Origin of the sequence: Streptomyces sp. NPDC057280, assembly GCF_042668605.1 — a bacterium.
Lineage (GTDB): Bacteria > Actinomycetota > Actinomycetes > Streptomycetales > Streptomycetaceae > Streptomyces.
Window position 1 is genome coordinate 137,485 of sequence record NZ_JBHUYR010000004.1, and the last position, 111,195, is coordinate 248,679.

General features: G+C 72.1%; 110 protein-coding genes, 1 pseudogene and 1 riboswitch (1 of these 112 only partly in view). Of the genes and pseudogenes, 42 read left to right on the plus strand and 69 right to left on the minus strand.

Annotation, left to right across the window (positions count from 1 at the left end; genetic code table 11):
• Positions 1–131: 131 nt before the first annotated feature.
• Positions 132–1,295 (plus strand): exonuclease SbcCD subunit D, encoded by a 1,164-nt coding sequence (locus ACFUO4_RS24475; protein WP_383488236.1) that lies wholly within the window; start codon positions 132–134, stop codon positions 1,293–1,295.
• A gap of 34 nt (positions 1,296–1,329) precedes the next feature.
• Positions 1,330–4,344 carry an AAA family ATPase gene (locus ACFUO4_RS24480; protein WP_383488239.1) on the plus strand — a complete coding sequence of 1,005 codons (3,015 nt, stop codon included), beginning with the start codon at positions 1,330–1,332 and terminating at the stop codon, positions 4,342–4,344.
• Here the strand turns inward: ACFUO4_RS24480 and ACFUO4_RS24485 are convergent.
• Positions 4,312–4,758, minus strand: coding sequence for an Lrp/AsnC family transcriptional regulator (locus tag ACFUO4_RS24485; protein WP_383488242.1), 447 nt, complete (start codon positions 4,756–4,758; stop codon positions 4,312–4,314). The two genes, ACFUO4_RS24480 and ACFUO4_RS24485, sit on opposite strands and share 33 nt — an antisense overlap.
• A 156-nt stretch (positions 4,759–4,914) precedes the next feature.
• Between ACFUO4_RS24485 and ACFUO4_RS24490 the strand changes: the two genes are divergently transcribed.
• The 3 genes from ACFUO4_RS24490 to ACFUO4_RS24500 all read left to right on the plus strand — a co-directional run bounded on the left by ACFUO4_RS24490 (position 4,915) and on the right by ACFUO4_RS24500 (position 6,924).
• The gene (locus ACFUO4_RS24490; protein ID WP_383488245.1) at positions 4,915–5,400 is read left to right on the plus strand and encodes a rhodanese-like domain-containing protein; all 486 of its coding nucleotides are present in this window, start codon (positions 4,915–4,917) and stop codon (positions 5,398–5,400) included.
• Between the two features lie 101 nt (positions 5,401–5,501).
• Positions 5,502–6,020, plus strand: coding sequence for an immunity 21 family protein (locus ACFUO4_RS24495; RefSeq protein ID WP_383488248.1), 519 nt, complete (start codon positions 5,502–5,504; stop codon positions 6,018–6,020).
• 70 nt (positions 6,021–6,090) lie between these two features.
• Positions 6,091–6,924: an SDR family oxidoreductase gene (locus ACFUO4_RS24500; protein WP_383488251.1), complete on the plus strand. Its 834-nt coding sequence runs from the start codon at positions 6,091–6,093 to the stop codon at positions 6,922–6,924.
• 31 nt (positions 6,925–6,955) lie between these two features.
• Here ACFUO4_RS24500 and ACFUO4_RS24505 read toward each other — a convergent pair whose 3' ends face one another.
• Complete coding sequence (locus ACFUO4_RS24505) at positions 6,956–8,641, minus strand: DUF885 domain-containing protein (RefSeq protein ID WP_383488254.1); 1,686 nt, start codon at positions 8,639–8,641, stop codon at positions 6,956–6,958.
• Between the two features lie 33 nt (positions 8,642–8,674).
• Positions 8,675–9,166, minus strand: a complete 492-nt coding sequence (locus ACFUO4_RS24510) for an Lrp/AsnC family transcriptional regulator (protein ID WP_059198292.1) — start codon at positions 9,164–9,166, stop codon at positions 8,675–8,677.
• A gap of 42 nt (positions 9,167–9,208) precedes the next feature.
• Between ACFUO4_RS24510 and ACFUO4_RS24515 the strand changes: the two genes are divergently transcribed.
• On the plus strand, positions 9,209–10,429 hold the full coding sequence (locus ACFUO4_RS24515; RefSeq protein WP_383488258.1) for a trans-sulfuration enzyme family protein: 1,221 nt from the start codon (positions 9,209–9,211) through the stop codon (positions 10,427–10,429).
• Here ACFUO4_RS24515 and ACFUO4_RS24520 read toward each other — a convergent pair.
• The 3 genes from ACFUO4_RS24520 to ACFUO4_RS24530 all read right to left on the minus strand — a co-directional run bounded on the left by ACFUO4_RS24520 (position 10,426) and on the right by ACFUO4_RS24530 (position 15,411).
• Positions 10,426–11,832 carry a GNAT family N-acetyltransferase gene (locus ACFUO4_RS24520; RefSeq protein WP_383488261.1) on the minus strand — a complete coding sequence of 469 codons (1,407 nt, stop codon included), beginning with the start codon at positions 11,830–11,832 and terminating at the stop codon, positions 10,426–10,428. The genes ACFUO4_RS24515 and ACFUO4_RS24520 overlap by 4 nt on opposite strands.
• 372 nt (positions 11,833–12,204) lie before the next feature.
• The gene (locus ACFUO4_RS24525) at positions 12,205–13,791 is read right to left on the minus strand and encodes an alkaline phosphatase D family protein (protein ID WP_383488264.1); all 1,587 of its coding nucleotides are present in this window, start codon (positions 13,789–13,791) and stop codon (positions 12,205–12,207) included.
• A 174-nt stretch (positions 13,792–13,965) separates the two neighbouring features.
• Positions 13,966–15,411 carry a PLP-dependent aminotransferase family protein gene (locus tag ACFUO4_RS24530; protein ID WP_383488267.1) on the minus strand — a complete coding sequence of 482 codons (1,446 nt, stop codon included), beginning with the start codon at positions 15,409–15,411 and terminating at the stop codon, positions 13,966–13,968.
• A 92-nt stretch (positions 15,412–15,503) separates the two neighbouring features.
• Between ACFUO4_RS24530 and ACFUO4_RS24535 the strand changes: the two are divergent.
• A pseudogene (locus tag ACFUO4_RS24535) lies at positions 15,504–16,340 on the plus strand (DMT family transporter); the annotation flags it as partial.
• A gap of 45 nt (positions 16,341–16,385) precedes the next feature.
• Here the strand turns inward: ACFUO4_RS24535 and ACFUO4_RS24540 are convergent.
• Positions 16,386–17,216, minus strand: coding sequence for an alpha/beta fold hydrolase (locus ACFUO4_RS24540; protein ID WP_383488270.1), 831 nt, complete (start codon positions 17,214–17,216; stop codon positions 16,386–16,388).
• A 141-nt stretch (positions 17,217–17,357) separates the two neighbouring features.
• On the opposite strand from ACFUO4_RS24540, the gene ACFUO4_RS24545 reads away from it, so the two are divergent.
• Both ACFUO4_RS24545 and ACFUO4_RS24550 read left to right on the plus strand, forming a co-directional pair.
• Complete coding sequence (locus ACFUO4_RS24545; RefSeq protein WP_383488273.1) at positions 17,358–18,239, plus strand: RNA polymerase sigma-70 factor; 882 nt, start codon at positions 17,358–17,360, stop codon at positions 18,237–18,239.
• Between the two features lie 242 nt (positions 18,240–18,481).
• Positions 18,482–19,243, plus strand: a complete 762-nt coding sequence (locus tag ACFUO4_RS24550; RefSeq protein ID WP_383488276.1) for a GntR family transcriptional regulator — start codon at positions 18,482–18,484, stop codon at positions 19,241–19,243.
• Positions 19,244–19,533: 290 nt separating this feature from the next.
• On the opposite strand, the gene ACFUO4_RS24555 is transcribed toward ACFUO4_RS24550, so the two are convergent.
• The 3 genes from ACFUO4_RS24555 to ACFUO4_RS24565 form a co-directional block, all read right to left on the minus strand.
• Entirely contained in the window at positions 19,534–20,691 is a 1,158-nt protein-coding gene (locus tag ACFUO4_RS24555) for an ROK family protein (protein ID WP_383488279.1), read from the minus strand.
• 120 nt (positions 20,692–20,811) lie between these two features.
• Positions 20,812–21,474 (minus strand): response regulator, encoded by a 663-nt coding sequence (locus ACFUO4_RS24560; protein WP_383488282.1) that lies wholly within the window; start codon positions 21,472–21,474, stop codon positions 20,812–20,814.
• A gap of 14 nt (positions 21,475–21,488) precedes the next feature.
• Entirely contained in the window at positions 21,489–22,658 is a 1,170-nt protein-coding gene (locus ACFUO4_RS24565) for a sensor histidine kinase (RefSeq protein WP_383488285.1), read from the minus strand.
• Between the two features lie 108 nt (positions 22,659–22,766).
• Between ACFUO4_RS24565 and ACFUO4_RS24570 the strand changes: the two genes are divergently transcribed.
• The 3 genes from ACFUO4_RS24570 to ACFUO4_RS24580 are packed head-to-tail and all read left to right on the plus strand — an operon-like array spanning position 22,767 to position 24,842.
• Positions 22,767–23,687, plus strand: a complete 921-nt coding sequence (locus tag ACFUO4_RS24570; RefSeq protein WP_383488288.1) for an ATP-binding cassette domain-containing protein — start codon at positions 22,767–22,769, stop codon at positions 23,685–23,687.
• A 1-nt stretch (position 23,688) separates the two neighbouring features.
• Positions 23,689–24,414, plus strand: a complete 726-nt coding sequence (locus tag ACFUO4_RS24575) for an ABC transporter permease (protein WP_383488292.1) — start codon at positions 23,689–23,691, stop codon at positions 24,412–24,414.
• Between the two features lie 41 nt (positions 24,415–24,455).
• Positions 24,456–24,842 (plus strand): hypothetical protein, encoded by a 387-nt coding sequence (locus ACFUO4_RS24580; RefSeq protein ID WP_383488295.1) that lies wholly within the window; start codon positions 24,456–24,458, stop codon positions 24,840–24,842.
• Positions 24,843–24,846: 4 nt separating this feature from the next.
• On the opposite strand, the gene mug is transcribed toward ACFUO4_RS24580, so the two are convergent.
• The 9 genes from mug to ACFUO4_RS24625 form a co-directional block, all read right to left on the minus strand.
• Positions 24,847–25,392 carry a G/U mismatch-specific DNA glycosylase gene (mug, locus tag ACFUO4_RS24585; protein WP_383489749.1) on the minus strand — a complete coding sequence of 182 codons (546 nt, stop codon included), beginning with the start codon at positions 25,390–25,392 and terminating at the stop codon, positions 24,847–24,849.
• Positions 25,389–26,831 carry an adenylosuccinate lyase gene (gene purB / locus ACFUO4_RS24590; protein ID WP_383488298.1) on the minus strand — a complete coding sequence of 481 codons (1,443 nt, stop codon included), beginning with the start codon at positions 26,829–26,831 and terminating at the stop codon, positions 25,389–25,391. Before purB ends, mug begins: the two co-directional genes overlap by 4 nt.
• 83 nt (positions 26,832–26,914) lie before the next feature.
• Positions 26,915–27,697, minus strand: a complete 783-nt coding sequence (locus ACFUO4_RS24595) for an SGNH/GDSL hydrolase family protein (protein ID WP_383488300.1) — start codon at positions 27,695–27,697, stop codon at positions 26,915–26,917.
• Between the two features lie 136 nt (positions 27,698–27,833).
• Entirely contained in the window at positions 27,834–28,847 is a 1,014-nt protein-coding gene (locus tag ACFUO4_RS24600; RefSeq protein ID WP_383488303.1) for a hemolysin family protein, read from the minus strand.
• Positions 28,844–30,178, minus strand: a complete 1,335-nt coding sequence (locus ACFUO4_RS24605; protein WP_383488306.1) for a hemolysin family protein — start codon at positions 30,176–30,178, stop codon at positions 28,844–28,846. The genes ACFUO4_RS24600 and ACFUO4_RS24605 overlap by 4 nt, the downstream gene beginning before the upstream one ends.
• Before the next feature lie 109 nt (positions 30,179–30,287).
• A complete protein-coding gene (locus ACFUO4_RS24610) occupies positions 30,288–30,713 on the minus strand; it encodes a GNAT family N-acetyltransferase (RefSeq protein WP_383488309.1) in 426 nt (141 codons plus the stop codon).
• Between the two features lie 65 nt (positions 30,714–30,778).
• Positions 30,779–31,636 (minus strand): TIGR03621 family F420-dependent LLM class oxidoreductase, encoded by an 858-nt coding sequence (locus tag ACFUO4_RS24615; protein WP_383488312.1) that lies wholly within the window; start codon positions 31,634–31,636, stop codon positions 30,779–30,781.
• 44 nt (positions 31,637–31,680) lie between these two features.
• Positions 31,681–34,248, minus strand: a complete 2,568-nt coding sequence (locus tag ACFUO4_RS24620; RefSeq protein ID WP_383488315.1) for an ABC transporter permease — start codon at positions 34,246–34,248, stop codon at positions 31,681–31,683.
• A 4-nt stretch (positions 34,249–34,252) separates the two neighbouring features.
• Positions 34,253–35,095, minus strand: a complete 843-nt coding sequence (locus ACFUO4_RS24625; RefSeq protein ID WP_383488318.1) for an ABC transporter ATP-binding protein — start codon at positions 35,093–35,095, stop codon at positions 34,253–34,255.
• Positions 35,096–35,293: 198 nt separating this feature from the next.
• Here ACFUO4_RS24625 and ACFUO4_RS24630 point away from each other — a divergent pair, with 198 nt between their 5' ends.
• Together ACFUO4_RS24630 and ACFUO4_RS24635 are read left to right on the plus strand one after the other, a co-directional pair.
• Positions 35,294–35,521 carry an antitoxin gene (locus ACFUO4_RS24630; RefSeq protein WP_383488321.1) on the plus strand — a complete coding sequence of 76 codons (228 nt, stop codon included), beginning with the start codon at positions 35,294–35,296 and terminating at the stop codon, positions 35,519–35,521.
• Between the two features lie 43 nt (positions 35,522–35,564).
• A complete protein-coding gene (locus tag ACFUO4_RS24635) occupies positions 35,565–35,903 on the plus strand; it encodes a fic family toxin-antitoxin system, toxin component (RefSeq protein WP_383489752.1) in 339 nt (112 codons plus the stop codon).
• Positions 35,904–35,915: 12 nt separating this feature from the next.
• On the opposite strand, the gene ACFUO4_RS24640 is transcribed toward ACFUO4_RS24635, so the two are convergent.
• Both ACFUO4_RS24640 and ACFUO4_RS24645 read right to left on the minus strand, forming a co-directional pair.
• Positions 35,916–36,596 carry a class I SAM-dependent methyltransferase gene (locus ACFUO4_RS24640; RefSeq protein WP_383488324.1) on the minus strand — a complete coding sequence of 227 codons (681 nt, stop codon included), beginning with the start codon at positions 36,594–36,596 and terminating at the stop codon, positions 35,916–35,918.
• Between the two features lie 74 nt (positions 36,597–36,670).
• Positions 36,671–37,357: an esterase/lipase family protein gene (locus ACFUO4_RS24645; RefSeq protein WP_383488327.1), complete on the minus strand. Its 687-nt coding sequence runs from the start codon at positions 37,355–37,357 to the stop codon at positions 36,671–36,673.
• Between the two features lie 115 nt (positions 37,358–37,472).
• Here ACFUO4_RS24645 and ACFUO4_RS24650 point away from each other — a divergent pair, with 115 nt between their 5' ends.
• Positions 37,473–39,746: a LuxR C-terminal-related transcriptional regulator gene (locus ACFUO4_RS24650; RefSeq protein WP_383488330.1), complete on the plus strand. Its 2,274-nt coding sequence runs from the start codon at positions 37,473–37,475 to the stop codon at positions 39,744–39,746.
• Between the two features lie 24 nt (positions 39,747–39,770).
• Here the strand turns inward: ACFUO4_RS24650 and bioD are convergent, their stop codons facing one another.
• From bioD to bioB, 3 genes are read right to left on the minus strand one after another with little or no spacing between them, the layout of a single operon-like run.
• Positions 39,771–40,487 carry a dethiobiotin synthase gene (gene bioD / locus ACFUO4_RS24655; protein ID WP_383488333.1) on the minus strand — a complete coding sequence of 239 codons (717 nt, stop codon included), beginning with the start codon at positions 40,485–40,487 and terminating at the stop codon, positions 39,771–39,773.
• A 1-nt stretch (position 40,488) separates the two neighbouring features.
• The gene (locus tag ACFUO4_RS24660; protein ID WP_383488335.1) at positions 40,489–41,763 is read right to left on the minus strand and encodes an adenosylmethionine--8-amino-7-oxononanoate transaminase; all 1,275 of its coding nucleotides are present in this window, start codon (positions 41,761–41,763) and stop codon (positions 40,489–40,491) included.
• Positions 41,756–42,967 carry a biotin synthase BioB gene (gene bioB, locus ACFUO4_RS24665; RefSeq protein ID WP_383488338.1) on the minus strand — a complete coding sequence of 404 codons (1,212 nt, stop codon included), beginning with the start codon at positions 42,965–42,967 and terminating at the stop codon, positions 41,756–41,758. Before bioB ends, ACFUO4_RS24660 begins: the two co-directional genes overlap by 8 nt.
• A gap of 147 nt (positions 42,968–43,114) precedes the next feature.
• Between bioB and ACFUO4_RS24670 the strand changes: the two genes are divergently transcribed.
• Entirely contained in the window at positions 43,115–44,248 is a 1,134-nt protein-coding gene (locus ACFUO4_RS24670) for an 8-amino-7-oxononanoate synthase (RefSeq protein ID WP_383488341.1), read from the plus strand.
• A 41-nt stretch (positions 44,249–44,289) separates the two neighbouring features.
• On the opposite strand, the gene ACFUO4_RS24675 is transcribed toward ACFUO4_RS24670, so the two are convergent.
• Positions 44,290–44,511, minus strand: a complete 222-nt coding sequence (locus ACFUO4_RS24675; protein WP_079309483.1) for a DUF397 domain-containing protein — start codon at positions 44,509–44,511, stop codon at positions 44,290–44,292.
• Positions 44,512–44,520: 9 nt separating this feature from the next.
• Complete coding sequence (locus ACFUO4_RS24680) at positions 44,521–45,390, minus strand: helix-turn-helix transcriptional regulator (protein WP_079309484.1); 870 nt, start codon at positions 45,388–45,390, stop codon at positions 44,521–44,523.
• A gap of 212 nt (positions 45,391–45,602) precedes the next feature.
• On the opposite strand from ACFUO4_RS24680, the gene ACFUO4_RS24685 reads away from it, so the two are divergent.
• Positions 45,603–46,061 (plus strand): ATP-binding protein, encoded by a 459-nt coding sequence (locus ACFUO4_RS24685; RefSeq protein WP_059198325.1) that lies wholly within the window; start codon positions 45,603–45,605, stop codon positions 46,059–46,061.
• On the opposite strand, the gene ACFUO4_RS24690 is transcribed toward ACFUO4_RS24685, so the two are convergent.
• Positions 46,058–46,969 (minus strand): LysR family transcriptional regulator, encoded by a 912-nt coding sequence (locus tag ACFUO4_RS24690; RefSeq protein WP_383488346.1) that lies wholly within the window; start codon positions 46,967–46,969, stop codon positions 46,058–46,060. The genes ACFUO4_RS24685 and ACFUO4_RS24690 overlap by 4 nt on opposite strands.
• Before the next feature lie 89 nt (positions 46,970–47,058).
• Between ACFUO4_RS24690 and ACFUO4_RS24695 the strand changes: the two genes are divergently transcribed.
• Positions 47,059–47,694: a LysE family translocator gene (locus ACFUO4_RS24695; protein ID WP_383488349.1), complete on the plus strand. Its 636-nt coding sequence runs from the start codon at positions 47,059–47,061 to the stop codon at positions 47,692–47,694.
• Positions 47,695–47,745: 51 nt separating this feature from the next.
• On the opposite strand, the gene ACFUO4_RS24700 is transcribed toward ACFUO4_RS24695, so the two are convergent.
• The 3 genes from ACFUO4_RS24700 to ACFUO4_RS24710 form a co-directional block, all read right to left on the minus strand.
• Positions 47,746–48,219 carry a C40 family peptidase gene (locus ACFUO4_RS24700; protein ID WP_059198326.1) on the minus strand — a complete coding sequence of 158 codons (474 nt, stop codon included), beginning with the start codon at positions 48,217–48,219 and terminating at the stop codon, positions 47,746–47,748.
• A gap of 3 nt (positions 48,220–48,222) precedes the next feature.
• A riboswitch (cyclic di-AMP (ydaO/yuaA leader) is annotated at positions 48,223–48,434 on the minus strand.
• A gap of 338 nt (positions 48,435–48,772) precedes the next feature.
• Positions 48,773–49,081, minus strand: coding sequence for a hypothetical protein (locus tag ACFUO4_RS24705; protein ID WP_079309486.1), 309 nt, complete (start codon positions 49,079–49,081; stop codon positions 48,773–48,775).
• Between the two features lie 7 nt (positions 49,082–49,088).
• Positions 49,089–49,724, minus strand: a complete 636-nt coding sequence (locus tag ACFUO4_RS24710) for an ATP-dependent Clp protease proteolytic subunit (RefSeq protein ID WP_383488354.1) — start codon at positions 49,722–49,724, stop codon at positions 49,089–49,091.
• A gap of 63 nt (positions 49,725–49,787) precedes the next feature.
• On the opposite strand from ACFUO4_RS24710, the gene ACFUO4_RS24715 reads away from it, so the two are divergent.
• Positions 49,788–50,075 (plus strand): type II toxin-antitoxin system Phd/YefM family antitoxin, encoded by a 288-nt coding sequence (locus ACFUO4_RS24715; protein ID WP_383488357.1) that lies wholly within the window; start codon positions 49,788–49,790, stop codon positions 50,073–50,075.
• Positions 50,076–50,152: 77 nt separating this feature from the next.
• Here the strand turns inward: ACFUO4_RS24715 and ACFUO4_RS24720 are convergent, their stop codons facing one another.
• Positions 50,153–51,166, minus strand: coding sequence for an ABC transporter permease (locus ACFUO4_RS24720; protein ID WP_383488360.1), 1,014 nt, complete (start codon positions 51,164–51,166; stop codon positions 50,153–50,155).
• A gap of 128 nt (positions 51,167–51,294) precedes the next feature.
• Here ACFUO4_RS24720 and ACFUO4_RS24725 point away from each other — a divergent pair, with 128 nt between their 5' ends.
• From ACFUO4_RS24725 to ACFUO4_RS24760, 8 genes are all read left to right on the plus strand, one after another.
• Positions 51,295–51,942, plus strand: coding sequence for a TetR/AcrR family transcriptional regulator (locus ACFUO4_RS24725; protein WP_079309489.1), 648 nt, complete (start codon positions 51,295–51,297; stop codon positions 51,940–51,942).
• Positions 51,943–52,053: 111 nt separating this feature from the next.
• The gene (locus ACFUO4_RS24730) at positions 52,054–52,356 is read left to right on the plus strand and encodes an urease subunit gamma (protein ID WP_037782101.1); all 303 of its coding nucleotides are present in this window, start codon (positions 52,054–52,056) and stop codon (positions 52,354–52,356) included.
• 11 nt (positions 52,357–52,367) lie between these two features.
• Positions 52,368–52,679, plus strand: a complete 312-nt coding sequence (locus ACFUO4_RS24735) for an urease subunit beta (protein ID WP_059198332.1) — start codon at positions 52,368–52,370, stop codon at positions 52,677–52,679.
• Entirely contained in the window at positions 52,672–54,393 is a 1,722-nt protein-coding gene (locus ACFUO4_RS24740; protein WP_079309491.1) for an urease subunit alpha, read from the plus strand. The genes ACFUO4_RS24735 and ACFUO4_RS24740 overlap by 8 nt, the downstream gene beginning before the upstream one ends.
• A gap of 15 nt (positions 54,394–54,408) precedes the next feature.
• Entirely contained in the window at positions 54,409–55,083 is a 675-nt protein-coding gene (locus ACFUO4_RS24745) for an urease accessory protein UreF (protein ID WP_383488365.1), read from the plus strand.
• Positions 55,084–55,140: 57 nt separating this feature from the next.
• The gene (gene ureG, locus ACFUO4_RS24750) at positions 55,141–55,818 is read left to right on the plus strand and encodes an urease accessory protein UreG (protein ID WP_383488368.1); all 678 of its coding nucleotides are present in this window, start codon (positions 55,141–55,143) and stop codon (positions 55,816–55,818) included.
• The gene (locus ACFUO4_RS24755) at positions 55,815–56,570 is read left to right on the plus strand and encodes an urease accessory protein UreD (protein WP_079309528.1); all 756 of its coding nucleotides are present in this window, start codon (positions 55,815–55,817) and stop codon (positions 56,568–56,570) included. The genes ureG and ACFUO4_RS24755 overlap by 4 nt, the downstream gene beginning before the upstream one ends.
• Before the next feature lie 130 nt (positions 56,571–56,700).
• On the plus strand, positions 56,701–58,302 hold the full coding sequence (locus ACFUO4_RS24760) for an alpha/beta hydrolase (protein ID WP_383488372.1): 1,602 nt from the start codon (positions 56,701–56,703) through the stop codon (positions 58,300–58,302).
• A gap of 44 nt (positions 58,303–58,346) precedes the next feature.
• Here the strand turns inward: ACFUO4_RS24760 and ACFUO4_RS24765 are convergent, their stop codons facing one another.
• From ACFUO4_RS24765 to ACFUO4_RS24785, 5 genes are all read right to left on the minus strand, one after another.
• Entirely contained in the window at positions 58,347–59,360 is a 1,014-nt protein-coding gene (locus tag ACFUO4_RS24765; protein ID WP_383489755.1) for an NAD-dependent epimerase/dehydratase family protein, read from the minus strand.
• A gap of 88 nt (positions 59,361–59,448) precedes the next feature.
• Positions 59,449–60,174 (minus strand): lysophospholipid acyltransferase family protein, encoded by a 726-nt coding sequence (locus tag ACFUO4_RS24770; protein WP_383488375.1) that lies wholly within the window; start codon positions 60,172–60,174, stop codon positions 59,449–59,451.
• Positions 60,175–60,449: 275 nt separating this feature from the next.
• On the minus strand, positions 60,450–61,673 hold the full coding sequence (rocD, locus tag ACFUO4_RS24775) for an ornithine--oxo-acid transaminase (RefSeq protein WP_383488378.1): 1,224 nt from the start codon (positions 61,671–61,673) through the stop codon (positions 60,450–60,452).
• Positions 61,670–62,494, minus strand: a complete 825-nt coding sequence (gene ddaH / locus ACFUO4_RS24780; RefSeq protein ID WP_079309496.1) for a dimethylargininase — start codon at positions 62,492–62,494, stop codon at positions 61,670–61,672. Before ddaH ends, rocD begins: the two co-directional genes overlap by 4 nt.
• Positions 62,495–62,648: 154 nt before the next feature.
• Positions 62,649–63,146, minus strand: a complete 498-nt coding sequence (locus tag ACFUO4_RS24785) for an Lrp/AsnC family transcriptional regulator (protein ID WP_383488382.1) — start codon at positions 63,144–63,146, stop codon at positions 62,649–62,651.
• A 78-nt stretch (positions 63,147–63,224) separates the two neighbouring features.
• Between ACFUO4_RS24785 and ACFUO4_RS24790 the strand changes: the two genes are divergently transcribed.
• The 4 genes from ACFUO4_RS24790 to ACFUO4_RS24805 are packed head-to-tail and all read left to right on the plus strand — an operon-like array spanning position 63,225 to position 67,284.
• A complete protein-coding gene (locus ACFUO4_RS24790) occupies positions 63,225–63,995 on the plus strand; it encodes a LytR/AlgR family response regulator transcription factor (RefSeq protein ID WP_383488385.1) in 771 nt (256 codons plus the stop codon).
• Position 63,996: 1 nt separating this feature from the next.
• Positions 63,997–64,359 (plus strand): hypothetical protein, encoded by a 363-nt coding sequence (locus ACFUO4_RS24795; RefSeq protein ID WP_079309498.1) that lies wholly within the window; start codon positions 63,997–63,999, stop codon positions 64,357–64,359.
• Positions 64,356–66,068 carry a cation acetate symporter gene (locus ACFUO4_RS24800; RefSeq protein WP_079309499.1) on the plus strand — a complete coding sequence of 571 codons (1,713 nt, stop codon included), beginning with the start codon at positions 64,356–64,358 and terminating at the stop codon, positions 66,066–66,068. The genes ACFUO4_RS24795 and ACFUO4_RS24800 overlap by 4 nt, the downstream gene beginning before the upstream one ends.
• A 34-nt stretch (positions 66,069–66,102) precedes the next feature.
• The gene (locus ACFUO4_RS24805) at positions 66,103–67,284 is read left to right on the plus strand and encodes a sensor histidine kinase (protein ID WP_383488389.1); all 1,182 of its coding nucleotides are present in this window, start codon (positions 66,103–66,105) and stop codon (positions 67,282–67,284) included.
• A gap of 12 nt (positions 67,285–67,296) precedes the next feature.
• On the opposite strand, the gene ACFUO4_RS24810 is transcribed toward ACFUO4_RS24805, so the two are convergent.
• From ACFUO4_RS24810 to ACFUO4_RS24840, 7 genes are all read right to left on the minus strand, one after another.
• The gene (locus tag ACFUO4_RS24810) at positions 67,297–67,467 is read right to left on the minus strand and encodes a hypothetical protein (protein WP_015662072.1); all 171 of its coding nucleotides are present in this window, start codon (positions 67,465–67,467) and stop codon (positions 67,297–67,299) included.
• 23 nt (positions 67,468–67,490) lie between these two features.
• Entirely contained in the window at positions 67,491–69,338 is a 1,848-nt protein-coding gene (locus ACFUO4_RS24815; protein ID WP_383488393.1) for a protein kinase, read from the minus strand.
• Between the two features lie 28 nt (positions 69,339–69,366).
• Positions 69,367–70,635, minus strand: a complete 1,269-nt coding sequence (locus ACFUO4_RS24820; protein WP_383488396.1) for a DUF6777 domain-containing protein — start codon at positions 70,633–70,635, stop codon at positions 69,367–69,369.
• 170 nt (positions 70,636–70,805) lie between these two features.
• Positions 70,806–71,756: a cytochrome c oxidase assembly protein gene (locus ACFUO4_RS24825; protein ID WP_383488399.1), complete on the minus strand. Its 951-nt coding sequence runs from the start codon at positions 71,754–71,756 to the stop codon at positions 70,806–70,808.
• Positions 71,757–71,912: 156 nt separating this feature from the next.
• The gene (locus ACFUO4_RS24830; RefSeq protein ID WP_079309500.1) at positions 71,913–72,938 is read right to left on the minus strand and encodes a 6-phosphofructokinase; all 1,026 of its coding nucleotides are present in this window, start codon (positions 72,936–72,938) and stop codon (positions 71,913–71,915) included.
• A gap of 216 nt (positions 72,939–73,154) precedes the next feature.
• Positions 73,155–73,883: a type 1 glutamine amidotransferase gene (locus ACFUO4_RS24835; RefSeq protein ID WP_079309501.1), complete on the minus strand. Its 729-nt coding sequence runs from the start codon at positions 73,881–73,883 to the stop codon at positions 73,155–73,157.
• A 16-nt stretch (positions 73,884–73,899) separates the two neighbouring features.
• Positions 73,900–75,138: a MurT ligase domain-containing protein gene (locus ACFUO4_RS24840; protein ID WP_079309502.1), complete on the minus strand. Its 1,239-nt coding sequence runs from the start codon at positions 75,136–75,138 to the stop codon at positions 73,900–73,902.
• A gap of 105 nt (positions 75,139–75,243) precedes the next feature.
• Between ACFUO4_RS24840 and def the strand changes: the two genes are divergently transcribed.
• On the plus strand, positions 75,244–75,789 hold the full coding sequence (gene def / locus ACFUO4_RS24845) for a peptide deformylase (protein ID WP_079309503.1): 546 nt from the start codon (positions 75,244–75,246) through the stop codon (positions 75,787–75,789).
• 64 nt (positions 75,790–75,853) lie between these two features.
• Here def and ACFUO4_RS24850 read toward each other — a convergent pair whose 3' ends face one another.
• Positions 75,854–76,498 (minus strand): TetR family transcriptional regulator, encoded by a 645-nt coding sequence (locus ACFUO4_RS24850; RefSeq protein ID WP_383488404.1) that lies wholly within the window; start codon positions 76,496–76,498, stop codon positions 75,854–75,856.
• Positions 76,499–76,670: 172 nt separating this feature from the next.
• Here ACFUO4_RS24850 and ACFUO4_RS24855 point away from each other — a divergent pair, with 172 nt between their 5' ends.
• On the plus strand, positions 76,671–77,897 hold the full coding sequence (locus tag ACFUO4_RS24855; RefSeq protein ID WP_079309504.1) for an acyl-CoA dehydrogenase family protein: 1,227 nt from the start codon (positions 76,671–76,673) through the stop codon (positions 77,895–77,897).
• A gap of 208 nt (positions 77,898–78,105) precedes the next feature.
• Here ACFUO4_RS24855 and ACFUO4_RS24860 read toward each other — a convergent pair whose 3' ends face one another.
• The 8 genes from ACFUO4_RS24860 to ACFUO4_RS24895 all read right to left on the minus strand — a co-directional run bounded on the left by ACFUO4_RS24860 (position 78,106) and on the right by ACFUO4_RS24895 (position 85,748).
• On the minus strand, positions 78,106–78,627 hold the full coding sequence (locus ACFUO4_RS24860) for a cupin domain-containing protein (protein WP_079309529.1): 522 nt from the start codon (positions 78,625–78,627) through the stop codon (positions 78,106–78,108).
• Complete coding sequence (locus ACFUO4_RS24865) at positions 78,624–79,838, minus strand: cytochrome P450 (protein ID WP_383488409.1); 1,215 nt, start codon at positions 79,836–79,838, stop codon at positions 78,624–78,626. Before ACFUO4_RS24865 ends, ACFUO4_RS24860 begins: the two co-directional genes overlap by 4 nt.
• A gap of 1 nt (position 79,839) precedes the next feature.
• Positions 79,840–80,925 carry a type III polyketide synthase gene (locus ACFUO4_RS24870; protein ID WP_383489758.1) on the minus strand — a complete coding sequence of 362 codons (1,086 nt, stop codon included), beginning with the start codon at positions 80,923–80,925 and terminating at the stop codon, positions 79,840–79,842.
• Between the two features lie 104 nt (positions 80,926–81,029).
• Positions 81,030–81,266: a DUF6213 family protein gene (locus tag ACFUO4_RS24875; RefSeq protein WP_079309507.1), complete on the minus strand. Its 237-nt coding sequence runs from the start codon at positions 81,264–81,266 to the stop codon at positions 81,030–81,032.
• 26 nt (positions 81,267–81,292) lie between these two features.
• Positions 81,293–82,678: an NADP-dependent succinic semialdehyde dehydrogenase gene (locus tag ACFUO4_RS24880; RefSeq protein WP_079309508.1), complete on the minus strand. Its 1,386-nt coding sequence runs from the start codon at positions 82,676–82,678 to the stop codon at positions 81,293–81,295.
• A gap of 67 nt (positions 82,679–82,745) precedes the next feature.
• A complete protein-coding gene (locus ACFUO4_RS24885) occupies positions 82,746–83,207 on the minus strand; it encodes an NUDIX domain-containing protein (RefSeq protein ID WP_079309509.1) in 462 nt (153 codons plus the stop codon).
• Positions 83,204–84,742, minus strand: coding sequence for an ATP-dependent DNA ligase (locus ACFUO4_RS24890; protein ID WP_383488414.1), 1,539 nt, complete (start codon positions 84,740–84,742; stop codon positions 83,204–83,206). Before ACFUO4_RS24890 ends, ACFUO4_RS24885 begins: the two co-directional genes overlap by 4 nt.
• Positions 84,743–84,824: 82 nt before the next feature.
• Entirely contained in the window at positions 84,825–85,748 is a 924-nt protein-coding gene (locus ACFUO4_RS24895) for an NAD(P)/FAD-dependent oxidoreductase (RefSeq protein WP_383488417.1), read from the minus strand.
• A gap of 64 nt (positions 85,749–85,812) precedes the next feature.
• On the opposite strand from ACFUO4_RS24895, the gene ACFUO4_RS24900 reads away from it, so the two are divergent.
• The 6 genes from ACFUO4_RS24900 (at position 85,813) to ACFUO4_RS24925 (ending at position 91,063) form a co-directional block, all read left to right on the plus strand.
• On the plus strand, positions 85,813–86,394 hold the full coding sequence (locus tag ACFUO4_RS24900; RefSeq protein WP_079309512.1) for a helix-turn-helix domain-containing protein: 582 nt from the start codon (positions 85,813–85,815) through the stop codon (positions 86,392–86,394).
• Between the two features lie 86 nt (positions 86,395–86,480).
• On the plus strand, positions 86,481–87,470 hold the full coding sequence (locus ACFUO4_RS24905; RefSeq protein WP_383488420.1) for an NADPH:quinone oxidoreductase family protein: 990 nt from the start codon (positions 86,481–86,483) through the stop codon (positions 87,468–87,470).
• On the plus strand, positions 87,467–88,651 hold the full coding sequence (locus ACFUO4_RS24910; protein ID WP_383488423.1) for an acyl-CoA dehydrogenase family protein: 1,185 nt from the start codon (positions 87,467–87,469) through the stop codon (positions 88,649–88,651). Before ACFUO4_RS24905 ends, ACFUO4_RS24910 begins: the two co-directional genes overlap by 4 nt.
• Positions 88,648–89,721: an acyl-CoA dehydrogenase family protein gene (locus ACFUO4_RS24915; RefSeq protein ID WP_383488426.1), complete on the plus strand. Its 1,074-nt coding sequence runs from the start codon at positions 88,648–88,650 to the stop codon at positions 89,719–89,721. Before ACFUO4_RS24910 ends, ACFUO4_RS24915 begins: the two co-directional genes overlap by 4 nt.
• A gap of 172 nt (positions 89,722–89,893) precedes the next feature.
• Complete coding sequence (locus ACFUO4_RS24920; RefSeq protein ID WP_383488429.1) at positions 89,894–90,751, plus strand: phosphatidylinositol-specific phospholipase C/glycerophosphodiester phosphodiesterase family protein; 858 nt, start codon at positions 89,894–89,896, stop codon at positions 90,749–90,751.
• A gap of 117 nt (positions 90,752–90,868) precedes the next feature.
• Complete coding sequence (locus ACFUO4_RS24925; protein WP_097260946.1) at positions 90,869–91,063, plus strand: hypothetical protein; 195 nt, start codon at positions 90,869–90,871, stop codon at positions 91,061–91,063.
• Between the two features lie 25 nt (positions 91,064–91,088).
• Here ACFUO4_RS24925 and ACFUO4_RS24930 read toward each other — a convergent pair whose 3' ends face one another.
• The 4 genes from ACFUO4_RS24930 to ACFUO4_RS24945 all read right to left on the minus strand — a co-directional run bounded on the left by ACFUO4_RS24930 (position 91,089) and on the right by ACFUO4_RS24945 (position 94,893).
• Complete coding sequence (locus ACFUO4_RS24930) at positions 91,089–92,276, minus strand: phosphodiester glycosidase family protein (RefSeq protein ID WP_383488433.1); 1,188 nt, start codon at positions 92,274–92,276, stop codon at positions 91,089–91,091.
• A 132-nt stretch (positions 92,277–92,408) separates the two neighbouring features.
• Positions 92,409–92,768: a DUF779 domain-containing protein gene (locus ACFUO4_RS24935; protein WP_079309518.1), complete on the minus strand. Its 360-nt coding sequence runs from the start codon at positions 92,766–92,768 to the stop codon at positions 92,409–92,411.
• Between the two features lie 78 nt (positions 92,769–92,846).
• Positions 92,847–94,163 carry a YhgE/Pip domain-containing protein gene (locus ACFUO4_RS24940; protein ID WP_383488437.1) on the minus strand — a complete coding sequence of 439 codons (1,317 nt, stop codon included), beginning with the start codon at positions 94,161–94,163 and terminating at the stop codon, positions 92,847–92,849.
• A 151-nt stretch (positions 94,164–94,314) separates the two neighbouring features.
• On the minus strand, positions 94,315–94,893 hold the full coding sequence (locus ACFUO4_RS24945; protein WP_383488439.1) for a rhodanese-like domain-containing protein: 579 nt from the start codon (positions 94,891–94,893) through the stop codon (positions 94,315–94,317).
• 85 nt (positions 94,894–94,978) lie between these two features.
• Between ACFUO4_RS24945 and ACFUO4_RS24950 the strand changes: the two genes are divergently transcribed.
• Positions 94,979–95,245, plus strand: coding sequence for a metal-sensitive transcriptional regulator (locus tag ACFUO4_RS24950; protein ID WP_383489761.1), 267 nt, complete (start codon positions 94,979–94,981; stop codon positions 95,243–95,245).
• Positions 95,246–95,269: 24 nt separating this feature from the next.
• On the opposite strand, the gene ACFUO4_RS24955 is transcribed toward ACFUO4_RS24950, so the two are convergent.
• Together ACFUO4_RS24955 and ACFUO4_RS24960 are read right to left on the minus strand one after the other, a co-directional pair.
• Complete coding sequence (locus ACFUO4_RS24955; protein ID WP_383488442.1) at positions 95,270–96,013, minus strand: TSUP family transporter; 744 nt, start codon at positions 96,011–96,013, stop codon at positions 95,270–95,272.
• 87 nt (positions 96,014–96,100) lie between these two features.
• The gene (locus ACFUO4_RS24960) at positions 96,101–97,468 is read right to left on the minus strand and encodes a rhodanese-like domain-containing protein (protein WP_383488445.1); all 1,368 of its coding nucleotides are present in this window, start codon (positions 97,466–97,468) and stop codon (positions 96,101–96,103) included.
• A 189-nt stretch (positions 97,469–97,657) separates the two neighbouring features.
• Here ACFUO4_RS24960 and ACFUO4_RS24965 point away from each other — a divergent pair, with 189 nt between their 5' ends.
• Positions 97,658–98,446, plus strand: coding sequence for an SAM-dependent methyltransferase (locus tag ACFUO4_RS24965; RefSeq protein ID WP_079309530.1), 789 nt, complete (start codon positions 97,658–97,660; stop codon positions 98,444–98,446).
• 43 nt (positions 98,447–98,489) lie between these two features.
• On the opposite strand, the gene ACFUO4_RS24970 is transcribed toward ACFUO4_RS24965, so the two are convergent.
• The 9 genes from ACFUO4_RS24970 to ACFUO4_RS25010 all read right to left on the minus strand — a co-directional run bounded on the left by ACFUO4_RS24970 (position 98,490) and on the right by ACFUO4_RS25010 (position 107,021).
• Positions 98,490–99,119 (minus strand): CoA transferase subunit B, encoded by a 630-nt coding sequence (locus ACFUO4_RS24970; protein ID WP_079309522.1) that lies wholly within the window; start codon positions 99,117–99,119, stop codon positions 98,490–98,492.
• Entirely contained in the window at positions 99,116–99,871 is a 756-nt protein-coding gene (locus ACFUO4_RS24975; RefSeq protein WP_079309523.1) for a CoA transferase subunit A, read from the minus strand. Before ACFUO4_RS24975 ends, ACFUO4_RS24970 begins: the two co-directional genes overlap by 4 nt.
• A gap of 62 nt (positions 99,872–99,933) precedes the next feature.
• Positions 99,934–100,665, minus strand: a complete 732-nt coding sequence (locus ACFUO4_RS24980; protein ID WP_079309524.1) for an SDR family NAD(P)-dependent oxidoreductase — start codon at positions 100,663–100,665, stop codon at positions 99,934–99,936.
• The gene (locus ACFUO4_RS24985; RefSeq protein ID WP_079309525.1) at positions 100,662–101,633 is read right to left on the minus strand and encodes a fumarylacetoacetate hydrolase family protein; all 972 of its coding nucleotides are present in this window, start codon (positions 101,631–101,633) and stop codon (positions 100,662–100,664) included. The genes ACFUO4_RS24980 and ACFUO4_RS24985 overlap by 4 nt, the downstream gene beginning before the upstream one ends.
• Before the next feature lie 101 nt (positions 101,634–101,734).
• Complete coding sequence (locus tag ACFUO4_RS24990; RefSeq protein ID WP_383488450.1) at positions 101,735–102,667, minus strand: VOC family protein; 933 nt, start codon at positions 102,665–102,667, stop codon at positions 101,735–101,737.
• A 4-nt stretch (positions 102,668–102,671) separates the two neighbouring features.
• On the minus strand, positions 102,672–103,682 hold the full coding sequence (locus tag ACFUO4_RS24995; RefSeq protein ID WP_383488453.1) for an amidohydrolase family protein: 1,011 nt from the start codon (positions 103,680–103,682) through the stop codon (positions 102,672–102,674).
• Positions 103,683–103,801: 119 nt separating this feature from the next.
• The gene (locus tag ACFUO4_RS25000) at positions 103,802–104,950 is read right to left on the minus strand and encodes an FAD-dependent oxidoreductase (protein WP_383488456.1); all 1,149 of its coding nucleotides are present in this window, start codon (positions 104,948–104,950) and stop codon (positions 103,802–103,804) included.
• Positions 104,951–105,087: 137 nt separating this feature from the next.
• Positions 105,088–106,044, minus strand: a complete 957-nt coding sequence (locus ACFUO4_RS25005; protein WP_383488459.1) for a cyclase family protein — start codon at positions 106,042–106,044, stop codon at positions 105,088–105,090.
• Positions 106,041–107,021, minus strand: a complete 981-nt coding sequence (locus tag ACFUO4_RS25010; RefSeq protein WP_383488462.1) for a fumarylacetoacetate hydrolase family protein — start codon at positions 107,019–107,021, stop codon at positions 106,041–106,043. The genes ACFUO4_RS25005 and ACFUO4_RS25010 overlap by 4 nt, the downstream gene beginning before the upstream one ends.
• 136 nt (positions 107,022–107,157) lie before the next feature.
• On the opposite strand from ACFUO4_RS25010, the gene ACFUO4_RS25015 reads away from it, so the two are divergent.
• Positions 107,158–108,069, plus strand: coding sequence for a LysR family transcriptional regulator (locus ACFUO4_RS25015; protein WP_383488465.1), 912 nt, complete (start codon positions 107,158–107,160; stop codon positions 108,067–108,069).
• Positions 108,070–108,271: 202 nt separating this feature from the next.
• On the opposite strand, the gene ACFUO4_RS25020 is transcribed toward ACFUO4_RS25015, so the two are convergent.
• Positions 108,272–109,534 (minus strand): MFS transporter, encoded by a 1,263-nt coding sequence (locus ACFUO4_RS25020; RefSeq protein ID WP_383488468.1) that lies wholly within the window; start codon positions 109,532–109,534, stop codon positions 108,272–108,274.
• A gap of 251 nt (positions 109,535–109,785) precedes the next feature.
• Positions 109,786–111,195: the 3' portion of a nitrate- and nitrite sensing domain-containing protein gene (locus tag ACFUO4_RS25025; protein WP_383488471.1), read on the minus strand. It continues 570 nt past the right edge of the window; the window shows 1,410 of its 1,980 coding nt (coding positions 571–1,980); the start codon falls outside the window, past its right edge; it ends in the stop codon at positions 109,786–109,788.

The window sequence follows — 111,195 nt, forward strand, 5'->3', positions numbered from 1 at the left end:
CAGACTGAGGTCCGTGAGGGATCAGGTACTGACAGGCGTTAGCGTGATGGGTGCCTACAGCGACGGCCGTGCCGGTTCGGTGCTGACTCCAGGGGCGAAGTAGGGAGAAACATGCAGGTCGGAGCGGCATCTTGAGAATTCTGCACACTTCCGACTGGCATCTCGGCCGGGCGTTCCACCGGGTCAACATGCTCGGGGCGCAGGCCGAGTTCATCGGCCGGCTCGTCGCGACCGTGCGCGAGCGCGGCGTGGACGCCGTGGTCGTGTCGGGAGACGTGTACGACCGCGCGGTGCCGCCGCTGGCCGCGGTCGAGCTGTTCGACGACGCCCTGCACCGGCTCGCCGACCTCGGGGTGCCGACGGTGATGATCTCCGGTAACCACGACTCGGCGCGTCGGCTCGGGGTGGGCGCGGGCCTCATCGACCGCGCGGGCATCCATCTGCGGACCGAACCGGCGGCGTGCGGGACGCCGGTCGTCCTTCAGGACGCCTTCGGTGACGTGGCCTTCTACGGTCTGCCGTATCTCGAACCCGCCCTGGTGAAGGACGATTTCGGGGTGGAGAAGCCCGGCCACGAGGCCGTGCTCGCCGCCGCCATGGACCGCGTCCGCGCCGACCTCGCCACCCGCGCGCGCGGCACCCGCTCAGTCGTCCTCGCGCACGCCTTCGTGACGGGCGGCGAGGCCAGCGACAGCGAACGGGACATCACGGTCGGCGGGGTCGCCGCCGTACCGTCCGGCGTCTTCGACGGCGTCGACTACGCGGCGCTGGGACATCTGCACGGCTGCCAGACCATCACCGACCGCGTCCGCTACTCCGGCTCCCCGCTGCCGTACTCCTTCTCCGAGGCCGACCACCGCAAGACCATGTGGCTCGTCGACCTCGACGCCGAGGGCGCGGTGACCGCCGAGCGCGTCGACTGCCCGGTGCCGCGCGCGCTGGCCCGGCTGCGGGGGACGCTGGAGGAGCTGCTCGCCGATCCCGGCCTCGCCCGGCACGAGGGGGCGTGGGTCGAGGCGACCCTCACCGACACCGTCCGCCCCGCCGACCCCATGGCCCGCCTCACCGAGCGCTTCCCGCACACCCTCAGCCTCGTCTTCGACCCCGAACGCGCCCCGGACGACCCCGAGGTGTCCTACGCCAAGCGGCTCGCTGGGCGCAGCGACCAGGAGATCGCGGAGGACTTCGTGACCCATGTGCGGGGCGCGGGACCCGACCCGGACGAACAGGGCGTGCTGCGGGACGCGTTCGACGCGGTGCGGGCGGACGAGGCGGTCAAGGAGGTCGCGCGGTGAGCCTGCGTCAACCGATGACAGGGGAGGGCGCTCGATGAGGCTGCACCGGCTGGACATCACCGCGTTCGGCCCCTTCGGCGGAGCCCAGTCCGTCGACTTCGACGAGCTGTCCGTCGCCGGCCTCTTCCTGCTCCACGGACCGACCGGCGCCGGCAAGACCTCCGTCCTCGACGCCGTCTGCTACGCGCTGTACGGCTCCGTCCCCGGAGCCCGCCAGTCCGGCCAGGGCCTCACCCTGCGCAGCGACCACGCCGCTTCCGGCACGCGCACGGAGGTGCGGCTCGAACTGACCGTCGCCGGACGCCGGTTGGAGATCACCCGCCAGCCGCCCTGGGAACGTCCCAAGAAGCGCGGCTCGGGAAGCACCCTGGACAAGGCCCAGAGCTGGCTGCGCGAGTACGACGCCCGCACCGGTGCCTGGAAGGACCTCAGCCGCTCCCACCAGGAGATCGGCGAGGAGATCACCCAGCTGCTCGGCATGAGTCGCGAGCAGTTCTGCCAGGTCGTGCTGCTGCCCCAGGGCGACTTCGCCCGCTTCCTGCGCGCGGACGCCGAGGCGCGCGGCCGGCTGCTGGGCCGCCTCTTCGACACCCACCGCTTCGCCGAGGTCGAGAAGCGGCTCGCCGAGCGCCGCCGCGCCACCGAGGCACAGGTCCGCGACGGCGACACCGAGCTGCTCGCCGACGCCCACCGCATGCAGCAGGCGGCGGGCGACGCGATGGTCCTGCCGGACGCCGCCCCCGGGGAGCCCGGTCTCGCCGACGCCGTCATGAGCGCCGCCGCCGTCGCCCGCAGCACCGCCCGCGAACAGCTCACCATCGCCCACAGCCGGCTCACGGCCGCCGAGTCCGTGCAGGCCGCCGCCGAGCGCACCCTGGCCGACGTCCGCGAACTCGCGCGGCTCCAGCAGCGGTTCGCCGAGGCGCGGCAGCGGGCCGCGCTGATGGAGGAGCGCTCCGACGGCTACCGGCAGGCGCTCGCGCGCATGGAACGCGCCCGCAAGGCCGAGGCCGTGGCACCGGCGCTGGAGCTCAGGGAGGCCGCCGACGCCGAGCACCGCCGGGCGGACGCGGCACAGGCACGCACGCGTGCCCTGCTGCCGGACACCTTCGCCGACGCCGGCGCGGCCGGGCTCGCGTCCGCCGCCCGCCGGGCCGCCGAGGAGCTGGGCGGCCTGGAGTCGGCGCGCCGTGCCGAGCAGCGGCTGGCCGACCTGGTCGCGGAGCGGGACGGCCTGGACCGGCAGGAGCGTGCCGACGACGACGTGCTGCGCGACGCGGACGACTGGCTCGCCGGCTGGGAGGCGACCCGCGCCGCGCTCCAGGCCCGCGTCGACGCCGCCCAGGAGGCGGCGACCCGGGCCGAGCAGCTCGGGGTACAGCGCGAGCCTGCGCAGAAGCGGCTGGGCGCGGCGCGGATGCGGGACCAGCTGGCCGGCGACACCGACACGGCCGCCGAACAGGTCCGCCTCGCCCAGGCGGACGCGCTGGAGCTCAAGGCCCGCTGGCTCGACGTCAAGGAGCAGCGGCTGACCGGCATCGCCGCCGAACTCGCCGCCCAGCTGGCGGACGGGGAGCCCTGCGCGGTCTGCGGGGCGACCGAACACCCGGCCCCGGCCCGCAAGGACGCCGGTCATGTCGACCGGGAGGCGGAGGAACAGGCGCTGGCCGCCTACCAGCAGGCGGAGGAGCGGCACAGCGAGCGGGAACGGCGCCTGGGCGTCGTACGCGAGGCACTCGCCGCCGCCACCGCGGAGGCCGGTGACGCCTCCACCGAGCAACTCTCCGAAGCCGCCGATGAGTTGGAGCGGCTCTACGCGCAGGCCCGGCAGGCGGCGTCGGCGCTGCACCCCGCGCACGAGGAGCTGCGCCGCGCCGAGCAGGAGCACGAGCGGCGTACCGCCGTCCGCCAGGAGGCCGCGGTGCGAGCCGCCTCCCGCGTCGGCCACCGGGACCGGCTCGACCGTGAACGGGCCGCGCTGGAGGAGGAGTTGGCCCAGGCCCGCGGCGCCCTCGACAGCGTCGCCGCGCGAGCCGGCCAGCTGGAGCGGCAGGTCGGACTGCTCACCGACGCCGCCGACGCGGCCCGTGTCGCCGAGGACACCGCGCAGCGGCTCAAGGACGCCGACGCCCGGCTGGCCGACGCCGCGTTCCGGGCCGGCTTCGACACCCCGCAGGCCGCGGCGGAGGCGCTCCTGGACGACGCGGCCCACCGCGACCTCCAACGGCGGCTCGACGACTGGCAGGCGCAGGAGGCCGCGGTACGGGCCGTCCTCGCCGAGCCCGACACCGCGGCCGCCGCCCAGCAGCCGCCCGCCGACCTCGCCGCCGCCGAGCGGGCCGCCGCCCTCGCCGCCCAGCGGGTCCGCGACGCGGCCTCCGCGCGCGACGCCGCCGCCCGGCGCTGCGCCGACCTCGACCGGCTCTCCGCGCGCGCGGAGATCTCCGTGCGCCGCCTCGCGCCGCTGCGTGAGGAGTACGACCGGGTCGCCCGTCTGGCCTCGCTCACCGCGGGCACCTCGGCGGACAACGAACGCAAGATGCGCCTGGAGTCGTACGTGCTGGCCGCGCGCCTGGAACAGGTGGCCGCCGCCGCGACCGTCAGGCTGCTGCGGATGTCCTCGGGCCGCTACACCCTCGTGCACTCCGACGACCGCGCCGGACGCGGCCGCAGTGGGCTCGGGCTGCATGTCGTCGACGCCTGGACCGGACGGGAACGGGACACGGCCACGCTGTCGGGCGGCGAGACGTTCTTCGCCTCGCTCGCCCTCGCCCTCGGCCTCGCGGACGTCGTCACCGACGAGGCGGGCGGCGTCCGGCTCGACACGCTCTTCATCGACGAGGGCTTCGGCAGCCTCGACGACCAGACCCTCGACGAGGTCCTCGACGTGCTCGACTCACTGCGCGAACGGGACCGCAGCGTCGGCATCGTGAGCCATGTCGCCGACCTGCGGCGGCGTATCCACGCCCAGTTGGAGGTCGTGAAGGGCAGAGCGGGCTCCACCCTGAAGGTGCGCTCAGCGGCCCAGCGGGCGGCGCGGCAGGGGTGAGGAGTAGACGACGCTCGTCGTCACCGCGCCGAGCGAGCCGATCTTGCCGGACACCTCCTCCAGGTGCCGGATCGACCGCGCGGCGACCTTGATGACGAAGCAGTCGTCGCCCGTGACGTGGTGCGCCTCCAGGATCTCCGGCGTCACCTCGACCAGGTCGTGGAACGGCTTGTAGTTGCCGTTCGGATAGCGCAGCCGCACGAACGCCAGGATCGGCAGCCCCAGCCGGTCCGGGTCGACGACCGCCGCGTACCCCTGGATCACACCCGCCTCCTCCAGCCGGCGCACCCGTTCCGTGACCGCGCTCGAGGACATGGAGACGGCACGCGCGAGCTCGGCGAAACTGGCCCTGCCCTCCCGCTGGAGGACATCGAGGATGCGCCAGTCGGTGGCGTCCGGGGAAAACTCGGTCATCCCGGAGAGATACCAGGGCAATCACCGGCGGATCAAGCCGAACGCCGGGGATCGTCACTTCAGGGAAGCGATCGGCCGACGTAGATTTCTGGGTGCGGGGAGGGCGACGAGGCCCGAGGAGAAGCCCCGCACGTCCGGTCAGGGAAAGGCCCGAGCATGAGCAGCGTCAGCACGAACAACGTCAACCCCGTCCTGCGGGTCGCCCCCGCGGCCCCGGCCGAGGCTGCCGCCTACTTCCGTGCGAGCCTCGTCTTCCACGCCGACGTCTCCGATGTCGCCGCCGCCCTCTCGGCCGGCGGCGACCCCGGCTTCGTCGTCCTGGACTCCCGCTCCACGGAGGCCTGGGACCAGGGCCACATCCCCGGCGCGGTCCACCTGCCGACCGCCCTCATCCCCGAGCAGGCCGAACAGCTCCTCGACAAGTCCGTGCCGGTCGTGACGTACTGCTGGGGCCCCGGCTGCAACGGCGCCACCCGCTCCGCGCTCGCTCTCGCCGAACTCGGCTACCAGGTCAAGGAGATGCTCGGCGGCTTCGAGTACTGGGCACGCGAGGGCTTCGAGTACGAGACGTGGGAGGGCAAGCAGACCCGTGACCCCGACCCGCTGACGGCGCCGGTGGACGCGGAGAACTGCGGCTGCTGAGCCGGGCCGCGGCATGGCATCGGCCGTTGCTGAATGACGGATTCCGGATCTTCCGGTGAACCGGCGACGCGTACTGTCATGTACCAGGTAGATTCCGCGCCATGGTGCGATACGCGGAGCCGGGCGCGGCGGAGTGGGTGGAGTCGGGCGGCGGGCCGCTCATAGCGGTCCCGGAGACCGTGCTGCCGTTCTGGGCCGGCGCCGACGGGGACGAGACGGCCTCGGACTACGACCGGGCCTGCGAGGTCGACGGCCATGTCGGCCTGCTGCCCGTCGGCGACAGCGCGGCCCTGGTCTTCGGTGACGAGCCCGCCTCCACCACGTATCTCCCGGACCGCGGCGTCTTCGTACGGTGGTCGGCCGCGGAGTCGGAGGAACAGCTGCTCGCCGAGGTGCCGGCGGCGATCGACGCGGCGGTGTGGGGGCCGGAGGTCGCCTGGAACGTGCCCGGCCCGGTGCTGCTGTTCGACGCCGCCTGGCCGGGGACCGATTCCCTGCGCACCGACCACGTCTGGATCGCCCTGGACCCCGGCCGCTACGCGGTGCGCGCGGCGCATGTGCGGCCCGGACCGGAGACATGGCTGGGGCTCGTACAGCTGAGACCGCTGGCCCACGGATAGCGACTCCGGCGGCTCGGCGGGTGGGAAATTCCCGTGCGCCGCACGAGACGCTTCCCCATCATGGTCGTCCATGCCCCGACTTCCCCACCCCACCCCCGAAGAGCTCCGCTGCGATCCCCTGCCCCTGCGGGGCCGCACCGCCCTCGTCACCGGCGCCAGCAGACGCGGCGGCATCGGGCACGCCGTGGCCCGGCGGCTGGCCGCCTACGGGGCGAGCGTCTATCTGCACCACCATGTGCCGCACGACGCTGCCCAGCCCTGGGGAGCGGACCGTCCCGAGGACGTGCTCGCCTCCGTGCGCGGTGCGCTCGGCGACCCCGAGGCGCGGGTCGTGTCGGGACCCGGAGACCTCACGGACCCCGACGCCCCGGCCCAGCTGATCACCACCGCCGCCGACGCGCTCGGCGGCCGGCTCGACATTTTGGTCGCCAACCACGCCCTGAGCGGCAGCGACGGCACCCTCGACGAGATCGACGCGGCCATGCTGGACGCGCACTGGGCGGTCGACACCCGTTCGGTGCTGCTGCTGGTGCAGGCTTTCGCGCGGCACAGAGCGGGCCTCTCGGGAGGCCGGATCATGATGATGACCTCCGGTCAGGACAGCGCCGCAGGCATGCCGGGCGAGATCGCCTACGCACTCCAGAAGGGCGCCCTCGCCTCCATCACCCGCTCCCTGTCGACGACGCTCGCCGAGCACGGCATCACCGTGAACACCGTCAACCCGGGCCCGGTCGACACCGATTACCTGACCGGCGAGGCGTACGAGGCCGTCGCCGCCCGCTTCCCCGCCGGACGCTGGGGGATGCCCGACGATCCGGCCCGCCTCATCGCATGGCTCGCGACGGACGAGGCGGGCTGGATCACGGGGCAGGTGATCGACTCGGAGGGCGGCTTCCGGCACTGACCCGGCCCTCACAGCCGGGTCGGCTCGGCCTTTACAGCTGCGCGAGCTCGTCGACCAGGTCGTCCAGGCCCAGCGAGCCCTGCGACAGCGCCGCCATGTGCCAGGCCTTGAGGTCGAACGCGTCGCCGTGCCGCTGCCGGGCCTTCTCACGGCCCAGCAGCCAGGCACGCTCGCCCAGCTTGTAGCCGATGGCCTGGCCGGGAATCGTCAGATAGCGGGTCAGCTCGCTCTCCACGAAGTCCGCCGGCCGGCTGCTGTGCGCGCCGAAGAACTCCTGGGCCAGCTCCGGCGTCCAGCGCTCGCCCGGGTGGAACGGCGAATCGGCCGGGATCTCCAGCTCCAGGTGCATACCGATGTCGACGATCACCCGCGCCGCCCGCATCATCTGCGCGTCGAGGTAGCCGAGCCGCTGCTCCGCGTCCGTGAGGAACCCGAGCTCGTCCATCAGCCGCTCCGCGTACAGCGCCCAGCCCTCGGCGTTGGCGCTGACGATGCCGACCGTGGCCTGGTACCGGGAGAGGCTGTCGGCGATGTGCACCCACTGCGCCAGCTGCAGGTGATGGCCGGGGACACCCTCGTGGTACCAGGTGGAGACCAGGTCGTAGGCGGGGAAGCTGGTCTGGCCCATCGTCGGCAGCCAGGTACGGCCCGGGCGGGAGAAGTCCTCCGACGGGGGCGTGTAGTACGGTGCCGCCGCGCCGCCGGGCGGGGCGATGTGCGCCTCCACCCGCCGTACCCGCTCGGCCAGTTCGAAGTGCGTGCCGTCCAGCGACTCGATCGCCTGGTCCATCAGACCCTGCAGCCACTCACGGACCTCGTCGACGCCGTCGATGCGGGTGCCGTGCTCGTCGAGGTGCTTGAGCGCCACCCACGGCGTCTCGGCCCCCGGCAGGATCTTCTCCGCCTCCCGCTTCATCTCGCCGAGCAGCCGGTGGAACTCGGACCAGCCGTACGCGTACGCCTCGTCCAGATCCAGGTCCGTGCCGTTGAAGTAGCGGGCCCAACGGGCGTAGCGCTCCCGGCCGACGGTGTTCGAGGCGCCCTCGATCGTCGGCGCGTACACGTCCCGCATCCAGTCCCGCAGCTCCACGACCGCCGCGGTCGCGGCGCGCGCGGCCTCGTCCAGCTCGGCACGCAGCGCCTCGGGACCGTCCGCCGCGAAGTCCTCGAACCAGCCGCGCCCCTCCCCGGTGTCCGCCCACTCCGTGAGCTGCTCGACGAAGGTGGCCGTCGGGCGGGGAGAGGCGTACAGCTTGCGTTCCAGTCCGAGCGCGAGGGACTCGCGGTAACCGGCGAACGCGGCCGGCACGGCCCGCAGCCGCTCGGCGATCGCCGCCCAGTCCTCGTCGGTCTGGCTCGGCGTCACGGTGAACACCTCGCGCACCGAGTGCGCGGCCGTCGCCATGTTGCCGACCGAGCGCAGGCCTTCGTCCGCCTCGTGCACGGCGAGTTCCGCGGTGAGCCGCTCGCGCAGCAACCGGGCGCAGCGCCGCTCGATGTCACTGTCCGCGCCGGGCTGCCGCTCGGCCTCGTCGAGGCGGGCGAGCGTGGCCCGTTGGAGCTCGGCGAGCTTCTCCTGGCCCGCGGGCGAGGTGTCGGGAAGACGGTTCGAACTTTCCTTGACGCCGAGGTAGGTGCCGGTGACCGGGTCGAGGGCGATGAGGGCGTCGACGTAGGAGTCGGCCACCTCACGAGGCAGGCTGTTGGTCTGTGACATGCGGTCCATCCTCGTACGAGGAGACGCCGCACGTCACCCGGATTGAGCCGAGGGCGTAGGCGGGAGCAGCGGCCCGCAGTCCCACTGCTGGAAGATCAACCGGGTCTCGACCCGGGCCACTTCGCGATGGGCCGTGAACTCGTCGAGGACGAGCCGCTGCAGGTCCGTCATGTCCGCGACGGCGACATGGACGAGGTAGTCGTCGGGCCCGGTCAGGTGGAAGACGGTCCGCGACTCGGGCAGCGCCCTGATCCGCTCGACGAACGGCCCCACCAACTCCCGTCGATGCGGCCTGACCTGCACCGACAGCAGTGCCTCAAGGCCGCGCCCGAGCTTCGCCGGGTCCAGCCGCAACTGGTGGCCGAGGATCACGCCGGCCCGGCGCAGCCGGGTCACCCGGTCCAGACAGGTCGACGCCGCGACCCCGACCTGGGCGGCGAGGTCGCGGTAGGTGGTCCGGGCGTCGTTCTGCAACAGCCGCAGAAGATGAAGGTCCACCGGATCCAGTACGACAGATTCGGCCATGGCCCGAACGTAACACGGTGTTCGCCCCGGGCGGCCCGGCCGATGTTCACCCTGTCCCGCATGGAGACGACGCCTGTGCCCACCAGAGCCCTGGCCACCGAGGCCGTCCACGCCGGCCGCGACGACCTCGCCCGGCAGGGACTGCACGCCCCGCCCATCGACCTGTCGACCACCTACCCCTCGTACGACAGCCGCGCCGAGGCCGCCCGCATCGACGCCTTCGCCGCCACCGGCGCCGACCCGGACGGCCCGCCCGTCTACGGCCGCCTCGGCAACCCGACCGTCGCCCGCTTCGAGACCGCGCTGGCCCGTCTGGAAGGCACCGAGTCCGCGGTCGCCTTCGCCAGCGGCATGGCCGCGCTGAGCGCGGTCCTTCTGGTACGGGGCTCGATGGGCCTGCGCCATGTGGTCGCCGTCCGCCCCCTGTACGGGTGCAGCGACCACCTTCTCACCGCCGGCCTGCTCGGCTCCGAGGTGACCTGGACGGACCCGGCCGGCATCGCCGACGCCCTGCGCCCCGACACGGGCCTGGTCATGGTCGAGTCCCCGGCCAACCCGACGCTCGCCGAGGTGGACCTGCGCGCGGTCGCCCACGCCTGCGGCACGGTCCCGCTCCTCGCCGACAACACCTTCGCCACGCCCGTGCTCCAGCGCCCGGCGGAACAGGGCGCCCGGCTGGTGCTGCACAGCGCCACCAAATACCTGGGCGGCCACGGTGACGTCATGGCCGGCGTCGTGGCCTGCGACGAGGAGTTCGCGGGCCGCCTCCGCCAGGTCCGCTTCGCCACCGGCGGCGTGCTGCACCCGCTGGCCGGCTATCTCCTCCTGCGCGGCCTGTCGACGCTCCCGGTTCGCGTCCATGCGGCCTCCGCGACCGCCGCGGAACTGGCCCGCCGTCTCGCCGCCGACCCGCGCGTCGCCCGCGTCCACTATCCGCGCATCGGCGGCGCGATGATCGCTTTCGAGGTCCACGGCGACCCGCACGAGGTGATCGCGAACGTCCGCCTGATCACCCCGGCGGTGAGCCTGGGCAGCGTGGACACCCTGATCCAGCACCCGGCGTCCATCAGCCACCGCATCGTGGCAGAGGGCGACCGACGGAACGCCGGGGTGAGCGAGGGATTGCTGCGGATGTCGGTCGGGCTGGAGGACGTAGAAGATCTATGGACGGATCTGAACAACGCCTTGGGCATGATGCCGCTCAGGGGCGCGGGGAACTGCGCGCCCAGCCACAACGAGCCCGCAGCCGCCGTACATCACTAGCCCCTACGACGCTCAGGCGTCCCTGACCCCACCTGTTCCACAGCCCCCTGCACATCCAGCCGCGCAGTGATCACCAGGGTCCCCTCCTCGATCTGATAATCGAGGGGGAGTCCCAGATCCCGCATCGCCGCGACCATCCCGGTGTTGGACGACTGGGTCACCGCGTACACACTCTCGCACCCGGCCTCACCGGCCATCCCCACCAGCCTGCGCAGCAGCTCGCCCCCGATCCCGCGCCGCTGCCACTCGTCCTCGACGAGCAGCGCCACCTCGGTCTCGTCCCCGTCCCACAGCAGATGGCCGAGCCCGACCAGCCGCCCCGACGTGGTCTGAACGGCCAGCGTCCGCCCGAACCGCGGACTGAGCAGGTGGTTCAGATACCGGTCCGCGTCGCCGACCGGTCCGTGATACCGCAGCGACAACGTCCGCGGGCTGCACCGCTCGTGCATCGCCTTCGCGGCTTCCAGATCCCCGATGTCCGCCCGGCGCACCGTGATGTCGTTGCCCTCGGGCAGCGTCAGCACGTCCTGGCTGTGCGGGACGCGCGGTCCGAGGACCGTGTCCAGTTCCACCAGCGCCCGCGCCCGGGCGAACTCGGTCGGGGTGAACGGCAGATACGGCCGCTCCACGGTGATCACTCCGCCTTCCGGTGCCCGCAGCTTCATCACGGTGTCCTCGAGCACCCCTTCCACGGGCACCCCCTCCGGACCCCGGCCCCCTCCGGCCGGTGTGCCGGGCAGCGACCTGATGGTGCACCGGCCCAGCAACTGCCGCAGCGCCAGGGGAAGTTCCGCCGCGTCCAGCGCGGTACGGGTGGCCAGTCCGAGCACCCGTGTCGGCGCGTCGACCAGGTCGTGTGCGTCAGCGCGCTCGATCCACGTACCGGCACCGCCGGCCAGCGCGATCGCCCGGGTGATCTCCGTCGCCGACAGCTCCCCGGGCGCCCGCAGCAGGAACTCGTCCACCGTGCCCTCGGCCAGCGGGTGGGTCTGGAGGCTGAGGATGTCGACCCGGTGGCCGGCGAGGGCCGTGCACAGCGCGGCCAGCGACCCCGGCTCGTCGCGGACCGTCGTCCGCATCCGCCACAGCACGCTCTCCCCGGTGTCGGCGGACGGCCCGGCCTGCGCCTCCATGGAGGGCGGCCGGGCACCGGTATCACTCCCCGGCGGCGCATGACCGTGGCGGCGTGCCCACCATGTGTGGAACCCCGCCGTGGCGACCAGCACGACCGCCGAGGCCAGCAGCAGCTCGGGACCGTCGGGACCGTGCCCGATCAGGTTGGCGACGGCGTCCGCCACCGCGACCGCCGTGAACAGCGCGGCCAGCTCGATGACGTCCCGGCGCCAGTGGTGGACCGGACGTCCGTGCTTCGCACGCGTCACATCAGACATTTCTCGACTCATGCAGCCACTGTGAAGGAAGGGTGTTGCGTGATCACGAACGGTTTGTGACCGGGCGGTAAAGACTGGATCTGGGCTTTATGTCTGATTCCTTACTGTTCCATCACGCCACCGCCGCACCGGCGAGATACGGCAGCTCACCCCGTGCCCCGGAGCGCCGCCCGCGAGGCCGCCGAGCACCAGCGGCAGGGCGCGGCGCGGCATCCCCCAGAGGCGACCCCTGACAATCGGCCCTGACCTGCGAAAGCGCCCTGCGGGAGCGGGAGTTCGGTCGGACGGCCGCGTACCGGGGGATGACGCCAGTACGCGGCCCGCCGTCGAGGGTACGGGAGCCGGCGAGGGGTTATTGACCCGTGCGGCCCGATCCTGCGTCGGTCACTGACCCACGCGGCCCGGCTGGAGCGTCTGTGTGAACAGCACCGTGCCGTCCTGCTCGCGCAGCCGGACCGTCAGCTCGCCGCTGTCGCCGTCGATGTCGACCTCGCCGAAGAACTGGTAGCCGCCCGCGGGGGAGACGTTCGACGCGGTCGGCGCCTTCACGAACACCCGCTCCGGGCCGAAGGTGTTGTCGAGGGCGTTCGCCGGGAAGGCGCCCGCGTTCAGGGGACCCGAGACGAACTCCCAGAACGGCTCGAAGTCCGTGAACGCGGCCCGCGACGGCTGGTAGTGCTGCGCCGAGGTGTGGTGCACGTCGGCCGTCAGCCACACCGTGCCGGTGATCCGCCGGTGCTTGATGTGCCGCAGCAGCTCGGCGATCTGCAGCTCACGCCCGAGCGGCGCGCCCGGGTCACCCTGCGCCACCGCCTCGATGTTGGCCTTGCCCTCGGTGGTGTCCGGCACGACCAGCCCGAGCGGCATGTCGGAGGCGATCACCTTCCACACCGCACGCGACCGCGACAGCTCCCGCTTGAGCCACTCCAGCTGCTCGCGCCCGAGGATGCCCTGCGGGTCCACGGTCTGGTCGTCGGCCGAGTTGGCGTTGCGGTAGGTCCGCATGTCCAGCACGAACACGTCCAGCAACGGCCCCTGCCGCAGCACCCGGTGGACCCGGCCCTCGCGTTTGCCCGTCGGCAGCGTGGAGATCGGGAAGTACTCGCTGAACGCCCGCCGGGCCCGCGCCGCGAGCACATCGACGCTCTTCTCGGTGTAGCGGGTGTCGGTGCTCGCGATGACCTCACCCGGGTACCAGTTGTTGCGCACCTCGTGGTCGTCCCACTGGATGATCGACGGCACCTGGGCGTTGAACCGCCGCAGGTTCTCGTCGAGCAGGTTGTAGCGGAAGTTGCCGCGGAACTCGGCGAGCGTCTCGGCGACCTTGGACTTCTCCTCGGTGGTGATGTTCCGCCACAGGCTCCCGTCGGGCAGCGTGGCGGTCGCCGAGATGGGGCCGTCGGCGTAGATGTTGTCGCCGCTGCACAGGAAGAAGTCCGGGTCGAGGGCGGCCATCGCCTTGTAGATGGTGTAGCCGCCGAAGTCCGGGTTGATGCCCCAGCCCTGGCCCGCCAGATCGCCCGACCACAGGAAGCGCACGCCGTCGCGGCGCCCCGCCGACGCGGTGCGGAAGGTGCCGGAGACCGGCTCGCCGGAACGGCGCGGGTCCTCCGGGTCGGCGAGCAGTACCCGGTAGTGGATCTGCTCACCGGCGGGGAGGCCGTGCAGGCGGGTGGTACCGGTGAAGTCCGTACCGGCGCCGAGCAGGGGGCCGTGCCAGCGGTGGGCGTTGCGGAACGACTCGGTCGCGGACGTCTCGACGATCATCCGCGCGGGACGGTCGGATCTCACCCACACCAGCCCGGAGTGCGCGGTCACGTCTCCGGTCTGCACGCCCCACCCCGCCGCGGGACGCCCCGACAGCGCGAACGCCGGTGCCGCGCCGGCCGCGGCGGGCAGGGTCAGGGCCGCCGACGCGACCAGGGAGCCGCGCAGCACGCTGCGGCGGCCGGGGAACGGACGTTGGGACATGGATGCGCCTCCAGGGACGGGATCCGGCCAGTGTGCGATGCCATGACTACTGGTGCGGCGCAGCGCACACGGAAACCACAAGTGAACAACTGACCGCATGCGCAAAGGAACGGGCGTTTCGAGACCCTCCGCGCAGACGGAGCCCGCGCGTGTACGGCTCTCAGCTCCGGGCCGTCACCCGGACCCCGCCTCGGCCATCAGCCGTACGCCCTCACGGATGCGCGCGGGCGACAGGTGCGCGTAGCCGACCACGAGCCGCACCTCCGCCGAGTCACCGGTACGCGCGTGGGCGCACGCCGACAGCGGGCGTACGGCCACCCCGGCCGCGGCCACCCGGGTGAGGAAGCGTTCCTCGGGCCCGTACCGCCGCGGCAGTGTGGCGATGACGTGCAGCCCGGCGGCGATCCCGGAGACGTGTGAGCCGGGGAAGTGCTCCTCCAGCGCGGCCACGAACGCGTCGCGTCGCTCGCGGTAGGCGTGCTGGCAGCGGCGCAGCTGACGGTCGTAGTCGCCGCGCTCCACGAACCGGGTGAAGGCCGCCTGGTCGAGGGTGGGATGACCGAGGTCCATGGTCCGCTTGCGCTCGATCACCTCGTCGGCGAGCCCCTCCGGTACCAGCAGCCAGCCGAGCCGCAGCCCCGGGGCGAGGGACTTGCTGACCGAGCCCGCGTACGCCACCCGCTCCGGGTCGAGGCCCTGGAGCGCGCCGACGGGGGCGCGGTCGTAGCGGAAGTCGCCGTCGTAGTCGTCCTCCAGGAGGTACCCGTCCACGGAGCGCGCCCAGTCGAGGAGTTCGGCCCGGCGCCGCGCGGAACAGGCGATGCCGGTCGGGTACTGGTGGGCGGGCGTCGTCACGACCGCCCGTACGCCGGACGCCCGCAGCGCCTCCGTGGCGATGCCCTCGCCGTCCAGCGGGACGGGCACCGGGGCGACGCCCGCCGCCGCGTAGAGGGCGTCGTGCTGCGGGCTGCCGGGATCCTCGACGCCCACCGTGCGCAGCCCGCGCGCGTGGAGCGCGAAGCCGAGCAGGGTCGTCGCCTGGGCCACCCCGGAGACCACCACGATCCGCTCCGGATCGGCGACCACGCCCCGGCGGCGCGCGAGGAGTTCGGCCAGCGCGGTGCGCAGCCTGGGCAACCCGCGCGGGTCGGGATAGCCGAGCTCGTGGTGCGGCAGCTCCGCCAGCACCGCGCGCTGGGCCGCGGCCCAGGCGGTCCGGGGGAACAACGACAGATCCGGGGTTCCGGGCACGAAGTCGGCCCGGGCGCCCGCCGGCCGGGGCGCGAGGTCACGCGCGCGGGGCGGTGCGGCCCGTACGGCACCTCCCACCCAGGTCCCCGCGCCCCGGCCGCTGCGCAGATACCCCTCCGCCGTCAACTGCTCGTACGCCTCGGTGATCAGCCCCCGCGACACCCCGAGGTCCGCCGCCAGATCGCGGCTCGACGGCAGCCGGGTCCCCGGCGCCAGCCGCCCCGACCGCACCGCCTCCCGCAACGCGGCCTGCAACGACCGGCCACGCGCGCGTGCGGGTGCGGAAGCCGCCGGGAGCAGCACCTCCCAGGCGACCGAGCCCTCCCGTCCGCCCGAGGCCGGCCCCGGCCCCGCCTGCTCTACGTCCACGCCCCGCTCCCCGCACCCGTTCCGATTGGTCCCCGATCGCGTCCCACAAATGGACCTTAAACCGGACCGCCCCGCTGCCTAGCGTCGCTCCCATGAACGCCACCACCACGCGCGGAGCGCTGCTCGCCGCGTTCGCCTGCGTCCTCGTCGGCGCGTCCTTCACGGCCAACAGCAAGCTCGGCGACTACCCCTACGCGGGCGGCCAGTTCCTCCGCTACGGGCTGGCCTGTCTGCTGCTCCTGCCCCTCGCCGGGCGGGACGCCCCCGCCCGGCTGCGGGCGCTCGGGCCGCGCTCATGGGGCCGTCTCGCGCTGCTCTCGGCCGTCGGCATGGTCGCGTTCAACATGGCCGTCATCGCCGCCGAACGGACCGCGGAACCCGCCGTCCCGGGCGTCTTCGTCGGCTGCGCGCCCGTCGTGGTCGCCGTCGTCGTCCCGGCGCTCGACGGCCGCAGACCACAACGCCCGGTCCTGCGCGGGGCGTTGCTCGTGGCCCTCGGCGCCTTCACGGTCCAGGGCTGGGGGCGCACGGACGCGACCGGGATCGCCTACTCCGTGTGCGCACTGGCCGGTGAGGTCGGCTTCGCGGTCCTCGCCGTGCCCGTCCTGCGTCGCCTGGGGCCGCGGCTGCTGTCCGCCACGGTGTGCGGTGTCGCCGCGGCCGAGTGCCTGGCGGCCGGGCTCGTCCTGGACGGCACGGCATGGCTGCGCCGGCCCACCGGTACCGAGGCCGCCGCCCTGCTGTGGCAGGCGGCGGTCGTCACGGTCGTCGGCTTCGTGTGCTGGTACATGGGCATGCAGCGGATCGGCGCGGAGCGCGCCACGCTGTTCTCCGGCCTCATCCCGGTCGCCGCGGCCTGCACCGCCCCGCTCGTCGGCACGGGCGCCTACGGGGCCGCCCAGGCCGTCGGCAGCGGCCTCGTGGGCGCCGGAGTCGCCCTGGGGTCAGGGGCGTTCACCAGAACCAGGAAGACGTCAGCGGCTGCCGTCCAGGATCACGCGGGCGACGAGCGCCGGGTCGTCGCTCATCGGGCAGTGACCGCAGCCGGGCAGCCGCACGAGGCGGGCCTTGGGGATGATCTGCTTGGCACGGACTCCCTGGCGGCGCAGCAGGAGCCGGTCCTTGCTGCCCCAGGCCACGGTGACCGGGACACCGGGGATGTCGTCCGTGAACCGGACGGAGCCGCCCGCCCGCAGGGTGTCGGCGAAGCCCGTCGCGTTCACCAGCGCGAGCGTCTCGGCGACGACGGCCTCGGGTGAACGGCGGCCCGGACGGGCGTAGATGGTGCTCGTCAGCGCGGTCCGGCCGGCCGCCGACCGCGACAGCCGCTCGACCAGGGGGAGCGGCATCCGCTGGGCGATGCCCCGCATCGCGAGCAGCACGGAGAAGGCGTAGCGCCGCTCGGCCTCCGACCAGAAGCCCGCGGGAGACAGCGCGGTGACGGACCGTACGAGCTTCTCCCGGCCGAGTTCCAGGGCGAGCAGACCGCCGAGCGAGTTGCCCGCCACGTGCGGCCGGTCCAGTTCCAGTTCGTCGCAGAGCGCGCCGAACACGGCGGTCGTGGTGGCCAGGTCGTAGGAGAGCCCGTCGGGCAGGCCCGGAGAGGCGCCGAAGCCGGGCAGGTCCACGGCGATCACGTCGCGTTCGGTGGCCAGGATGTCCACGACCGGGTCCCAGGCCTGCCGGTGGTGGCCGATGCCGTGCAGCAGGAGCAGCGGCTCGCCGCTGCCCACGCGCGCGTAGTCGACGGTCACGGACCGCGGGCCGTGCGGGGAAGGGACCTTGAACGAGACGGTTGCGGCCATGTGGGTGTGCTCCTCGTCTGGGGCTCGCTGACGGACGCTGATGGACAGCTTGTCAGCAATTACTACCGACGGGTAGCCCGTTTGGGTCGGTCCCCCTGGTTCCGCCTGGACAGCGCGGGGTGCGTCGGATGGGATGGAACGGTGAGTACCGACACCGTGACCGATGTGTTCGAAGAACACCGCCCCGTCCTGCTGGGAGTGGCCTACCGCATGCTGGGGCGGGTCGCCGACGCCGAAGACGTCGTCCAGGAAGCCTGGTTGCGCTGGGCCGGAGCCGACCGGGACGACGTGCGCGAGCCACGCGGCTACCTCGTGCGGATCACGACCCGCCTCGCCATCGACCGGCTCCGCCAGATCAAGGCACGCCAAGAGGCCTACGTCGGTCCGTGGCTGCCGGAGCCGTACGCCACCGACTTCGGGGACGTCGTCCCGGACACCGCGGAGCGGGCCGTGCTCGCCGACTCCGTCTCCCTCGCCGTCCTCGTCGTCATGGAGTCCCTCTCCCCCCTGGAACGCGCGGTGTTCGTGCTCCGGGAGGCCTTCGGATACCCGTACGCGGACATCGCCGCCATGCTGGAGCGCGAGGAGCCCGCGGTGCGCCAGCTCGCCGGACGGGCCCGCAAACACGTCGAGGAACGCCGGCCCCGCTACGAGGTCGACCCCGTCCAGCGCCGGGACCTCACCGCACGCTTCCTCGCCGCCGCCGCGGAGGGCGACCTGGAGGGACTCATGTCGATGCTGGCCCCGGACGTCCGCCTCGTCGGCGACAGCGGCGGCAAGTCCAGGGCCCCGCTGCGGGTCCTGGAGACGGCGGACCACGTCGGCCGGTTCGTCGTCGGTGCCGCCCGCAAGGGCGTCACGGACCTGACCTGGCACTTCGTGGAGGTCAACGGCGGCCCCGCGGTGCTGATGCTGTCCGGCGGCAAGCCCGACTCGGTCTTCCAGGTGGACATCGCCGACGGCCGCATCCAGTCCGTCTACATCGTGCGCAACCCCGACAAGCTGCAATCGCTTTCCGCCTAGCGACGCCGACACCCGAAGCCCCCGTCCCGTGCGACGGGGGCTTTGCCGCGCTGTCACGAACACCGCCCGGTGCGAACGCTTCATGAACGCTCCGCGGCGGCTTCCCTGTGAGCGCCGGGAGGGATCGAGGATTGGTCTTGACCAAGGGTGGGGGCCGCCCTATGGTCGCAGAGAAGTGCAACAACCTTTAATAAACAAGGGCGCTAAAACGCCGCCGGACCACGGCGATTGCGGAGGACAGGGTGGGGACCACGCAACTGGAATCGGTGCCGGAACCGAAGTACTGGCATCTCAAGACCGTGCTCAGTGAGGCCTTGGACTCCGAGTTCTCCGTGGGCGAGATCCTGCCCAACGAGCGAGACCTCGCCGCCCGCTTCGGCGTCGCCCGTGCCACGCTCCGCCAGGCCCTCGAACAGCTCGAACTGGAAGGCCGCCTCCAGCGCCGCCGCGGGGTCGGTACGACGGTCGCGCCGCCGCGCGTGGGGGTCGCCGTCGGCACCGAGCAGCACGCCTGGCCGGGCACCGCCACCGACGCCTGGCAGCTCGCCGACAGCGCGCTGGAGGCCCCGCCGGCCGCCGTCGCCGCCGCGCTGGAGACCGGCCCCGAGGACGTCGTGCACGTCGTGCGCCGCTCCCGGATGACCCACGGCCAGCCGGTCGCCGCGGAACTGCTCTACGTCCCGCAGTCGTCGGTGCCCGAGCTGTCGGGCATCGACACCCCCTCCGGGACGGCACGCGCGCGTGCGGTGCTGCGGGAGCTGCAGCGCCTGGAGCTGGAGGGGCAGGACAGCGCGGTCGAACTCGGCTCGGCCCGCGCGGACGACGCCAAGCAGCTGGACCGCCTGCCGGGCGCCCCCGTTCTCGTCGTCACCACGCGCTTCTTCGCCGGGGGCCGCACCGCCGCGCTCTCCGTCGCCACGTACCGCGCGGACACCTGCCGGCTGACCTTCGGCGACTCCGGCGGCGTGGAGATCCACCAGCACCCGGAACGCCAGGCGTCCTGACCGCCGCCACGGCCGGCGCACCACCTGCCTCGCGCCCCGGAGCAGCTCCGGGGCGCGAGGTGTGTCGGCGGCGGGACACCGGATCGCTCATCCGCGCTCCACCAAATCGGCCATCCGCGCTCCACCGAATCGGCCATCCGCGCTTCACCGAATCGGTCAGCGGCGCTTCACCGAATCGGTCAGCGGCGCTTCACCGAATCGGTCAGCGGCGATACGCGCTCGCTCAATGGCTCCACGCCGCCTCGGTCATGGGCGATACGCGCTCGCTCAATTGCTCCACGCCGCCTCGGTCAGCGCCGCGCGGTCACCGTGCCCTCCACGGCGAACAGCTGCTCCTCCACGTGGTCCAGGGCCAGTCGCAGCGCGCCCGTCGCCACCGCCGCCTCGCCCAGGAGCGACAGGGTGACCTTCGGCGGCCGCAGACAGTAGCGCGCCAACTCCCGGCGCAGCGGCTCCAGTACGCCGTCCAGACCGGCCGCCCAGCCGCCGATCACCACCAGCTCAGGGTCGAGGGCGAGCGCGAGCGCGGCCACGTCGTGGACGAGCCGCTGGATGAAGCGCTCGACGGCCGCGCGGGCCCGCTGGTCACCCTCGCGGGCCTGCGCGAAGACCTCGGCGACCGCCTGCTCGTCGAGCGGGTGCAACGGCTCGTCCGTGGTGGACAGCAGCGTCTCCGGCGTCACCTCACGGCCCAGCAGATGCAGCGCGCCGATCTCACCCGCCGCCCCGCCGAACCCCCGGTGCAGCCGCCCCCCGATGAGCGATCCCGCGCCGGGACTCAGCCCGGCCAGCACGAACACCACGTCGTCGGACTCGGTGGACGCGCCCTTCCAGTGCTCGGCGACCGCCGCGGCATTCGCGTCGTTCTCCACCAGCACCGGGCACTTGAAGGACCGGCTCAGCCGCTCGCCCAGCCGCAGCCCCGTCCACTCCGGCAGCGCGGCGCACAGCCGCACCGTGCCGTCCGCCTCCACGATCCCCGGCGAGGCCACCCCCACGGCCCGCAGCGAGCCCCGTGACACTCCGGCCCGGCGCAGCAGCTCGGCCACCGCGGTCCGCAGCCGCTCCAGCCGCTCGTCGGCGGGGGCCGACTCGGCCACGTCCTTCGCCACCGCGCCGAGCACCCGGCCGTCCAGGTCCGACAGGAGCGCGGCCACCCGGTGCGAGCCGATGTCGAGGCCCAGCAGATGACCGGCCTCGGCCCGGAACCGGAACCGCCGCGCGGGCCGCCCCTGACGCCGTACGACGCTCTCGTCCGCGGCTTTCTCGACGACGTACCCGGCCTCGATCAGTCCCTCGACCACGCCCTCGACCGTCGGCCGGGACAGGCCCGTCACCCGGGTGATCTCGGTGAGCGTCGCGCAGTCCGTGGCGCGCAGCGCGTGCAGCACCACCGCGGAGTTGATCCTCCGCAGCAGCGAGGGATCCCCGCCGGTCAGCCGCCCCACCGTCCGTCCTCCCAGCTAGTGCGCGTGTTGGGCGGATCGTACTCGGCACGGCGGACCCCGGCGAGCGCGGGGACGCAGAGATCGCTTGCTGCCCCGATCGGGTGCCGCGCGCCGCCGCGGTCAGCCCGGCGCCACGAAACCCGACTCGTACGCCGCGATCACCGCCTGCGTGCGATCCCGCGCCCCGAGCTTGGCCAGGACGGCGCTCACATGGGACTTCACCGTCTCCGTCCCCACCACGAGCCGCTCGGCGATCTCCGCGTTCGACAGCCCGCGCGCCATCAGCCGCAGCACCTCCGCCTCCCGCTCGGTCAGTTGCGCCCGCTGCATCGCCGCGCGGGCCACCCGGTTCCCGCCGCCCTCGCCGTACTCGGCGGCGAGCTGCCGCACCGACGCCGGGAACAGCAGTGACTCGCCCTCGGCGACCAGCCGCACCGCGTGCACGATCTCGGCCGGCCGCGCCCGCTTCAGCAGGAACCCGTCGGCCCCGGCCCGCAGCGCCTCGTACACGTACTCGTCGTTCTCGAACGTCGTCACCACGAGGATCTTCGGCGGCTCCGTCACCGTCCGCAGCACCGCGCGCGTGGCCTCGATCCCGTCCAGCAGCGGCATCCGTACGTCCATGGCGACCACGTCCGGCCGCAGCTGTCGCACCAGCGGAATCACCGCCGCCCCGTCCGCGGCCTCCCCGACCACCTCGATGTCGGGCTGCGCCTCCAACACGGCCCGCAGACCCGCGCGTACGAGGGGTTCGTCGTCGACGAGGAGAACGGTGACCGGCATCCGGCCAGCGTAGATCAGCGCGCCGGCAGCTCTACATGCACCTGCCAGTCACCCTGGTCGGGCCCGGTGTGCGCCCGTCCGCCGAGCAGGGTGGCGCGCTCGCGTATCCCGCGCAGCCCGCTGCCTCCGCCGGGCCCGGCTGTGTCGGCGGTGAGCGGATTGCGGACCTCCAGGACGAGCGTGCCGTCGGCCACCGCGACGCGGACCCGGACGGGGACGGCGCCCGCGTGCCGCAGCACGTTGGTCAGCGACTCCTGGAGGATGCGGTAGCCCTCGCGGGAGACCGGACCGGGGACGGTGTCCAGGGGGCCGGTCATGTCGACGTCGACCTTGGCGCCCGACACCCGGGCGGACTCCAGCAGCCGGTCGGCGTCGGTCAGAGTGGGACGGCTGCCGGCCGGGCGCTCCGACTCGCGCAGGATGCCGAGCACGCGCTCCAGGTCCTCCAGGGCGGCCCGGCCGGTCTCCTCGATGGCCTCCAGGGCGCGGTCCGTGAAGGCCGGGTCGGCCGCCGCCCGCGCGGCGCCCGCCTGGACGACGGCGACGGTGAGGGCATGGCCGATGGAGTCGTGCAGTTCCCGGGCGATACGGGTGCGCTCCAGCAGCTGTTCCGTGCGCTCCTCCAGGGCGGCCAGGCGGTCGGCGGGGGAGGGGCCGAGGAGGCGGTGGGCGAGCGCGGTGATCAGGTGACCCGAGCCGACCACGGTGGCCGCCAGGACGACCAGCGCCGGGAGCACCAGCAGGGCGTGCCACCAGTGGTGGCCGTCGAGCACGAACAGCACTCCCTCGTCGGCGTCGCCGCCGAACGGGGACAGCGTCAGATCCACCGACGCCAGCAGGAGTTGGGCGGTGAACATCGAGGTCGCGCAGCCCAGCAGCAGTCGCGCCTCCAGCCACAGGACCACCCGCCCCCGGTCGCCCCAGGACGCGGACGGCGCGACGACGATGTCGATGCCCTCGCTGTCGTGCCGGTGGCCGGTCAGCAACAGTCTCGCCTGCAGACCCTCCACGGTCCGCATCGCCGGCACCAGCCCGGCCGGGGCGAGCACCACACCCGCCACCACCCAGGTCCACCAGGCCTCCTCGATGAACAGCCACATCGCAGGCCACACGATCGCGATGTACAGATGCAGCAATCGTGTGTACGTCACCGCCCGACCGAACGGGCGCAGCAAGCGGGCCATCGCGTCATCGTGCCAGCCGCCACTGACAGCGAACCTCCCCCGCACGGGGGAGACGATCTCCACCCGCGGGGGAGGCCCCGCCCCACCCCCGACAGCCAGGCTGCTGTCATGACCAGCATCGAAGTCCACACCCTCACCAAGGAGTTCGGCACCCGGCGAGCCGTGGACGACCTCACCTTCACGGTCCGCCCCGGCCGTGTCACCGGTTTCCTCGGCCCCAACGGCGCCGGAAAGTCCACCACCATGCGGCTCGTCCTCGGCCTCGACCGGCCGACCTCCGGCACCGCCACGGTCGGCGGCCGCGCCTACCCCACCCTCCAGGAGCCGCTGCGCCACGTGGGCGCCCTGCTCGACGCGCAGGCCGCGCACGGCTCGCGCACCGGCCGCGACCATCTGCGCACCTTGGCCGCGAGCAACCGCATCCCGGACCGCCGCGTGGACGAACTGCTGGAGGAGACCGGCCTCGCCCCGGCGGCCCGGAGCCGGGTGAAGACGTACTCCCTGGGCATGCGCCAGCGGCTCGGCATCGCGGCCGCCCTGCTCGGCGACCCCGAGGTGGTCATGCTCGACGAGCCCTCCAACGGGCTCGACCCCGAAGGCATCATCTGGATCCGCGAGTTGCTGCGCAGGCTCGCGGGGGAGGGACGCACGGTCCTCGTCTCCAGCCACCTGATGAACGAGACCGCCTCCTTCGCCGACCACCTGGTCGTGCTCGGCCGAGGCCGGCTCCTCGCGGACACCCCGATGCGGGAGTTCATCCACGCGCGCGTACAGCCGACCGTACGCGTCCGCACCACGGACCCCACCGCCCTCCAGGCGGTCCTCGCCGCGCACGGTCATGACGCCGCCGAACACGAGGACGGGCACTGGAGCGTGCGGCACGCACGCGTGGACGACATCGGAGCCCTCGCCTCCGCCGCCGGCGTCCCCCTCCTCGAACTGGCAGCCGAGGAGGGCACTTTGGAGCAGGCCTATCTGGACCTCACCGCCACCGAGACCGAGTTCACCGCACAGCCGCAGGAGGCCTGAGATGCCGTTCGTTCCCGTCCTCCACGCGGAGTGGCTGAAGATCCGCACGCTGCGCTCCCTGCTCGGGGCGCTGTCGGCGCTGTTCGCGGCGACCACGGCGTTCTCCGCGATCGCCGGCGTCTCCGACACCTCCGACCCCGACTTCGACCCGCTGTTCATGGCCCTGTCCGGCGTCATGCCCGGCCAGATCGCCGCGATCTCCTTCGGCGCCATGGCGGTCTCGTCGGAGTTCCACGGGGGTGGACTCCGGCTCTCCCTCGCCGCGGTGCCGCAGCGGGGGCGGTGGTTCGCGGCCAAGCTCACCGCCGTCGCCGTACCGGCCCTGCTGGTGGGCCTGGTCACCGCCGTCGCCGCCCTCGTCGTCGCCCGCGCGGGCCTCGGTGAGGCCGCGAGCGGACTCAGCGCGGGCGAACAGATCCGCGGCGTCGTCGGCTGCGGCATCTACCTCATGTTGATGGCCCTGTTCGCGGCCGGGCTCGCGGCGCTGCTGCGCAGCGGGGTGGGCGCCCTGTCGCTGCTGATCCCGTTCATCCTCGTCGTCTCGTTCGTGATCGGGGACGTGTCCGGAGGCGTCACCGACTTCATGCCCGACCGGGCGGGCCAGATCGTGCTGTACGAGACGTACGACGGGCGGTTGGGGCCGTGGTCCGGGCTGGCGGTGACCGCATTGTGGACCGCGGCGGCGATCGTCGCGGGTGCCTGGAGCGTGCGGCGCAGGGATGCCTGACGGCACACCAGTTGTCAGTGGGGCCCGGTTTACTGGATCACATGGACATCGCGAAGGACCTGGCCCTGATCGACCTGCTGTGCGCCCAGGAGTTTCCCTCGGAGCACGAGCGTTACCACACCGCGTGGTTAGGGCCGGGGGACTGGCCGGACGTGGGCGACTGCTATGCCTACGAAGCCGCGATCGCGGAGCGGTTGACACAGCGCTGGGGGGAGGCGTTCCGCTGGGGGACCGTGACGCTGGAGGAGCGCATGGCCCGGGGTGAGGCGATACCCGAGCCGTGGATGGCGCTCACCGCCCTGACGATCGACGTGCGCACGTGGGTGGCGCCCGAGAGCGGCCGTCACGTCACCGTGGCGGTGGCCGACCGGGAGGACGAGAGCCGGCCCCGGATCAGGGCTGACGTCACGGAGACGGCCCCGCCGTGACCGGTCAGGCCTCCGCCGCCACCCGCAGCCGCGCGAACTCCTCGGCCATCGTCGCCGCCGTCCAGTGCGCGTTCAGCCCGCTCGGATTCGGCAGCACCCACACGCGCGTGTCCCCGATCGTCCGCTCCTGCGGACCCACCTGGGCCTTCTTGTCGTCGAACGCCGCCCGGTACGCGGTCACCCCGACGACCGCCAGCCACCGCGGCCGCAACCGGCCCACCTTCAGCGCCAGTTGCCGCCCGCCCTCGCGATACTCCTCCGCGCTCAACTCGTCGGCCCGCGCGGTCGCCCGCGCCACGACGTTCGTGATGCCGAGCCCGTACGACAGCAACTCCTGCTGCTCCGCCGGCTTCAGCAGACGCGGCGTGAAGCCCGACAGATGCAGCACCGGCCAGAAGCGGTTGCCCGGACGGGCGAAGTGATGGCCCGTCGCGGCCGTCATCAGACCGGGGTTGATCCCGCAGAACAGCACGCGGAGACCGTCCGCGACGACGTCCGGTACCAGACGGTCGCGGGCGGCCTCCAGCTCGGCGGCGGTGAAGCGCGTCAGAGGATCGTTCCGGGGGTGTAACCGGCGGCCTCCGGGTGCTGCTTCGCGATCTCCTCGATCCGGCCGACGACCCCACCGACCTGGTCGGCCGCGGCACCGGTGAAGGACAGCTTGTCGGCCATCAGCGCGTCCAGCTGGGCGCGGTCGAGGGGGATGCGCTCGTCGGCGGCCAGCTTGTCGAGGAGCTCGTTGCGCTCGGCGCCCTGCTCGCGCATGGCGAGCGCCGAGGCCACGGCGTTCTCCTTGATCGCCTCGTGCGCGACCTCACGGCCGACGCCCGCGCGGACCGCACCCATCAGCACCTTGGTGGTGGCGAGGAACGGCAGGTAGCGGTCCAGCTCGCGGGCCACGACCGCCGGGAAGGCGCCGAACTCGTCGAGCACGGTCAGGAACGTCTCCAGCAGACCGTCCAGCGCGAAGAACGCGTCCGGCAGCGCGACCCGGCGCACCACCGAGCAGGACACGTCGCCCTCGTTCCACTGGTCGCCCGCCAGCTCGCCGGTCATCGACGCGTAGCCGCGCAGGATGACCATGAGGCCGTTGACGCGCTCGCAGGACCGCGTGTTCATCTTGTGCGGCATCGCCGAGGAGCCCACCTGGCCCGGCTTGAAGCCCTCGGTCACCAGCTCGTGCCCGGCCATCAGACGGATCGTCTTGGCGAGGGACGAAGGTGCCGCCGCCAGCTGCACCAGCGCCGTGACGACCTCGTAGTCCAGCGAGCGCGGGTAGACCTGGCCGACGGAGGTGAAGGCCTGGGAGAAGCCGAGGTGCCCGGCGATCCGGTCCTCCAGCTCCGCCAGCTTGGCCGCGTCCCCGCCCAGCAGGTCGAGCATGTCCTGCGCGGTGCCGACCGGGCCTTTGATGCCGCGCAGCGGGTAACGGCCCAGCAGCTCCTCGACGCGTCCGTACGCCACGAGCAGCTCGTCGGCGGCGGTCGCGAACCGCTTGCCCAGCGTCGTGGCCTGCGCGGCCACGTTGTGGGAGCGGCCGGCCATGACCAGCTCGGCGTACTCGCCGGCCAGCTTGCCGAGGCGGGCCAGCACGGCCACCGTACGGTCGCGCATCAGCTCCAGGGAGAGCCGGATCTGGAGCTGCTCGACGTTCTCGGTGAGGTCGCGCGAGGTCATGCCCTTGTGGACGTGCTCGTGCCCGGCGAGGTCGTTGAACTCCTCGATCCGCGCCTTCACGTCGTGCCGCGTGACCTTCTCGCGCTCGGCGATGGAGGCCAGGTCGACGGTGTCGAGGACACGCTCGTAGTCGGCGATCGCCGCGTCCGGGACCTCGATGCCGAGGTCCTTCTGGGCCCGCAGCACGGCGAGCCAGAGCTGCCGCTCCAGCTTCACCTTCTGCTCGGGCGACCAGAGCGTGGCGAGCTCGGCGGAGGCGTAGCGTCCGGCGAGGACGTTCGGGATGCGGGGCTTGGCGGGAGCGGAAGTCACGTGTACGGATTCTACTGGCGAATCGTGCAGGCCAGCGCCATGGGTGGCTTCGGCGGAACCTACGAGACCCGCGTCACGCCAGGTCAGGCCGTCGGGTCCTGGTACGGCAGCAGTTCCGGCCGCTTCGGGGGCAGCCCGTCGCCGGACGACCGTCCCGTCAGGCGCCGCCCTATCCAGGGCAGCAGATGCCGCTTGGCGAAGCGGGCGTCGGCGATGCGCCGGGCGACCCAGTGGGGCGGCACCGTCGCCGGCATCGGCGTACGCCACTCGGTGTCCTCGGGGTCGTACCCGAGCGTCTGCCACACGGCCTCCGCGACCCGGCGGTGCCCCTCGGGCGTGAGGTGCAGCCGGTCCACGTCCCACATGCGCTGGTCGCTCAGCGACGGCGCCCCGTACAGGTCGACGACGAGGGCGCCGTGCCGCTCGGCCAGTTCGTCGACGCAGGCGAACAGCTCCTCCATGCGGGGCCGGAAGCGGGCCTGGACGGGGCCCTCGCGGCCGGGGCTGCGCATCAGGACCAGCTGCTTGCAGGAGGGGGCGAGCCGCTCCACGGCCTCGGTCAGCAGGTCCCGGACGCGGACCATGTCGCACTTGGGGCGCAGGGTGTCGTTCAGCCCGCCGACCAGGGTGATCACGTCCGGCTGCATGGCGGCCGCCACGTCGACCTGCTCGTCGACGATCTGCTGGATCAGCTTCCCGCGCACCGCGAGGTTCGCGTAGCGGAAACCGGGCGTACGGGCGGCCATCCGGCCGGCCAGGACATCGGCCCAGCCGCGGTAGGAGCCGTCCGGCAGCAGGTCCGACATGCCCTCGGTGAAGGAGTCGCCGACCGCGACGAGGCTGGTGTATGTGGGGTTCTTCTGCATGGCGACAGAAATGGTATCCCGTGCACATACCCGTCGGTCGGTCCCCTCCGCGTGATCCCGGACTCAGGCCGTCGGTCGGTCCCCTCCGCGTGATCCCGGACTCAGGCCGCCGGTCGGTCCCCCGGCCCCGCAGCGCTCAGGCCCGCTGCCCGAACAGCCTGCGCAGCACGTCCTCCATCGTCACCAGCCCCGCCAGCCGCCCGTCGTCCCCGACCGCCGCCGCCAGATGCGTCCGGCTGCGCCGCATCGCGGTCAGTACGTCGTCCAGCGGCGTGCTCTCCCGCACGCGCGCGATGGGCCGCATCTCCCGCACCCGGAACGGCACGTCCCGCGGCGAGGCGTCCAGCGCGTCCTTCACATGCAGATAGCCGACGATCCTGCGCGTCTCGTCCACGACCGGGAACCGGGAGAACCCGGACTCGGCCGACAGCCGCTCCAGCTCCTCCGGAGTGACCCCCACGCGCGCGTAGACGACGCGTTCCAGGGGGAGCACCACGTCGCCCACCGGGCGGCGGCCCAGCTCCAGGGCGTCGTGCAGCCGCTCCCGGGTGCGGTCGTCGATCAGGCCCGCCTCGTCGGAGTCCTTCACCAGGCGGGCCAGCTCGGCGTCCGAGAAGGTCGCCGTGACCTCGTCCTTCGTCTCGATCCGCAACAGCCTGAGCAGGGCGTTCGCGAAGGCGTTCACCGCGAAGATCACCGGGCGCAGCCCCCGGGCCAGGGCGACCAGCGGCGGGCCGAGCATCAGCGCGCTGCGCACCGGCTCCGCCAGCGCGATGTTCTTCGGCACCATCTCGCCGAGCAGCATGTGCAGATAGGTCGCCGCGGTCAGCGCGATGACGAAGGACACCGCGTGCCCCGCGCCCTTCGGCACGCCCAGCGCGTGGAACACCGGCTCCAGCAGATGCGCGATGGCCGGCTCGGCGACGACACCCAGGACCAGGGTGCACAGGGTGATGCCGAGCTGTGCGGCCGCCAGCAGTGCCGACACGTGCCGCAGCCCCCACAGCACGCTCTTGGCGCGCCGGTCGCCGTCCTCGGCATACGGCTCGATCTGGCTGCGGCGCACGGAGATCAGCGCGAACTCGGCGCCCACGAAGAAGGCGTTGACCACGAGGGTCGCGAAACCGATCAGCAACTGGACGGCGGTCACGGCCCGACCTCCCCGTCCGCGGGATCGACGAGCGGCGCGTGCAGCAGCACCCGCGCGGCCCGGCGCCCCGAGGCGTCGACGACGTCCAGCCGCCAGTCGGCGACCTCCACGGTGTCGCCGAGGACGGGGATGCGGCCCAGCTCGGTCGCCACGAGCCCCGCAAGCGTCTCGTACGGCCCCTCGGGCGCCCGCAGTCCCACGCGCGCGAGCTGATCCACGCGAGCCGAGCCGTCGGCCGAGTACAGCGTGCGGCCCTCGTCGTCGTTCCCGGCCGGGGCCAGGTCGGGCGTCTCGTGCGGGTCGTGCTCGTCGCGGACCTCGCCGACGACCTCCTCGACGATGTCCTCCAGCGTCGCCACCCCGGCCGTGCCGCCGTACTCGTCGATGACCACGGCCATCGTGCGCTTCCCGGACAGCCGGTCCAGGAGCCGGTCCACGGTGAGCGACTCCGGGACGAGCAGCGGCTCGCGCATCAGTTCGGAGACCGGCACCCGGGGCCGGCGCTCGGCGGGGACGGTCAGGACGTCCTTGATGTGCGCGGTGCCCACGACCGCGTCGAGACTGCCGCGGTAGACCGGGAAGCGGGACAGGCCGGTCGCCCGCGTGGCGTTGGCGACGTCCTCGCAGGTCGCCTGCGCGTCCAGCGCGATGACCTGCACGCGGGGGGTCATCACGTTCTCCGCGGTGAGGTCCGCGAGGTTCAGGGTGCGGACGAACAGTTCGGCGGTGTCGGCCTCCAGCGCGCCCTCCTTGGCCGAATAGCGGGCCAGCGCCGCCAGCTCCTGCGGCCCGCGCGCGGCGGCGAGCTCCTCGGTGGGCTCCACGCCGAGCCGGCGCACGACACGGTTCGCGGTGTTGTTGAGATGCGTGATGAAGGGCCGGAACGCGGCGCTGAACCAGCGCTGCGCGTTGCCCACCCGTTTGGCCACGGCCAGTGGCGAGGAGATGGCCCAGTTCTTCGGGACCAGCTCGCCGACGACCATCAGGAACACCGTCGACAGCGCCGTGCCCAGCACCAGCGCGAGCGAGGAGGCCGTCGACGCGGAGATGCCGAGCGACTCCAGGGGGCCGGCGATCAGCTTGGCGATCGACGGCTCGGCGAGCATGCCGACGACGAGGTTGGTGACCGTGATGCCGAGCTGCGCCCCGGAGAGCTGGAAGGTCAGATTCCGTACGGCCTTCAGGGCGCCCGAGGCACCCCGCTCGCCGCGCTCCACGGCCCGCTCCAGGGCGCCGCGCTCGACCGTGGTCAGCGAGAACTCCGCGGCGACGAAGGCACCACAGGCCACGGAGAGCAGGATCGCCACGAGCAGCAGGAGCACTTCGGTCATCGAGTCACCTCCGTCCCATGATCGGACAGGGCGTGGCAGCCCACACCTTTCGCCGGGAGGTCGGGTGACCGCCCACGGCATCACCACAGCAAAGGAAAGGTAAAGCCGCTTAAACCGTGAGGTGCTTCACCCAGCGCCGCCACTGCTCCTCCGGCGCGTACCCGGCCGCCCGCCACGCCGCCTGCCCCGTCTCGTTGCGCACCAGCACCATCGCGTCCCCGCGGCGCCCGCCGAGCGCCACGAACCGCGCCTCCGCGGCGGCGAGCAACGCCGAGCCGATGCCCTGACGGCGACGCCCCGGATGCACCGCGAGCCGGTACAGATGGCAGCGCCAGCCGTCGAAGCCCGCGATCACCGTGCCGACCAGCTCGCCGTCCCGCTCGGCCAGGATCAGCGCCTCGGGGTCCCGGGCGACGAGCCGCTCCACGCCGTCCCGGTCGTCGCTGATGCTCGTGCCCTCGGCGGCCGACTTCCAGAAGGCCAGCACGGTGTCGAGGTCCTCGGGGGCGGCGGCCCTGATGTGCAGATCAGTCATACGGCGATCCCATCACCCACCCCGCGACACGACCCGCAATTCCAGCATCCGGACACCCCGGACGACTACTTGCCGCCCAGCTCCGCGACGACCGGCGCGAACGCCTCCAGGTGCGGCTCCAGCACGGTCAGATAGCTGAAGCCGTACTTCTCGCGCAGCGCGAGCACCTTCGCGGTGACCTCCGCCTGACTGCCGACCAGCAGGATGGGCAGCTCCAGCGCCTGCTCCACGGTGAGGCCCGGGACCCGGCCGACGAGCGGTCGTACCGCGGCCTCCGGATCGTCAGTGAGGACCGCCATCTGGATGAGCAGGTTCAGTTCCGCCGGTTCCGCACGGCCCGCCGCCAGCTCCCGGTACCGGGCGAAACGCGCGTCGAACTCCTCGAGGGTCGTCGGCACCAGCTTGCCCTCGGTGTTCCCCGGCACCAGGTACGCGCCCGTGAACGCGGCGATGTCCGCGTGCTCGGCGGCGAGCCGCAGCATCCGCTCGCCGTTGCCACCGAGCAGCAGCGGCACCTTCGTGTCGAGGAGGCGCCCCAACTCCTCGACAGTGTGCCGGAGATGGTCCACGCGGGCGCCGGGCGACCCGAAAGGGAGCCCGGCTCGGTCGTGCTCCGCCTCTACGTACCCCGTGCCCAGGCCGAGTTCGAGGCGTCCGTCCGTCAGGGCGTCCGTCGTCGCCACCTCGCGGGCGAGCAACGCCGGGTTCCAGAAGCCCGCGTTGAGCACGAACGTGCCGAGCCGCGGCCGTTCGGTGGCCGCGGCCGCCGCGACCAGCGCCGGGAAGGGCGCGGGCATGCCCAGGTGGTCCGGGACGAGGATCACGTCGTAACCGATCTCCTCGGCCCGGCGACACTTGGCGCGCCACTCCCCGGCGGGCGCGGGGTCGATCAGGCTGACACCGAAGCGGAACGGGTGCGGCATGAACTCTCCCCGGACACCTGCGACGTGAGGACTTGCCGATTCCATCACTCGTGCGCGATGGCCGCCAGCACATTCATGCGCGATGCACGCAACGCCGGCAGCAGGGCCGCCACGATGCCGACGACCGCCGAGCCGACCACGACCGCGACGATCGTCGACCACGGGATCGCGAGCGCGTTCATGCCCTGCAACTCCAGCACCTGCTGCACGCACACACCCCACACCAGCCCGAGCGCCAGCCCCAGGACCGCTCCGAAGACGGCGATCACCACCGACTCCAGGCGGATCATCCGGCGCAGTTGGCGCCGGCCCAGCCCGATGGCGCGCAGCAGGCCGATCTCCCGGGTGCGCTCCACCACCGACAGGGCGAGGGTGTTGACCACGCCGAGCACCGCGATGACGATCGCGAGGCCGAGCAGCGCGTACACGAGGTAGAGCAGCACGGCGATCTGGTCGTGGACCAGCTTCTTGTAGTCGGCCAGGTCACGCACCTGGACCTGTGGATACGGGTCGAGGGACTTGTCGAGCCGGGCGCGCAGCTGGTCGGCGCTCGTGCCCGAGGCCGCGTTGACGTACAGAGCGGAGTCCTGGCCGCCCGGCACGTACTTCTCGACCGTGGCGATGCCGAAGAACAGCCCGCCCTGCATGCCGAACCCGTCCGAGCCGTCCTGGTCGGTGAAGGCGGCGACCTTCATCTCGGTGCGCTGGCCGCCCGGGAACTCCACGGGGAGCGTGTCGCCGATGCGCACGCCGTGATCCTTGGCGAAGTCGACGTCCATGCCCATGCTGCCGGGCGCCAGCGCCTCCGCAGAGCCCCCGTCCGCGTACGTGACATGGGCGACGTCGTCCACCTTGTCGTCGTAGCCCGCGGCCGTCGTCTCGACGCGCTTGCCGTCCGGCAGATGCACCGCGAGCGGCGCGAACCGCTGCCGTACGACGAGACCGACGCCCTCGGTGTCACGGACCGCGTCGGTCACGGCCTGCGAGAACGGCACGAAGTTGCTGTTCTGCACGACGAAGTCGGCGCCCAGCGTCTTGTCGATCTGCTGGTCGAAGGACTTCGACATCGACGCGCTCGCCACCGACATGCCGCCGACCAGGGCGAGGCCGACCATCAGGGCCGCCGCGGTGGCGCCCGTACGACGGGGATTGCGCAGGGCGTTGCGCTGGCTCATGCGGCCGATCGAGCCGAACAGGGCCGGGAAGGCCGCGCCGAGGACCCGGATCACCGGGCGGACCAGCAGCGGTCCCGCGATCACGGTCGCGATGAGCGTGAGGACGACGCCCAGCCCCAGCAGGGACGCGGAGGAGGACGTCTTCGTCGCCGTCGCACAGCCCACCAGCGCCGCCGCGCCGAGCGCTCCGACGATCGAGCCCACGATCGCCCGGGTCCTGAGGGGCTTCCCGATGCCGGCGATCTCGGCGTCCGCGAGCGCGGCCATCGGAGAGACGGCCGCCGCCCGTCGCGCCGGCAGATACGCCGCCACGAAGGTGACGCCGACGCCGACGACGTACGCCGCCACGGGAGTTCCCCAACCGACCACCATCTCCGTGGTCTTGAGGTTCATCCCGAAGACACCCATCAGCTTGATCAGCCCGGCCGCGAGCCCGATGCCCGCCGCCAGGCCCAGCGTCGAGCCGACCAGACCGAGCAGGATCGCCTCCGTCAGCACCGAGCGGCGCACCTGGCGGCGGTCGGCGCCGAGTGCCCGGAGCAGGCCCAGCTCGCGGGTGCGCTGGGCGATCAGCATGGAGAACGTGTTGACGATCAGGAACACGCCGACCAGCACCGCGATCCCGGCGAAGCCGAGCATCACGTACTTGATGACATCGAGGAACCCGCCGAGATCCGCCGCGGCGGAGTCGGCCTGCTCGTCGGCGGTCTTCACGTCGTAGGTGCCGGTGTCGAGCGTGGCGGCGATCCGGCTCTTGAGCTGCGCGTCGCTCACGCCGGGGGCCGCGTCCACGGAGATGCTCGTCGCCTTGTCCGGGGAGCCGAGCAGCTGGTCCGCCGCGGTGGCCGGGTCGAGGAAGACCAGGGCCGCGCCCGGGTTGGTGGTGGTGAAGGTGGCGATGCCGACGACGCGGACCTTGAAGGTGCCCGGCTGGGCGAGCACGGTCAGCGTGTCGCCGATGCTCACGTGCTTCTTGTCGGCGGTGTCGGCGTCCAGGAGGGCCTCGGCGGCGCCGCGCGGGGCGTGACCCGAGGTGAGTTTCAAGGGGCTGCGGTCGGTGACGAACCAGTCGGAGGCGACGGTGGGGGCGCCGGTGGTCGGGCCGACCGACTTGTTGTCGCTGTCGACGACCGTGATGTTCTCGACGCTCACGTCCGGGTGGGCCGTGGCGACGCCGTCGACCTTCGCCACCTGCTGGGCGAGCGAGGCGGGCAGGGTACGGGCCTCGCCGGTCGGCACCTGGGAGTCGAGGTCGTCCTTCGGCTCGACCGTCACGTCGGCGGACGTGGAGGCGAACAGCCGGTCGAAGGTGCGGGTCACCGTGTCGGAGAAGATCAGGCTGCCCGCGACGAAGGCCACGGACAGGACGATGGCCAGCGCGGACAGCAGCAGCCGTCCCTTGTGCGCGAGGAAGCTGCGGAGCGTCGCCTTGAGCACCGATTCAGTCCTTGTCGAGGGAGACGTCGGAGGGGGAGACGGCATCGGGGGAGCCATCGCCCTCCACCTGGCCGCGGATCACGTCGAACCGCTTCATCCGCTCCAGCACCGCCTCCGCCGTCGGCCGCTCCATCTCGTCGACGATCCGCCCGTCGGCGAGGAAGAGCACCAGGTCGGAGTGGGCGGCGGCACCAGGGTCGTGGGTGACCATGACGACCGTCTGCCCGAGGTCGTCCACCGCGTCGCGCAGGAAGGACAGCACCTCCAGACCGGCCCGCGAGTCCAGGTTGCCGGTCGGCTCGTCCGCGAAGATCAGCTCCGGCCGGGAGGCCAGCGCCCGCGCGCACGCCACCCGCTGCTGCTGACCGCCGGAGAGCTGGGCGGGCCGGTGCTTGAGCCGGTCCCGCAGCCCGAGCGTGTCGATGACCTGGTCCAGCCACTTCTCGTCGGGCTTCTTGCCCGCGATGTCCATGGGCAGGGTGATGTTCTCGACCGCGTTCAGCGTCGGGATCAGGTTGAACGACTGGAACATGAACCCGATGCGGTCCCGCCTCAGCCGCGTCAGCTCGCGCTCCTTCAGCCCCGTGATCTCGGTGTCGCCGAGCCAGACCTGACCGGCGGACACGTTGTCGAGCCCGGCCAGACAGTGCATCAGGGTCGACTTCCCGGAGCCGGACGGCCCCATGACCGCGGTGAAGCGACCGCGCGCGATCTCCACGTCCACCGAGTCCAGGGCGAGCACCGTGGTCTCGCCCGAGCCGTACGCCTTGGTCAGTCCGCGGGCGCGGGCCGCGATCCCGTCGGCCGGGGCATGGCCGGGGGCGTGCTCCGCAGCAGATGTGGACAAGACTGCCTCCTTGCTCGCTGGACGTACCGACTCCCTTGTCCGGCCGAGGGTAATGTGACCCCGCCCACACCCGGTATCCCCCTTGAGTGCAGGGCGCTCTCCACCCCAGGTCGGGCCCCTGATACCGGTGTAAGGGGCAATCTCCATCCCGGGGTGGACCCCTTGCCGGTGCTAGCGGTTCGGCGCTAGCGTCGAGGTATGGCGAAGACCCAGCTGAACGTACGCGTGGACGAAGGCACCGCCCGCGCGGCTCGCGAACGCGCCCTGGCCCGCGGCATGAGCGTCAACCGCTACATCGAAGAGCTGGTCAAGCAGGATGCCGGGCAGGTCGGGCAAACCTTCGTGGAGGCCGCCGCCGACTTCATGAAGCAGTACGAGAACGTGTTCGCCGAGGAGTTCGGCCCCGAGCGCGAGGGACGTCGCTGACCTCTTGAGCGACAACGTGAGAATCGACCTCGCCTGGCTCCTCATGCTCGCCGAACAGAAGACACCGGGTGACCCGCAGGTCGTCGACTGGGGAGCCCTCGTCGCGGCCGTCGCGCGCCACCAGGCCGAGATATTCGACGTACCCGTCTACGACAGTCCGCAGACCCGCGCTGCCGCCCTGCTCCAACTCCTGATCCACGTACCGGCGTTGGAGCGCTCCAACGCGCTGTTCGCGTCCTCCGTCGCCTACGCCTACCTCGTCGCCAGCGGCCTCAAGGTCGTCACCTCACCCGAACAGGTCCGTGACCTGGCCCGGCTGGTCAAGAGCGGGGAGGCCTCGGTGCACGACATCGCGGAGGAACTGCGGCAGTGGAGCCTGTGAGCGCCGGGCCGATCACTCGGCGGGACGCCAGGCGGTGCCCAGCACACAGAAGGACGCCGGTGTCCGCAGCCCCTTCTCCGGCATGAACAGCCGCCGATAGGGCCCGAGTTCGAACCCCGCCTCGCGCAGCGCGGCCACCGGCTCCCGGGACAGATGGCAGCCCCCGGCGAGCGGCGGCCACACCGTCCGGTCCAGGGCCCGCTGGGTGAAGCGCATCGCCGCACCACCGCCCCGGCCGTGCTCGAGGAACCGCAGCACACCACCGGGCCGCAGCACCCGCCGTACCTCCGCGAGCGCCCGCGGCACATCCCGCACGCTGCACAGCACCAGCGAGACCACGGCCGCGTCGAACGCCTCGCTCTTGACCGGCAGCGCCTCCGCGGCGCCCGGCACCACGTCCACGGGCACCTCGGAGCGCAGGGCGGACTCCACCGCCAACTGCCGCAGACCGCGCTCCGGTTCGATCGCCACGACCTCCGCCACCGCGCGCGGATAGTGCGCGAAGTTCAGTCCGTTGCCCGCGCCGATCTCGATGACCCGCCCGGACAGCCCGGACAGCAACCGGTCACGCACCCCGGCCATGCCCCACCGGGTCTCGGCGGCCACACTCGTGCGGGCGTAGCAGCGGGCGAACAGCGGGTGGTGCACGGGATCGCTCGGCAACCTGCCCGAGCCGGCGGACCGTAGCGGCATGGCGACCTCCCGGAAGGACGGGCCCTACCGTGATTGTCCCCCGGTACACGCTCCGTGCACCTCCCGCCCGCGGGCTACGCCACGAAGTCGCGCACCTGCTGGTAGACGCCGTAGTCGTTGTTCATGTCGGTGTGCGAGACGCAGCCGACCTCGACGTTGGTGGCGCCGCTGAGGATCGCGGTGGTGTCCGGGGTGAGCGCGTCGTCGCAGTTGGACCAGTAGCTGGCGTAGCTGACGCTGCCCGGCGTCTCGTCACCGGAGTTGAGCGAGGTCAGGAACGAACTGCCCGTGTACATCTCGGCACACGACGTGTACAGCCACGAGCACCAGGAAGCGGTCGTCGTGCCGTGGTTGACCCCGGCCACCGAGACGAAGTCGTCCACGTACGACGTCCCGCCCAGGTTCTTCAGGTAGTAGCGGGAGTTCAGCGCGCCCATCGAGTGCACGACCAGGTCCACCTTCGAGGCGCCGGTCTGCGACAGCACGGACTTGACATAGGTGGAGAGCTGGCCGGCGGTCGTGACGTTCGACTTGGACCAGTCGTACGAGAACGCGTACAGCTGCGAGGACGTGTAGCCGTCGGCCTTGAAGTCGGCGATCCAGTCGTCCCAGCTGCTCGCGTCACTGCTCAAGCCGTGCACGAAGACGATCGGATGGTGGGTCGCGGCCTGAGCGGGGGCCGAGGTGAGGGAGAGCGACAGAAGGAGCGAGCCGACCACGGCCGAGACGGCCGCTGACATGCGGCGCATGCGGGGTTGCATGAGGCCTCCTGAAACGGGTGGGGTTGTCAGGAGGGTGCGGCCGGGTCTACGCGCGCCGCATCGGCGAAATCGCCGGTCTTTACGGTTCAATTAACTCGCCAGTAACGTCGATGGCGTGGTGACTCCGGTGAACCCCCCGCCCCTTGCCCCCACTTCGCCACCGCCCCCCACGGACGCGTGGCCGGACCCCGTCTCCGCCCTGCCCGAAGGCGTCCGCGTACGGCTCCTGCACGCCGTGCACGGCGATCCGCGCGCGGCGGCCGAGGCCGTACGACTGCTCGACGACCGCCGTTCCACCGGCCTCGACCCCCTCCCCGCCGAACCCGCCGAACTGGCCCCGTCGCTGTTGCGCGCCCACCGCGCGGAGATCCGCGCCCTGCCCGACGACACCCGGCTTCTGCTCCTCCTCGCCGCGGCCGACCAGTACCCGGTCGCCACCCACGCCTTCCTGCGCGCGGTCGCCGCCGCCCGCCTCGACACCCGCCCCCTGGAGGCCGCCGAGGCCGCCGGGCTCGCCCACGCGCGCGCCGACGGGGTCGTCTTCCGTGACGCCTGGACGCGGATCGCCGCGTACGAGACCGGCTCCCCGGCGGACCGGCGCGACGTCCACCGGCTGCTCGCCCGCGTGCTGAGCGCCGAGGGCGAGACGCCGCTGCGTTCCTGGCACCGGGGCGCGGGCGCTCTCGGCCCCAGCTCCCGGCTCGCCGCCGAACTCGCCACGGCCGCGGCCCGGTCCCGCGACGAGGGCCGCCTCCCGCTGGCCGGTGCCCTCGCCGAACGCGCCGCCGCGCTGTGCCCCGACCGGGCCGGGCGAACCCGCCTGGTGACACGTGCCGCCGTATACGCCTGGCAGTCCGGTGCGGGCGACCGGGCGCGAGCCCTGGCGGCGCGCACCGAGGACGACGCGCTGACCGGCGTACTCGCCCTGCGGGCCGGGAACGCGGCGGAGGCGTTCGACGCGCTGCTGACGGCTGCGGTGCGGGAGCCGCAGGAGGGGGGAAGTGAGGTGATCGAGCTCCCGGAGCCGGTCGGCCGGAACGTTTCTCCCGTATCGCCCCACACCACAGGCCCCACCCTCGACCACACCCGCCACCTCCTGGCCCGGGCCACCGAGGCCGCCATCTACACCGGTGACCTGCGGCGATGCCGGGAGGCGGACCGGGTGGCGCGCGGGCTGGGGATCGAGCCGCCCGGCACGCTGGGCGGGCTCGCGGCGGCCTTCGAGGGGCGGTACGAGGACGCGCGCGACCTGCTCGGCGCGACGGCCGGGCGCTGCGGCCCCGGCGGCGACCCCACCCTCCTCATCCACGCGGGCATCGCCGCCCTCCTGCTCGGCGACCAGACGCGGGCCACCGCCGCGACCGTCCGTGCGGCCGCCTCCGCGCGCGTGCGCGGCGCGACGGTCGCCGTCGTGCAGGCGATGGAGTTCCGTGCCTACGCCGACTTCTGGACCGGGCGCCCACGCGCCGGAGAGGCCGCAGCGACCGACGCGCTCTGGCAGGCGTACGCCACCGGCCAGGACAACGGGGCCTGCCATCTCCAGGCGGCCCTGGCCATGTTCGCGGCGCTCACGGGCGACGCCGACGTCTGCCGGGAACGCGCGGCGACGGCCCGCTCGTACGCCCTCGGACGCGGTCTCGGTCTGCCCGCCGCGCTCGCCCAGTGGGCGCTCGCCTACCTCGACCTCAGCAGCGGCCGGTTCGCCGCGGCGGCGGCCCGGCTGCGGGCGCTCGCCGGCTTCGGCCCCGGTCACGGGCACCGAGCCATCCGGCACCTGGCCACCCCGCACTATGTCGAGGCGGCCGTCCGCACCGACGACACCCGGGTGGCCCGGGCCGCGCACGCCGACTACCACCGCTGGGCGAGCGCCGTCCGCAGCCCCGACGACCTGGCGCTCAGCGCCCGGTGCCGGGCGCTGCTGGCGCCGGGAGCCGAAGCGGTCGACCACTACCGCACCGCACTCGATCTGCACGCCCGGGGCACCCGCGACTTCGAACGCGCCCGCACGGAGCTGCTGTTCGGCAGCGTGCTGCGCCGGCTGCGGCAGCGCACCGAGGCCCGCGACCGTCTCCACAGCGCCCTGGAGGCCTTCGAGCACTTCGGCGCGCCGCACTGCGCCGCCCAGGCCCGGGCGGAACTCCGCGCCCTGGGCACCCCCGCGACTCCCGCGCCGACAGCCCCCGACGACCCCACCACCCGCCTCACGGCTCAGCAGCTCATGGTCGCCCGCATGGCCGCCGAGGGCGCCACCAACCGCGAGATCGCAACGAGGCTGGCCCTCAGCCCCCGCACGATCGACCACCATCTGCGGGGCGTCTTCGCACGGTTGGGCATACGGTCACGCATCGAGCTGGTGCGGCTGCTGGCGGAGGGCGAGGGGGCGGAATGACGCGGGGCGGTCACCGCCCCGGGCTCACGCGGCTTCCCGTGCCCGGAACGCCTCCGCGTCCCACACCCCGTCCAGCCGCGGCGCCAGCCAACTCGGTGCCGCCGCGCGGAAGTCGGCCGGTGCCAGCGCGCCCGCGCCCATCGGCAGCGCCCCCAGCAGCGGCGCCGCGGCGACCTCGGGCAGGTCGGTCACATTGCACCGCATCGCCAGATCGGGGGAATGCGGCCAGCCGCCGATGACGACGCCTGCCAACTCCAGGTCCCGGGACCGGAGTTCACGGGCCGTCAGGTCGGTGGTGTTGAGCGTGCCCAGTCCGGCCGTGGCCACCACCAGCACCGGCGCCCCCAGGAGTCGCGCCGCGTCCGCCAGCGTCCCGCCCGCGTCGTCGAACCGTACGAGCAGTCCGCCGGCGCCCTCGACCAGCACCAGATCGTGCTCGGTGGCCAGTTTGGCGGCCGCCTCGGCGATCTCCGGCGGGCGCACCGGCGCGCGGCCCGCCCGGCGCGCGGCCGTCGCCGGGGCCAACGGCTCCGGGTAGCGGGCGAGTTCGGCCGTCGTGACCGGCCCGGCGAGGCGCGCGACCTCCTGGGCGTCGCCCGGTTCGTCCGGCCGTACGCCCGTCTGGGCCGCCTTGAGGACGGCCACCGACCGGCCCGCGGCGACCGCGGCGGCGGCGACCGCGGCGGTCGTGATCGTCTTGCCGACCTCCGTGCCGGTGCCCGTGATCACCAGGACAGACATCTCAACCCTCTCCCGCCGCCGCGCACACGGCCCGCGCGATCCGTGCCACGTCCGCGTCCCCCGTGACGTACGGCGGCATCGTGTAGACGAGGTCGCGGAACGGCCGCAGCCACACGCCCTCGCGCACGGCCGCCTCCGTGGCCGCCTTCATGTCCACCTCGTGGTCCAGCTGGACCACGCCGATCGCGCCGAGGACGCGGACGTCCCGGACGCCCGGCAGCTCCCGCGCCGGCGCCAGACCCTCCGTCAGCCCCGCCTCGATCCGCTTGACCTCGGCCTGCCAGTCCTGCCCGAGCAGCAACTCGATCGACGCGCAGGCCACGGCCGCCGCGAGCGGGTTGCCCATGAACGTCGGGCCGTGCGCGAGCACCGGCACCTCGCCGCGCGAGATCCCGTCGGCCACGCGTGCCGTGCACAGGGTGGCCGCCATCGTCATATAGCCGCCGGTCAGCGCCTTGCCCACACACATCACGTCCGGGGTGACCGCCGCATGCTCCGCCGCGAACAGGGCGCCGGTCCGCCCGAAGCCGGTCGCGATCTCGTCGAAGACCAGCAGCACGTCGTGCGCGTCGCAGGCCTCGCGCAGCACCCGCAGATACGCGGGGGAGTGGAACCGCATCCCGCCCGCGCCCTGCACCACCGGCTCCACGATCACAGCGGCCAGTTCGCCGGCGTGCCGCTCGATCAGCGCGCGCAGATGGTCGGCGTACGACTCCTCGTACTCGGCCGGCGGCGGGTCCGCGAACACCTGGCGTTGGAGCACCCCGGTCCACAGGTCGTGCATCCCGCCCTCGGGGTCGCACACCGACATCGGCTGCCAGGTGTCCCCGTGGTAGCCGCCCCGCCAGGTCAGCAGCCGCTGCTTGCCGCCGCGTCCCAGCGAGCGCCAGTACTGGAGGCACATCTTCGCGGCGACCTCGACGGACACCGAGCCCGAGTCGGCCAGGAACACATGCTCCAGGCCTTCGGGTGACAGGTCGACGAGGTGCTTCGCGAGGCGTACGGCGGGTTCGTGGGTGAGCCCGCCGAACATCACGTGGCTCATCCGGCCGAGCTGGCCGGCGGCGGCCTCGTTGAGCACCGGGTGGTTGTAGCCGTGGATGGCCGACCACCAGGACGACATGCCGTCGACCAGCTCCCCGGCGGACGTGCGCAGCCGCACCCCGCTCGCCGACTCCACGACGAGCGGTTCCACCCGGCCGGGCATCGGCCCGTACGGATGCCACACATGCCGCCGGTCGAGCTCCAGCAGCTCGGACACGGGCAGCTCAGGCATTGGGCGCGAGATCCGTCCCGGCACCGCGACGGCGTACGGCGACCAGATCCGTGCGCGGCTCGTTGACCTCGGGAACGGCGGCGGGCTCATGGGAACCGCACACCGAACCACAGCCGGTCCCGCACCCGGCACCCTCGTGCGACCCGCAGCCCGCCGCTTCGTGCGACCCGCAGCCGCCCGCGGCAGCCGCCGCCACGTCCGCCCGGTGCTGCGGCAGCGTGACCTCGCCCGCGCCCTCCACCTCGAAGCCGGCGTCCGCGATCATCTCCAGGTCGGCCCTGCCCGCCTGACCCTCGGACGTCAGGTAGTCGCCGAGGAAGATCGAGTTGGCGATGTTCAGAGCGAGCGGCTGCATGGTGCGCAGATGGACCTCACGGCCGCCCGCGATCCGCACCTCGGCGTCGGGGCAGACGAACCGGACCATCGCCAGGATGCGCAGACAGCGCTGCGGGGTGAGGTTCCACTCCTTGGCCAGCGGCGTGCCCTCGAACGGGATCAGGAAGTTGACCGGAACCGAGTCCGGGTCCAGCTCGCGCAGCGAGAAGACCACGTCGACCAGGTCCTCGTCCGACTCGCCCATGCCCGCGATCAGACCCGAGCAGGCCGACAGACCCGCCGCGTGCGCCTTCTGCACGGTGTCGACGCGGTCGGCGTAGGTGTGCGTCGTCGTGATGTCGCCGTACGTCGCCTCGGAGGTGTTGAGGTTGTGGTTGTAGGCGTCGGCGCCGGCCTCGCGCAGCCGCTCGGCCTGGCCGTCGGAGAGCAGCCCGAGACAGGCGCACACCTCGACGTTCTCGTTCTGGTCCTTGATCGCCTTGATGGTGCCCGCGACCCGGTCCACGTCCCGGTCCGTCGGACCGCGCCCGGACGCCACCAGACAGACCCGCTTCGCGCCGCCCGCGAGACCCGCGGCGGCGGCCTTGGAGGCCTCGTCGGGCTTGAGCCAGGTGTACTTCAGGATCCCGGCCTCGGAGCCGAGCCGCTGCGAGCAGTAGGAGCAGTCCTCGGGGCACAAGCCGGACTTGAGGTTGACGAGGTAGTTCAGTTTCACGCGTCGGCCGAACCAGTGCCGGCGCACCTTTCCGGCCGCGGCCACCACGTCGAGCAGGTCGTCGTCGGAAGTGGCGAGCACGGCGAGCGCCTCGTCGCGGGTCGGCAGCTCGCGCCGAAGCCCCTTGTCCACCAGCGTGTTCAGCAGGTCCATGAAAGCTGATCCTGTCCTAAGGACCCGTCTCCGGCCAAGGAGAGTTCGTACAACAGCTGCCATTCGCTGTGTGGGTATTGCCACACAGTGGGCGGCTGCTTGTCCCACTAGTGTCTGTTCGCTGCCTACAAAACCCCCGGAGGACCCATGGCATTCGGCTGGATCGACCAGCAGGTCCGGGTGCGCACCCGCAGGGGCCTGGTGCGGACCCTGCGCCCGCGCCCCGCCGATGCGCCGCTGCTCGATCTCGCGAGCAACGACTACCTGGGGCTGACCCGTCATCCCGAGGTGGTCGAGGGGGCCGCGCGGGCCGCCCGGACCTGGGGCGGAGGCTCCACCGGATCCCGACTGGTCACCGGCACGACCGAGCTCCACGCGCAGCTGGAACGCGAGCTGGCCGATTTCTGCGGGTTCGAGGCAGCCCTGGTCTTCTCCTCCGGCTACGCGGCCAACCTCGCCGCGGTCACCGCGCTGGCCCCGCTCCGCTCCCTGATCGTCTCCGACGCCGGCAACCACGCCTCGCTGATCGACGGCTGCCGGCTGGCCCGGGGCACCTCACAGGTGGTGGAACACGCCGACCCCGACGCCGTGCGCAAGACGCTGCAGACCCATGAGGGACCGGGCCCGGCCGTCTTCGTGTCCGACACGGTCTTCTCCGTCGACGGCGACGCCGCCCCGCTGGCCGCGCACGCCGAGGCCTGCCGGGAGTACGGCGCCGGTCTGGTGCTCGACGACGCCCACGGCCTCGGGGTGCTGGGCGACGGCGGCCGGGGCGCGCCGCACGCGGCGGGACTCGCGGGCGCCGACGACGTCGTCGTGACGGTCACGCTGTCCAAGTCGCTCGGCAGCCAGGGCGGGGCCGTGCTCGGCCCGGCCCGGGTGATCGACCATCTGGTCAACACGGCACGGACGTTCATCTTCGACACCGGCCTGGCCCCGGCGGCGGCCGGGGCCGCCCTGTCGGCGCTGCGCCTGCTGCGCCGCGAGCCCGAGCGGGCGGCCCGGGCCCGCGAGGTGGCCGCCGAACTGCACGCACGCCTGACCGCCGCGGGTCACGAGGCGGTACGACCGGACGCCGCGGTGGTCTCCGTGCGCGCGCCGTCCCCGGAGGGGGCCGTGCGGTGGGCGGCCGACTGCCGTGCGGCAGGCCTGTCCGTGGGCTGTTTCCGTCCTCCTTCCGTGCCCGACGGCATCTCACGGCTGCGGCTGACCGCCCGCGCGGACCTCTCCGAGGCGCAGATCGAACGCGCTGTACGGGTGATCGGTGAGACACGACCATGAGTCGGCGTGACACGGCCGTGCCCGGATCGGATCGGAACTGATCAGAACGCGGCCGTGAACTCCGCCCAGCTCCCGGGGGAGAAGAGCAGCGCGGGTCCGGACGGGTCCTTGGAGTCGCGTACGGCGACGAGTCCGGCCCGCGGGCCCGACCCTGGCCGAGCGGTCTCGACACAGTTGTTCGCTCCCGTGCTGTAACTGCTGCGCAGCCAGCGCACGTCGAGCAGATCGGTACTGGTAGGAACGTTCCGAGGCAGTGCAGACATGGTGCCTCCTTACGCGCCGTCACCTATCGCGGCGATGTAATCCAACGAGTCCTCGGGCGAAAGGGCGTGGATCTTAAGGGCGTTGAAGGCCTCGGTGTAGGCCCGGAGGTCTTCTTTCCGCTCGAGGTAGAGGCTACTCGTCAAGTGGTCGAGAACAACCACATCCAGATCAGAAGTGCGCGAAAATGAGAAGATAACGAAAGGGCCGGTGATGCCGATGTGTGCTCCCGCGGCGAACGGCAGCACCTGAAGTCTGACTTGGGGGAGCCGGGCCGCCTCGACGAGCCGCCGCAACTGCCGGGCCATCACCTCGGGTCCGCCGATCTCCCGGCGCAGCACCCCCTCGTCCAGCACCGCGGCGAGCTCCAGCGGCGGGTCGGCCCGCAGCACGTCCTGCCGGGCCAGCCGCACCTCGACCAGCGCGTCGAGCCGTTCGTCGGTCTCGCCCTCGAGGCCGCCGACCGCGGCCCGGGTGACCGCACGGGCGTACTCGGGCGTCTGCAGCAGCCCGGGGACGACGGAGATCTCCAGCGTGCGCATCGCGGTCGCCTGCGACTCCAGGCTGATGAAGTCCCGGTACGTCGGGGGCAGCACCCCACGGTAGGCGTGCCACCAGTGGTGGCGTCCGCCGCCCTCGTCGGACCCCGCCAACACCAGGAGCAACTCCCTGAGTTGGCTGTCCTGGACCTCGTAGACGTCCAGGAGTAACCGCACATCGGCCGGTTTCACCCCGCTGGCGCCGGTCTCGATCCGGCTCACCTTGGACTGGTGCCAGCCCGCCAGCCGGGCCGCCTCACCACTGGTGAGCCCCGCACCGGTACGCAAGGCACGCAGTTCGGCGCCCAGTTTCCGGCGGCGTACCGCGGGACCGTGCTGCATGGGCTACTCCTTACTCCTTCCGGGCCGCCCAAATACGGTCTTCCGTCGGAGAGTTCACCGCTTCGAGCGACAGATATATGCATATCTTGGTGGATCGGCACCGTGACCGGCCTGGTAATGGCAGTCTGGCGAAGAAGCACCAGTCCGGGACCGTACTCGAACCATCCGCTCCGTGTCGGACTGCGGTCCCGTGGGAAAGGGACGACCTCGCCATGGCAGACCATCTGGAAGCATCCGTCACTCTGCCGAGCGATCCCGCCTCGGTCTCCGCGGCCCGCGCCTACGTCCTGAGCACCCTCTCGGAGTGGGGCCTGCCGGCGGACACGGAAGCGGCGGAGACGATCCGGCTCATCGTCTCCGAACTCGCCACCAACGCGGTACAGCACACCTTCGGTCAGTCACCCACCTTCACGGTGGACATCCAGCTCGACCGCGACGAGCAACTGCGCATCGGAGTCACCGACAGCCACCCCCGCTTCCCCAAGCGGCTCCCGGCCGCCGTCCAGCAGGACAACGGCCGCGGCATGGTGATCATCCGCTGGCTGACCGCGGAGTGCGGCGGCAAGCTGAGAGTCCGCCCCACCCGCGAGGGCGGCAAGACGGTCTCCATCGAACTCCCGTGGACGGTACCGGCACAGCCGGTGTCCGCGGCGGGACAGCAAGAGCCCTAGGGCCGGGCCCGGCCGAACGCGCCCCTGAGGAGTGCCCGGAAGGCGTCCGCCGTCGGAGCCGTCTCGTCGGTGCGATGGGCGACCGAGATGGTACGGCGCAGATCCCCCGGTTCCAGCAGTCGTACCCCCACCGGTGTCACCGACGTCCGCGCCACCATCTCCGGGACCACCGCGACGCCGAGCCCAGCACTCACCAGCGCGCAGACCAGGGCGTACACGGGCGTCGCCACCAGTACGGACGCGGTGGCGCCGGCCCGGGCGAGGGCCGCCTCCACGCCGCGCCGGGCAGGATGGTCCGGGGCCATGCTGATCAGCGGCTGGCCGGCGAGTCCGGTCAGGGGCAGGCGTGCGGTGCCCTCGGCGAGGGCATGCCCCGGGGCGGTCACCAGGACCAGCTCCTCCACCAGGACCGGCTCCACGCTGACGGACGCGGGCAGCGGTACCGGGTCCGCGGGCTCGTAGGAATGCGTCAGCGCCAGATCCACGTCACCGGCCGCCACCGCCGCCACCCCGGCCGGCGGTTCGAGGTGGGCGACGGTCAGTTCCACGTCCGGATACGCCCGGCGGAACGCGCTCAGCACGGGCGGCAGCAGCTGGATGCCCGCGGTCTGGAAGGTGCCGAGCCGCAGCGTGCCGCCGGACAGCCCGGTCAGCCGCGCGAGTTCATGGCGGGCCTGCTCCATCTCGTCCAGCACCCGGCGGGCCCGGGCCACCAGGAGCTCCCCGGCGCCCGTGAGCCGTGCGCCGCGGTGATGCCGTACGAGAAGGGCGGTGCCCGCCTCCCGCTCCAGTTTGGCCAGCTGCTGGGAGAGCGCGGGGGTGGTGTACCCGAGGCGCTGGGCGGCCCGGGTGATCGAGCCGGCCTCGGCGACGGCGACCAGCGCGGCGAGCCGGTTCGGGTCGTACATGCCGAGCCCCCAGCCTAAAGGGATGCTTAAGTAAGACTCAGGATATTCGACATACCTGCTGAAGGCTCACGCGCGGCAGGCTGACAGGCATGGACGCACAGCTCATCGCCTTCACCGGGGTCGCCGCCGGCATGGTCGCCATGCCCGGCGCCGATTTCACCGTCGTCGTACGCAACGCACTGGTCTCCCGCCGGGCCGGTGTCGCCAGTGCCCTCGGTGTCGCGGGCGGGCTGCTGCTGCACACGGCGCTGGCGGTGGCCGGGGTCGCCGCTGTCCTGGCGGCCGTACCGGCACTGTTCCGTGCGCTCCAACTCCTGGGCGGTGCCTATGTGCTGTACCTGGGTGTACGGTCCCTGCGCTCACTGAGCGGTCCGCACACGGTGGTTGAGGACGCCCGGAGCGGCTCCGCGCGGCCTCTTCGGCAGGGGTTCGTCACCAACGCCCTCAATCCGAAGGCGCCCGTCACCTTCCTGAGCCTGTTGCCGCAGTTCGTGCCGGACGGTTCGGCCGCGCTGCCCCGGACGCTGCTGCTGGCGCTGATCGTGGTGGTGCTCGCCCTGGTGTGGTTCCCGGCGGTGGCGCTGCTGGTGGACCGGCTGGGCCGGTGGCTCAGGCGGCCGCGGGCCGCGCGGCTCGTCGCGGGCGTCACCGGCACCGCGCTGACGGTGCTGGGCGTGGTCCTGCTCCTCGAACCGCTGCTCGCCCTCGACCGGGGAGCAGCCTGAGGCCCCGCGGGGGCGGCGGCGGGTCAGGTCGCCGCCGCCCCCGCGGGAAGGTCACTTGACCCGGCCGTACCAGACGCTCTTCGTCCAGATCTTCTGGAGCTTCACGACCTCCCCGCTCTTCGGGGAGTGCCAGATCTTCCCCTTCCCCGCGTAGATCCCGACGTGGTAGACGCTCGACCCCGAGTGGAAGAACACGAGGTCGCCGGCCTTGCGGCTGCCGGCCGAGATGTGGCGGGTCTTGTTGTACTGCTGGGCCGCCGTCCGGGGCAGCTTCTTGCCCGCCTTCTTGTACGAGTACAGCGTGAGCCCGGAGCAGTCGAACCTGTGCGGCCCCGCGGCGCCCCACTTGTACGGGGAGCCCTTCTTGGAAGCCGCGACCTGGAGTGCCTTCGTCGCCGGTGTCGCGGCCTCGGCGTCGGATGCGACGCCCGGGACCACGATGGAGCCGCCCACTGCGGCGATGGTGAGGGCCGAGGCGGTACCGGCTCGGGCCATCAGCGACGGGACACGATTGAGCGCAGACATGCGCAACCCTTCGTCAGCCGCCTGTGAAGGATGACCTGTCGGATTCGGGCTGGCGAAGTTGCCCGGCCGCGTACTGCGGCTTCACCCCAAGGGCTGCTCGGAACGGCCGTTGAGCGCTGTTCCGGCGACCCGTCGTGCTTGGGTCCTCCACTCCTGCCGATCCACTCCTGTCGACCGGTCATCCGGGTGGCGGCAGGACTCGGCGTCCACCCGGATCGCCCCGCCGCTGCGGCGGGGGCTTGTCGTCAGACAGGGATCTTCACGCACGGACACCCGAAAAACCCAATGGAATCGGGGATTTGTGGCGTTACTCACCACTCACCCGTTCGGGTGGACACTCCTCTGTTCGAGGGACTGTCGAGGGGGTCGAGGAGCCTCGGACCAGCGACGGAACGTCTCATTCCGGCCTCGGGCTACGCGCGTTGTGCAACCCTGACGGCCCCACAGAACGACGGGCGACTACTCCAAACGGGGGTACGTCTTTTGGTCCGTTTGAAAGCCGGTCCGGACGCCTCGCCGTCCCGGTCGGCGGTCCGGACCGGGCGCTTCCGCGTCAACTGCCGACGTGCGGCGGCACCGTGACCCGCGCCGTGCGCCGCTCACCGTCCAGGACGCGCAGCGCCCGCGCCAGGGTTGCGGCATGCAGCTCCGTCTCACCCCGCTGGTGCATCAGCGTCAGCGCGTCACGCAGCTCGGCCGCCTTGGCGACCAGCGCCTGCGCGGCCCGCAGCCCGCGGTAGGTGTCGCCGTGGTGCGCCGGGTTGATCCGGCCCAGCAGGTCGACCACGTCGAGATAACGGTCGATCAACTCGCCCTCGGCGCGCGTCAGTGCGGGCAGCGGCGGGAGTTCGGGTGGCAGCATCGTCCGCTCACCGGGTGCCGGGCGCGGGGCGCGAGGCCTTGCGGCTGGGGATGATCTGATCCACCAGGCCGTATTCCAGGGCCTCTTGAGCGGTGAGGATCTTGTCCCGCTCGATGTCCTCGGTGACTTGCTCCCGGCTGCGCCCGGTGTGCTGGACGAGCATCTCCTCCAGACGGTCGCGGACGCGCCCCAACTCAGCCGCGCGGATGGCCAGATCGCTGGCCTGCCCCTCCACCGGCTCGGTCAGCGAGGGTTGGTGGATCACCATGAGGGCACCCGGCAGCGCGAACCGCTTGCCGGGGGTGCCGGCCGTGAGCAGGACGGCCGCGGACGATCCGGCCTGCCCCAGGCAGATGGTCTCCACGTCGCACGTGACGAACTGCATCGTGTCGTAGATCGCCGACATGGCACTGAAGGAGCCGCCGGGGGAGTTGATGTAGAGCGAGATGTCCCGGTCCGGGTCCTGGTGCTCGAGGTGCATGAACTGCGCCATCACGTCGTTCGCCGAGATGTCGTCCACCGCGGTGCCGAGGAAGACGATCCGCTCCTCCAGCAGCTTCGAGTACGGGTCCATCGTCTTGCTGCCGGAACTCGTGCGTTCGGTGAACTCGGGCAGGACGTGGCGGGCGGTCGGTCGGGTCATGGGTACCCCTCCTTCGGCGTCTGTAAAAAATGTACAGGATGTACGTGACGTTATGATGGGGGTATGGCCTACGAGATTCCGGTGACGCAAGCCAGGGCTGAACTCGCCGACCTGATCAACCGAGTGGTGTACGGCGGTGAGCGTGTCGTCGTCACGCGGCACGGCAAGCCGCTCGTCGCCCTGGTCTCCGCCGCCGATCTCGAACGGCTGGAGGGGCTCCAGGAGCTTCCGGAGTCCGCCGAGGAGCAGGTGATCAGCGCGGTCTCGACCGTGCGCGAGCTGTCCTCGCCGCCCCGCGAGCCGCAGCGGTTCGGCATCGCGGCCCACCACCGGGGCACGGGCGCCTCGTAGCGGGGACAGGAAAGAAGAAGGCCGCACACCTCCGTCCGCTACAGCGGAGGTGCACGGCCGGTTCCAGGGTGCCCGCGTCAGCCGGTGGCCACCAGCTCTCGTTCCGCGGCGCGTGCGGGGCTCTGCTTCCGCGCCGTGAGGGCCTGCCCCAGCAGCACGGCGCCCAGGCCGAGCGCGGCCCACCAGGCCAGGGTGAGGGCGGGGCCGGTCGCTGCGGCGCCGTCGAAGTACGCCACCGACCTCAGCAGGGTCGCGCTCGCGCCCGGCGGCAGCCACTGGCCGATCGCGCCGACCGGCTCGGGGAGCATCTGCGGCGCCGAGGCCGCCCCGGAGAACGGGTTCCCGAAGAGCATGATCGCGCCCGACGCGATCCCGATCCCGGCGGTGCCCAGGAGGGCGGCGAGGCCGGCGACGGCAGCGCTCACCGCCAGCGTCGCCAGCCCGAACACCCCCGCCTCCGCCCACCAGTCGCCGGTGAGGACACCGAGCCAGCTGTCCGCGATCCCGGCGGCGGCCGCGCCCACCAGGGCCGAGGCGCCGGCCAGAGCGACCGCGGCACGCGTCCCGCGCAGCCCGCTCACGGTCACCACCGCGCCCGCGGCGATCCCGGCCAGGGCCAGCGGCAGCACGCTGGCGTTCAGGGCCGCGCCCCGCGGGTCCTTGGCGGGCGCCGCCACCACGTCGACCGTCCTGACCTGGGTGCCCTGGGCCGCCGCCGGCTCCGCCACGGCCTGCTGGAGCAACTGCGCCACGACCGGGCTCGCGGCCGACGCGGTCAGCAGCTCGGGCCCCTGGGCGGTGACGACGACCGCGCCGTATACGGTCCGGTCCTCGACGGCGTCCCGGGCGGCGGCCTCGTCCGCGTAGTGGTGGATCTCGAACGCGCCCTTGTGCCGCGCCAGTTGCTGTTCGACCTGGGCGGTCGCGGCGGCGGGACCGGCCACGCCGAGCGGCAGGTCGCGGGGTGCGGTGCGGGCCGCGGGCCAGGCGAAGGCCCACAGGGCGAGCGCGGCGAGGAGCGGGACGAGGACGACGACCGCGAGCAGACGGCGAGGGGTGCCGCTGGACGCCGTAGCGGAAGCGGTGGACATGGGGTGGCCTTCCTGGCTCGGACGGGCTGGGATTTATAGAGAATGATCGTTCGTTTTTTATTTCCCTCCCACCGTGCTGCCGAGCGCGCGTCTTGTCAAGAAGGAACGTTCGTTTTAGATTGAGGACCATGGCCCGCGTATCCCAGGAACACCTCGACGCCCGCCGCCGGCAGATCCTCGACGGTGCCGCGATCTGCTTCGCCCGCAACGGCTTCCACGCCACGTCCATGCAGGACGTGCTGAAGGAGGTCGATCTGTCGGCCGGGGCCGTGTACCGCTACTTCAGCGGCAAGGAGGCCCTCATCGCGGCCATCGTCGAGGAGGTGCTCGGCCAGGTCCGCGACGGGTTCGAAGAGGCGGCTCTCGGCAGCCCGCCCCCGCCGCCGGACCTCCTGGCGGCGACGGTGCTCGCCCGGATCCTCGCCACCAAGGAGTTCCTGACCGTGGACGGGCGGCCCGCGTTCCCGCGCCTCGTCGTCCAGGTGTGGACGGAAACGCTCCGCAACGAGGAACTCGCGGGCGTCCTGCGCGACGGCTACGGCGGGGTGCGGCAGACCTGGGGGCGGATCGTCCAGGCCTACCAGGACGCCGGAATGATGCGCTCGGACATGTCCCCGGACCACGTGGCCCGCACCATGATGGCCGCGGTCATGGGCTTCCTCGCCCAGCAGGCTCTGTTCGGGCCGGTGCCGACCGACGTCCTCCGTGACGGGCTGCGGGCGTTGATGAGCGTGCGGGACGGTCGCGACGCAACCGATGGATCACAGCTCGGTTAACTTGCTTGAAACCCGGTCCAACTAGCCTCTCGGCACGCCACCAGGGACTTTGCCCGGCGGCTGCGGCAACCGGACCCCGCACGGTCCGGAGCGAGGACTGTGAGGTGGGACGTGCAACTGACCCCGCACGAGCAAGAGAGGCTGCTGATCCATGTGGCGGCCGACGTCGCCGAGAAGCGCCGGGCCCGCGGACTCAGGCTCAACCACCCCGAGGCCGTCGCCCTCATCACCTCGCACATCCTCGAGGGCGCCCGTGACGGCCGTACGGTCGCCGAACTGATGGCCTCCGGGCGCAAGCTGCTCACCCGGGACGACGTCATGGAGGGCATCCCCGAGATGATCCACGACGTCCAGGTCGAGGCCACCTTCCCGGACGGCACCAAGCTCGTCACCGTCCACGACCCGATCGTCTGACGGGGGCCGCCGTGATTCCCGGAGAGATCCTCTTCGCCGAGGACCCGATCGTCTACAACGAGGGCCGCGAGGTCACCCGGCTGACCGTCCTCAACGCCGCCGACCGGCCCGTCCAGGTCGGCTCCCACTACCACTTCGCCGAGGCCAACCCCGGCCTGGAGTTCGACCGCGCCGCCGCGCGCGGCAAGCGGCTGAACGTCGCCGCCGGCACCGCCGTGCGCTTCGAGCCCGGAATCCCCGTCGACGTCGAACTCGTCCCGCTGGCCGGTGCCCGGATCGTGCCCGGACTGCGCGGGGAGACCGGAGGTGCCCTCGATGCCTGAGATCTCGCGTGCCGCGTACGCCGACCTGTTCGGCCCGACGACCGGCGACCGCATCCGGCTCGCCGACACCGATCTGATCGTCGAGATCGAGGAGGATCGTTCCGGCGGTCCCGGACTCGCCGGTGACGAGGCCGTGTTCGGCGGTGGCAAGGTGATCCGCGAGTCCATGGGCCAGGCGCGTGCTACGCGCGCAGACGGCACTCCGGACACCGTCATCACCGGTGCCGTGATCATCGACCACTGGGGGATCGTCAAGGCCGACGTCGGCATCCGCGACGGCCGGATCACCGCCATCGGCAAGGCAGGCAACCCCGACACCATGGACGGCGTCCACCCGGACCTGGTGCTCGGTCCCGAGACCGAGATCATCGCGGGCAACGGGCGCATCCTCACGGCCGGCGCGGTCGACGCGCACGTCCACTTCATCTGCCCGCAGATCGCCGACGAGGCGCTGGCCGCGGGCGTGACGACCCTGGTGGGCGGTGGCACCGGCCCCGCCGAGGGGTCGAAGGCCACGACGGTGACGCCCGGCCCGTGGCACCTCGCCCGGATGCTGGAGGCGATGGAGCAGTACCCGCTCAACATCGGCTTCCTCGGCAAGGGCAACACCGTCTCGCACGAGGCGATGCTGTCCCAGATCCGGGGCGGCGCGCTGGGGCTGAAGCTCCACGAGGACTGGGGTTCGACGCCCGCGGTCATCGACGCCTCGCTCACGGTGGCGGACCAGACCGGCATCCAGGTCGCCATCCACACCGACACCCTGAACGAGGCCGGCTTCGTCGGCGACACGCTCGCGGCGATCGCCGGCCGCGGCATCCACGCGTACCACACCGAGGGTGCGGGCGGCGGGCACGCGCCCGACATCATGACCGTCGTCTCCGAGCCGCACGTGCTGCCCAGCTCGACCAACCCGACCCGGCCGTTCACCGTCAACACCGCCGAGGAACACCTCGACATGCTGATGGTGTGCCACCACCTCAACCCGGCGGTGCCGGAGGACCTGGCCTTCGCCGAGTCCCGGATCCGGCCGACGACCATCGGCGCGGAGGACATCCTCCACGACCTCGGCGCCATCTCGATCATCTCGTCCGACGCCCAGGCCATGGGACGGGTCGGCGAGGTCGTCATGCGGACCTGGCAGACCGCGCATGTCATGAAGCGCAAGCGGGGCGCGCTGCCCGGAGACGGCCGGGCCGACAACCACCGGGTCCGGCGGTACGTCGCCAAGTACACGATCAACCCGGCGATCGCGCAGGGCCTGGCGCGCGAGATCGGCTCGGTGGAGACCGGCAAGCTCGCCGACCTCGTGCTGTGGGAGCCCGCGTTCTTCGGCGTCAAGCCGCATCTCGTCGTCAAGGGCGGCCAGATCGCCTACGCGCAGATGGGCGACGCCAACGCCTCGATCCCGACCCCGCAGCCCATCCTGCCGCGTCCGATGTACGGGGCGATAGGGCGGGCGCCCGCGACCAACTCGTTCAACTTCGTCGCGCCGCTGGCGATCGAGGACGGGCTGCCGGAGCGGCTGCAACTCGGCAAGCGCTTCGTCGCCATCGACTCGACGCGCGGGGTGACCAAGGCGGACATGCGGGAGAACGACGCGCGTCCCTCGGTGCGGGTCGATCCCGACAGCTTCGCCGTGCACATCGACGGGGAGCTGGTCGAGGCGACTCCGGCGGCCGAACTGCCCCTGGCCCAGCGTTACTTCCTGTTCTGATGGGGCGGGAACGCGATGTCTAGGGCCGCACTGCTCGTCCTGGCCGACGGCCGCTTTCCCGCCGGGGGGCACGCGCACTCCGGCGGGGCCGAGGCGGCCGTCAAGGCCGGGCGGATCAACGGGGCTTCGAGCCTGGAGGAGTTCTGCCGGGGACGGTTGCACACGGCGGGACTGGTGTCGGCGTCCCTGGCCGCGGCGGCCGTACTCGGGGTGGATCCCGTGGAGTTGGACGCGGCGGCGGACGCCCGCACACCGTCGCCCGCGTTGCGGAGCGCCGCGCGGAAGCTGGGGCGGCAGCTGATGCGGGCGGCTCGGGCGACCTGGCCCTCGGCCGAACTCGACGCGCTGGCACGGGAGTTCCCCAAGGGCGCCCATCAGCCGGTGGTGTTGGGGCTCGCGGCCCGGGCCGCCGGGCTGGACGCCGTCGACGCGGCCTACTGCGCGGCGTACGAGAGTGTGAGCGGGCCGGCGTCGGCGACCGTGCGGTTGCTGAGCCTCGACCCGTTCGACGCCACGGGGGTGCTGGCCCGGCTCGCGCCGGAGCTGGACCGGGTGGCGGACCGGGCGGTGGAAATGGCACGTGAGGTCGCCGAGGGGGGCGTCGGCGCCCTCCCCGCCGCCTCCGCGCCCCTGCTGGAGATCTCTGCGGAGCTGCATGCCGCTTGGGCCGTACGGCTGTTCGCGTCGTAGCTGGTCGTAGCTGGTCGTAGTCCGTCGTAGTTCGTCGTAGTTCAAGGAGCCGTAATCATGCATCTCGACCACTCCCACGACGCCCCCTCCGCCGTCAGCGCGGACGCGCACCGCCCCGACGGCGCCCGCCGCGCCCTGCGGATCGGACTCGGCGGCCCCGTCGGTTCCGGTAAGACCGCCACCGTCGCCGCGCTCTGCCGCGCCCTGCGGGACGAACTGTCCCTCGCCGTCGTCACCAATGACATCTACACCCGCGAGGACGCCGAGTTCCTCCTCCGCGAGGCCGTCCTGCCGCCCGAGCGGATCACCGCCGTGGAGACGGGAGCCTGCCCGCACACCGCGATCAGGGACGACATCTCCGCCAACCTCGAAGCCGTCGAGGACTTGGAGGGCGAGGTCGGGCCGCTCGACCTCGTGCTCGTCGAGAGCGGCGGCGACAACCTCACCGCGACCTTCTCCAAAGGGCTCGTGGACGCGCAGATCTTCGTGATCGACGTGGCCGGGGGTGACGACATCCCGCGCAAGGGCGGTCCCGGCGTCACCACCGCCGACCTGCTCGTCGTCAACAAGACCGACCTCGCCCCGTACGTCGGCTCGGACCTCGCGCGGATGGCGGCCGACGCCAAGGCGCAGCGCGCCGAACTGCCGGTCGTCTTCCAGTCGTTGCGGACCGAGGCCGGGGTCACGGACGTCGCCGCGTGGGTGCGGGCGCAGCTCGCCGCGTGGACGGCATGAGCGGCGGCGTACAGGCGACCGCGCGGATCCTCGCCCGCGACGACGGGCGTGGCGGCACCTCCCTTCCCGTGCTGGAGGGCGACGGGCCGCTGGCGCTGCGCCGGACGCGGGGGAGCGGCACCGAGGCGCGGGTCATGCTTGTCGGCGCGATGAGCGGCCCGCTCGGCGGCGACCACTTCACTGTCCGGGCGACCGTGGAGGAAGGCGCCCGGCTGCACCTCGGATCGGCCGCCGCCACCATCGCCCTGCCCGGACAGGCCAAGGGCGAGGCGCGCTACGACGTCCGCCTCACCGTCGCCGACGGCGGTGAACTGCGCTGGCTGCCCGAGCAGTTGATCTCCGCACACGGCAGTGAACTGTACGTCTCGACACACGTCGACGTCGGTGCGTACGGTCGGCTCGTGCTGCGCGAGGAGCAGGTGCTGGGGCGGGTCGCCGAGGAGCCGGGGCGGCTCGGCAGCCGGCTCGCCGTGCGCGTCGGCGGACGGACCGTGCTGGACCAGGAACTCGCCTGCGGGCCCGGGGCGCCCGGCGGATGGGACGGCCCGGCCGTGCTGGCGGGGCATCGCGCGGTCGGGCAACTGGTCGTCGTACGACCGGAGTTCGTCGCCGATCCGGTGCCGGCCCGGGTGCTGGGGGATGGTGCCGTGGTCATGCCGCTCGCCGGACCCGCCGCGCTCGTGAGCGCCGTCGCCCCTGACGCGCTGCGGCTGAGAAGGCTCCTGGACGAGGCCCTGGCGTCGCTCGGGTGACCGAAGGTCGGTTAGCGAACAACCCTCTCCGGTTATCGGATTGGCAAAGAAGGCCGACGGACCCTGTTCTCAGGGAACCCACAGCCGAGAGGATCCCCGTACTCATCAATGACGTACGGGGAGGTCGCACTTGAAGCGCCACAGATCGACCAGGCGGGCCACGGCGTTCGGCTCGGCCGGAGTGCTCGTCACGGCGACCCTGATAGCCGGGGCCGTGGCGGCGCCCACCGCCAACGCGAAGGCGGGCGCACGGCACGGCCAGGACCGTGAGGCCCGCGGCGTCGCCATCGCCGCCGCCCGGGCCGAGAAGGCCGGCATCGACTGGCAGGACTGCCCCGCCGACTGGGGGCTGGAGAAGCCCATCCAGTGCGGCTGGGTCACCGTGCCGCTCGACTACGCCAAGCCCAACGGCAAGCAGATCAAGCTCGCCGTCGACCGCATCGGCAACACCGGGACCCCCGCCGAGCGCCAGGGCGCGCTCGTCTACAACCCCGGTGGACCGGGCGGCTCGGGCCTGCGCTTCCCGCGCCGGGTCGTCACCAAGGCGCCGGTGTGGGTCAACACGTCCAAGGCGTACGACTTCGTGGGCTTCGACCCGCGCGGCGTCGGCCACTCGACGCCCATCTCCTGCATCGACCCGCAGGAGTTCGTCAAGGCGCCCAAGATGGACCCGGTGCCCGACTCCGAGGCCGACAAGCGCGCCCAGCGCAAGCTGGCCCGCGCGTACGCCGAGGGCTGCTACAAGCGCAGCGGCGAGATGCTGCCGCACATGACCACGCCGAACAGCGCACGTGACCTGGACGTCATCCGCGCCGCGCTCGGGGAGAAGAAGCTCAACTTCCTCGGCGTCTCCTACGGCACCTACTTCGGCGCCGTCTACGGCACGCTGTTCCCGGGTCACGTCCGCCGCATGGTCGTCGACAGCGTCGTCAACCCGTCGCGGGAGAAGATCTGGTACGAGGCCAACCTCGACCAGGACGTCGCCTTCGAGAAGCGCTGGAACGACTGGCAGGACTGGGTCGCCGCCAACGACGCGGCCTTCCACCTCGGCACCACCCGCGCCGAGATCCAGGCCAAGTGGCTGGAGTTGAGGGCCACGGCGAAGAAGAGCCCGATCGGTGGCGTGGTCGGCCCGGCCGAACTGATCGGCTTCTTCCAGACCGCCCCGTACTACGACTCCGCGTGGGTCAACACCGCCACGGTGCTCAGCAAGTACTTCGCCGGTGACACCCAGGCGGTCGTCGACGCGGCCGCGCCCGACCTGACCGACACCGCGGGCAACATCGCCTCGGAGAACGGCAACGCCGTCTACACGGCCGTCGAGTGCACCGACGCCAAGTGGCCCACGAGCTGGAAGAAGTGGGACCGGGACAACACCCGCCTGCACAAGGACTACCCGTTCCTCACCTGGGCCAACGCCTGGATGAACCTGCCCTGCGCCACCTGGCCGGTCAAGCAGCAGACGCCGGTGAACGTGAAGACCGGCAAGGGGCTGCCCGGGGTGCTGATCGTGCAGTCCGAACGGGACGCCGCGACCCCGTACGAGGGCGCTGTCGAACTGCACAAGCGGTTCAAGGGCTCCCGTCTCATCACCGAGAAGGACGCCGGTTCCCACGGTGTCACCAGCCTGGTCAACCCGTGCATCAACGAGCGGGTGGACGCCTACCTGCTCAGCGGCAAGCTGGACGCCGCCGACGTGACGTGCGGACCGCACGCCACGCCGAAGCCGTAAAGGTGTGACAGGCAGGGGCGGCCCGGAGCCGGGCCGCCCCTTTCTCATGCCCTGAACCAGGCGTCCTCCGCCGCGTAGTCGAAGATGTCGCCGTACGCCTGGAGCATCTTCGGGTAGGCCTCCCGCCAGTCCCGCCCGGACAGCTGCTCCTCGATCGAGGCGACGGACTCGGCCAGCCGGTCCGCGTACCGGACCACCGGCCGGTACCCCAACTCCCGCTCGGCGGCGGACATGTCGCACACGACCGGCACGGGCACGGACCACGGGGTGTCCCCGACGGTGGGCACAGGCGGCGGCCCGTCGACGAGCACGTCCTCCCGCTGCACCCCCATCACGGCGTCGATGGCCCGCGCGATCTCCGCCACCGTCGGCGCGTCCGGGTCGACCGCGTTCAGGACCCGGCTGCCCGCGTTGGCGGCGGCCAGCCGGATCAACTCGGCGATGTTGTGGACGCTCGCCGGATGGAACCGGCTCTCCCCGCCGTAGGCGAGGACCCGCCGGGCCCGCCCGTCGAGGTTGCGCTTGACGAAGTACAGCTCGCGCGGCGTCCGGCAGTACGGTCCGTGGACGGCACCGGCCCGCAGCAGGGTCGTGGGCAACTGCTCACCGGCGGCCAGCAGTTCGCGTTCCAGGACGACCTTGCGCGTGCTGTACGAGCTGTCACCGGCCCGGACCGTGCGCTGCTGCTCGGTGATCGGCACGGGGTACTCGGGGAAGCCGTCCGGTTCTTCCTGCGTGTCGAAGTTCCGCCCCTTGTCGTCCTCGTACACCGACACGCTCGAGATGACGACGGCGGACCCGATCCGGTCGGCGAGGGAGACCAACTGCCGTGCGTGGCCGCCTCCGTAGGCGACGACGTCGACGACGGCATCGCACCCGTCACCGACGACCTCGGCGAGCACGGCGTCGTCCTCCCGGTCGCCCGGCACGGCCCGCACCTCCTCGGGCCACCCCTCGTCGCGCCCACCACCCCGCGAGAGGGCGGTCACGTCCCACCCGTCGCGGGCCAGCACCCCCACCGCCGCCCGCCCGATCTGTCCGGCGGCCCCGATCACCACAGCACGTCGTGTCATACGGCGACGCTACGACGACGAGGCCGGCCCGCGTGGGGATCTCTGCCCACAGCAGAGCCCACCCCGGGCGGGCTCACCCGAGCGGCATCCGCGGGAACCGCCGCTCCTTCTCCGCCTTGGCCTCGGTCTCCTGCGCCTTGACGACGGCCGCGTACTCGTCGACGTACTCCTGACCGGAGAGGCTGAGGATGGCGTAGATGATCTCGTCGGTGATGGCGCGCAGGATCGCCTTCTCGTTCTCCATGCCGGCGTAGCGGGAGAAGTCGAGGGGCTTGCCGAAGCGGATGACGACGGGGTGGATGTTGGGGATGACCTTGCCGGGCGGCTGCGCCTCGAAGGTGCCGATCATCGCGCAGGGGATGACGGGCACCCCGGCCCTGAGTGCCATGACCGCGACGCCGACCTTGCCCTTGTACAGGCGCCCGTCGTGCGACCGCGTGCCCTCCGGGTAGATCCCCAGCAGCTCGTCCTTGGCGAGCACCCCGAGCCCCTCGCGGATGGCAGCCTGGCCCGCCTCCTTGCCGGTACGGTCGACCGGGATCTGCCCGGCGCTGCGGAAGAAGAACGCCGTGAGCCGGCCCTTCAGGCCGGGTCCGGTGAAGTACTCCTTCTTCGCGAGGAACGTGATGCGCCGCTTGAGGATCGCGGGCATCAGGAAGTGGTCCGAGAAGGACAGGTGGTTCCCCGCGATGATGGCCGCACCGCTGTCCGGTACGTGCTCAAGGCCTTCGATGCGAGGCCGGAAGACCAGTCTCAGCAGGGGCCCCAGCAACACGTACTTGAGCAGGTAATAGAACAAGGGGACGCTCCTCACTCCGGCATATCGGCTCAACCGCCGCGTTCCAGCAGGTCAACCGGCGTGTCGTGGGGGTGCCAGTGTAAGTGCATGCGGGAGCGCGGGGAACGGGGGCGCGGGTGGGGATGACCGCGGGGGACAGCCTGGTGCGGATGAGGGGGCGGCGGCAACGTGATCGAGTGCACGATGACGGAAACACGTGCATGAGTGGCGGACGCGGGGGTCTTGTGCAGGACGAGGTGCGGCTCCCGTCCCCGAGAGCCGCACCTCCGGATCGGTCAGTCCCGCGTCAGCACCTTCTCCAACGCCCCCAGCGCGCCGGTGAGTTCGTCCGCCGTGATCGTCAGCGGCGGTGCCAGTCGGATCGTCGACCCGTGGGTGTCCTTCACCAGCACCCCTTCCCGCAGCAGCCGTTCGCCGATCTCGCGGCCGGTGCCGAAGGCCGGGTCGATGTCGACGCCCGCCCACAGGCCCCGCGCGCGGAAGCCGAGGACGCCCTTGCCGACCAGCTCTGTCAGGCCGTCGCGCAGGACCACGCCCAACTCGCTTGCCCGGCGCTGGAATTCGCCCGTCTCCAGGAGTTCCACCACCGCCGTGCCGACCGCCGCCGCGAGCGGGTTGCCGCCGAACGTCGAGCCGTGCTCGCCGGGGCGCAGCACGCTCAGGACGTCACGCCGGGCCACCACCGCCGACACCGGCACGATGCCGCCGCCCAGCGCCTTGCCCAGCAGCAGGACGTCCGGGACGACCGACTCGTGGTCCACGGCGAGGGTGCGGCCCGTGCGGCCGAGGCCCGACTGGATCTCGTCAGCGATGAAGAGGCAGCCCTTGCGGCGGGTCAGCTCGCGGACGCCGGTCAGATAGCCGTCGTCGGGGATCATCACGCCGGCCTCGCCCTGGATCGGCTCCAGCAGCACCGCGGCCGTCGTCTCGTCGATCGCCGCTTCCAGGGCCGCGAGGTCGTTGTAGGGCACGATCCGGAAGCCCGGCGTGAAGGGCCCGAAGCCGGCCCTCGCCGTCTCGTCCGTGGAGAACGACACGATCGTCGTCGTCCGGCCGTGGAAGTTCTCCGCCGCCACGACGATCGTCGCCTGGTCGGCCGGGACGCCCTTCACGTCGTAGGCCCATTTGCGGGCCACCTTGATGCCGGACTCGACCGCCTCGGCGCCCGTGTTCATGGGCAGCACCATGTCCAGGCCCGTCAACTCGGCCAGCCGCTCGGCGAATTCGGCCAGCTTGTCGTTGTGGAAGGCGCGGGAGGTGAGGGTGAGGCGGTCCAGCTGGCGGTGGGCGGCCTCGATTAGGGCCGGGTGGCGGTGGCCGAAGTTGAGGGCCGAGTAGCCCGCCAGCATGTCCAGGTAGCGGCGGCCCTCGACGTCCTCGACCCAGGTGCCCTCGGCGCGGGCGACCACCACCGGCAGGGGGTGGTAGTTGTGCGCCAGGACCGGCTCTTCGGCGCGGATCAGGTCGGCGGAGGTGCGCGTGGTCACGGGAGCGGTCATGAACGGATCTCCTGAGTGCAGCACTTGATGCCGCCGCCTGCCTTGCGGAACTCGGACAGGTCGACCGGCACGGGGACATAGCCGCGGTCGGCGAGGGCGGAGGACAGGGACTCGGCCTGCGGTGCGATGAAGACGTTCCGGCCGTCGGACACGGAGTTCAGGCCGAAGGCCAGCGCGTCGTCCAGGGTGGCCAGCACCGCGTTCGGGAACAGGCGCGCCAGCACCTCCCGGCTGCCCGGCGAGAACGCCTCCGGGTAGTAGGAGATGTTGTTGCCCTCGGCGGAGTCGTCGAGGACGAACAGCGCCGTGTCCAGGTGGTAGAAGCGCGGGTCCACCAGCGTCAGGCTGATCACCGGGTGCCCGAAGAACTCCTGCACCTCGCGGTGCGCCTCCCGGGTGGTGCGGAAACCGGTGCCGGCCAGCATGTACCGGCCCGTCCAGACCAGGTCGCCCTCGCCCTCGCAGACCGACTCGGGGCGGTGGACGTCGAAGCCGGCCGCCTTGAACCAGGTGTCGTAGTGCGTGGACTCGGGGCGCCGCTCGGGCGCGTGGAAGAGGGAGCCGAAGACGCGGCCGTCCACGACGACCGCCGAGTTCGCCGCGAAGACCATGTCAGGGAGACCGGGGGCCGGCTCCACGCTGTCGACGGTGTGGCCGTGGGCCCGGTAGGCGCCGATCAGCGCCTGCCACTGCTCCCGGGCCAGATCCACGTCGACGCGGACATCGGGTTGCATCCAGGGATTGATCGCGTACTGCACAGCGAAATGTCTGGGTTCGCAGACGAGGAATCGCCGTCGGCGCGGCACACGGGAGTCGGACACAGAGGGGTTCCTCCGCTTCCTGCGGTGTCGACTGGGGGTTGACACCAAGGTAGGAAGTGACGGTCACACCCGACAAGCAACGAGAATTGCGTGTCTGCGCAGGAATGCTGCGTCTTCGGCCGTGAACGCGCAGCTTCACTGCGTGTTCGGATGTTTATTCGGGTGATGGTGCGGGAGCCGCCTGGGTGGCGCCCGCCTCGGGGCTCTCCGGGAGCAGATGCGACAGCACCATCACGCTGATCGTCTTGCGGATGAAGGGCTCCACGCGGATGCGTTCCAGCACCTCCTCGAAGTGCTCCACGTCCCGCGCCCGCACATGCAGCAGCGCGTCCGCGCCTCCGGTCACCGTCATCGCCGCGGTGATCTCCGGATGGTTGCGCACCACCTCCGCGAGCCGCCGCGGCGGGGCCGCGCCCTCGCAGTACACCTCGACGTACGCCTCGGTGCGCCAGCCCAGCGCGGACGGCCGCACGGTCGCCGTGAAGCCGGTGATCACCCCGGTCTCCCGGAGCCGGTCCACCCGCCGTTTCACCGCGGTGGAGGACAGTCCGATCGCGGCGCCGATCTCCGCGAAGGACGTCCGCGCGTTCGCCATCAGCGCGCTGATGATCTTCCGGTCGAGTGCGTCGAACGCGGGAGGCCTGCTGTTCATGGCGGCACGATACCCAGCGGGAACGTCCACGCCTCGGCACATGTCCAGACGTACGAATTACTCCTACACTCCGGGTTCATGCTGCGCGCCCTGGCTGTCGACGACGAACGCCCCTCGCTGGAGGAACTGCTCTACCTCCTCAACGCCGACCCCCGCATCGGCAGCGCGGCGGGCGCCGGCGACGCGACCGAGGCGCTGCGCCGGATCAACCGCGCGCTGGAGTCGGGCCCGGACGGCCCGGAGGCGATCGACGTCGTCTTCCTCGACATCAACATGCCGGGCCTCGACGGTCTCGACCTGGCCCGGCTGCTCACCGGCTTCGCCAAGCCCCCGCTGGTCGTGTTCGTCACCGCCCACGAGGACTTCGCCGTCCAGGCCTTCGACCTCAAGGCCGTCGACTACGTCCTCAAGCCCGTCCGCAAGGAGCGGCTCGCCGAGGCCGTACGACGCGCCGCCGAACTCGTACGACGCCCCGCCGAACCCGACGACCAGGCACCCCGCATCCCCGTGCACGAACCCGACCCCGACCACATACCCGTCGAGCTCGGCGGCGTGACCCGCTTCGTCTCCGTCGAGGACATCACCCACGTCGAGGCCCAGGGCGACTACGCCCGGCTGCACACCACCAAGGGCAGCCACCTGGTCCGCATCCCGCTGTCCACCCTGGAGGAGCGCTGGCGCTCCCGCGGCTTCGTCCGCATCCACCGCCGCCATCTGGTCGCCCTGCACCACATCGGCGAACTCCGCCTCGACGCCGGCACGGTCAGCGTCCTGGTCGGCGCCGAGGAACTCCAGGTCAGCCGGCGCCACGCCCGTGAACTGCGCGACCTGCTGATGCGGAGGACCTGACATGCCGCACCAGGACCCCGCCGAACGCCGTGTCGTCGTCACCGGCCCGCCCCGCCGCACCCGCCGCGGGCCCGGCTCCTACCGCCCGCGCACCGAGATCGACGAGCAGACCACCCTCGGCCACACCTACGTCCGCTCCCTCATGCGCAGCCAACTCCGCGCCGGACTCACCGTGTTCGCCGTCCTCGGCCTCCTCATCGGCCCGCTCCCGCTGCTGTTCGCCGCGCTGCCCGACGCCCGCCGCCTGGAATGGGCGGTCCTCGGTTTCGGCGTCTACGTCCCGCTGGTGCTGCTCGCCCGCTGGTACGTGCGGCGGGCCGAGCGCAACGAGCGCGACTTCGTACGCCTCGTAGAGGACCGATGAACTCCGGCTACGCCGTCCCCGCGGTCGCCCTCGTCGTCGTCGCCACCGTCCTCGTCGGCGCCTTCGGCCTGCGCATCTCCCGCACCACCTCCGACTTCTACGTCGCCTCCCGCACCGTGGGGCCACGGCTGAACGCGGCCGCCATCAGCGGCGAGTACCTGTCCGCGGCCTCCTTCCTCGGCATCGCCGGACTCGTCCTCGTGCAGGGCCCGGACATGCTCTGGTACCCGGTCGGCTACACCGCCGGATACCTCGTCCTCCTGCTCTTCGTCGCCGCCCCGCTGCGCCGCTCCGGCGCCTACACGCTCCCCGACTTCGCCGAGGCCAGGCTCGCCTCCCAGGCGGTACGGCGACTGGCCGGGGCCTTCGTCGTCGGGGTCGGCTGGCTGTACCTGCTGCCCCAACTCCAGGGCGCCGGGCTGACGTTGCAGGTGCTGACCGGCGCCCCCGACTCGCTGGGCGGAGTCATCGTCGCCGTGGTCGTGGTCGCCACCGTCGCCGCCGGCGGCATGCGCAGCATCACCTTCGTGCAGGCCTTCCAGTACTGGCTCAAGCTCACCGCCCTCCTCGTCCCCGCGCTCTTCCTGATCCTCGCCTGGCAGGGCGACGGCGCCCCCAGCCACGCCTTCGAGGAACCGGCGACCTTCCGCGAGCAGCGCGTGGTCCGCGTCGGCGACAGCCTCGACCTGAAGCTCGACCGCCCGCTGACCGTCACCGTGGACGGCACCGTCGACGGCCGCAGCCACACGGACACCGCGCTCCGCCTGCACGCCGGCACCCATCACATCGACGCCGGCACCCTGCTCACCTTCGCCGCGGGCGACCCCGTCCCCGAGGCCGACCGCCGCAGCGACGCCGGCCTGTCGCCCTCGCAGGCCGAGAGCCGCGGCGAACGCCCGCTGTACGCCACGTACGGCCTGATCCTCGCGACCTTCCTCGGCACCATGGGCCTGCCGCACGTCGTCGTCCGCTTCTACACCAGCCCGCACGGCGTCGCCGCCCGCCGCACCACCGTCGCCGTGCTGGGCCTGATCGGCGCCTTCTACCTGCTGCCGCCCGTCTACGGCGCCCTCGGCCGCCTCTACGCCCCCGAACTCACCCTCACCGGGGACGCGGACGCCGCCGTCCTGCTGCTGCCGGACCGGGTGATCGGCGGCCTCGGCGGCGACCTGCTCGGCGCGCTGGTCGCCGGGGGAGCCTTCGCCGCGTTCCTCTCCACCGCCTCGGGACTGACCATGGCCGTCGCGGGCGTCCTCACCCAGGACGTGCTGCCGTCGCGCGGCGTACGGCACTTCCGGCTGGGCACGGTCATCGCCATGGCCGTACCGCTGGCGGCGAGCGCCCTGGTCGGCGGGTTGCCGGTCGCCGACGCGGTGGGCCTGGCGTTCGCCGTGTCCGCCTCCTCCTTCTGCCCGCTGCTCGTGCTCGGCATCTGGTGGCGGCGGCTGACCCCGCCGGGCGCGGCGGCCGGGATGCTGGTCGGCGGTGGTTCCGCGCTGGTGGCGGTCGCGGCGACCATGGCCGGATTCCCCGGTTCCGGCGCGGTGCGCGCCCTGCTCGCCTGGCCGGCCCTGTGGTCGGTGCCGCTGGGCTTCCTCACGATGGTGCTGGTGTCCCTGGCGACCCCGGGGCGGGTCCCGGCCGGAACGGCGGCCATCCTGGCGCGGTTCCATCTGCCGGAGGAGCTGCGGACGGAGGTGAAGGCATGAGCGCATGCCGCGAGCACCCGGGGGAGGCGGGGCGATGAGCGGCTTCCTTGCCGGGCTGTGCGTCGCCATCCTGCCCCTGCTGGCCGCCGGCTTCTGGCTCGGCCGCCGCACCGCGCGCCCCGAGAACCTCGGCGGACTCGGCACGCCCGTCGAGCACGCCACCTTCGAGACCCTGCACACCGCGTCCCTCGCCGCGCCGCCGCTCCGCGCGGGCCTGACGGAGGAGACGGCCCGCAAGTCCGCACGCAGGCTACGGACGTTGCTCGGCACGGACGCCCTGTGCCTGGCCGACCAGGAGCGGGTCCTCGTCTGGGACGGCGTCGGCGGCCATCACCGCGACGAGATCATGAAACGCCTGGCCGGGCCCCTGGAGACCGGCCGCGGCGAGGCCTTCCCGCTGACCTGCGACGCCCTCGACTGCACCGTGAGCTGGGCCGTGGTCGCCCCGCTCACCGTCGACGACCGCGTCCACGGCGCCCTCGTGGCCTGCGCGCCCCGCGAGTCCGCCGTGCTCGTGCGGGCCGCCGGCGAGGTCGCCCGCTGGGTCTCCGTCCAGCTGGAACTCGCCGACCTCGACCAGTCCCGCACCCGCCTCATCGAGGCCGAGATCAAGGCCCTGCGCGCCCAGATCTCGCCGCACTTCATCTTCAACTCCCTCGCGGTCATCGCGTCGTTCGTCCGCACCGACCCCGAGCGCGCCCGCGAACTGCTCCTGGAGTTCGCCGACTTCACCCGCTACAGCTTCCGCCGGCACGGCGACTTCACCACCCTCGCCGACGAACTCCACGCCATCGACCAGTACTTGGCGCTGGTGAGAGCCCGCTTCGGCGACCGCCTCTCCGTCACCCTGCAGATCGCCCCCGAAGTACTGCCGGTCACCCTGCCCTTCCTCTGTCTCCAGCCGCTCGTCGAGAACGCCGTCAAGCACGGCCTCGAAGGCAAGCCCGACACCTGCCACATCCAGATCACGGCACAGGACGCGGGCGCCGAAGCCCTCGTCGTCATCGAGGACGACGGCGCGGGAATGGACCCCTCCGCACTGCGCCGCATCCTCGCCGGCGAGGTCAGCCCCTCGGGCGGCATCGGGCTGTCCAACGTCGACGACCGGCTGCGCCAGGTGTACGGCGACGACTACGGCCTCGTCATCGAGACCGCCGTCGGCGCCGGCATGAGGATCACCGCCCGGCTGCCGAAGTACCAGCCGGGCGTCCACTAGGGCACGGTCGCCTCAGGTGCTGCGGGTGACGACCATCCCGAGCGTGATCAGTCCCAGCACGACCCAGCCGAACCACAGCCAGCCGTTGCTGCCGAGCGCCACCGTGTAGGCGGTCACCACGACGAGTCCGCCGACGGTGAGCACCCCCATCGTTCTGGTCGAGCCGTCCGTGGAACCGGGCATCGCGACACCCTCCTCGGGATTCCTCAGGATGCGTCCCCCTCCATGGTGCCCCCGTTCTGCTTCCTGACGGTGCAGACGACGAAATGAGTGCCCGCCTTCCACGGCCCCTCGCTCGTCCAGGACCCCGCCCGGTACACCGACGGATCGAAGCCGTAGTCGGCCGGCGCCACATCCCTGCCGCAGGCCAGGTCCGCCGCCTCGGCACCCGCCTCCGCCAGCGTCACGTCCTCGGCCAGTCGGGTGAACCCGAGGACCTCCTCGTCGTGCGGCCCCGCACAGGACACCAGCCGCGCGTCCCGGTTGGACCGCACCTCCAGACAGTCCCGCTTCTGCATGGACGACACGTCGAGGAACTTCGTCCCCGGCTTCCGGTGCCCGCCCAGCGGCCCGTACACCGGCCCGTGCGCGCCCACCACCAGACACGCCGTACGGCGTCCCGCGGCCGTGAACCCCTGCGCGGTCGGTACCAGGGCGAGGCTGCGCACATCGGCCAGCTTCCCGCGGATCTCCTCGGTCGCCTCCTCACAGCGCGCCGGCCCCTGCGCCCGCGCCTCGGCCGCCGAGGCGGCGGCGACGAAGGCCATCACCTGCCCGTCCGGCGGACCGCCGCACCGCGCGGCCAACGCCACCTGCGGCGTCCCCTGGAAGGGCGCCTCACCCGGCCAGTCCACGGTCACGCAGTCACCGTCGCGCAGAGCCCTCCCGAGCCCGACGTCCGTCCCGTACGGCGCTGCCGTCGCGCCGCTGCCGCCCCCGCCGTCCCCGGGCGGCTGCTGCGCCACGGCGTACCAGACCCCGCCCCCGGCGAGCGCCAGCCCCAGCAGCCCGGCGAGGGCCGACTGCAGGGCCCGCGAACGGGTACGGCGCCGGCTCCCGCCACCACTGCTGACCAGCGGCCCGAAGCCCTGCGGAGGCGCCACCGGACCGGGCGGAGGCGGCGCCGGCTGCGCCCACGGCGGCTGCGAGCCCAGGTCGGTCTGGGTCCGGACGAACGGATCGGCCCGCGGTGTGACGATCTGCGACAGCGCCGTCTCCGCCTGCGCGGCGGAGATCCGCAGCTCCGGCTCTTTGACCAGCATCGCCACCAGGACGGGGGCCAGGGCGCCCGCCCGCACCGGTGGCCGCGGCTCCTCCGTCACCACCGCGCTGATCTCCGCCAGGTGCGAGTCGCGCTCGAAGGGACCGCATCCCTCCACCGCGTGGTAGAGCGTGCACCCCAGCGAGAACAGGTCGGCGGCCGGAGTGGGCGAGCCACCCGTGGCCCGCTCCGGAGCCAGATAACCGGCCGTGCCGACCAGCACCGACGTCAGCGTGTACCGCGTCTCCCCGGCGTCCGGCTGGACCGAGATGCCGTAGTCGGTGAGCAGGACGCGGCCGTACGGCGCCCCGCCGCGGTCCGGCGCGAGCAGGATGTTCGCCGGTTTCACGTCCCGGTGCATGACGCCCCGCTCGTGCCCGGCGGTGAGCGCGTCGAGGACGGCGAGCCCGATGCGGGCGCACTCGGCGGGCGCCAGCGGACCGCGCCGGGCGACCAGCTCACGCAGGTCCACCGCGCCCGGCACGTACTCCATGACGATCCAGGGCAGCCCGTCGTGCTCCAGCACGTCGTGCACGGTCACCACATGCGGATGACCGCGCAGCCCGGCCGCGTACCGGGCCTCCGCGCGAGCCCGGGCGACCCGGGCCTCGCGCTCGTGACCGGCCTCGGACGGGTCCCGGAAGACGATCTCCTTGAGCGCGACCTCGCAGGCGAGTCTCTGGTCGTGGGCGAGCCAGACATGGCCCATGCCGCCGCTGCCCAGTTGGTTCAGCAGCAGATAGCGGCCGGCGATGACCCGGCCCACTCCCGATGTCGATGGTCCTGAAGGCATCCGGTGACTCCCGGGTTCTGCGGGGGCGCTACGTGGCGACGCTTGAGGTGGGCCCCTCGGGCGCGGACTCACTGACGGGCGGCGGTGCGCTGGTGCTCACCGGCGGTGGCGCGACCGTCGTCACCGGCGGCGGAGCGCTGGTCGTCACCGGGGGAGTGCTCGCGGTCTCCTTCGGTGGCGGGGACGGCGGCGGTGCGCTGGTCACGGTCGGCGGCGAGCTCGTCACCGACGTCGACGGTGAGGTCGGGACCGATGGGGACGTGGACGTCGACGGGCCGGACGGTGTGCTCGTCGAAGGACTGGTCGAAGGACCGGTCGGGGGACCGGCGGACGGCGACGTCGACGTGCTCCCGCTCGATTCCGGCGCCGACGTACCAGGCGTCGACGGCTCGGACACAGAAGATTGCGTCGGCGGGGGAGACGTGGTGTCGCCGTCTCCGGGCGACGAGCCCTCCGCCACGCTCAGCATCACGTACTGCCCGAACCGCAGCTCGGTCCCGGCCGGCGGATCGGACGCCGTGACCCGCGCGCCGTCCGCCGGCACCGAACCGGTGTCGTACCCCGTCGCGAGCCCCTTGTCGGCCAGCGCCTGCCGGGCCTCACCGAAGGTCTTGCCCGCAAGACCGGGGACGGCCTCGGTCTTCCGGGTGTCGAAGGTGTCGTCCCTCGCGCCCCCGGTGCCGACCGGCCGGTTGATCCCGCGGTCGGGATCGTCCACGTCGACCAGGGCGATCTTCTCCAGCGGACGGGCGGCGGGCCGCACGGCCACGACCGAGGAGCGGTCGTATCCCTTCCACTCCTTGTTCCCGTCCTCGAACTTGACCGAGATACGGTTCGTGTCACCCGCGAAAGGACGCAAAGGATTTCCGCAGCTGCACTTCACGGCCGGCTGTCCCTGCTGATCGACGAGAATCGCGATTCCGGCCTGGAGCAGCGAGTCGTAGGGAACGGCCTTTCCCTTTTTGTAGTCGTGATTCTTGACGAGAGTGTCGTGACGCAATAGAACCGGTGTGAGCCGATCCAGGTATTCCGGTATCTCACCGGTGGTGATTCCCAGGGCGCGCGCCCACGCCTGTGTCTTCTGGTCGTTCGTGGGATCGGTGAGGAATGCCTTGAGTTTCTTGACGTCACAGACGGTCGGCTGCTTCGAGCCGCCGTACAGACCCGGAGTGTCGCCCTGTTGCAGACTGCCACGCACGGGCTGCGCCTTCACGTCCGGCGCGTCCCGGCCGAGTCCGCTCGTCTCGTCGAAGAACGGCGCGAGCGACGGCACACCGGCCGCGACCGCCTTCACCACCAGCGAAGACGTTCCTCTGTCGCAGCCACTCACCGCGAGAACGAGAACCAACAGACACGCGAGCTTTGTCGCGAGCCTCTGCATAAATGCGCGAAATGTCATCACCGCTCCCCCCGGCGGTTCCCCCAACGCGCTTCATGCTACTGAATGACCCGGTCGCAAAAGGCCTTTCAGCGCCCACGTGCGTTCAATGAGGCCAAATAGGCGTTGTATGCCTCGAGTTCCTTGTCGCCGTCCCGGTCGGCGGCCCGGTCCTTGCGCCGGGCCTGCCGCTGCTCAGAGCCGTACCACTGGAACAGCAGCGCGAGCAGCACCAGCACGGACGGGATCTCACTGAAAGCCCAGGCGATCCCGCCCGCGGCGTTCTGGTCGGAGAGCGCGTCGATACCGAGGGAGGCGGGCGGATTCTTGAACGTCTCGACCATTGGGGTCGACGCCATCATCAGCGCGATCCCGAAGAACGCGTGGAACGGCATGCCCGCGAACAGCTCCAGCATCCGCATCAGATACCCCGGCCGGTGCGGCCCCGGGTCGACGCCGATGATCGGCCAGAAGAACACGACACCCACGGCGAGGAAGTGCACCATCATCGCCAGGTGCCCGGTCTTCGACCCCATCAGGAAGTCGAAGAGCGGCGTGAAGTACAGCGCGTAGAGGCTCGCGATGAACAGCGGGATGGTGAACGCCGGATGCGTGATGATCCGCATGTACCGGCTGTGCAGCAGCGCCAGCAGCAGCTCGCGTGGCCCCTTGCGCCCCTTGCCGGCGGCGGGCAGCACCCGCAGCGCGAGGGTCACGGGAGCGCCGAGCAGGATCAGGATCGGCGACAGCATGCTGATGACCATGTGCTGCACCATGTGCACGCTGAACATGACCATGCCGTAGTCGTTGAGCCGGGTGCACATCACCAGCATGATCGTCAGCACGCCGACGACGAACGAGACCGTCCGCCCCGCCGACCAGGCGTCCCCACGCCGCCGCAGCTTCACGACCCCGAACGCGTACAGCCCGAGCCCCACCAGACAGGCGACGAGAAAGAACGGGTCGGCCGACCACTGAAGCCCCCGCCCCAGCGTGAACGGCGGCAGATCCATGGTCATGCCGTGCCCGCTGTGATCCATTACGCCGGCTCCTGATTCGTGGGGGTTGTACGAGTCTGTCCGCACACAGACTAGAACTGCCCCCGGCGACTCCTGTCACCGGGGGCAAGCACATGTCCCTGAAGGGGCGCGGGGAACTGCGCGACCAGCCACACACGACCCGCACCCGCCAGACGACTACAGCACGCACTCTGCTTCCGCGTACCGCTCCTCAGGAACCGTCTTCAACGTCTCCACCGCCTCAGCCAACGGCACCATCACGATGTCCGTCCCCCGCAGCGCCGTCATGTGCCCGAACTCACCACGGTGTACGGCCTCCACCGCATGCCACCCGAACCGCGTGGCAAGAACACGGTCGTACGCGGTAGGCGTACCGCCCCGCTGCACATGCCCCAGGATCACCGGCCGCGCTTCCTTCCCCAGCCGCTGCTCCAGTTCGATGGACAGCTGCCGAGCGATCCCCGCGAAGCGCTCGTGCCCGTAGATGTCCTTGCCGCCCTCGTCGAACGCCATGGACCCCGGCGCCGGCTTCGCACCCTCCGCCGCGACGACGATCGCGAACCGCTTGCCGGCCTCGAACCGCTCGCCGACCCGCCGCGCCAACTCCTCGATGTCGAAGGGCCGTTCCGGGACGACGATGGCGTGCGCGCCGGCCGCCATGCCGGAGTGCAGCGCGATCCAGCCGGTGTGCCGCCCCATGACCTCGACGACGAGCACGCGCTGATGCGACTCGGCGGTGGTCTTGAGCCGGTCCAGGGCCTCCGTGGCCACACCGACGGCCGTGTCGAAGCCGAACGTGACGTCCGTGACGGCGATGTCGTTGTCGATGGTCTTCGGCACGCCCACGATCGGCAGACCGGCGTCGGACATCAGCCGGGCCGCCTTCAGCGTGCCCTCGCCGCCGATCGGGATGATCGCGTCGAGGCCGAGCTCGGCGACATGCCCCTTGGCCCGCTCCACCCCGTCACGCAGATGGGAGGGCTGGACCCGGGAGGAGCCGAGGATGGTGCCGCCGCGGGCGAGGATGCCGCCCACCGCGTCGAGGTCGAGCTTGAGGTAGTCGCACTCCAGGAGACCCTTCCAGCCGTCCCGGAAGCCGATGACCTCGTCGCCGTGGTCGGCGACGGCACGGTGCACGACGGACCGGATGACGGCGTTCAGGCCGGGGCAGTCGCCGCCGGACGTGAGGACACCAATGCGCATAGCCCGAAACAACCTTCTCAACGTGGGCCGGGGACCGGACCACGCTGTCCGGCTCGATCCCCGCCACCCTAGCGGCAGGAGGGGGCGGGACCGAACCGTGCGTCCGCCTGCTGGACGACCCCGCTCAGGTGTGCGGACTCATCGTCAGACGGGCTGGTGAAGTGACCCTTGAGCACTGGTGAACCGCCAGCTCACGCGGGCTGCTGCGCAGCTGTTCTAGGCCGGCTGCTGCGCAGCCGCGATGCGCTCGTTGCGCAGCGCCTCGTACCAGCGGTCGTCGGTCGGCGGCAGCGCGTTCACGTCGAGTGCCAGCTTCAGCAGCAGGTCGGCGATGAGCGGGTTCCGCGCCAGCACGGGACCGTGCATGTAGGTGCCGAAGACCGTGTCGTTGTACGCGCCCTCCGTGCCGTCACCCGTGCCGTTGCCGTTGCCCAGGCGGACGTTGGCGAGCGGGCGGGCGGTGGGGCCGAGGTGGGTGACGCCCTGGTGGTTCTCGAAGCCGGTCAGCGGGGGCAGCCCGAGGCGCGGGTCGATGTCGGCGAGGACGTCACCGACGCACCGCGCGCCCTCACCACGGACCGAGACCACGTCGAGCAGCCCGAGACCGGGCTCGCGCTGGCCGAGGTCGTTGATGAACTCGTGCCCGAGGATCTGGTACCCGGCGCACACCGAGAACACGATCGCGCCGTTCTCGACCGCCCGGTGCAGTCCGCCGTCCCGGCGCAGCCGCTCCGCCGCGAGCCGCTGCGGACGGTCCTCGCCGCCGCCGATGAGGTAGATGTCCCCGGAGGTCGGGATCGGCTGGTCGCTGCGCACGTCGAGCCGGGCCACGTCGAGGCCCCGCTGCCGCGCCCGGCGCTCCACGACCAGGACGTTGCCCTGGTCGCCGTAGGTGCTGAGCAGGTCGGGATAGATCCAGACCACCCGCAGCTGGTTGTCGCTCACAAAAGTCCCCTGAGTGTCAGTTGCCGACGCGGCGGCGCAGATCCTGGAAGGCGGTGTAGTTGGCGATGACCTCGATGCGGCCCGGCGGGCACAGCTGCACGGCCTGGTCGAGGTTCTCGCAGACCTGGAAGTGCTGGTTGGCGACTTCCAGACGCACCGCGAGGTCGAGCTTGCGGTCGCCGATGACGCAGATCGGGTGGCCGGTCAGCCGCGTGTAGTCGACGTCCCACAGCCAGGAGGTGTCGGTGCCGTCGGCGCCGCGCGCGTTCACCGAGAGGATCACCGGGGTCGGCGGCGGGTCGATGAGGCTGAACGTTTCGAGCCAGCCGGCCGGGTTCTTCGCGAGCAGCAGCCGCAGATCACGCTGCTGGAACTGCACCACGTCATAGCGTCCGGCGACGGCCTGCACCTGGTACATGCGCTCCAGAGCGACCTGCGGCGGTACGCCGAACACGGCGGCGACGGCGGCCGAGGAGGCGGCGTTGGCCTTGTTGGCACGGCCGGGCAGCTGCAGATGGATCGGCCAGGCGGAACCGTGCGGGTCCAGCACATGGTCCCCGGACAGCGCCCAGCTCGGCGTCGGCCGCCGGAAACCGCACTCCCCGCAGAACCAGTCGTCGCCGGGCCGCTGCATCACACCGCCGCAGGACGGGCAGGACCAGGCGTCGTCCTTCCACATCTGCCCGGCGGCGACCCAGACGACGTTGGGGGAGGAGGAGGCGGCCCACACGACCAGCGGGTCGTCGGCGTTGGCGACGATGACGGCCTTGCTGCCGGCCAGCCCCTCACGCCAGGCCTCGGCGAGCATCCGCGTCTCGGCGGCGCGGTCGAGCTGGTCGCGGGAGAGGTTGAGCAGCGCGATGCACTTCGGGGCGGTGTCCCGGGCGACGCCGGCGAGGTACTTCTCGTCGACCTCGATCACGCCGTAGCGGGCGTCCGAGCTGCCGGCGAGCGCCGAGGTGATGCCGGCCGGCATGTTGGCGCCGAGCGCGTTGGACACGACCGGCCCGGCGGCCCGCAGTGCTTCGGCGATCAGCCTGGTGGTCGTGGTCTTGCCGTTGGTCGCCGAGACGAGGACCACATCCAGGTTCTGGGCGAGCCGGGCGAGGAGGTCGGGGTCGAGCTTGAGCGCCACCCGGCCGCCGATCACCGAACCGCTGCCGCGCCCCGCGGCGCGCGACGCCGCTGCGACCGCCTTGCCCGCGGTCACGGCGATCTTGGCCCGCGGCGTGAGCGGGTCCGAGTTGCCTGCCATCAGTTCTCGATCCTCCTTGCGTACGCGCCGCGCCTGACGGCAACGTGGTGGTGGTCAGCCTATCGAGATCCATTCGCAGTCCCGAATCGCCGTACCCTTGCGGCCATGCGAAACAGCTCCATTCCGGGCACCCGTGGACGGGTCCGGCCCCTCACGCTGCTCGGTGACCCCGTCCTGCACGCCCCGTGCGAGGACGTCACGGACTTCGGCCCGGAACTGGCGACGCTCGTGGAGGACTTGTTCGCGACGATGTATGCGGCCCAGGGAGTCGGCCTCGCGGCGAACCAGGTGGGGGAGTCGTTGCGTGTGTTCGTCTACGACTGTCCGGACGACGAGGACGTTCGGCACCTGGGGCATGTGGTCAACCCGCGCCTGGTGGAGGCGGACGGACTGGTCCTGCGAGGCCCGGAGGGCTGCCTGTCGCTGCCGGGCCTGGAGGCGGGAACGGAACGCTACGACCACGCGGTGGTGGAGGGTTTCACGATGACGGGCGAGCCGGTGCGGGTGCACGGCACGGGTTGGTTCGCAAGGTGCTTGCAGCATGAGTGCGACCACTTGGACGGAAAGATCTACGCGGACCGCTTGACGGGCCGGCGCCACAGCCGCCTTATGCGGCAGGCAAGGCGAGCTTCCTGGTACCGGGCAGGGTGACGTCCTCAGGGGCGCGGGGAACTGCGCGCCCAGCCCCCACACACCCGCACCCAACCAACAGCCTTCAGAACCCCGGACCCCCCACCTTGTCGCCGGCGGCAGCCAACCGCCCCCACAACAGGTCCGCCAGACTCCGCACCAACTCGGCACGCGAGCAAGGCCGTTCCCCCAGCCACCAGTCCCCGGCCGCGTGCATCATCCCGACGATCCCGTGCCCCCACACCCGAGCCAGCTGCTGACTCCCGGGCCCGAGATCCAGCCGGTCCTCGATGACCTGCGCCAACTCCTCGCCCATCCGCCGCAGCAGCGGGGCCGAGTGCTTCCCGACGTCGAACCCCTGGTCCCCGGTCTGGCCCCCCTCCGCGGGATGCATCAGGAACCGGTACACCTGCGGCCGCGCCTCGATCGCGGCGAGGTAGGTGTCGAGCGTGGCCTCCACCCGCTCCCGCCGGTCCGCCGGCGCGTCCAGCGCGGCCCGCAGAGAATCCAGCAACGCGTCCGTATGCCGTTTGGCCAACGCCGCGTAGAGTCCCCCCTTGTCACCGAAGTGGCGGTAGAGGATCGGCTTGGTGATGCCCGCTTCCGCGGCGATCGCGTTCATGGAGGCCTGCGGTCCGTCACGCAGGACCACCCGGTCCGCGGCTTCCAGCAGCTCACGCCGACGGCGGTCGGCGGACCGCTGCTGATCGGTCCGCTGCGTGGTGTCCATGAGCTCTCCCCACCCCTGCTGATTCGGTGACGCCTGCGCAAACTAGCACTCACCATGCCTCATGCATCGAACGGGCTGCCGAGGCGTCATCAGGAGTTGACTTTTCCTACCGGTCGGTAACAGACTCGGGTTACCGCTAGTAACATGCATTTGCGCCGCCGCTGGAGGGGACATGGCCGAGTTCACCATGGAGCTCAACGACGAACAGAAGGAGGTCCGGGACTGGCTGCACGGCTTCGCCGCCGACGTCATCCGCCCCGCGGCCGCCGAATGGGACGAGCGTGAGGAGACTCCCTGGCCGGTCATCCAGGAGGCCGCCAAGGTCGGCATCTACTCGCTCGACTTCTACGCCCAGCAGTACTTCGACTCCACCGGCCTCGGCATCCCCATGGCGATGGAGGAGCTGTTCTGGGGTGACGCGGGCATCGCGCTGTCGATCGTCGGCACCGGTCTCGCCGCCGTCGGCGTCCTCGCCAACGGCACCGAGGAGCAGATCGGCACCTGGATCCCGCAGATGTACGGCGACGTCAACGACGTCAAGGTCGCCGCGTTCTGCTCCTCCGAGCCGGACGCCGGCTCGGACGTGGCCTCGATGCGCACCCGCGCGGTGTACGACGAGGCCAAGGACGAGTGGGTGCTCAACGGCACCAAGACCTGGGCGACCAACGGCGGCATCGCCAACGTCCACGTGGTCGTGGCCGTGGTCGACGCGGAGCTCGGCTCCAAGGGCCACGCCTCCTTCATCATCCCGCCGAACACGCCCGGCCTGTCCCAGGGCCAGAAGTTCAAGAAGCACGGCATCCGCGCCTCGCACACCGCCGAGGTCGTCCTGGAGAACGTGCGCGTGCCCGGCTCCTGCCTCCTCGGCGGCAAGGAGAAGCTCGACGAGCGCCTCGCCCGGGCCCGCGAGCGGGCCAAGCAGGGCGGCGAGCGCGTGAAGAACGCGGCGATGGCCACGTTCGAGGCCTCCCGCCCGGCGGTCGGCGCGATGGCGGTGGGCACCGCCCGGGCCGCGTACGAGGTCGCCCTCGACTACGCCAAGACCCGCGAGCAGTTCGGCCGCCCGATCATCGACAACCAGGGCGTCGCCTTTCAGCTCGCCGACATGCGCACGTCCATCGACGCCGCCCGGCTGCTGGTCTGGCGCGCCTCCTGGATGGCGATCAACGGCAAGCCGTTCACCGCGGCCGAGGGCTCGATGTCGAAGCTGTTCGCCAGCGAGACGGCCAAGAAGGTCACCGCCCAGGCGGTCCAGATCCTCGGCGGCAACGGCTACACCCGCGAGTACCCGGTCGAGCGCATGCACCGCGACGCCGCGATCTACACGATCTTCGAGGGCACGAGCGAGATCCAGCGCCTGGTCATCGCCCGCACCCTGTCGGGGATGCCGATCCGCTGAGAGCCTGTGTCACATCCCCGGCCGGGCGCGCGACGCCTGGCACGCACGCTCGCGGCGTTGCCGAAACGCCCACGTGGCTCCTCCCCCGCGCTCGAACCGCGCTTCGCACAGCTCGCGCGGGGGCACCCCCATCGCGGGCGCTCCGGCGCCTTGCGATCGCACGCACCAGACGCCGCACGCTGATCCGACCGGGGATGTGACACAGGCTCTAACGGTGCCTGAGCGGCGTCAGCTGTTCGATGTCGTACCGTCGGCGCAGCTCCTCGATCGCCGCGTGATCCGGCGGACCCCCGCCGCCCAGGATCTCGAGCAGCTCCTCGAAGTAGCGCTCGTGATCCGGCGGCGGGGACGCCTGGAAGAACATCTTGGCCGGGCTGTCCGTCGGGTTCGCGAACGCGTGCGGACAGCCCGGGGGTACGACGATCACCGTGCCCGGTGTCGCGCGTACCACCCGGCTGCCCGAACGCGACTCCCACCGCTGCCAGTTGTCGGGCGTGCGCACCCTCGGCTCGAAGGCGAGCACGTCCAGCTCGCCTTCGAGGACGTAGAACAACTCCTCGCTGCGGGTGTGCACATGCGCGCCCACGTCGAAGCCGGGCGGGACGACGACCTCGAAGGTGGAGGCCGCGCGCGAGTGCGACCCGGTCACCTTGAACGTCACGTGCTGGGCGGGGGTCTGCACGACCCGGCCGTGACCGGGGGGCACCAGCAGCCCTTCGGGAGCCGTCACCACGTCACCGGAAGCGCCTCGGGACCGCGGATCAACGCGCCCTTCTTGAACGGCACCTGGTCCGCGGGGACCGCCAGCCTCAGATCCGGCAGCCGGTCGAGCAGCGCGTCCACCAGCAACTCCGACTCCAGCCGGGCCAGCATGCCGCCCGGGCAGTAGTGCGGGCCGAAGCCGAAGGACACATGCGGGTTGGGGCTGCGGGTGAAGTCGATCGTCTCCGGGAACGCGAAGACGTCCGGATCGCGGTTGGCGGCCAGGTACGACACGTAGACCGGGTCGCCGGCCCGGATGCGCACGCCCCGGATGCCCACGTCCTCCAGCGCGATCCGCGACAGGCCGACCGCGTTGCGGTGCGGGATGTAACGCAGCAGTTCGTCGATGGCCCGGGGGCGGATCGACGGATCCGTGCGCAGCCGGTCCGCGAGGTCCGGGCGGGTCAGCAGCAGGTAGAACATCTGCCCGCTGTTGTTCGTCACCGCCTCGCCGCCGATCTGGAGCAGCACCGCGAGCCCCACGGCCTCGTCCAGCGTCACCTCGTCCCGGCCCACCGCGGCGCCGAGCAGCGAGGCGACGTCCTCGCCGGTGCTGCCCTCCCGCAGCCCGATGAGGTCGCCGAAGTAGGCGCCCATCTCCTTCTTGGCCTTCTCGCTGACCTGCTTGCCGTGCGCGGAGGACAGGATCAGCTGCGTCCAGGTGTGCATGACGTGCCGGTCGGCCGCCGGAACGCCCATGAGCTCGCAGATCACGGCGATGGGGAACGGGGTCAGCACGGTCGCGGTGAGATCGGCGGGCGGCCCGTCCTGCACCAGTTCGTCGACCAGTTCGTCCAGCATCCGGCGGGACTTCTCCCGGACCCGCTCCACGCCCTTCGAGGTCAGCGCGGCGGCCACCGTGCGGCGCAGCCGGGTGTGGTCCGGCGGGTCCAGGAAACCGACGGCGCCCCGCTCGGGGATGAAGTGCGGTGCGAGCCGGGTGACCGGCTGGTCCATGACGGCCTCCCGGCTGAACCGGGGGTCGTTGGTCACCATCCGTACGTCGTCGTAGCGGGTGACCAGCCAGGCCCAGCCCTCGCCGTTGGGCAGCTGGATCCGGGTGACCGGGCCCTCCCGCATCAGCTCGGTGAGCACCGGGTCGAAGTCGGTCCCGTTCAGGTCGAGGGCCGGCCAGTGCCGGATCGGCGGGAGGATCTCGGTGATCGTCTCTTCGGTCATGTCAGTCCGTCTCGTCGGTGCGCCGCCAGCGGCCCAGGGACATTTCCGCGGTGATGCCGGGCCCGAACCCGGCGAGCAGCCCGCGCGCCCGGTCGGGTGCCCCGCCCGCGTCGAACAGCCTGCGCAGCGCGTCGAGTACGACGGCGCTGGCGATGTTCCCGTACTCGGTGAGCGTGGCCCGGCTGAACCGGAAGGCGTGCGGGTCGACCTGCAGGAACGTGCTGAGGTCGTCGAGGATGCGGGGCCCGCCCGCGTGGACTATGTAGAAGTCCAGGTCGGCGGCGTCCCAGCCGTGCCGTCCGGCGAGCTCCTGGAGCACCGGCGCGAGCGGCTCCATGGTGCCCGGCACCCGTTTGTCCAGCTGGAAGTGGAAACCGGTGGCCCGGACGTCGTACATGATCCAGTCCTCCGTCTTGGGGATCAGGTACGAGCCGTTGCGCTCCAGGGCGATGCCCTCGCCGCCCTTGCCGCGCACCACGGCGGCGGCGATGCCGTCGCCGAACAGGCCGTTGGACAGCAGGTTCCCGATGCCGAGGTCGGTGGGCTGGTAGCACAGCGAGCAGAACTCGCAGGCCACGATGAGCGCGTTGGCCTGCGGGTAGGCCGTGCAGAAGTCGTGCGCCCGGTTGATCGCCGCCCCGCCGGCCGCGCAGCCCAGCTGGGCTATGGGGATCTGCCGGGTGGTGCTGTCGAAGCCCATCTCGTTGATCAGCCAGGCGGTCAGCGACGGCATCATGAAGCCCGTGCACGAGACGTAGAGGATGACATCGATGTCGGAGGTCAGGACCTCCGCGTCGTCCAGTGCCCGCTGCACCACCGCCGGCACCCTGGCCTTCGCCTCGGCCACATAGACCTTGTTGCGCTCCTCGAAGCCGGGATGCCTGAGGGTCTCCTCGATCGGCTGCACGATGTGCCGTGTGCGGACCCCGGTGTTCTCGATCAGCCGGAGTGCCAGCGGCAGTTGGGGATGGTCGGCGTGACGGGAGCGCGCCAGCTCCAGCGTCTCCTCCATCGTGATCACGTGCTCTGGAACGGACACCGAGGGTCTGCACAAAGTCGCCATGATCCGTGCCTGCTTTCGCCTCAGAGGGTGGTCCAGTCCACGATCACCCGAGGGGCAGACGACTTCGCGCGGGGTTACTCCGTTTCAGGGACGGGTCAGGTTCCAAACAGGTGCGGACACAACGACCTTCACGACGCGCCGCCGCTACTGTGCGCAATGCAGGCCACATCGATGCGATCGGCGAGCTTGGCCAACTCGATGGTCAAGGCGGCCACCGTGTCCTCGTCGAGGCCGTCCTCGCCGGCCTCGACAAGATGCAGCCACCGCCCCCCGACCGTGCGCAACAGCTTGCTCACATCGGCCGCAGCCACCTGCAAGGTGCCCCGGTCGTCGACGATCAGCGGCAGAGTCACTTCACGGTTCACACCCGGGATGTTAGCCGTTGCAAGCGTCACGCTCCGTGCCAAACCGTCGTGATGTTGCAGAACTCGCGGATTCCGTGCCCGGACAGCTCACGGCCGTACCCGGACCGCTTCACGCCGCCGAACGGGAACGCCGGATGCGACGCGGTCATCCCGTTGACATACACGGCACCGGCTTCGAGGTCCCGTACGAAACGGTCGACCTCGGCCTCGTCCCGCGTCCACACGTTCGAACTCAGGCCGAACGGCGAGTCGTTGGCGAGCAGCACCGCCTCGTCGAGGTCGTGCACCCGGTACAGCGTGGCCACCGGACCGAAGGCCTCCTCGCGGTGGATGCGCATCTCGCGGGTGATGTCGGTGAGGACGGTCGGCCGGTAGTACCAGCCGTCGCCCTCGGGCCGCTCGCCGCCGCAGAGCACCCGCGCGCCGCTGCGGGTGGCGTCGTCGACGAGTTCCTCCAGGTCCGTGCGTCCCTGCTCGGTGGCGAGCGGGCCGACGTCGGTGGCCTCGTCCATCGGGTCGCCGACCTTCAGCGCCTGCATGCCCCGCACGAACTTCTCGGCGAAGGCGTCGTACACGTCGGCGTGCACGATGAAGCGCTTGGCGGCGATGCACGACTGGCCGTTGTTCTGCACCCGCGCCGTCACCGCGATCTCGGCCGCCCGGTCGATGTCCGCGGACGGCATGACGACGTACGGGTCGCTGCCGCCGAGTTCGAGGACCGTCTTCTTCACCATGTCGCCGCAGGTGGCGGCGACCGAGCGGCCCGCGGGCTCACTGCCCGTGAGCGTGGCCGCCTTGACCCGTTCGTCGCGCAGGATCTCGTCGACCGCGCCGGAGCCGATGAGCAGGGTCTGGAAGGTGCCCTCCGTATAGCCCGCCTGGTGGAACAGGTCCTCCAGGAACAGGGCGGTCTGGGGGACGTTCGAGGCGTGCTTGAGCAGGCCGACGTTGCCCGCCATCAGCGCGGGCGCGGCGAACCGGATGACCTGCCAGAGCGGGAAGTTCCACGGCATCACGGCGAGCACCGGGCCCAGCGGGCGGTAGCGCACGAGCGCCCGGGACGCGCCGGAGTCCTTCACGTCGGCGTCGGCGGGCTCCTCGTCCGCCAGCAGCGCCTCGGCGTGCTCGGCGTACCAGCGCATCGCCTTGGCGCACTTGGCGGCCTCGGCGCGGGCCTGCTTGACGGGCTTGCCCATCTCGGTGGTCATGACCCGGCCGATGTCCTGCTGCATGTCGTCGAGCAGCTCGGCCGCCCGGTGCAGCAGCCTGGCGCGTTCGGCGAACGGCGTCGTCCGGTAGGTGCGGAAGGTGGCCTCCGCGAGCTGGAGCCGGCGCTCGATCTCCTCGGCGCCCATGGCCTCGTACGTCTTGAGCGTCTCGCCGTTCGCCGGGTTCACCGTCGCGATGGGCATGACCGACCTCCTGGGGGAGCGGAGCTGTGTTTCGACCTTCCCGCGCGGCGGGCCCCGCCGCAACGTGTCAGGGCGAGTGCTCCGCCAGCCGGTCGAGAAACGTGGCCTGTGCCGTGACGATCACCTCGCGGGCGCGCTCCACGGGAAACCACGCCACGCGGTCCAGCTCCGGGAACTCCTGCTGCCGTCCCGACCGCGGCGGCCACTCCATCCGGAACGTGCCCGGTACGACGGTCGCGGGGTCGAGGTCGGCCTCGACCGCCCAGACGGTGACGAGCTTGCCGCCCGACTGCCTGACCTCGCCGAGGGGTACCGCGTCCCCGTCCGGCGGCGCCAGCCCGAGCTCCTCCTGGAACTCACGCCGGGCTGCCTCCCAGGCCGGCTCCTCCTCGGGCACGTACTCGCCCTTGGGGACGGTCCACGCCCCGGCGTCCCTGCGGGCGAAGAACGGGCCGCCCATGTGGCCCAGGAGCACCTCGACGCCGGCGTCGGTGCGCCGGAAGAGCAGCAGGCCGGCGCTCGTCCTCACGGCTTCACCTCGGGATGCGCGGCCAGCAGCGTCTCCACGGTGTCCGCCTCCTCCGGGCGCTTGTCCTCGCGGTAGCGGACCACGCGGGCGAAGCGGAGGGTGACGCCGGCCGGGTAGCGGGTGGACCGCTGCAGACCGTCGTAGGCGATCTCCACGACGAGCTCGGGGCGTACGGTCACGACGTACCCGTCGGTGCCGGTGGCCAGCTCCTGGAGCCGCTCGGTCTGCCAGGTCAGCATCGCGTCGGTCATGCCCTTGAAGGTCTTGCCGAGCATGGCGAACGAGCCGTCCTCCCGCCGCGCTCCCAGGTGCAGGTTGGAGAGCTTGCCGGTGCGCCGGCCGTGGCCCCACTCGGCGGCCAGGACGACCAGGTCGAGGGTGTGGACGGGCTTGACCTTCAGCCAGGACGCGCCACGGCGGCCCGCGCTGTAGGGGGCGTCGAGGGACTTCACCACCACGCCCTCGTGGCCGCGCTCCAGCGTCTCAGCGAGGAAGGACTCCGCCGCGCCGACGTCGTCCGGCCCGGACACCAGCGTCCGGCGCACCCGCATCGGCTCGGGGACGAGCCGGGCCAGTTCCGCGTGCCGTTCCGTGAAGGGCAGGTCCAGGAGGTCGTGGCCGTCGACGGACAGGGCGTCGAAGAACACGGGGGAGACGGGGACCTGTTCGGCGGCCGTGGCCACGTCCACGCGGGAGCCGACCCGGCCGGCCGTCTCCTGGAAGGAGCGGGGGCGCCCGGCCGCGTCGAAGGAGATGACCTCGCCGTCGAGGATGAACCGCTCGCCCCTCAACTCGTGTGCCGCAGCCGTCAGTTCGGGGAGGCGGTCGGTGATGTCGTCGAGGGTGCGGGTGTAGACGCGGACGGTGTCGCCGTCGCGGTGCACCTGGACGCGGATGCCGTCGAGCTTCTCCTCGACCGCGCACGCGCCCAGCTTCTCGACCGCCTCGGCCACGGACGTGGCGCTGTGCGCCAGCATCGGCAGCACCGGGCGGCCGACGGTGAGACGGAAGCGGTCGAGAGCCTCGGGGCCGTCGGAGAGGAGGGCCTCGGCGACGGTCTGGAGGGAACCGGCGAGCATGACCGCGCGGCGGACGTCGGCGGGCGGCGCCGCCGTGGCCTGGGCGAGGCCCTCGGTGGCCACGGCGTCGAGGGCGCCCTGCCGCACCTCGCCGCTGAGCAGGCCGAGCAGGAAGCGTTGTTCCGGCTCGGTGGCCGCGCCCATCAACTCGCCGACCAGTCTGACCCGTTCGGCCTGCGAACCGGCGCCCGACACCTTGCCGAGTTCACTCAGCAGCGCGTCCACCGCGCGGACGGTGAGGCTCGGTTCGGCGGCTGGGGCGACCGGGCGGCTCAGCACCTTCCAACCCACGCCGAGCCGCCCCTGCGGCAGCCGTCCCGCGAGGTACGGGATGACGATCGGCACGTCGTCGGGCTCCGCCTCCCGGAACAGCTCCGCGAGCAGCGCGATCTTCTTCGACCGTGCCGAGGTCGCGGCGACCTCCTGGGACACCTGGGCCAGCCGGGCTAGAAGCATGCGTCCAGAGTTACATGCCGGGAAAAGCTTGTCTTTCGGCTGCGGGCTCGTTGTGGCTGGTCGCGCAGTTCCCCGCGCCCCTTCAGGACATTGCGTCGAGGTCGGCCATCAGCAGATCGCCGTTGATCACGGCTGCGGCGCGGTATCCGGCGCCCGCCGCGTTGATCACTTGCTCGGCGAAGCCCGCTGCGTTGCCTGCGGCCCAGACACCGGGAACGGTCGTCCGGCCGGTCTCGTCCAGCACGGGGTATGCGCCGAACGGGGTCTCCTGCAACTCGGCGCCGAGTTGTTCCAGCAACCCGTTCTGCGGGACTGCCCGCGGCGCGACGAACAGCGCCTCGCGCGCGTGCACCGAGCCGTCGGCCAGGCGTACGCCCGTCAGCCGGTCGTCCTCGATCCGCAGTCCCGCGACCTCGCCCGGCACCACCTTCACGCCCGCCGCCGCGAGCCTGCGCAGGTCGTCGTCCGACAGCTCCTCCTCCGCGACCGTGTGCAGGAAGAAGGTCACGTCCTTCGACCACTGGGACACCATCAGCGCCTGGTGCACGCTCAGCGGGGTCGTCGCGAGGACACCGAAGGCCTGGTCGCGGACTTCCCAGCCGTGGCAGTACGGGCAGTGCAGGACGTCCTTGCCGAAGCGTTCGGCGACGCCGGGGACGGCCGGGAGCTCGTCCTTGAGGCCGGTGGCGATGACCAGGCGGCGGGCCGTGAGCGTGCGACCGCTCTCCAGGGTCACGGCGAAGCCCTCGGCCACCTCCACCACCCGGTCCCGGACCAGCTCGACGCCGTACCGGGCGATCTCCTCGCGGCCCCTCGCCAGGAACTCGGCCGGGGACATGCCGTCCCGGGTCAGATAGCCCTGCAGGTGGGCGGAGGGCGCGTTGCGGGGCTCGCCCGCGTCGACGACCAGCGTCCGGCGCCTCGCGCGGCCCAGGACCAGAGCCGCGGAGAGGCCGGCCGCGCCGCCACCGATCACGATCACTTCGTATGCGTGGGTGTCAGTCATGCCGCCACGGTCGCGCCGCGGGTGCGGGATTGACAAACGTCTTTGCCGATTCTGCAATACGAGCATGAGTACCGAAGAAGTAGAGGGCGTTCTCGCCGACGTGGGGCCCCGGCTGCGGCGGATCCGCAAGGAGCGCGAGGTGACCCTGGCCGCGCTGTCCGAGGTGACCGGCATCTCCGTCAGCACCCTGTCCCGGCTGGAGTCGGGGCTGCGCAAGCCCAGCCTGGAGCTGCTGCTGCCGATCGCGCAGGCGCACCAGGTGCCGCTGGACGAGCTGGTCGGGACGCCGCAGGTGGGTGATCCGCGGGTTCGGACCGCGCCGCTGGTGCGGCACGGGCGGACCTACTGGCCCCTGACCCGGCAGCCGGGCGGCCTCCAGGCGTACAAGGTGCTGGTGCCCCAGCGCACCGAGGAGCCCGAGCTGCGTACCCACGAGGGTTACGAGTGGTTGTACGTGCTGGCGGGACGGCTGCGGGTCGTCCTCGGTGAGCACGACGTGGTGATGAGCGCGGGGGAGGCCGCCGAGTTCGACACGCGGGTGCCGCACTGGTTCGGGTCCACGGGGGAGGGGCCGGCGGAGTTCCTCAGTCTGTTCGGGCCGCAGGGCGAGCGGATGCATGTACGGGCGAAGCCGAAGCGGTCGTGACGGACGCTACTGTTCCCTGAACGGCAAGCGACCGCTTAGTATGCGACTACCCCAGGTCGTACGACGCAGTCGCGTGGAGGCATCGCATGCAGGCATGGCAAGTGCACGAGAACGGTGAGCCGGGTGAGGTGATGCGGCTCGCGGACGTCGAGACGCCCGCGCCCGGCGACGGCCAGGTCCTGCTGAAGGTGCGTGCCGCGAACATCAACTTCCCGGACGTGCTGATGTGCCGCGGCCACTACCAGGTCAGGCCGCCGCTGCCGTTCACGCCGGGCGTGGAGATCTGCGGCGAGACCGAGGACGGGCGCCGGGTGCTCGCCAACCCCGCGCTGCCGTACGGCGGTTTCGCCGAGTACGCCGTCGCGGACGCCGCCGCGCTGCTGCCCGCGCCCGACTCGCTGGACGACGCCGAGGCCGCCGCACTGCACATCGGCTACCAGACGGGCTGGTTCGGTCTGCACCGGCGGGCGGGCCTCGAGGCCGGTGAGACGCTGCTCGTCCATGCCGCGGCCGGCGGAGTCGGCAGTGCGGCCGTGCAGCTCGGCAAGGCGGCCGGTGCCACCGTCATCGGTGTCGTCGGCGGGGCCGACAAGGCCGCCGTGGCCCGGGAGCTGGGCTGCGACGTCGTGATCGACCGGCGTGCGCAGGATGTAGTCGCCGCGGTCAAGGAGGCCACCGGCGGACGGGGCGCCGACGTGATCTACGACCCGGTCGGCGGCGACGCCTACACCCAGTCCACCAAGGTCGTCGCCTTCGAGGGCCGGATCGTGGTCGTCGGGTTCGCGAGCGGGACCATCCCCAGCCCCGGCCTCAACCACGCCCTGGTGAAGAACTACTCGATCCTCGGCCTGCACTGGGGCCTGTACAACACCAAGAACCCCAAGCTGGTCCAGCACTGCCACGAGCAGCTCACCGAACTCGCCGCACGGGGCGCCATCAAGCCGCTGGTCAGCGAGCGGGTGCCGCTCGCGGAGGCCGCCGCCGCGGTGCAGCGGGTCGGCGACGGGGTGACCACCGGCCGGGTCGCCGTCGTCCCCGCCCTCGGTGCTTCTTCGGAGAACGGAGCCGCCGCATGACCGACGCAGCCGAACTCAAGCGCCGCACCGCGGAGTTGCTGGCCGCGCATCCGCCCGCCACGACCGACCGCCTGGACTTCCTGCGGGCCCGCTTCGACGCGGGGCTCGCCTGGGTGCACTACCCCGAGGGCCTCGGCGGACTCGGCGCCGCACGCTCCCTCCAGGCCGTCGTGGACGCCGAGCTGGAGGCCGCGGGCGCCCCCGACAACGACCCCCGGCGCAACGGCATCGGCCTCGGCATGGCCGCGCCGACCATCCTCAAGTACGGCACCGAGGAGCAGAAGCAGCGCTATCTGCGGCCCCTGTGGACCGGCGAGGAGGTCTGGTGCCAGCTCTTCAGCGAGCCCGGCGCCGGCTCCGACCTGGCCGGGCTCGGCACCCGAGCGGTCCGCGAGGGCGACGGCGACTGGGTGGTCAACGGGCAGAAGGTGTGGACGTCCAGCGCGCACAACGCCCGCTGGGCCATCCTCATCGCCCGCACCGACCCGGACGTGCCCAAGCACGCGGGCATCACGTACTTCCTGTGCGACATGACCGACCCGGGCGTGGACGTCCGGCCGCTGCGCCAGATCACCGGCGAGGCCGAGTTCAACGAGGTCTTCCTCACCGACGTCCGCATCCCCGACTCCCGCCGCCTCGGCGCGATCGGCGACGGCTGGAAGGTCGCGCAGACCACCCTCAACAACGAGCGCGTCGCCATCGGCGGCATGCGCCTGCCCCGCGAGGGCGGCATGATCGGCCCGGTCTCGAAGACCTGGCGCGAACGCCCCGAACTGCGCACCCACGACCTCCACCAGCGCCTGCTGGGGCTCTGGGTCGAGGCCGAGGTCGCCCGCCTCACCGGCGAACGCCTGCGCCAGCAGCTCGCCCTGGGCCAGCCCGGCCCCGAGGGCGCCGGCATGAAGCTCGCCTTCGCCCGCCTCAACCAGGAGATCAGCGGCCTGGAGGTCGAACTCCGCGGTGAGGAAGGCCTGTTGTACGACAACTGGACCATGCGCCGGCCCGAGCTGGTGGACTTCACCGGCCGTGACGCCGGCTACCGCTACCTGCGCTCCAAGGGCAACAGCATCGAGGGCGGGACCAGCGAGGTCCTGCTGAACATCGTCGCCGAGCGCGTCCTGGGCCTGCCGTCCGAGCCGCGCACCGACAAGGACGTCGCATGGAAGGACCTGGCCCGATGAGCGACCTGCTGTACTCCGAGGAGGAAGAGGCGCTCCGGTCCGCCGTACGGGACCTGCTCGCCGACCACTGCGACGCCCCCGGCGTCATCGCCCGCACCGAGTCGGACGCCCCGCACGACCTCGCCGCTTGGAAGGCGCTCACCGACGGCATGGGTCTTGCGGGCCTGCTGGTGCCGGAGGCACAGGGCGGCCAGGGCGCCACGCCTCGCGAAGTCGCCGTGGTTCTTGAGGAGTTGGGGCGTGCGGTGGCTCCCGTGCCGTACCTCACGAGCGCGGTTGTCGCCACCGAGGCCCTGCTGGAGACCGGGGACGAGGCCCTGCTCGCCGACCTGGCGGCAGGGCGGAAGATCGGCGCCCTCGCCGTCGCCCTCAACGTCGCCGCGGGCGGCGTCTACAAGGTCGTACGGCACGAAGGCGGGTCCCTGCACGGGGAGTTGACCGGTGTCGCGGACGCGGCGGTCGCCGATGTGCTGCTCGTGCCCGCGGACGACGGCGGGCTGTACGCGGTCGACGCCGCCGACGCGACCGTCACCCCGCAGGTGTCCTTCGACCTCACCCGGCCGCTCGCGACCGTGACCCTGGACGGCGCCCCCGGCCGGCTCCTCGGCGACGCCGAGCCCGCCGTACGCCGTGCGCTGCGGGCCGGCGCCGGGCTGCTCGCCTCCGAGCAACTCGGGCTCGCGGACTGGCTGTTGACGGAGACTGTCCGCTACCTCAAGGAGCGCAAGCAGTTCAACCGCCCCGTCGGCGGCTTCCAGGCGCTCAAGCACCGGCTCGCCCAGGTGTGGCTGGAGGTCGTCAACCTCCGGGCCGCCGCCCGCAACGCCGCCGACGCGCTCACCACCGGCACGGACGCCGACGTGGCCGTCGCCGTCGCCCAGGCCTACGCGGCGCCCGTCGCGGTGCACGCCGCCGAGGAGGCGCTCCAGCTGCACGCCGGTATCGGCATGACGTGGGAGCACCCGATCCACCTGTACCTCAAGCGGGCCAAGTCCGACTCGATCGCGTTCGGCACGGCGGGTGTCCACCGTGAGGCCCTGGCCGAACTGGCGGACCTGCAAGCCCCCTGACGTTCACCGAACGAAGCCCGCCCCACCTGGGGCGGGCTTTTTCGTGCGCCCTTCGCGGGGGCGATGAACAGACGGCGGCACTCCGGCCAACTCCTGTCACGGCCATGCCCATTGGGGTGCGGGCGACCGCATACTCGCCCATGTCTCGTACCGCCCCAAAGGGAGGCAGAGCATGGCCCTCACCACCCGTCGCAGAGCCCTCACCACCATCGGCGCCGCCCTCACTGGCGCGGTCGCCCTGCCCGCCACGCAGGCCCTCGCGGGCGAACGGAAGCACCGGCCGCGGCCGTTGTGGCGGGCCCACGCCCACAACGACTACGAGCATCCCCGGCCGCTGTTCGACGCCCTCGACCACCGCTTCGGCAGCGTCGAGGCCGACATCTTCCTCGTCGGCGACCAGCTCCTCATCGGCCACACCGTTGACGACCTCGACCCGAGCCGCACGCTGGAATCCCTCTACCTGGACCCGCTGGCCAGGACCGTCAGGGCCAACCACGGGTCCGTGTACCGGGGCTGGCGCAGGCCGGTGCAGTTGCTCATCGACATCAAGACCGAGGGGTCGTCGACGTATCTGGAGCTGGACCGCCATCTCCGGCGGTACAAGCACCTGTTCACGACATACGCCCACGGCAAGGTGTTCCCCGGGCCGGTCACCGCCGTCATCTCCGGTGACCGCGCGGCCCGTACGCCCATGGAGGCGCAGACCGTCCGGCGTGCCTTCTACGACGGCCGGCTCACCGACCTCGGCTCCTCGGCGCCCGCCTCCTTCATCTCGCTGATCAGCGACAACTGGACGCTCAACTTCACCTGGCAGGGCGTCGGCGCGTTCCCCGAAGCCGAGCGGCAGAAGCTGCACGGCATCGTCGACGCCGCCCACGCGCGCGGCCAACAGGTGCGCTTCTGGGCCACCCCGGACGTGGCCGGACCCGCTCGCGACGCCCTGTGGGACGAACTGCTCGCCGCCGGCGTCGACTACCTCAACACCGACGACCTGGCGGGCCTCGAGGCGTTCCTGGACGCCCGCCGCTAGGCGGCGAAACCACACGTTCGGCGGACAGATAAGCCGCCCGGACGAACCCTCCGCTACGCCACACTTGCGGCCGAACGCCGTGAACCGGACCGGGCGGCGTGGCGGAGGAGGTTGACGATGGCGATTTCCATCTCAGTGGTGCTGCTGCTCCTGATCCTGGCGGTGATCTTCCTGCGCAACGGCGGGCTGAAGATCTCCCATGCCCTGGTGTGCGCGCTGCTCGGGTTCTTCCTGGCCGGTACGAGCATCGCACCCACCATCAGCAGCGGCCTGACGGCCACCGCGGACATCGTCAGCAGCCTCAGACCCTGAGGCTGCCTTTCCGGACCTCTGCTGATCAGCCGGTCGAGAAGACCCCGATGCCGTTCGGGACGGGGCGTTCCGCGCCGCCCGTGGGGTGGTTGCGTACCGTCACGCCGGTCGCGCCGGGGTCGCGGGCGACCAGCGTGGAGGAACCGCCGCCGTCCAGGCTGAAGCCGTCCACCGCGCCCAACCCCCGCAGGGTGTCGGCCACTTCGGCGATCGTCAGCCCGGTGCGGTACTCCGGCGCCCCGTCCACCGCGAGCAGCAGCAGGCGCCGGCCGCCGTCCGAGACGCCCACCGCGGTCCGTACGGCCGAGGTCGCGGCGTCCAGGCCGGGCAGCGGCACCCCGCTCCGCAGGACCGGGAAGCCGCCGACTGCGAAGCGGTACGGGACCGGGCTCGCGGCCGCCACGAGGCGGTGCCGTACCCGTACCGGCTCGCCCACGGACAGCTTGCGCAGTTGTCGCGCGCCCTCCTCCCGGCCGACGAGGACCGTGGTGCCTTCGTCCACGGGGCCGCTGCCCGGGGTGTCGGCCGTCGCCGTGACCCGGCCGTGGCGAACCGTCACCTCGTAGGTGTCCGTGCTGCACGGGGCGGCCCGGTCGGTGTCCGTGCCGCAGGTGGCGCGCAGCCGGGAGACACTGCCCCAGGCGCTGGTGTAGGCGCCGATCGAACCCACCGGAAGCGCGTACTGGTTGAACCCGCCCAGCGGCAGATTCCCGCTCCAGCCGCGAACCGTGCCGGTCAGGGTCAGGCCGTCGAGCCGGACCCGCCGGTCGACACCCATGCCGAGCACGTCCCGAGTGGAGGTGCCGGGCGGCAGCGCGGGCCCGAACCGCTGACCCTCCGGCACCGCCGCCTTCAGGGCGCGCCCGCTCGCGATCGCCGGTCCCACGCTCGCCCCGGTCGCCTCCACGCCGGGATGCTGGGTCTCGGTGATGTTGAAGAAGTCGCCGTTGACCCCCGCCACCGCGCCCTGGGCGTCGGCCAGTTGGGACACCGGCGCCCGCGCGGCCACCGCCCCCGGATGCAGCAGGTCGAGACGGACCCTCGGATCGCGCAGGTCGGCCCGGATCACGTGGAGGCGCGTCGGGCCCTTGGCCGCCTGGACGTCGTACTGCTGGTAGGTGACACCCGACGCGATCCGCACTGCCGCGGCCTGCACGGCACCGGCCGGTGCCGCCCCCGTCAGGGCCGCACCGGCCAGTGCGCCGAATGCCATGAGAAACGTCAGTGCCTGTCTGCCCGCCCGGAACCTTGTTCGACGATGCGTCACAGTCCCCCCTGAGGTCCCGTCAACTGTCCCAGGACCCAGGAACGGTGCACCAGACGGCGACGGCCGTCCGGGGGGTGACTAGGGGGCGACCAGGCGCGAACGGATCAGGAACCGTACGCCCTCGGGCGCCTCCAGGGAGAAGCCGCTGCCGCGGCCCTCGACGACGTCGACGATGAGGCGGGTGTGGCTCCAGGCCGCGTACTGGCTGCGGGACATCCAGAACGTCACCGGCTCCTCGACGCCCTCGACGGCCAGCTCCGCGAGCAGTACGTCCGACGCGCCGGTGCGGAACTCGCCCTCGGGGTAGCACATCGGGGCGCTGCCGTCGCAGCAGCCGCCCGACTGGTGGAACATCAGCGGACCGTGGGCCTCGCGCAGCCTGCGCAGCAGGTCGGCGGCGGCGGGGGTGAGCTCGACGCGCGGGATCTCCTCATCCATGCGACCCAGCGCAGCACACGGGAGGTTGCGACAAGGTTGCGGCGCGAGCCGCACCGCCCTCCTGCGGGGGTCCGGGCGTCACGCGGGCTGCGGTGTCAGGCGTTTGTGGCCTCTGCGGTCGTAGTAGAGGGTCATCGCGAAGCCGAACAGCAGCCCCACGGCGGTGCCGATCGCGATCATCAGCCAGGAGCGGCTCAGACCGGCGTCCCCGCGCGCGTCGAAGTAGAGGATCGCGCGGACGCCGTCGCTGAGCTGGCGCATGGGCTCGAAGTGGGACAGGAAGCGGTAGAAGCCGGGGACCGCCTGAAGCGGGACGGTGGCGCCCGAGGACGGCAGGCCCAGGACGATGAACACGAACATGGAGACCAGCTGGCCGATGCCGCCGAACGCGGCGTTGATGGCCTGCACGCCGATGCCGACGGCCAGCGACGCGCAGTACGAGTAGATCCACAGCAGCGGCAGATGGGTCGCGTCCATGCCCAGGATTGTGACGCAGGCCAGCATCACCAGGGACACGGTGACCAGGGTGATGCCCGCGGTCATCGCCATCTTCAGCAGCAAGGTTTGGGTGCGGCTGATGGGCACCGTGGGCAGCCGGGTGTGCCAGGGGCCGATCTCGTTGTCGGCGTAGCCGAGCGAGGTGTCGACGCCGTTGCTGATGACGTTGGCGCCCATGAAACCGGCCAGCACCAGCAGCAGCGTGTAGTAGAACGCCGTCAGCCCGAGCCCGCTGTGGCTGCCGACGGGATGGCCGACCTGGGTGGCGACGGCCACGGGGTCGGCGAGGAGCAGCTTGTCCGTCGCGGTGGCCCGGGGCGCCGCCTGGACCAGCTGCTTGCCGATGGTCTGCGAGGCCTGATGTGCCGCCTGGGTGTTGATCTGACTGGCGAGGGACGAACCGAGGCTGCCCTTGCCGGGGTTGGTGAGCACGGTGATCGTCGGGCGTGCGGCGGCGCCGGTGGTGGTGAGCGCGGCGACCGCGTCCGTGAAGTCGGCCGGGATGACGAGCGCGCCGTAGACCTTGCCGGCGTCCAGTTCGTCCTCGGCCTCGGCGGGGCTCAGCCGCCGCCACTCGGCCTTGTCGTTCGACCTGTCGGCGAGGATCGACCGGGTGATCTGCGTGCCCAGGTTCTGCCGCTGGCCGGGCAGCGGCTTGCCGGTGTCGCCGTTGACCAGGGCGATCGGCAGGTTCTTGAGCTCGCCCTGCGGGTTGACGATGCCGCCCATGTAGAGGAGGGACAGCAGCAGGGCGAGCAGTCCGCTCAGGACCGTGGGGACGATCCAGAGCTTGGGGCGCCGCAGCAGGGTGGCGGCACGGGCCTCGGGAGCGGCGGGGGCAGGGGCGCGGTCCGGGGGATCGGCCGGGCCGGGGGCCTGAGGGTCTGCGTCGGTCATGGCTCTCCGTCGGGTCGCGGCGACGCGGGGCCCTGCACGGGGACGCGGTGTCCCCATGAGGGCGTGTCCTTCATAGGTACGCGACCACGGGCCCGCGCGCACCCAGACGGTATGTGGCGGGGACCGGAATCACCCCCGCCGCTCCGGCGGTTCACCCGGCGAGGCGCAGCAGCGTCTCCTCGAAGGGCGCCGCGTCCGCGTCCGGCCGGTTGTGCGGAAGCCTGGCCAGGAGCATCGCCATGCCGCACGTATCGGTGACGGCGGAGAAGACCAGCCCGGCGCCGATCAGCCCGGAGAGCCAGTGCGCGGGCCGCCGGGCCAGCCCGGCGGCGAAGCCCGCCATCACCAGCGAACCGGCGGCGAGCCGCACCTGCCGGTCCATCGGCCACGGCGTCCGGGCCCCCGCCGGGCGCTCGACCGGGTGGCCGGCCGCGGCCCAGGCGCGGGTGCCGCCGTCCAGGGAGAGCGCCTCGATGCCGAGCGCCCCGAGCCGGTCGCGCCCTTGGGCGGAGCGGGCCCCGGAGGCGCACACGATCAGCAGCGGCCCGCGCGCGGCGGCCGCCCGGAGCGCGCCCGCGGCCTCGTCGAGTCGGTCCAGCGGGATGTTGTACGCGCCGGGGACATGGCCGCCGGCGAACTCCCCGGGCGTGCGCACGTCGACGACGGTGAACTCGGGGAGCCGGGCGGCGGCCACGGCGACGGGGGTGGTCATGGTGACGGGGGTCGTCATGGAACAGAACCCTTCGATGAGGTGTTGCCCCGCACGGGTAGGATACCCACGGGGGTATAGAGGAGGAGAAATCGTGCAACTCGACATGTCCGCCGAGGAGCTGAAGTCGGCGCTCAACCGGCTGCGCCGCGCTCAGGGCCAGCTGGCCGGAGTCATCCGCATGATCGAGGAGGGGCGGGACTGCGAGGACGTCGTCACCCAGCTCGCGGCGGTCTCCCGGGCCCTGGACCGGGCCGGGTTCTCGATCATCGCGACCGGCCTGGAGCAGTGCATGACCAGCGAGGACCCCGAGGTGCGCAACTCCGCGCAGATGCGGGCCCGGCTGGAGAAGCTCTTTCTCTCCCTGGCCTGACCCCACGACGACGCAGGCCGGCGATCACCACGCGACCATGACGGCCATGGCAGCGGCGATCGTCAGGAGTACGGCCCCGAAGGCCCGCTGAAGCGCCGCGGGTGACACCTTCGCGGCCAGCCGTCCGCCGTCCCACGCTCCCAGGACGGCGGTCGCCAGGAACGGCATGATCAGCGCCCAGTCCAGGTGGACCCCCGCATGGGCCCGAGCCGCGAGGGCGAACGTGGCGTTGGCGACGATGACCAGCAGACTGGTCCCCACCGCCGCGCTCATCGGCACCGCCAGCACCGTCACCAGCGCCGGTACGGCGAGAAAGCCGCCGCCGACCCCGAGGAGCCCGGTCACCGCCCCCAGCCCGGCCCCGGCGGCCGCCGCGCGGCCGGTCGACACGGTTCCGGTTCTCCGTGGCGTACGACGACGCAGCATGCGTACGGCGGCCAGGGCGGCCAGCGCCGCGAACATCAGCGTCAGCAGGGCCGCGGGGAGCCGCGCGGTGAGAGCGCCGGCCAGAGCGGCGGGCAGCAGCCCGGCCGCCGCGAACAGCAGCCCGGCCCGCCAGCGCACCGCCCCGGCCCGGGCGTGGGCCACCAGGGCGGTGACCGACGTGACGATCACGATGACCAGGCTGCCCGTGGCCGCGGCGGCGGGGCTGAAGCCGAGCAGGTAGATCAGTGCCGGGACGGTCAGGATGCTCCCGCCCGCCCCGAGCGCGCCCAGCGCGAGTCCGACCAGGCCGCCCGCGATCAGGGCCAGGACGAGGGCGGTCATATGACGGCCCCGGCGGACCGGTGGCGGCGGTACGGGGGAGGGGTGCCATGGCAGTCGTACGTCATGGGTGTTTCCCGATCCCGCGCGTCAGCCGGTGGTACAGAGCGTGAGCCCGGCCTCGGCGGCCGCCGCGTAGCCGTCGTCCACGGCGACCACCTCGCGGCCGGCCGCGTCGAGCACGGACGCGGCGATGGCGGCGCGCATGCCGCCCGCGCAGTGCACCCACACCGTGCCCTCGGGCACCTCGTTCAGGCGGTGGTGGAGCTGGTGGACGGGGACGTGGACGCTGCCCTCGATCCAGCCGCCCGCCCGTTCGCCGTCCCGGCGCACGTCGACGACCACCACGTCCTCGCCGCGCTCGCGGGCGGCGGCCAGGTCGGCGAACGTGGCCCGGCGGAAGGCGGCGGGTGTGGTCCCGTCGGTGATCCAGTCGGCAGGGGTGCCGACGGACGCGGCGGCCGGGCGGTCGATGCCGACCCGGGTCAGTTCCCGCTGGGCCCGGGCCAGGTCCCCGGCGTTCCCGGCGAGCAGCGTCACCGGCTTGCCCCACGGGATCATCCAGGCCAGATACGTGGCGAGCTGCCCGTCGACCTCGAAGTTGAACGCGCCGGCGACATGCCCGGCGGCGAAGGCGACCCGGCCGCGCAGATCCACGACCCACTCACCGGCCGCGAGCCGCCGGCCGATCTCCTCGGCGTCGGCGCGGCGCGGCGCCGTCAGGTCCACGGGAGCGGGCCCGCCGGCGTTGGCCGGGCCCATGTGGGCGTAGTAGGCGGGTATGTCGTCGAGCCCGTCCAGCAGCTCCTTGACGAAGGTGTCCACGTCCTGGAGGAGCCCCGGGTTGGAGGCCTTCGCGGCGCCGATCGTGCCGCCCTCGTCACCCGCGGCGGAGGAGGCGCAGAAGCTGCCGAAGCCGTGCGTGGGCAGGACGGGCACCTCGTCGGCCAGTTCCGCGGCGAGGCGGTGCACGGAGGCGTGCTGGGCCCGGGCCAGCCGTTCGGTCAGCCGCGGTTCGACCAGGTCGGGGCGGCCCACGCCGCCGATCAGCAGCGACCCGCCGGTGAAGGCGGCCACCGCGTGCCCGGCCTCCTGGAGGACGTACGAGGTGTGGTGCGGGGTGTGTCCGGGCGTGGCCACCGCCCGCAGTGTCAGGTCCTCGTCGACCGGTTCCAGGTCCCCGTCGGCGACCGGGAGGCGGGTGCAGGCCACCTCGGCGCCGGCCGGGACCAGGTAGCGGGCGCCGGTCAGGCGGGACAGCTCCAGGCCGCCGCTGACGTAGTCGTTGTGCACATGGGTCTCGGCGACGGCCACGATCCGCACCCCGCGTCGCGCCGCCAGGGCGAGGACGCGGTCGATGTCGCGGGGCGGGTCCACGGCCACCGCGGTCCGGGCGCCGCCCGCCAGATAACTGCGGTTGCCCAGCCCTTCGGTCTCCAGAGTGTCGACAAAGTACACGGCGTTTCTCCTTCGCGGGAAATTACCCCCGGGGGTATCTGTCTCTCAAGGTAACAGATACCCCTGGGGGTATTAATCCGGCCGTGTGGAGCCGCCGCCGGCCGGCCCGGGGGCCGGCCGGCAACTCCGTCTGCTCGGGCAGAAGTTGATGTGTGAAACTGTCGTCAGCCGATCAAAATGGAGCGCAACGTGACGCAGGACGGCACCGTCGAGGAGATCGACACCAGCAGGCCGCACCCCGCCCGGATCTACGACTACCTGCTGGGCGGCAAGGACCACTACGAGGTGGACCAGGAGGCGGGGGACCGGCTGGTCTCCGTCGCGCCCGAGGCGCGGATCGGCGTCCGCGCCAACCGCGCCTTCCTCCAGCGCGCGGTCCAGTACGTCGTCGGCAGCGGCGTCCGCCAGATCCTCGACGTCGGCACCGGGCTGCCCACCTCGCCGAACGTCCACGAGATCGCCAACGCGGCGGCCCCCGACGTCCGCGTCGCCTATGTCGACAACGACCCGATCGTGAAGCGGCACGGCGACGCGCTGCTCAGCCGCTCGGGTTCCACCAGCATCGTGCTGGCCGACCTGCGCGACCCGCGCAGCATCGTGGACCACCCCGACGTCCGCAGGGTCATCGACTTCGACGAGCCGGTGGCGTTGCTCCTGGTGGCGATCCTGCACTTCGTCACCGCGGCCGAGAAGCCCGCCGAGATCGTCGCCGCCCTGCGCGACGCGCTCCCGGCCGGCAGCTTCCTGGTGCTCTCGCACGCCACGGGTGACTTCGCCGAGCGCAGCGACGCCCAGGCCGTCTACAAGAACGCCACCGCCACCATGAACCTGCGCACCCGCGCCGAGGTCGAGCGGCTCTTCGACGGCTTCGAGCTCGTCGAGCCCGGCCTGACCCAGGTCCCGTTCTGGCGCCCGGACACCCCGCCGCCGGCCGGGGCCGAGCAGATCGGCTTCTACGGGGGAGTCGGCCGGAAGTAGGGAAGCGGACGCGAAGTGCGCCGGGCGGTGCGGCGCACCCCGCTCAGCGTGCCAGCGGGGCGTCCGTCCGCTCGGCGATGTCCTCGGCGGTGACGCCGGGCGCGCACTCCACAAGGGCGAGGCCGGCGGGGGTGACGTCGAGGACGCCCAGGTCGGTGATGACGCGCTGCACACAGCGCTCCCCGGTGAGCGGCAGCGTGCACTCCTCGACGATCTTCGGGGTGCCGTCCTTGGCGGTGTGCTCCATGAGGACGATGACCCGGCGGGCCCCGTGGACCAGGTCCATCGCGCCGCCCATGCCCTTGACCATCTTGCCGGGGATCATCCAGTTGGCGAGGTCGCCGTGTGCGGAGACCTGCATGGCGCCGAGGACGGCGGTGTCGATGTGGCCGCCGCGGATCATGCCGAAGGAGAGCGCCGAGTCGAAGAAGGACGCCCCCGGCAGCACGGTGACGGTCTCCTTGCCCGCGTTGATGAGATCCGGGTCGACCTCGGCCTCGGTGGGGTAGGGGCCGGTGCCGAGGATGCCGTTCTCGGAGTGCAGGACGACCTGGACGCCGGGCGGGAGATGGCCGGGGATCAGGGTGGGCAGTCCGATGCCGAGGTTGACGTAGGAGCCGTCGGTGAGTTCGGCGGCGGCGCGGGCGGCCATCTGGTCGCGGGTCCAGCTCATGCTCGTACGGTCCTCTTCTCCACGTGCTTGTCGGCGGCCTGACGGGCCGTCAACTCGACCACCCGCTGCACGAAGACGCCGGGGACGTGCACGTCGTCGGGGCTCAACCCGCCCGGTTCCACGAGCTCTTCGACCTCGGCGACCGTGATCCGGCCCGCCATGGCGGCGAGTGGGTTGAAGTTCGCGGCGGACCTGCGGAACACCAGGTTCCCGTGGCGGTCGCCGCGCCAGGCCCGGACGAGGGCGAAGTCGGTGGTGATGCCGTGCTCCAGGACGTACGGGCGGCCCCGGAAGGTGCGGATCTCCTTCGCGGGGGACGTGACGGCCACCGAGCCGTCGGCCGCATGGCGCCAGGGCAGGCCTCCGTCGGCGACCTGGGTGCCGACGCCCGCCGGGGTGTAGAACGCGGGGATGCCCGCGCCGCCGGCTCTCAGCCGCTCGGCCAGGGTGCCCTGCGGCACCAGCTCCACCTCCAGCTCGCCCGACAGGTACTGGCGGGCGAACTCCTTGTTCTCGCCGACGTAGGAGCCCGTCACGCGGGCGATCCGGCCGGCGGCCAGCAGGACGCCGAGCCCGCGGCCGTCCACGCCGCAGTTGTTCGAGACGACCTCCAGGCCGCGGGCGCCCTGGGCGTGCAGGGCCTGGACGAGCACCTCGGGGACGCCGCTGAGGCCGAAGCCGCCGACGGCCAGCGACGCGCCGTCGGGGATGTCCGCGACCGCCTCGCCGGCGCTCGCGCTGACCTTGTCCATGGGACCTTTCCGATCTTGCGGTTCTTGCCGCTTCAGGGCTGTTTCGGTGCTTCAGGGGTGCTTCACGGCTGCTTCAGCGACTCGGAGATCGACTTGACCCCGCCGTGCGCGGTGAGGCCGCCGTCGACCGGGATCTCGGCGCCGGTGATGAACGACGCCGCGTCGGAGAGCAGGAACACGACGAGCGGGGTGATCTCGTCGACGGTCCCGGTGCGGCCGAGCGGCGTCTCGCGGAGGTTCGCCTCGCGGAAGGCGGGCGCGGCGGACGCGGTCATCTCGGTCTCGATGAACCCGGGATGGATGGTGTTGACCCGGATGCCCCGCGGGCCGAGCTCCAGGGCGGACGCCTTCGACAGGCCCCTGAGCGCCCACTTGCTCGCCGTGTACGCCACCGGGTAGTGACCGGTGAGGGCCGCGGTGGAGCCGACGTTGACGATCGAGGCACCCGGCCGCATCAGCGGTGCGAGGTGCTGGATGCCGAGGAGCGGTCCGGTGACGTTCACGGCGTGCACCCGCGCGAAGTCCTCGGGGCGCACGTCGTCCAGGCGGGCGCGCCAGGTGATGCCCGCGTTGTTGACCAGGCCGTGCACCTGGCCGTACGACTCCCCGAGTGCGGCGGCGAGTCCGGCCCACTCCTTCTCGCTGGTGACGTCGAGGCGGCGACAGCCCGGGGCGTCCGTCACGTCGGTGGCAATGACCCGGGCGCCCTCCCGGGTGAGGGCCTCCGCCTCCGCCGCACCCTGGCCGCGGGCGGCGCCGGTGACGACGACCACCTTGCCCAGCAGCGGCTTCACGGCCGCTCCCGGCCCCGGCGCCGCCCGGCCGGGAGCGGCACCGGTGCGGCGCCGGCGACGACCGTGTTGGAGACGGCGCCGATGCCCTCGACGGCGAGGGTGACCGTGTCACCCGGCCTCAGTGGTGGCGGGTCCTGGCGGCCGCGGACTCCCCACAGCTCGGCGAGACAGCCGCCGTTGCCGCAGGTGCCGGAGCCGAGGACGTCACCTGGGCGCACCCAGGTGCCGCGCGACGCGTACGCGGTCATCTCCTCGAAGGTCCAACTCATGTGGGAGAGCAGGTCCTTGCCCACCACCTCGCTGTTCACCGAGGCGGTGAGGGCGAGCCGCAGGAAGCCGTCCGGGTCGCGGTACCGCTCCATCTCGTCGGCCGTGACGAGGTACGGGCCGAGGGTGGTGGCCGTGTCCTTGCCCTTGCAGGGGCCGAGGTTGACCTTCATCTCGGCGGACTGCAGATCGCGGGCGGACCAGTCGTTGAAGACGGTGTAGCCGACGATGTGCTCGCGGGCCTCCTCCGGGGTGAGGTCACGCCCCTCCCGGCCGATCACGGCGGCGACTTCCAGCTCGAAGTCGAGCACGGCCGACCCGGGCGGCACCGGTATGTCGTCGTAAGGGCCGTACATCGCATAGGGGTTGGTGAAGTAGAACGTCGGGGCCGCGTACCACTGCTCCGGCACGCCCGCGTTCCCGTCGATGGACCGGCGTACCCCTTCCACGTGCTCCTCGAAGGTCACGAAGTCCCGCACGGTGGGCGGCTGGAGAGGCGGCAGCAGCCGCACCTCGGAGACGTGCGGGCCGGGCGGCACGTCGAACGCGGTCGCGCCCGCGTCGAGCAGCCGGTCCAGGCCGCCCGTCTCGGCGAGCAGCCCGGCCAGCGAGCGCACGGCGGGCAGCGGGTACAGCGTGCCGTCCGCCTCGACGACGGCCACCTGCCGCCGACCGCGGAACTCGTAGCTTGCGAAACGCATGGAAGGGGTCCTGTCGGAAGGGTCGGGTCGGACCTGGCGGGTCGGACCAGGTCGGGTCGGACCGGGTCGGGTCGGACCAGGTCGGTTCGGACCGGGGTGGGTCAGACCGGCGGGGCGACGAAGCAGCCGCGGTCGACATCGTTGAACGACTCCTTGGCGACGAGCTCGTTCATCGGATTGGCCGTGCCCCACTGGTCGGTGACCTCGGGCTGCGAGAAGTCGTAGACGTGCGGGTGCCAGGTGTCCTCGTCGAGGTTCTCCAACTCCGTCGTGTACTCGACGGTGTTGCCGTGCGGGTCGAGGAAGTACGTGAACGTGTTGTCACCCGCCATATGCCGTCCCGGACCCCAGATCTTGCGGGCCCCGGAGCGCATCACACGGCCCGAGCCGCGCATGTACTCGTCGATGCCGCGCATCTCGAAGGAGACGTGGTGCAGCGCGGTGTGCGGGCCCTGCGCGATCGCCATCGAGTGGTGCTGGTTGCTGATCCGCATGAAGTGCATGACCTCGCCCATGTGGGGTGAGGAGAGGGTGTCGGAGAGCCGGAAGCCGAGGTGGGTCTCGTACCACTCCCGAGTGCGGTTCAGGTCGCGGGAGTTGAGCACGACGTGCGACAGCTTGACCGGGATCGACTCCTTCTCCTCGATCCTGCGGTGCTGTCGTACCTCCACGTCCGCCGAGACCTCGATGGTGCGGCCGTCGACGTCGAAGAAGCGGAAGCCGTAGCCGCCTCCGGGGGTGTCGACCTTGCCCGGCTGGGAGATCAACTGCACTCCGCCCGCCAGGAGTTGCTCGGCGAGCGTGTCCACGTCGGCGGCCGAGGCCGCGCCATAGGACACCAGGTCGAGGCGCTTCTCCGCCGCCTTGCGCAGCCGGATCACATAGCGCTCGGGGCTGCCTTCGGCGGCCAGGAAGGAGATTCCGGAGTCCTCCTCGACCTTGGTCAGGCCCCAGACGCCGGCGTAGAAGTCGAGCTGCTTGTCGTAGTCGGGCACGGCGAGGTCGACGTGCCGAAGGTGGGTGAGCAGACGCATGATGTCAGTCCTTCCGGAGGAGGGCGGCCGCGTTTCCGCCCCGCACGGCGTCGAAGTCGGTGTCGGGCAGGTCCGCCGCGCGCAGCGCGCCCAGTGGATCGTCCGTGCCCATGTCGAAGGGGAAGTCGGAGCCGAGCAGCACACGGTCGGCGCCGGCGGCGGCGATCAGTGCGTGCAGCACGGCCGGGTCGTGGACCAGGGAGTCGAAGTACAGCTGCCGCAGATAGCTGCTCGGCTGCCGTGTACAGCGCCGCGCGTCGGGGCGGACCCGCCAGGCGTGGTCGGAGCGGCCGATGTGGGTGGGCAGGTAGCCGCCGCCGTGCGCCGCGATCAGCTTCAGGCCCGGATGGCGGTCCAGGACGCCGGAGAAGACCAGGTGCGACAGCGCGACCGCGTTCTCGGTGGGCTGGCCGACGGTGTTGGACAGGTACCACTGGTCCAGGCGCTCGTCGAGCGTGCAGCCGAAGGGGTGCAGGAAGACGAGGGCTCCGGTCTCCTCCGCCCGGGACCAGAAGGGTTCGTACGCCGGGTCCGACAGCTCGTGACCGGGGGCGTGCGAGGAGATCTCGACGCCCCGGAGGCCGAGGTCCAGCGCGTGATCGAGCAACTCGACCGCGAGGTCCGGGTGTTGGAGCGGGGCGAGACCGAGGCCGAGGAGGCGGTCGGGGGCCTTGGCGCAGTGCTCGGCGATGCCGGTGTTCGCCAACCTGCCCATCGTCGCGGCCAGTTCCGGGGGCGCCCAGTAGTGGTAGTGCGAGGGGGAGGGGCTGATCAGCTGGATGTCCACGCCCTGTTCGTCCATCGCCGCGAGGCGCACGGCGACGTCCGTCAGCCTCGGTATGCGGGCGCCGACCATGGGACCGCTCACCGCCAGGGCGGCGGGGCCGTTGCGGCGGGCGTCCAGGGCACGGGCCTCGGCGAGACCGGGGTGTCCGGCGGCTGCCTCGTCGACCTCCGGGAGCAGGAGGTGGGCGTGGACATCGATCGTGGGGGGCCGGGGTGGGGGCGTGGTCACGGGAACTCCCTCGTCGGGGGCCGGGGTGCGGGCGTGGTCACGGGAGGTCCTTCGTCGGGGACCGGGGTGCGGGCGTTGTCACGGGAACTCCTTCGTAGGAGGCCGGGGTGCGGGCGTGGTCACGGGAGTTCCTTGAGGACGGTCATGGTGCGGTGCATCAGGCCCGGCACGTCCGCGTCGCGCACCCCGTCCAGCAGCCACTGGCCGAGCTGGACGGAGGCGTCGACGACCAGACGCACACGGGGCAGCCGCCGGGCGTGGTAGTCGGTCAGGGTCCGGTCGAGGGGGGCGGAGGCCCAGTCGTCGAGGCCGGTCAGCAGTTCGGCGAGGACCAGCACGTCCTCCAGGGACATCGCGGCGCCCTGGGCGAGGGTCGGCGGGCAGCAGTGCACGGCGTCGCCGACCAGCACGACCCGGCCGCGGTGCCAGGGTCCCTCCACCAAGTGCCGGTCGAACCACGTGTAGTTGACGACGGCCGGATCGGTCAGGGCCGGGCGGATCTCGTCCCACGCCCCGCCGTAGCCCTCACTGAGCGCCCGCATCTCGTCGGCGTAGGCCGCCGGGTCGATCGCGGCACGGTCGCGGGCGGGCTCGACGAGGTACGCGTAGACCGTGTCCTCGCTGGTCGGGCAGTACCCCGCGATGAAACACCGGCCGCCGTAGACCATCTCGGTACGGCGGACGCTGGCCGGCCGGGGCGCGGGGGCGCGCCAGATGCCCATGCCGGTGGGCCGGGGCTCCTCGGTGACGCCGATCATCCGGCGGGTGGCGGAGCCGAGGCCGTCGGCGCCGACGACCAGGTCGTAGCGGCCGCTCGTGCCGTCCGTGAAGGCGACGTCCACGCCCTCGCCGTCCTGTTCGAAGGCGGTGGCCCTGGTGCCGAGGCGGACGCAGGCGCCCGAGGCGCGGACCGCGTCGATCAGGAGCTGCTGGAGGCGGGGGCGCTGCATGCCGATGTGGGCCGGCAGGTCGTCGCCGCCGGTGCGGAACTCCTCGGGGGTGGCCAGCACGGTGCCGTTCGGGGCGAGGAGGGCGACGCCCTCGGCCTGGTAGCCCTCCTTCTCGATCGCGTCGAGGACACCGACCTCGCGCAGCACGCGCAGGGCGTTGCCCTGCAGGGTGATGCCCGAGCCGGCGGCGGCCTTCCAGTCGGCGCTCGCCTCGACGAGGTCGACGGCGATCCCGGCGCGGCGCAGCAGCACGGTGAGGGCGTTTCCGGAGGTGCCTCCGCCGATGATGAGGACGGAAGGGGTGCGGCGGTCAGCCATGTCGGGGATACCTCCCGGGGTGGGGCCGCGCGACGTCGGGCGGCGGGGGTGCGGCTCGCCCGCGGGGCGCGGGCCAGGGGGGTGCGGCTGTTGTGTGCGGGTGCTGTGTGCGAGTGCCGTGTGCGGCCGAAGGGTGACTACTTGACGGCGATCGGGTTGACCGGGGAGCCGACCGCACCGGTGATGGGGAGGGGAGCGGCGGTCAGCCAGAACTCGTACACGCCGTCGTCGGCGCAGTCGGCGGCGAGTGCGTCGAGGTCCCACATCTCGCCGATGAGCAGCCCCATGTTGGGGATGACGACCTGGTGCAGCGGCTGGAAGGCGTTCTCGAACTCGTTGGGCCGGACCTCGAACCCCCAGGTGTCGGTGGCGACCGCGGCGATCTCGGTGCGGTGCAGCCAGCCGGCGCTGGTGAACGACAGCCCGGGCGCGGGTCCGCCCGCGTAGTCGCCCCAGCCGTCGCGCCGCACCCGGGCGAGCTGTCCGGTCCGTACGAGGACGATGTCACCGCGTCCCACGGTCACCCCGTGGGCCTCGGCGGTCGCGCTGAGATGCTCCTCCGTGATGGCGAAGGCGTCCGGCAACTCCCCTCCGTCGCCACAGACTTGGCCCACGTCCAGCAGCACGCCGCGTCCGGCGACGTGCGGTGCCATGTGCTCGATGCCGGTGACGAGGTCGCCGTCGGAGGTGACGACCCGCTCCGCCGGCCGCCCGTTCCAGGCCTTGCCGTGGTCGAAGATGTGCCCGAGCCCGTCCCACTGGGTCGAGCACTGCAACGGCATCGCGATCACGTCGTCGGCGCCGCCGATGCCGTGCGGGAAGCCCTGGTTGCCGAGGGCGGCGTCGGTGCCCGTGTCGAGCATGGTGTGGACGGGGTTGGTCCGCCGGCGCCAGCCCTTCTGCGGGCCGTTCATGTCGAAGCGCTGCGAGAGCGAGAAACTGACACCCCGGCGGACCAGGGCGGCGCCCTCACGCCGCTTCGCCTCGTCCAGGAAGTTGAGGGTGCCGAGGACGTCGTCCGCGCCCCAACGCCCCCAGTTCGAGAACTCCTTGGCGGCCTCGGCGATCGCACCCTCGGGGTCGTGCCGGTTCACACGCTCTCCCCGACACATCGCGTGCGCTGCACACCGAGACCCGTGATCGACCCCTCCATGACGTCGCCGTCCCGCAGCAACCGCCCCCAGTGCAGGCCGTTGCCGGCCGGGCTGCCGGTCAGCACCAGGTCGCCGGGCAGGAGCCGGGAGGTCTGGGAGATGTACGACACCAGCCGGGCGACGCCGAAGAGCATGTCCTTGGTGGACTCGTCCTGCATGGTGTCGCCGTTGAGCTTGAGGGTCACCCGCAGATCGCCCGGGTCCGCGATCGACTCCGCCGGCACCAGCCAGGGGCCGAGCGGCGTGAACCCGGGCGCGTTCTTGCAGCGCAGCCAGTCGGTGCCGATGGCCTTCATGTCCCGGCGGAACACGGTCGCCCGGTCGGTGAGGTCGTTGGCGATCGTGTACCCGGCGACGTGCTCAAGGGCCTGACCGACGGACACCCGGTAGGCGGGCTTCGCGATCACGGCCGCCAACTCCAGCTCCCAGTCCGGCTGTTCGGCCCAGGAGGGGAGCACGACATCGTCGTACGGCCCCGCGATCGTGCTCGGCAGGCCGATGAAGACGTACGGCAGGTCCTCGGCGGCCCGGCGGTCCATGATCTCGGCGATCTCCGCGCGGGCCTCCTCGACCGTGCGCGGGTCGTCGGGGGAGCGGTGGGCGACCTCGAGATCGATCACGTGCTGCCGGTAGTTGGCGCCGGACTGGAAGATCTGCCGGGGCTCCAGCGGGGCGTGCACACGCAGCCCCTCCAGCGGCAAACGGTCCAGGGTGTCGTCGGACGCGAGGCCGTGCAGCAGGGGCAGTGCCTCGTCCCACCGCTCCACCACGGCCCGGACGTCGGACGGCGCCCACGGCAGGGTCCGGCTCAGGTCGAGCACCCGCTCCCGGACCAGGAGGCCGGGGAAAGGAGCCCCGCCCGGGGTGGAGAACGTGCCGAGCGCGAAGGCGCCGGCAGGTTGCGCGAGTGTTGACATCAGATTTCCTCCTGCTGGGATGCGGTCTACTCTGACCCTGATCGGCGAATCACGGAAATAGATCCTGCGGATGAGTCGCATCCACGCCATGGATAGCCCTTCCATGGGCCGCTCAGAACGTCCCTGGTGGTGCCCGGTGAACCTGTCCCGACTCGACCTCAACCTCGTCGTCGCCCTGCGCGCCCTGCTGGAGGAGCGCAACGTCACCCGGGCCGGCGAGCGGGTCGGGCTCAGCCAGCCCGCGATGAGCGCCGCGCTGTCCCGGCTGCGCCGGCACTTCGGTGACGAACTGCTGGCGCGCACGGGAAACGCGTACGAGCTCACCCCGCTCGGCGTCGCCCTGCGCGACCGCAGCGCCAGCGCCTGTGACCTGCTGGAACGCCTCTTCTCCAGCCAGGCCGACTTCGACCCGGCGGCCGAGACCCGCGAGTTCACGCTGCTCGCCTCGGACTACGGCGCGGCCGTCTTCGGCGCCGCGCTGGCCCGCGCGATGCACGACGAGGCCCCCGGCGTCCGGCTCACCTTCCAGCACCCGGCGCCGTCGGTCGTGGAGAACACCGCGGCCGTGCTCAGCACCGTCGACGGACTGCTGATGCCGCACGGCGTCATCGACGGCTTCCCCGCGGTCGACCTCTACCAGGACCGCTGGCTGTGCCTGCTCGCCGACGACCACCCGGACGTCGGCGACGCACTCACCCTCGACGACCTCGCGCGGCTGCCCTGGGCCGTCTACCAGCGCCCTTACGACGCCCCCGTGGCCCGGCAGCTCAGCATGCTCGGCATCAGCCCGCGAGTGGAGGTGTCCGTGCAGACCTTCCAGCTGCTCCCGCACATGGTCGAGGGCACCCGCCGGATCGCGATGATCCAGGCACGCCTGGCCCAGAGGGCGGTCCGGTCCGCGGCGGTACGGGTCCTGCCGTGCCCCTTCGAGGCGGTCCCGGTGGGCCAGGCGATGTGGTGGCACCCGGTGCACACGCAGGACGCGGCGCACATCTGGCTGCGGCGGAAGGCCGAGGAGGTGGGGGCGGAGCTGACGGTGACGCGTTAGCTCGTACGACGGCGCCGCCTCAGCTCGTAAGACGGCGCCGCAGACGTGTCGCGCGCCAGAGTGTACGAGGGCCGCGCGTCAGCTCGTACGACGGCGCCGCAGCCGTGTCGCGCGTCAGCTCGTACGACGGCCACGCGTCACCTCGTATGACGGCGCCGCAGACGCGTCGGGCGTCAGCTCGTACCACGGCGCCGCAGACGCGTCAGGACAGCGGTTGCGACTCGGTCATCCCGCCTCTGCGCCCGGCCGTCAGCAGGCCGCCCGCGACGACCGCCGCGGCGGCCCCCAACACCCCCACCGCCCCCGCGAGACTCCCCACCAGGGCCTCCGCGCCCAGCAGCACCAGCGGGCAGAGGAACTCGCCGCCGAAGAACGCGGCCGTCCACAGCCCCGTCCCCCGCCCGCGGTCCTCGAACGCCAGCCGGGACATCGCGCTCGTCAGCAGGGCCGGCAGCAGCATGCCCGTGCCCACGCAGTTGACCACTGCGCCGACCACCAGCAGCGCCGGATTCCCGGCCACGGCCATCACCCCGAAGCCGACCGCGCACACCGCCAGCACCCCGGGCAGCAGGGGCCCCGGCGCGCGCTTCAGCCGCGCGAAGGTGACCGCCCCGCCCACGGTCGCCGCACTGGCGACGGCGGTGGCCAGCCCGATCACACCGGAGCTCTCCACGCCGAGGTCGTCGAGGAGGTACGACATCTCGACCGGCACGGTGTAGAAGACCATCGCGCCGAAGAAGGTGAGCGTGCAGATGCCGCCCAACTGCCGCCAGGGGAAGGCGCGTCGGGGTTCGATGCCCGGCTCCGTCCCGTCTGCCGCCGTACCGCCGGTCGTCGGTGCGGGCAACGCCGAGGCCATCAGCGGCGCCAGCACCAGGCTCACCGCGTACACCCAGAACGGCACCCGCCAGCCCGCCGCTCCGACGGCACCGCCGAGCGCGAAGAAGACGGTGGCCGACGCGGAGGCGCACATGGTCTGCAGGGCGAGGTACCTCACGCGCTGCCGCCCGCTGTAGTAGTCGCCGATCAGCGTGGTGCAGCACGTCATGATCGCGGCCTCGGCGACCCCGACCAGCGCCCGGCTCGCGATGATCGCGCCGAGCGACTCCAGCCACAGCGGGGCCGTGCCGAACACGGCGTACAGCAGGGTCGCCCCGATCAGCAGCCGTCTGCGCCCCAGCCGGTCCACGATCACCCCGGCGAACGGCGCGAGCAGCGCGAGCGCCAGTGCCGGGACGGTCAGGGCGAGCGGCACGAGCGCCTTGGCGCCGGGTACGGCCGCGAAGTGGTCCTGCATCTTCGGCAGGACGGGGGCGATGAGCACCGCCCCCAGGATCGGCAGACAGCTGCCCGCCATGAGCAGGGACACGCGCAGCAGATGGGCCGGGCCCGTGACGGCGACGGGGGACGCGGGTGTTTCGTCGTCGTCCGTCAGGGTGGGGGACGGGGGCACGGAAGCGGGCATGGCGACTCCAGTGGACAGGCGCGGGAGCGGGCATGCCGGTCGGGGCGCCGACGGCGCAGGCATGCGGGGGGACGTCCACCGGGGGCGGCTCCCGCTGGAGCGGACAGCGGGAGCCGTGGGGACGACCAGGTGGGGACGACTATGAGTGGCCGGGCCCGGCCACCGCCATCCCTCCCGCGATCCGAATCCCGTATCCGGCTCATCCACCCGGTGAATGGGCCGCCCGGCGCCGCCCTGACCGAGCCGTCGCGTCAGAGGCTGCCGTACGTGGCGGGTGCTCCCTCGTCCGCGAGCGCGGTGTACGGCAGCATGACCAGCGCGATGGCCCCGTACTCCGTCCGGGCAGGCCGCAACTGGACCCGGATGCCGTGCCGTTCGGCCAGCCTGCCGACCACGAAGAGCCCCATGCGCCGTGAGATCGCGGCGTCCACGGTCGGCGGGTCGGCGAGTTTGCGGTTGAGCTCGGCGAAGTCCTGGGGGGTCAGGCCGACTCCCTCGTCGTGGATCTCCACCATGGCACGCCCGTCCGGGAGTTGGGCCGCGGTGACCCGTACCGGGCTGTGCGGCGAGGAGAACGTGGTCGCGTTCTCCAGGAGCTCGGCCAGCAGATGCACGAGGTCGGTGGCGGCGCGGCCGTGGACGAGTGTGTCGGGGATGCCGGAGATCTGGACCCGCTCGTACTGCTCGACCTCGGACGCGGCGGCCCGCACGGTGTCGATGAGCGGCATCGGCCGGTCCCAGCGGTGCCGGGGTTCCTCTCCGGCGAGGACGAGCAGGTTCTCGCCGTTGCGGCGCATCCGCGTCGCCAGGTGGTCCAGTCGGAACAGGTTCTCCAGCTGGTCGGGGTCGGCCTCGTTCTTCTCCAGGTCGGTCAGCAGATGCAGCTGCCCCTCGACGAGTGCCTCCGACCGGCGCGAGAGGCTGGTGAAGATGGCGCTGACGTTGCCGCGCAACAAGGCCTGTTCGGCAGCGTGTTGGACGGCCTCACGGTGGACCTGGTCGAAGGCCCGGGCGACCTCGCCGATCTCGTCCCTGGTGTCGATGGGGATGGGGGTGACGCGGGTGTTCACCGGGTGCGGGCGCGGCTGGGACAACTTCTGGACCAGTGCGGGCAGTTGTGTCTGGGCGATGTCCAGGGCGGCCCCGCGCAGCCGGCGCATGCTGCCGGTCATCGAGCGCGCGACCCACATGGCCAGCAGGAAGGCCAGCACGACGGCGGCCACGACGACCGTGGAGTTGACGACGGCGTCTCGTCGGGCGCCGTCGGAGATGTCCTCGGCCTTGGCGAGCGCGGTGTCCGAGAGCTGTACCTCGACGCTGCGGTAGGCGTCGAAGGCGAGCGTCGAGGCGGTGAAGAACGACTCCCGGGTGATGCCCTCGGCCGCCAGCTTCTCGGCCGGGGTGCCGGACGCGATCCGCTTGATCATCTCCTCCAGCGGCGGCGGGGCGACGAACGGCTTCCCGGCGTCCGCGGCCTTCTGCGCCGCCTCGGCCGCGAGTGACCGGCCCTTCTTCTGGGCGGTGTCCATGGCCCGTTCGAGGCGGTCCATGTCCGCGCTGGTGCCGGCGCCGGCGAACTCCTGCAGCGCGACCTGCTGGAGGTAGGCGTAGGAGCGGAACGTGGCGAGCTGGACGTCCAGTTCACCGTCCGCGAGGTCGTC

Excerpts from the sequence above, each read along its gene's own strand:
- ACFUO4_RS24605 (WP_383488306.1), bottom strand. The coding sequence starts at position 30,178 with ATGACCGAAGTGCTCCTGCTGCTCGTGGCGATCCTGCTCTCCGTGGCC.
- ACFUO4_RS25000 (WP_383488456.1), bottom strand. The coding sequence starts at position 104,950 with ATGGCTGACCGCCGCACCCCTTCCGTCCTCATCATCGGCGGAGGCACC.
- def (WP_079309503.1), top strand. The coding sequence starts at position 75,244 with ATGCGAAACAGCTCCATTCCGGGCACCCGTGGACGGGTCCGGCCCCTC.
- ACFUO4_RS24515 (WP_383488258.1), top strand. The coding sequence starts at position 9,209 with ATGTTCACCCTGTCCCGCATGGAGACGACGCCTGTGCCCACCAGAGCC.
- ACFUO4_RS24615 (WP_383488312.1), bottom strand. The coding sequence starts at position 31,636 with ATGCCGCACCCGTTCCGCTTCGGTGTCAGCCTGATCGACCCCGCGCCC.
- ACFUO4_RS24810 (WP_015662072.1), bottom strand. The coding sequence starts at position 67,467 with ATGCCCGGTTCCACGGACGGCTCGACCAGAACGATGGGGGTGCTCACC.
- ACFUO4_RS24985 (WP_079309525.1), bottom strand. The coding sequence starts at position 101,633 with ATGCGTTTCGCAAGCTACGAGTTCCGCGGTCGGCGGCAGGTGGCCGTC.
- ACFUO4_RS24900 (WP_079309512.1), top strand. The coding sequence starts at position 85,813 with ATGAGTACCGAAGAAGTAGAGGGCGTTCTCGCCGACGTGGGGCCCCGG.
- ACFUO4_RS24785 (WP_383488382.1), bottom strand. The coding sequence starts at position 63,146 with ATGAACAGCAGGCCTCCCGCGTTCGACGCACTCGACCGGAAGATCATC.
- ACFUO4_RS24970 (WP_079309522.1), bottom strand. The coding sequence starts at position 99,119 with ATGAGCTGGACCCGCGACCAGATGGCCGCCCGCGCCGCCGCCGAACTC.
- ACFUO4_RS24930 (WP_383488433.1), bottom strand. The coding sequence starts at position 92,276 with ATGGCATTCGGCGCACTGGCCGGTGCGGCCCTGACGGGGGCGGCACCG.
- ACFUO4_RS24790 (WP_383488385.1), top strand. The coding sequence starts at position 63,225 with ATGCTGCGCGCCCTGGCTGTCGACGACGAACGCCCCTCGCTGGAGGAA.
- ACFUO4_RS24840 (WP_079309502.1), bottom strand. The coding sequence starts at position 75,138 with ATGGCAGGCAACTCGGACCCGCTCACGCCGCGGGCCAAGATCGCCGTG.
- ACFUO4_RS24975 (WP_079309523.1), bottom strand. The coding sequence starts at position 99,871 with ATGGACAAGGTCAGCGCGAGCGCCGGCGAGGCGGTCGCGGACATCCCC.
- ACFUO4_RS24825 (WP_383488399.1), bottom strand. The coding sequence starts at position 71,756 with ATGGATCACAGCGGGCACGGCATGACCATGGATCTGCCGCCGTTCACG.
- ACFUO4_RS24800 (WP_079309499.1), top strand. The coding sequence starts at position 64,356 with ATGAACTCCGGCTACGCCGTCCCCGCGGTCGCCCTCGTCGTCGTCGCC.
- ACFUO4_RS24485 (WP_383488242.1), bottom strand. The coding sequence starts at position 4,758 with ATGACCGAGTTTTCCCCGGACGCCACCGACTGGCGCATCCTCGATGTC.
- bioD (WP_383488333.1), bottom strand. The coding sequence starts at position 40,487 with ATGTCTGTCCTGGTGATCACGGGCACCGGCACGGAGGTCGGCAAGACG.
- ACFUO4_RS24830 (WP_079309500.1), bottom strand. The coding sequence starts at position 72,938 with ATGCGCATTGGTGTCCTCACGTCCGGCGGCGACTGCCCCGGCCTGAAC.
- ACFUO4_RS24925 (WP_097260946.1), top strand. The coding sequence starts at position 90,869 with ATGGCGATTTCCATCTCAGTGGTGCTGCTGCTCCTGATCCTGGCGGTG.
- ACFUO4_RS24595 (WP_383488300.1), bottom strand. The coding sequence starts at position 27,697 with ATGCAGAAGAACCCCACATACACCAGCCTCGTCGCGGTCGGCGACTCC.
- ACFUO4_RS24880 (WP_079309508.1), bottom strand. The coding sequence starts at position 82,678 with ATGCCCATCGCGACGGTGAACCCGGCGAACGGCGAGACGCTCAAGACG.
- ACFUO4_RS24645 (WP_383488327.1), bottom strand. The coding sequence starts at position 37,357 with ATGCAACCCCGCATGCGCCGCATGTCAGCGGCCGTCTCGGCCGTGGTC.
- ACFUO4_RS24905 (WP_383488420.1), top strand. The coding sequence starts at position 86,481 with ATGCAGGCATGGCAAGTGCACGAGAACGGTGAGCCGGGTGAGGTGATG.
- ACFUO4_RS24805 (WP_383488389.1), top strand. The coding sequence starts at position 66,103 with ATGAGCGGCTTCCTTGCCGGGCTGTGCGTCGCCATCCTGCCCCTGCTG.
- ureG (WP_383488368.1), top strand. The coding sequence starts at position 55,141 with ATGCATCTCGACCACTCCCACGACGCCCCCTCCGCCGTCAGCGCGGAC.
- ACFUO4_RS24795 (WP_079309498.1), top strand. The coding sequence starts at position 63,997 with ATGCCGCACCAGGACCCCGCCGAACGCCGTGTCGTCGTCACCGGCCCG.
- ACFUO4_RS24500 (WP_383488251.1), top strand. The coding sequence starts at position 6,091 with ATGCCCCGACTTCCCCACCCCACCCCCGAAGAGCTCCGCTGCGATCCC.
- ACFUO4_RS24895 (WP_383488417.1), bottom strand. The coding sequence starts at position 85,748 with ATGACTGACACCCACGCATACGAAGTGATCGTGATCGGTGGCGGCGCG.
- ACFUO4_RS24725 (WP_079309489.1), top strand. The coding sequence starts at position 51,295 with ATGGCCCGCGTATCCCAGGAACACCTCGACGCCCGCCGCCGGCAGATC.
- ACFUO4_RS24935 (WP_079309518.1), bottom strand. The coding sequence starts at position 92,768 with ATGGATGAGGAGATCCCGCGCGTCGAGCTCACCCCCGCCGCCGCCGAC.
- ACFUO4_RS24565 (WP_383488285.1), bottom strand. The coding sequence starts at position 22,658 with ATGGCCCGCTTGCTGCGCCCGTTCGGTCGGGCGGTGACGTACACACGA.
- ACFUO4_RS24940 (WP_383488437.1), bottom strand. The coding sequence starts at position 94,163 with ATGACCGACGCAGACCCTCAGGCCCCCGGCCCGGCCGATCCCCCGGAC.
- ACFUO4_RS24710 (WP_383488354.1), bottom strand. The coding sequence starts at position 49,724 with ATGACCCGACCGACCGCCCGCCACGTCCTGCCCGAGTTCACCGAACGC.
- ACFUO4_RS25010 (WP_383488462.1), bottom strand. The coding sequence starts at position 107,021 with ATGTCAACACTCGCGCAACCTGCCGGCGCCTTCGCGCTCGGCACGTTC.
- ACFUO4_RS24890 (WP_383488414.1), bottom strand. The coding sequence starts at position 84,742 with ATGCTTCTAGCCCGGCTGGCCCAGGTGTCCCAGGAGGTCGCCGCGACC.
- ACFUO4_RS24510 (WP_059198292.1), bottom strand. The coding sequence starts at position 9,166 with ATGGCCGAATCTGTCGTACTGGATCCGGTGGACCTTCATCTTCTGCGG.
- ACFUO4_RS24865 (WP_383488409.1), bottom strand. The coding sequence starts at position 79,838 with ATGACCGAAGAGACGATCACCGAGATCCTCCCGCCGATCCGGCACTGG.
- ACFUO4_RS24705 (WP_079309486.1), bottom strand. The coding sequence starts at position 49,081 with ATGCTGCCACCCGAACTCCCGCCGCTGCCCGCACTGACGCGCGCCGAG.
- ACFUO4_RS24630 (WP_383488321.1), top strand. The coding sequence starts at position 35,294 with ATGGCGAAGACCCAGCTGAACGTACGCGTGGACGAAGGCACCGCCCGC.
- ACFUO4_RS24910 (WP_383488423.1), top strand. The coding sequence starts at position 87,467 with ATGACCGACGCAGCCGAACTCAAGCGCCGCACCGCGGAGTTGCTGGCC.
- ACFUO4_RS25020 (WP_383488468.1), bottom strand. The coding sequence starts at position 109,534 with ATGCCCGCTTCCGTGCCCCCGTCCCCCACCCTGACGGACGACGACGAA.
- ACFUO4_RS24635 (WP_383489752.1), top strand. The coding sequence starts at position 35,565 with ATGCTCGCCGAACAGAAGACACCGGGTGACCCGCAGGTCGTCGACTGG.
- ACFUO4_RS24525 (WP_383488264.1), bottom strand. The coding sequence starts at position 13,791 with ATGTCCCAACGTCCGTTCCCCGGCCGCCGCAGCGTGCTGCGCGGCTCC.
- bioB (WP_383488338.1), bottom strand. The coding sequence starts at position 42,967 with ATGGACCTGCTGAACACGCTGGTGGACAAGGGGCTTCGGCGCGAGCTG.
- ACFUO4_RS24660 (WP_383488335.1), bottom strand. The coding sequence starts at position 41,763 with ATGCCTGAGCTGCCCGTGTCCGAGCTGCTGGAGCTCGACCGGCGGCAT.
- ACFUO4_RS24495 (WP_383488248.1), top strand. The coding sequence starts at position 5,502 with ATGGTGCGATACGCGGAGCCGGGCGCGGCGGAGTGGGTGGAGTCGGGC.
- ACFUO4_RS24560 (WP_383488282.1), bottom strand. The coding sequence starts at position 21,474 with ATGCCGGTCACCGTTCTCCTCGTCGACGACGAACCCCTCGTACGCGCG.
- ACFUO4_RS24480 (WP_383488239.1), top strand. The coding sequence starts at position 1,330 with ATGAGGCTGCACCGGCTGGACATCACCGCGTTCGGCCCCTTCGGCGGA.
- ACFUO4_RS24755 (WP_079309528.1), top strand. The coding sequence starts at position 55,815 with ATGAGCGGCGGCGTACAGGCGACCGCGCGGATCCTCGCCCGCGACGAC.
- ACFUO4_RS24540 (WP_383488270.1), bottom strand. The coding sequence starts at position 17,216 with ATGGCCGCAACCGTCTCGTTCAAGGTCCCTTCCCCGCACGGCCCGCGG.
- ACFUO4_RS24815 (WP_383488393.1), bottom strand. The coding sequence starts at position 69,338 with ATGCCTTCAGGACCATCGACATCGGGAGTGGGCCGGGTCATCGCCGGC.
- ACFUO4_RS24570 (WP_383488288.1), top strand. The coding sequence starts at position 22,767 with ATGACCAGCATCGAAGTCCACACCCTCACCAAGGAGTTCGGCACCCGG.
- ACFUO4_RS24575 (WP_383488292.1), top strand. The coding sequence starts at position 23,689 with ATGCCGTTCGTTCCCGTCCTCCACGCGGAGTGGCTGAAGATCCGCACG.
- ACFUO4_RS24490 (WP_383488245.1), top strand. The coding sequence starts at position 4,915 with ATGAGCAGCGTCAGCACGAACAACGTCAACCCCGTCCTGCGGGTCGCC.
- ACFUO4_RS24670 (WP_383488341.1), top strand. The coding sequence starts at position 43,115 with ATGGCATTCGGCTGGATCGACCAGCAGGTCCGGGTGCGCACCCGCAGG.
- ACFUO4_RS24990 (WP_383488450.1), bottom strand. The coding sequence starts at position 102,667 with ATGCGTCTGCTCACCCACCTTCGGCACGTCGACCTCGCCGTGCCCGAC.
- ACFUO4_RS24740 (WP_079309491.1), top strand. The coding sequence starts at position 52,672 with ATGCCTGAGATCTCGCGTGCCGCGTACGCCGACCTGTTCGGCCCGACG.
- ACFUO4_RS24855 (WP_079309504.1), top strand. The coding sequence starts at position 76,671 with ATGGCCGAGTTCACCATGGAGCTCAACGACGAACAGAAGGAGGTCCGG.
- ACFUO4_RS24580 (WP_383488295.1), top strand. The coding sequence starts at position 24,456 with ATGGACATCGCGAAGGACCTGGCCCTGATCGACCTGCTGTGCGCCCAG.
- ACFUO4_RS24950 (WP_383489761.1), top strand. The coding sequence starts at position 94,979 with ATGTCCGCCGAGGAGCTGAAGTCGGCGCTCAACCGGCTGCGCCGCGCT.
- ACFUO4_RS24520 (WP_383488261.1), bottom strand. The coding sequence starts at position 11,832 with ATGAGTCGAGAAATGTCTGATGTGACGCGTGCGAAGCACGGACGTCCG.
- ACFUO4_RS24920 (WP_383488429.1), top strand. The coding sequence starts at position 89,894 with ATGGCCCTCACCACCCGTCGCAGAGCCCTCACCACCATCGGCGCCGCC.
- ACFUO4_RS24850 (WP_383488404.1), bottom strand. The coding sequence starts at position 76,498 with ATGGACACCACGCAGCGGACCGATCAGCAGCGGTCCGCCGACCGCCGT.
- ACFUO4_RS24675 (WP_079309483.1), bottom strand. The coding sequence starts at position 44,511 with ATGTCTGCACTGCCTCGGAACGTTCCTACCAGTACCGATCTGCTCGAC.
- ACFUO4_RS24720 (WP_383488360.1), bottom strand. The coding sequence starts at position 51,166 with ATGTCCACCGCTTCCGCTACGGCGTCCAGCGGCACCCCTCGCCGTCTG.
- ACFUO4_RS24915 (WP_383488426.1), top strand. The coding sequence starts at position 88,648 with ATGAGCGACCTGCTGTACTCCGAGGAGGAAGAGGCGCTCCGGTCCGCC.
- ACFUO4_RS24745 (WP_383488365.1), top strand. The coding sequence starts at position 54,409 with ATGTCTAGGGCCGCACTGCTCGTCCTGGCCGACGGCCGCTTTCCCGCC.
- ACFUO4_RS24945 (WP_383488439.1), bottom strand. The coding sequence starts at position 94,893 with ATGACGACCCCCGTCACCATGACCACCCCCGTCGCCGTGGCCGCCGCC.
- ACFUO4_RS24700 (WP_059198326.1), bottom strand. The coding sequence starts at position 48,219 with ATGTCTGCGCTCAATCGTGTCCCGTCGCTGATGGCCCGAGCCGGTACC.
- ACFUO4_RS24680 (WP_079309484.1), bottom strand. The coding sequence starts at position 45,390 with ATGCAGCACGGTCCCGCGGTACGCCGCCGGAAACTGGGCGCCGAACTG.
- ACFUO4_RS24955 (WP_383488442.1), bottom strand. The coding sequence starts at position 96,013 with ATGACCGCCCTCGTCCTGGCCCTGATCGCGGGCGGCCTGGTCGGACTC.
- ACFUO4_RS24695 (WP_383488349.1), top strand. The coding sequence starts at position 47,059 with ATGGACGCACAGCTCATCGCCTTCACCGGGGTCGCCGCCGGCATGGTC.
- ACFUO4_RS24715 (WP_383488357.1), top strand. The coding sequence starts at position 49,788 with ATGGCCTACGAGATTCCGGTGACGCAAGCCAGGGCTGAACTCGCCGAC.
- ACFUO4_RS24690 (WP_383488346.1), bottom strand. The coding sequence starts at position 46,969 with ATGTACGACCCGAACCGGCTCGCCGCGCTGGTCGCCGTCGCCGAGGCC.
- rocD (WP_383488378.1), bottom strand. The coding sequence starts at position 61,673 with ATGACCGCTCCCGTGACCACGCGCACCTCCGCCGACCTGATCCGCGCC.
- ACFUO4_RS24685 (WP_059198325.1), top strand. The coding sequence starts at position 45,603 with ATGGCAGACCATCTGGAAGCATCCGTCACTCTGCCGAGCGATCCCGCC.
- ACFUO4_RS24640 (WP_383488324.1), bottom strand. The coding sequence starts at position 36,596 with ATGCCGCTACGGTCCGCCGGCTCGGGCAGGTTGCCGAGCGATCCCGTG.
- ACFUO4_RS24505 (WP_383488254.1), bottom strand. The coding sequence starts at position 8,641 with ATGTCACAGACCAACAGCCTGCCTCGTGAGGTGGCCGACTCCTACGTC.
- ACFUO4_RS24610 (WP_383488309.1), bottom strand. The coding sequence starts at position 30,713 with ATGACTGATCTGCACATCAGGGCCGCCGCCCCCGAGGACCTCGACACC.